General features: G+C 71.1%; 101 protein-coding genes (1 of these 101 cut by a window edge). 46 read left to right on the top strand and 55 right to left on the bottom strand.

Annotated features, from left to right (window positions below):
• Positions 1-170: 170 nt before the first annotated feature.
• Positions 171-398, top strand: a complete 228-nt coding sequence (locus ACIA8L_RS52685) for a hypothetical protein (RefSeq protein ID WP_395917286.1) — start codon at positions 171-173, stop codon at positions 396-398.
• A gap of 365 nt (positions 399-763) precedes the next feature.
• Here ACIA8L_RS52685 and ACIA8L_RS52690 read toward each other — a convergent pair whose 3' ends face one another.
• The 5 genes from ACIA8L_RS52690 to ACIA8L_RS52710 form a co-directional block, all read right to left on the bottom strand.
• Entirely contained in the window at positions 764-1,111 is a 348-nt protein-coding gene (locus ACIA8L_RS52690) for a hypothetical protein (protein WP_395917288.1), read from the bottom strand.
• Positions 1,112-1,311: 200 nt separating this feature from the next.
• Complete coding sequence (locus ACIA8L_RS52695; protein WP_395917290.1) at positions 1,312-1,467, bottom strand: hypothetical protein; 156 nt, start codon at positions 1,465-1,467, stop codon at positions 1,312-1,314.
• A gap of 252 nt (positions 1,468-1,719) precedes the next feature.
• Positions 1,720-2,073 (bottom strand): helix-turn-helix transcriptional regulator, encoded by a 354-nt coding sequence (locus tag ACIA8L_RS52700; RefSeq protein ID WP_395917291.1) that lies wholly within the window; start codon positions 2,071-2,073, stop codon positions 1,720-1,722.
• Entirely contained in the window at positions 2,070-3,842 is a 1,773-nt protein-coding gene (locus ACIA8L_RS52705; RefSeq protein ID WP_395917293.1) for a glycoside hydrolase family 76 protein, read from the bottom strand. The genes ACIA8L_RS52700 and ACIA8L_RS52705 overlap by 4 nt, the downstream gene beginning before the upstream one ends.
• Positions 3,843-3,925: 83 nt before the next feature.
• Complete coding sequence (locus ACIA8L_RS52710) at positions 3,926-7,075, bottom strand: glutaminase domain-containing protein (protein ID WP_395917295.1); 3,150 nt, start codon at positions 7,073-7,075, stop codon at positions 3,926-3,928.
• A 196-nt stretch (positions 7,076-7,271) separates the two neighbouring features.
• Between ACIA8L_RS52710 and ACIA8L_RS52715 the strand changes: the two genes are divergently transcribed.
• From ACIA8L_RS52715 to ACIA8L_RS52740, 6 genes are all read left to right on the top strand, one after another.
• A complete protein-coding gene (locus tag ACIA8L_RS52715; RefSeq protein ID WP_395917297.1) occupies positions 7,272-7,793 on the top strand; it encodes a SigE family RNA polymerase sigma factor in 522 nt (173 codons plus the stop codon).
• Positions 7,790-8,935 (top strand): hypothetical protein, encoded by a 1,146-nt coding sequence (locus tag ACIA8L_RS52720; protein WP_395917299.1) that lies wholly within the window; start codon positions 7,790-7,792, stop codon positions 8,933-8,935. Before ACIA8L_RS52715 ends, ACIA8L_RS52720 begins: the two co-directional genes overlap by 4 nt.
• Before the next feature lie 113 nt (positions 8,936-9,048).
• Positions 9,049-12,174, top strand: a complete 3,126-nt coding sequence (locus ACIA8L_RS52725) for a GH92 family glycosyl hydrolase (protein WP_395917300.1) — start codon at positions 9,049-9,051, stop codon at positions 12,172-12,174.
• 106 nt (positions 12,175-12,280) lie between these two features.
• A complete protein-coding gene (locus ACIA8L_RS52730) occupies positions 12,281-12,499 on the top strand; it encodes a helix-turn-helix domain-containing protein (protein ID WP_395917301.1) in 219 nt (72 codons plus the stop codon).
• Positions 12,500-13,204: a Clp protease N-terminal domain-containing protein gene (locus ACIA8L_RS52735; RefSeq protein ID WP_395917303.1), complete on the top strand. Its 705-nt coding sequence runs from the start codon at positions 12,500-12,502 to the stop codon at positions 13,202-13,204.
• A gap of 229 nt (positions 13,205-13,433) precedes the next feature.
• Positions 13,434-15,065 carry a cellulase family glycosylhydrolase gene (locus ACIA8L_RS52740; protein ID WP_395917305.1) on the top strand — a complete coding sequence of 544 codons (1,632 nt, stop codon included), beginning with the start codon at positions 13,434-13,436 and terminating at the stop codon, positions 15,063-15,065.
• A gap of 58 nt (positions 15,066-15,123) precedes the next feature.
• Here the strand turns inward: ACIA8L_RS52740 and ACIA8L_RS52745 are convergent, their stop codons facing one another.
• A complete protein-coding gene (locus tag ACIA8L_RS52745) occupies positions 15,124-15,747 on the bottom strand; it encodes a helix-turn-helix domain-containing protein (protein ID WP_395917306.1) in 624 nt (207 codons plus the stop codon).
• 78 nt (positions 15,748-15,825) lie between these two features.
• Here ACIA8L_RS52745 and ACIA8L_RS52750 point away from each other — a divergent pair, with 78 nt between their 5' ends.
• On the top strand, positions 15,826-16,899 hold the full coding sequence (locus ACIA8L_RS52750) for a hypothetical protein (protein ID WP_395917308.1): 1,074 nt from the start codon (positions 15,826-15,828) through the stop codon (positions 16,897-16,899).
• A 29-nt stretch (positions 16,900-16,928) separates the two neighbouring features.
• On the opposite strand, the gene ACIA8L_RS52755 is transcribed toward ACIA8L_RS52750, so the two are convergent.
• From ACIA8L_RS52755 to ACIA8L_RS52765, 3 genes are read right to left on the bottom strand one after another with little or no spacing between them, the layout of a single operon-like run.
• Positions 16,929-17,981 (bottom strand): HEAT repeat domain-containing protein, encoded by a 1,053-nt coding sequence (locus ACIA8L_RS52755; RefSeq protein WP_395917446.1) that lies wholly within the window; start codon positions 17,979-17,981, stop codon positions 16,929-16,931.
• Between the two features lie 21 nt (positions 17,982-18,002).
• On the bottom strand, positions 18,003-18,635 hold the full coding sequence (locus ACIA8L_RS52760) for a HEAT repeat domain-containing protein (RefSeq protein WP_395917310.1): 633 nt from the start codon (positions 18,633-18,635) through the stop codon (positions 18,003-18,005).
• Between the two features lie 34 nt (positions 18,636-18,669).
• Positions 18,670-19,512: an alpha/beta fold hydrolase gene (locus tag ACIA8L_RS52765; protein ID WP_395917311.1), complete on the bottom strand. Its 843-nt coding sequence runs from the start codon at positions 19,510-19,512 to the stop codon at positions 18,670-18,672.
• Between the two features lie 37 nt (positions 19,513-19,549).
• On the opposite strand from ACIA8L_RS52765, the gene ACIA8L_RS52770 reads away from it, so the two are divergent.
• Positions 19,550-21,178, top strand: coding sequence for a leucine-rich repeat domain-containing protein (locus ACIA8L_RS52770; protein ID WP_395917313.1), 1,629 nt, complete (start codon positions 19,550-19,552; stop codon positions 21,176-21,178).
• On the opposite strand, the gene ACIA8L_RS52775 is transcribed toward ACIA8L_RS52770, so the two are convergent.
• Positions 21,077-22,225 (bottom strand): NAD(P)/FAD-dependent oxidoreductase, encoded by a 1,149-nt coding sequence (locus ACIA8L_RS52775; RefSeq protein ID WP_395917315.1) that lies wholly within the window; start codon positions 22,223-22,225, stop codon positions 21,077-21,079. The genes ACIA8L_RS52770 and ACIA8L_RS52775 overlap by 102 nt on opposite strands.
• Before the next feature lie 49 nt (positions 22,226-22,274).
• Between ACIA8L_RS52775 and ACIA8L_RS52780 the strand changes: the two genes are divergently transcribed.
• Entirely contained in the window at positions 22,275-22,706 is a 432-nt protein-coding gene (locus tag ACIA8L_RS52780; protein WP_395917317.1) for a MarR family winged helix-turn-helix transcriptional regulator, read from the top strand.
• Positions 22,707-22,760: 54 nt separating this feature from the next.
• Here ACIA8L_RS52780 and ACIA8L_RS52785 read toward each other — a convergent pair whose 3' ends face one another.
• The gene (locus tag ACIA8L_RS52785; protein WP_395917318.1) at positions 22,761-24,440 is read right to left on the bottom strand and encodes a M4 family metallopeptidase; all 1,680 of its coding nucleotides are present in this window, start codon (positions 24,438-24,440) and stop codon (positions 22,761-22,763) included.
• Positions 24,441-24,570: 130 nt separating this feature from the next.
• Here ACIA8L_RS52785 and ACIA8L_RS52790 point away from each other — a divergent pair, with 130 nt between their 5' ends.
• The 4 genes from ACIA8L_RS52790 to ACIA8L_RS52805 are packed head-to-tail and all read left to right on the top strand — an operon-like array spanning position 24,571 to position 28,442.
• Positions 24,571-25,233, top strand: coding sequence for a transcriptional regulator (locus ACIA8L_RS52790; RefSeq protein WP_395917319.1), 663 nt, complete (start codon positions 24,571-24,573; stop codon positions 25,231-25,233).
• A complete protein-coding gene (locus ACIA8L_RS52795) occupies positions 25,217-26,155 on the top strand; it encodes an ornithine cyclodeaminase family protein (protein ID WP_395917321.1) in 939 nt (312 codons plus the stop codon). The genes ACIA8L_RS52790 and ACIA8L_RS52795 overlap by 17 nt, the downstream gene beginning before the upstream one ends.
• A complete protein-coding gene (locus ACIA8L_RS52800) occupies positions 26,152-27,303 on the top strand; it encodes an alanine racemase (protein WP_395917322.1) in 1,152 nt (383 codons plus the stop codon). Before ACIA8L_RS52795 ends, ACIA8L_RS52800 begins: the two co-directional genes overlap by 4 nt.
• 14 nt (positions 27,304-27,317) lie before the next feature.
• On the top strand, positions 27,318-28,442 hold the full coding sequence (locus ACIA8L_RS52805) for a pyridoxal-phosphate dependent enzyme (RefSeq protein WP_395917448.1): 1,125 nt from the start codon (positions 27,318-27,320) through the stop codon (positions 28,440-28,442).
• Positions 28,443-28,447: 5 nt separating this feature from the next.
• Here ACIA8L_RS52805 and ACIA8L_RS52810 read toward each other — a convergent pair whose 3' ends face one another.
• Together ACIA8L_RS52810 and ACIA8L_RS52815 are read right to left on the bottom strand one after the other, a co-directional pair.
• Complete coding sequence (locus tag ACIA8L_RS52810) at positions 28,448-29,440, bottom strand: hypothetical protein (RefSeq protein WP_395917324.1); 993 nt, start codon at positions 29,438-29,440, stop codon at positions 28,448-28,450.
• Positions 29,437-29,943 carry a SigE family RNA polymerase sigma factor gene (locus tag ACIA8L_RS52815; RefSeq protein WP_395917326.1) on the bottom strand — a complete coding sequence of 169 codons (507 nt, stop codon included), beginning with the start codon at positions 29,941-29,943 and terminating at the stop codon, positions 29,437-29,439. Before ACIA8L_RS52815 ends, ACIA8L_RS52810 begins: the two co-directional genes overlap by 4 nt.
• Positions 29,944-30,003: 60 nt before the next feature.
• Between ACIA8L_RS52815 and ACIA8L_RS52820 the strand changes: the two genes are divergently transcribed.
• Positions 30,004-30,912: an RNA ligase family protein gene (locus tag ACIA8L_RS52820; RefSeq protein WP_395917328.1), complete on the top strand. Its 909-nt coding sequence runs from the start codon at positions 30,004-30,006 to the stop codon at positions 30,910-30,912.
• Positions 30,913-30,961: 49 nt separating this feature from the next.
• The gene (locus ACIA8L_RS52825; RefSeq protein WP_395917330.1) at positions 30,962-31,399 is read left to right on the top strand and encodes a hypothetical protein; all 438 of its coding nucleotides are present in this window, start codon (positions 30,962-30,964) and stop codon (positions 31,397-31,399) included.
• 60 nt (positions 31,400-31,459) lie between these two features.
• Here ACIA8L_RS52825 and ACIA8L_RS52830 read toward each other — a convergent pair whose 3' ends face one another.
• Positions 31,460-32,665, bottom strand: a complete 1,206-nt coding sequence (locus tag ACIA8L_RS52830) for a hypothetical protein (RefSeq protein ID WP_395917331.1) — start codon at positions 32,663-32,665, stop codon at positions 31,460-31,462.
• On the bottom strand, positions 32,662-33,120 hold the full coding sequence (locus tag ACIA8L_RS52835; RefSeq protein ID WP_395917449.1) for a sigma-70 family RNA polymerase sigma factor: 459 nt from the start codon (positions 33,118-33,120) through the stop codon (positions 32,662-32,664). Before ACIA8L_RS52835 ends, ACIA8L_RS52830 begins: the two co-directional genes overlap by 4 nt.
• Here ACIA8L_RS52835 and ACIA8L_RS52840 point away from each other — a divergent pair.
• Together ACIA8L_RS52840 and ACIA8L_RS52845 are read left to right on the top strand one after the other, a co-directional pair.
• Positions 33,058-33,222, top strand: a complete 165-nt coding sequence (locus ACIA8L_RS52840; protein ID WP_395917453.1) for a hypothetical protein — start codon at positions 33,058-33,060, stop codon at positions 33,220-33,222. The genes ACIA8L_RS52835 and ACIA8L_RS52840 overlap by 63 nt on opposite strands.
• 134 nt (positions 33,223-33,356) lie before the next feature.
• Positions 33,357-34,058 (top strand): alpha/beta fold hydrolase, encoded by a 702-nt coding sequence (locus ACIA8L_RS52845; RefSeq protein ID WP_395917332.1) that lies wholly within the window; start codon positions 33,357-33,359, stop codon positions 34,056-34,058.
• Positions 34,059-34,095: 37 nt separating this feature from the next.
• Here ACIA8L_RS52845 and ACIA8L_RS52850 read toward each other — a convergent pair whose 3' ends face one another.
• Together ACIA8L_RS52850 and ACIA8L_RS52855 are read right to left on the bottom strand one after the other, a co-directional pair.
• Entirely contained in the window at positions 34,096-34,665 is a 570-nt protein-coding gene (locus tag ACIA8L_RS52850; protein ID WP_395917333.1) for a GNAT family N-acetyltransferase, read from the bottom strand.
• 33 nt (positions 34,666-34,698) lie between these two features.
• On the bottom strand, positions 34,699-36,171 hold the full coding sequence (locus tag ACIA8L_RS52855) for a helix-turn-helix domain-containing protein (RefSeq protein WP_395917335.1): 1,473 nt from the start codon (positions 36,169-36,171) through the stop codon (positions 34,699-34,701).
• Between the two features lie 493 nt (positions 36,172-36,664).
• Between ACIA8L_RS52855 and ACIA8L_RS52860 the strand changes: the two genes are divergently transcribed.
• Positions 36,665-37,099, top strand: coding sequence for a GntR family transcriptional regulator (locus ACIA8L_RS52860; RefSeq protein WP_395917337.1), 435 nt, complete (start codon positions 36,665-36,667; stop codon positions 37,097-37,099).
• A 166-nt stretch (positions 37,100-37,265) separates the two neighbouring features.
• Here the strand turns inward: ACIA8L_RS52860 and ACIA8L_RS52865 are convergent, their stop codons facing one another.
• On the bottom strand, positions 37,266-37,922 hold the full coding sequence (locus tag ACIA8L_RS52865) for a ThuA domain-containing protein (RefSeq protein ID WP_395917338.1): 657 nt from the start codon (positions 37,920-37,922) through the stop codon (positions 37,266-37,268).
• Positions 37,923-38,068: 146 nt separating this feature from the next.
• Between ACIA8L_RS52865 and ACIA8L_RS52870 the strand changes: the two genes are divergently transcribed.
• Entirely contained in the window at positions 38,069-40,798 is a 2,730-nt protein-coding gene (locus ACIA8L_RS52870; protein ID WP_395917340.1) for a hypothetical protein, read from the top strand.
• A 5-nt stretch (positions 40,799-40,803) separates the two neighbouring features.
• Here the strand turns inward: ACIA8L_RS52870 and ACIA8L_RS52875 are convergent, their stop codons facing one another.
• Positions 40,804-41,868 (bottom strand): LacI family DNA-binding transcriptional regulator, encoded by a 1,065-nt coding sequence (locus ACIA8L_RS52875; protein ID WP_395917341.1) that lies wholly within the window; start codon positions 41,866-41,868, stop codon positions 40,804-40,806.
• 90 nt (positions 41,869-41,958) lie between these two features.
• Complete coding sequence (locus ACIA8L_RS52880) at positions 41,959-42,957, bottom strand: hydroxyacid dehydrogenase (RefSeq protein WP_395917343.1); 999 nt, start codon at positions 42,955-42,957, stop codon at positions 41,959-41,961.
• Between the two features lie 160 nt (positions 42,958-43,117).
• Here ACIA8L_RS52880 and ACIA8L_RS52885 point away from each other — a divergent pair, with 160 nt between their 5' ends.
• Genes ACIA8L_RS52885 through ACIA8L_RS52895 form a run of 3 tightly spaced genes read left to right on the top strand, consistent with a single transcriptional unit; the run spans position 43,118 to position 46,631 of the window.
• Positions 43,118-44,074 carry an ABC transporter permease gene (locus tag ACIA8L_RS52885; RefSeq protein WP_395917345.1) on the top strand — a complete coding sequence of 319 codons (957 nt, stop codon included), beginning with the start codon at positions 43,118-43,120 and terminating at the stop codon, positions 44,072-44,074.
• The gene (locus ACIA8L_RS52890; RefSeq protein ID WP_395917347.1) at positions 44,071-44,958 is read left to right on the top strand and encodes a carbohydrate ABC transporter permease; all 888 of its coding nucleotides are present in this window, start codon (positions 44,071-44,073) and stop codon (positions 44,956-44,958) included. The genes ACIA8L_RS52885 and ACIA8L_RS52890 overlap by 4 nt, the downstream gene beginning before the upstream one ends.
• Positions 44,959-44,999: 41 nt before the next feature.
• Positions 45,000-46,631 carry an extracellular solute-binding protein gene (locus ACIA8L_RS52895; protein ID WP_395917450.1) on the top strand — a complete coding sequence of 544 codons (1,632 nt, stop codon included), beginning with the start codon at positions 45,000-45,002 and terminating at the stop codon, positions 46,629-46,631.
• Here ACIA8L_RS52895 and ACIA8L_RS52900 read toward each other — a convergent pair.
• Both ACIA8L_RS52900 and ACIA8L_RS52905 read right to left on the bottom strand, forming a co-directional pair.
• The gene (locus tag ACIA8L_RS52900; protein ID WP_395917349.1) at positions 46,628-47,689 is read right to left on the bottom strand and encodes a LacI family DNA-binding transcriptional regulator; all 1,062 of its coding nucleotides are present in this window, start codon (positions 47,687-47,689) and stop codon (positions 46,628-46,630) included. The two genes, ACIA8L_RS52895 and ACIA8L_RS52900, sit on opposite strands and share 4 nt — an antisense overlap.
• The gene (locus tag ACIA8L_RS52905; RefSeq protein ID WP_395917351.1) at positions 47,637-49,562 is read right to left on the bottom strand and encodes a DUF2264 domain-containing protein; all 1,926 of its coding nucleotides are present in this window, start codon (positions 49,560-49,562) and stop codon (positions 47,637-47,639) included. Before ACIA8L_RS52905 ends, ACIA8L_RS52900 begins: the two co-directional genes overlap by 53 nt.
• A gap of 183 nt (positions 49,563-49,745) precedes the next feature.
• Here ACIA8L_RS52905 and ACIA8L_RS52910 point away from each other — a divergent pair, with 183 nt between their 5' ends.
• Genes ACIA8L_RS52910 through ACIA8L_RS52920 form a run of 3 tightly spaced genes read left to right on the top strand, consistent with a single transcriptional unit; the run spans position 49,746 to position 54,798 of the window.
• Positions 49,746-50,795 (top strand): glycosyl hydrolase 53 family protein, encoded by a 1,050-nt coding sequence (locus ACIA8L_RS52910; protein WP_395917353.1) that lies wholly within the window; start codon positions 49,746-49,748, stop codon positions 50,793-50,795.
• Positions 50,796-50,809: 14 nt separating this feature from the next.
• On the top strand, positions 50,810-53,014 hold the full coding sequence (locus tag ACIA8L_RS52915) for a glycoside hydrolase family 2 TIM barrel-domain containing protein (protein ID WP_395917355.1): 2,205 nt from the start codon (positions 50,810-50,812) through the stop codon (positions 53,012-53,014).
• Between the two features lie 47 nt (positions 53,015-53,061).
• Entirely contained in the window at positions 53,062-54,798 is a 1,737-nt protein-coding gene (locus tag ACIA8L_RS52920; protein WP_395917357.1) for a carbohydrate-binding protein, read from the top strand.
• A gap of 65 nt (positions 54,799-54,863) precedes the next feature.
• Here the strand turns inward: ACIA8L_RS52920 and ACIA8L_RS52925 are convergent, their stop codons facing one another.
• Positions 54,864-57,242, bottom strand: a complete 2,379-nt coding sequence (locus ACIA8L_RS52925) for a ricin-type beta-trefoil lectin domain protein (RefSeq protein ID WP_395917359.1) — start codon at positions 57,240-57,242, stop codon at positions 54,864-54,866.
• Between the two features lie 322 nt (positions 57,243-57,564).
• Between ACIA8L_RS52925 and ACIA8L_RS52930 the strand changes: the two genes are divergently transcribed.
• Both ACIA8L_RS52930 and ACIA8L_RS52935 read left to right on the top strand, forming a co-directional pair.
• Positions 57,565-60,816, top strand: coding sequence for a family 78 glycoside hydrolase catalytic domain (locus tag ACIA8L_RS52930; protein ID WP_395917361.1), 3,252 nt, complete (start codon positions 57,565-57,567; stop codon positions 60,814-60,816).
• Positions 60,817-60,840: 24 nt separating this feature from the next.
• On the top strand, positions 60,841-61,581 hold the full coding sequence (locus ACIA8L_RS52935; RefSeq protein ID WP_395917362.1) for a phosphatase PAP2 family protein: 741 nt from the start codon (positions 60,841-60,843) through the stop codon (positions 61,579-61,581).
• Here the strand turns inward: ACIA8L_RS52935 and ACIA8L_RS52940 are convergent.
• Complete coding sequence (locus ACIA8L_RS52940; RefSeq protein WP_395917364.1) at positions 61,527-62,063, bottom strand: YdeI family protein; 537 nt, start codon at positions 62,061-62,063, stop codon at positions 61,527-61,529. The two genes, ACIA8L_RS52935 and ACIA8L_RS52940, sit on opposite strands and share 55 nt — an antisense overlap.
• Entirely contained in the window at positions 62,060-62,722 is a 663-nt protein-coding gene (locus tag ACIA8L_RS52945; RefSeq protein ID WP_395917366.1) for a VOC family protein, read from the bottom strand. The genes ACIA8L_RS52940 and ACIA8L_RS52945 overlap by 4 nt, the downstream gene beginning before the upstream one ends.
• 57 nt (positions 62,723-62,779) lie before the next feature.
• On the opposite strand from ACIA8L_RS52945, the gene ACIA8L_RS52950 reads away from it, so the two are divergent.
• Complete coding sequence (locus ACIA8L_RS52950; RefSeq protein WP_395917368.1) at positions 62,780-63,745, top strand: helix-turn-helix transcriptional regulator; 966 nt, start codon at positions 62,780-62,782, stop codon at positions 63,743-63,745.
• Here ACIA8L_RS52950 and ACIA8L_RS52955 read toward each other — a convergent pair.
• Positions 63,663-64,280: a Clp protease N-terminal domain-containing protein gene (locus ACIA8L_RS52955; protein WP_395917370.1), complete on the bottom strand. Its 618-nt coding sequence runs from the start codon at positions 64,278-64,280 to the stop codon at positions 63,663-63,665. The two genes, ACIA8L_RS52950 and ACIA8L_RS52955, sit on opposite strands and share 83 nt — an antisense overlap.
• 68 nt (positions 64,281-64,348) lie before the next feature.
• Between ACIA8L_RS52955 and ACIA8L_RS52960 the strand changes: the two genes are divergently transcribed.
• Together ACIA8L_RS52960 and ACIA8L_RS52965 are read left to right on the top strand one after the other, a co-directional pair.
• The gene (locus ACIA8L_RS52960; protein WP_395917372.1) at positions 64,349-65,197 is read left to right on the top strand and encodes an oxygenase MpaB family protein; all 849 of its coding nucleotides are present in this window, start codon (positions 64,349-64,351) and stop codon (positions 65,195-65,197) included.
• Positions 65,198-65,199: 2 nt separating this feature from the next.
• The gene (locus tag ACIA8L_RS52965) at positions 65,200-65,751 is read left to right on the top strand and encodes a GNAT family N-acetyltransferase (protein WP_395917373.1); all 552 of its coding nucleotides are present in this window, start codon (positions 65,200-65,202) and stop codon (positions 65,749-65,751) included.
• A gap of 62 nt (positions 65,752-65,813) precedes the next feature.
• Here ACIA8L_RS52965 and ACIA8L_RS52970 read toward each other — a convergent pair whose 3' ends face one another.
• Together ACIA8L_RS52970 and ACIA8L_RS52975 are read right to left on the bottom strand one after the other, a co-directional pair.
• Entirely contained in the window at positions 65,814-67,157 is a 1,344-nt protein-coding gene (locus ACIA8L_RS52970) for a condensation domain-containing protein (RefSeq protein WP_395917375.1), read from the bottom strand.
• Positions 67,158-67,295: 138 nt separating this feature from the next.
• Positions 67,296-68,093: an alpha/beta fold hydrolase gene (locus tag ACIA8L_RS52975; RefSeq protein ID WP_395917377.1), complete on the bottom strand. Its 798-nt coding sequence runs from the start codon at positions 68,091-68,093 to the stop codon at positions 67,296-67,298.
• Between the two features lie 26 nt (positions 68,094-68,119).
• Here ACIA8L_RS52975 and ACIA8L_RS52980 point away from each other — a divergent pair, with 26 nt between their 5' ends.
• Positions 68,120-68,515, top strand: coding sequence for a winged helix-turn-helix transcriptional regulator (locus ACIA8L_RS52980; protein WP_395917379.1), 396 nt, complete (start codon positions 68,120-68,122; stop codon positions 68,513-68,515).
• A gap of 271 nt (positions 68,516-68,786) precedes the next feature.
• Here the strand turns inward: ACIA8L_RS52980 and ACIA8L_RS52985 are convergent, their stop codons facing one another.
• The 5 genes from ACIA8L_RS52985 to ACIA8L_RS53005 all read right to left on the bottom strand — a co-directional run bounded on the left by ACIA8L_RS52985 (position 68,787) and on the right by ACIA8L_RS53005 (position 73,709).
• Positions 68,787-70,022, bottom strand: a complete 1,236-nt coding sequence (locus ACIA8L_RS52985; RefSeq protein WP_395917381.1) for a collagen binding domain-containing protein — start codon at positions 70,020-70,022, stop codon at positions 68,787-68,789.
• A gap of 82 nt (positions 70,023-70,104) precedes the next feature.
• Positions 70,105-71,154 carry an endo-1,4-beta-xylanase gene (locus tag ACIA8L_RS52990; RefSeq protein ID WP_395917383.1) on the bottom strand — a complete coding sequence of 350 codons (1,050 nt, stop codon included), beginning with the start codon at positions 71,152-71,154 and terminating at the stop codon, positions 70,105-70,107.
• A 175-nt stretch (positions 71,155-71,329) separates the two neighbouring features.
• Entirely contained in the window at positions 71,330-72,148 is an 819-nt protein-coding gene (locus ACIA8L_RS52995) for a class I SAM-dependent methyltransferase (protein WP_395917384.1), read from the bottom strand.
• Between the two features lie 110 nt (positions 72,149-72,258).
• Entirely contained in the window at positions 72,259-73,026 is a 768-nt protein-coding gene (locus ACIA8L_RS53000; protein ID WP_395917386.1) for a class I SAM-dependent methyltransferase, read from the bottom strand.
• Positions 73,023-73,709 carry a hypothetical protein gene (locus ACIA8L_RS53005; protein WP_395917387.1) on the bottom strand — a complete coding sequence of 229 codons (687 nt, stop codon included), beginning with the start codon at positions 73,707-73,709 and terminating at the stop codon, positions 73,023-73,025. Before ACIA8L_RS53005 ends, ACIA8L_RS53000 begins: the two co-directional genes overlap by 4 nt.
• Positions 73,710-73,840: 131 nt before the next feature.
• Between ACIA8L_RS53005 and ACIA8L_RS53010 the strand changes: the two genes are divergently transcribed.
• A complete protein-coding gene (locus tag ACIA8L_RS53010; RefSeq protein ID WP_395917389.1) occupies positions 73,841-76,354 on the top strand; it encodes a LamG-like jellyroll fold domain-containing protein in 2,514 nt (837 codons plus the stop codon).
• A gap of 310 nt (positions 76,355-76,664) precedes the next feature.
• Here the strand turns inward: ACIA8L_RS53010 and ACIA8L_RS53015 are convergent, their stop codons facing one another.
• Positions 76,665-77,384, bottom strand: a complete 720-nt coding sequence (locus tag ACIA8L_RS53015) for an ASCH domain-containing protein (protein WP_395917391.1) — start codon at positions 77,382-77,384, stop codon at positions 76,665-76,667.
• The gene (locus ACIA8L_RS53020; RefSeq protein WP_395917393.1) at positions 77,381-78,142 is read right to left on the bottom strand and encodes a class I SAM-dependent methyltransferase; all 762 of its coding nucleotides are present in this window, start codon (positions 78,140-78,142) and stop codon (positions 77,381-77,383) included. The genes ACIA8L_RS53015 and ACIA8L_RS53020 overlap by 4 nt, the downstream gene beginning before the upstream one ends.
• A gap of 73 nt (positions 78,143-78,215) precedes the next feature.
• Between ACIA8L_RS53020 and ACIA8L_RS53025 the strand changes: the two genes are divergently transcribed.
• Entirely contained in the window at positions 78,216-78,905 is a 690-nt protein-coding gene (locus ACIA8L_RS53025; protein WP_395917395.1) for a hypothetical protein, read from the top strand.
• Between the two features lie 2 nt (positions 78,906-78,907).
• On the opposite strand, the gene ACIA8L_RS53030 is transcribed toward ACIA8L_RS53025, so the two are convergent.
• Positions 78,908-80,266 (bottom strand): MFS transporter, encoded by a 1,359-nt coding sequence (locus tag ACIA8L_RS53030; protein WP_395917397.1) that lies wholly within the window; start codon positions 80,264-80,266, stop codon positions 78,908-78,910.
• A gap of 104 nt (positions 80,267-80,370) precedes the next feature.
• Here ACIA8L_RS53030 and ACIA8L_RS53035 point away from each other — a divergent pair, with 104 nt between their 5' ends.
• Genes ACIA8L_RS53035 through ACIA8L_RS53050 form a run of 4 tightly spaced genes read left to right on the top strand, consistent with a single transcriptional unit; the run spans position 80,371 to position 84,133 of the window.
• Positions 80,371-81,216 (top strand): helix-turn-helix domain-containing protein, encoded by an 846-nt coding sequence (locus ACIA8L_RS53035; protein WP_395917399.1) that lies wholly within the window; start codon positions 80,371-80,373, stop codon positions 81,214-81,216.
• Between the two features lie 38 nt (positions 81,217-81,254).
• The gene (locus ACIA8L_RS53040) at positions 81,255-81,698 is read left to right on the top strand and encodes a hypothetical protein (protein ID WP_395917400.1); all 444 of its coding nucleotides are present in this window, start codon (positions 81,255-81,257) and stop codon (positions 81,696-81,698) included.
• Positions 81,695-82,990: a cytochrome P450 gene (locus tag ACIA8L_RS53045; RefSeq protein ID WP_395917402.1), complete on the top strand. Its 1,296-nt coding sequence runs from the start codon at positions 81,695-81,697 to the stop codon at positions 82,988-82,990. Before ACIA8L_RS53040 ends, ACIA8L_RS53045 begins: the two co-directional genes overlap by 4 nt.
• 48 nt (positions 82,991-83,038) lie before the next feature.
• Positions 83,039-84,133 (top strand): hypothetical protein, encoded by a 1,095-nt coding sequence (locus ACIA8L_RS53050; RefSeq protein ID WP_395917403.1) that lies wholly within the window; start codon positions 83,039-83,041, stop codon positions 84,131-84,133.
• 49 nt (positions 84,134-84,182) lie between these two features.
• Here ACIA8L_RS53050 and ACIA8L_RS53055 read toward each other — a convergent pair whose 3' ends face one another.
• From ACIA8L_RS53055 to ACIA8L_RS53070, 4 genes are all read right to left on the bottom strand, one after another.
• A complete protein-coding gene (locus ACIA8L_RS53055; protein WP_395917404.1) occupies positions 84,183-84,503 on the bottom strand; it encodes a DUF3349 domain-containing protein in 321 nt (106 codons plus the stop codon).
• A gap of 8 nt (positions 84,504-84,511) precedes the next feature.
• Entirely contained in the window at positions 84,512-84,826 is a 315-nt protein-coding gene (locus tag ACIA8L_RS53060; RefSeq protein ID WP_395917405.1) for a hypothetical protein, read from the bottom strand.
• Positions 84,826-86,049, bottom strand: coding sequence for an anion permease (locus tag ACIA8L_RS53065; protein WP_395917407.1), 1,224 nt, complete (start codon positions 86,047-86,049; stop codon positions 84,826-84,828). The genes ACIA8L_RS53060 and ACIA8L_RS53065 overlap by 1 nt, the downstream gene beginning before the upstream one ends.
• A gap of 98 nt (positions 86,050-86,147) precedes the next feature.
• The gene (locus ACIA8L_RS53070) at positions 86,148-87,881 is read right to left on the bottom strand and encodes an Hsp70 family protein (protein WP_395917409.1); all 1,734 of its coding nucleotides are present in this window, start codon (positions 87,879-87,881) and stop codon (positions 86,148-86,150) included.
• 41 nt (positions 87,882-87,922) lie between these two features.
• Between ACIA8L_RS53070 and ACIA8L_RS53075 the strand changes: the two genes are divergently transcribed.
• Entirely contained in the window at positions 87,923-88,312 is a 390-nt protein-coding gene (locus tag ACIA8L_RS53075; RefSeq protein ID WP_395917411.1) for a MerR family transcriptional regulator, read from the top strand.
• Positions 88,313-88,372: 60 nt separating this feature from the next.
• On the top strand, positions 88,373-92,299 hold the full coding sequence (locus tag ACIA8L_RS53080; RefSeq protein ID WP_395917452.1) for a molybdopterin-dependent oxidoreductase: 3,927 nt from the start codon (positions 88,373-88,375) through the stop codon (positions 92,297-92,299).
• Between the two features lie 56 nt (positions 92,300-92,355).
• Here the strand turns inward: ACIA8L_RS53080 and xylB are convergent, their stop codons facing one another.
• The gene (xylB, locus tag ACIA8L_RS53085) at positions 92,356-93,741 is read right to left on the bottom strand and encodes a xylulokinase (RefSeq protein ID WP_395917412.1); all 1,386 of its coding nucleotides are present in this window, start codon (positions 93,739-93,741) and stop codon (positions 92,356-92,358) included.
• Positions 93,742-93,839: 98 nt separating this feature from the next.
• Here xylB and ACIA8L_RS53090 point away from each other — a divergent pair, with 98 nt between their 5' ends.
• Entirely contained in the window at positions 93,840-94,583 is a 744-nt protein-coding gene (locus ACIA8L_RS53090; protein ID WP_395917414.1) for a class I SAM-dependent DNA methyltransferase, read from the top strand.
• Here ACIA8L_RS53090 and ACIA8L_RS53095 read toward each other — a convergent pair whose 3' ends face one another.
• The 5 genes from ACIA8L_RS53095 to ACIA8L_RS53115 are packed head-to-tail and all read right to left on the bottom strand — an operon-like array spanning position 94,584 to position 101,466.
• Positions 94,584-96,185 carry a hypothetical protein gene (locus tag ACIA8L_RS53095; RefSeq protein WP_395917415.1) on the bottom strand — a complete coding sequence of 534 codons (1,602 nt, stop codon included), beginning with the start codon at positions 96,183-96,185 and terminating at the stop codon, positions 94,584-94,586.
• A 25-nt stretch (positions 96,186-96,210) separates the two neighbouring features.
• Positions 96,211-97,830: a dipeptide ABC transporter ATP-binding protein gene (locus ACIA8L_RS53100; protein ID WP_395917417.1), complete on the bottom strand. Its 1,620-nt coding sequence runs from the start codon at positions 97,828-97,830 to the stop codon at positions 96,211-96,213.
• Positions 97,827-99,494, bottom strand: a complete 1,668-nt coding sequence (locus ACIA8L_RS53105; RefSeq protein WP_395917418.1) for an ABC transporter substrate-binding protein — start codon at positions 99,492-99,494, stop codon at positions 97,827-97,829. The genes ACIA8L_RS53100 and ACIA8L_RS53105 overlap by 4 nt, the downstream gene beginning before the upstream one ends.
• A 17-nt stretch (positions 99,495-99,511) precedes the next feature.
• A complete protein-coding gene (locus ACIA8L_RS53110) occupies positions 99,512-100,504 on the bottom strand; it encodes an ABC transporter permease (protein ID WP_395917419.1) in 993 nt (330 codons plus the stop codon).
• Positions 100,504-101,466: an ABC transporter permease gene (locus tag ACIA8L_RS53115; protein ID WP_395917421.1), complete on the bottom strand. Its 963-nt coding sequence runs from the start codon at positions 101,464-101,466 to the stop codon at positions 100,504-100,506. Before ACIA8L_RS53115 ends, ACIA8L_RS53110 begins: the two co-directional genes overlap by 1 nt.
• A 146-nt stretch (positions 101,467-101,612) precedes the next feature.
• Here ACIA8L_RS53115 and ACIA8L_RS53120 point away from each other — a divergent pair, with 146 nt between their 5' ends.
• Positions 101,613-102,866, top strand: a complete 1,254-nt coding sequence (locus ACIA8L_RS53120; RefSeq protein WP_395917422.1) for a hypothetical protein — start codon at positions 101,613-101,615, stop codon at positions 102,864-102,866.
• A gap of 6 nt (positions 102,867-102,872) precedes the next feature.
• Here the strand turns inward: ACIA8L_RS53120 and ACIA8L_RS53125 are convergent, their stop codons facing one another.
• Complete coding sequence (locus ACIA8L_RS53125) at positions 102,873-103,427, bottom strand: gamma carbonic anhydrase family protein (protein WP_395917424.1); 555 nt, start codon at positions 103,425-103,427, stop codon at positions 102,873-102,875.
• Between the two features lie 107 nt (positions 103,428-103,534).
• Here ACIA8L_RS53125 and ACIA8L_RS53130 point away from each other — a divergent pair, with 107 nt between their 5' ends.
• Complete coding sequence (locus ACIA8L_RS53130) at positions 103,535-104,488, top strand: transcriptional regulator (RefSeq protein WP_395917426.1); 954 nt, start codon at positions 103,535-103,537, stop codon at positions 104,486-104,488.
• Positions 104,489-104,761: 273 nt separating this feature from the next.
• On the top strand, positions 104,762-105,067 hold the full coding sequence (locus ACIA8L_RS53135; protein WP_395917427.1) for a hypothetical protein: 306 nt from the start codon (positions 104,762-104,764) through the stop codon (positions 105,065-105,067).
• Between the two features lie 106 nt (positions 105,068-105,173).
• Here the strand turns inward: ACIA8L_RS53135 and ACIA8L_RS53140 are convergent, their stop codons facing one another.
• The 8 genes from ACIA8L_RS53140 to ACIA8L_RS53175 form a co-directional block, all read right to left on the bottom strand.
• Positions 105,174-106,688 carry a hypothetical protein gene (locus tag ACIA8L_RS53140; protein ID WP_395917429.1) on the bottom strand — a complete coding sequence of 505 codons (1,515 nt, stop codon included), beginning with the start codon at positions 106,686-106,688 and terminating at the stop codon, positions 105,174-105,176.
• 56 nt (positions 106,689-106,744) lie between these two features.
• The gene (locus ACIA8L_RS53145) at positions 106,745-107,149 is read right to left on the bottom strand and encodes an RrF2 family transcriptional regulator (RefSeq protein WP_395917431.1); all 405 of its coding nucleotides are present in this window, start codon (positions 107,147-107,149) and stop codon (positions 106,745-106,747) included.
• 11 nt (positions 107,150-107,160) lie between these two features.
• On the bottom strand, positions 107,161-108,114 hold the full coding sequence (locus ACIA8L_RS53150) for a sulfate/molybdate ABC transporter ATP-binding protein (protein WP_395917432.1): 954 nt from the start codon (positions 108,112-108,114) through the stop codon (positions 107,161-107,163).
• Positions 108,114-108,902: a sulfate ABC transporter permease gene (locus tag ACIA8L_RS53155; protein WP_395917434.1), complete on the bottom strand. Its 789-nt coding sequence runs from the start codon at positions 108,900-108,902 to the stop codon at positions 108,114-108,116. The genes ACIA8L_RS53150 and ACIA8L_RS53155 overlap by 1 nt, the downstream gene beginning before the upstream one ends.
• Positions 108,895-109,785 carry a sulfate ABC transporter permease subunit CysT gene (cysT, locus tag ACIA8L_RS53160; protein ID WP_395917436.1) on the bottom strand — a complete coding sequence of 297 codons (891 nt, stop codon included), beginning with the start codon at positions 109,783-109,785 and terminating at the stop codon, positions 108,895-108,897. The genes ACIA8L_RS53155 and cysT overlap by 8 nt, the downstream gene beginning before the upstream one ends.
• A 2-nt stretch (positions 109,786-109,787) precedes the next feature.
• The gene (locus ACIA8L_RS53165; RefSeq protein ID WP_395917438.1) at positions 109,788-110,831 is read right to left on the bottom strand and encodes a sulfate ABC transporter substrate-binding protein; all 1,044 of its coding nucleotides are present in this window, start codon (positions 110,829-110,831) and stop codon (positions 109,788-109,790) included.
• Between the two features lie 134 nt (positions 110,832-110,965).
• Positions 110,966-112,567 (bottom strand): Na+/H+ antiporter, encoded by a 1,602-nt coding sequence (locus ACIA8L_RS53170; RefSeq protein WP_395917440.1) that lies wholly within the window; start codon positions 112,565-112,567, stop codon positions 110,966-110,968.
• 9 nt (positions 112,568-112,576) lie between these two features.
• Positions 112,577-113,362, bottom strand: a complete 786-nt coding sequence (locus ACIA8L_RS53175) for a helix-turn-helix transcriptional regulator (RefSeq protein WP_395917442.1) — start codon at positions 113,360-113,362, stop codon at positions 112,577-112,579.
• Positions 113,363-113,438: 76 nt separating this feature from the next.
• Here ACIA8L_RS53175 and ACIA8L_RS53180 point away from each other — a divergent pair, with 76 nt between their 5' ends.
• Together ACIA8L_RS53180 and ACIA8L_RS53185 are read left to right on the top strand one after the other, a co-directional pair.
• On the top strand, positions 113,439-114,167 hold the full coding sequence (locus ACIA8L_RS53180; protein ID WP_395917444.1) for an SDR family NAD(P)-dependent oxidoreductase: 729 nt from the start codon (positions 113,439-113,441) through the stop codon (positions 114,165-114,167).
• 17 nt (positions 114,168-114,184) lie between these two features.
• On the top strand, positions 114,185-114,199 hold the 5' end (the start) of the coding sequence (locus ACIA8L_RS53185) for a hypothetical protein (protein ID WP_395917445.1). It continues 768 nt past the right edge of the window; only the first 15 of its 783 coding nucleotides appear in the window; its start codon is at positions 114,185-114,187; its stop codon lies beyond the right edge, outside the window.

A 114,199-nucleotide genomic window follows, 5' to 3' on the forward strand; every position in this document is an offset into this window, starting at 1 on the left:
GACCGAGGTACAGCAGTCATACCCCTGATTGTCTTACCCGCCAACCCGATCGACCGGCAGCGACTCACCGAGAACCCGAAAGATCTTTAATGGCTGCCGCAGCATTGGATCGAGACGATGTGCTCCTCGCCGCTGGCGACCTCGCCCGTCAAGCCACGTACGCACAGTCTGTGGGCACCGCGTACTGCAGCATCGAGTTCAACGCCGATCAGGCGTGCGGAATCAGCAAACTGCTGTGGAACACGGCCCGCCGCTACAACGGTCTTCTCCGCGGAGGCAGCCAGAGCCTCAACAACGCTTACGAGCCAGTGACCGGCTACCTGACCGGGATTGCGATCGAGCTAGCCACGTACTGCCAGAACAAGACCGGGCAGGACCCACTGCCCGGACGCAGGTAGCGCTGACGCCTCACAGCCCGCGATGTCGGTGATCCTCGCCCGCACGACCGGCGATTCACACCGGGAGTCAGCGGCACTGACGAGGCTTCGAACGTCCGCTTCGATCACCCGCACGCAGTCCGACTGGGCGTTCGCCGAGTGGGCCGGGCTTCGCAACCGAGCACCAGCAGTGGCGCCAGGTCGACATCGCCGCGTTACCAGCCTACAACGCACGCGTCGCCGCAGGCCAACGCCGAAAGCCCGGTGAAATCAAATGATCTTGGTTTCCGGACATGCCGCTGCGCGGGCGCGGCAATGGACAGGCGCTCGTCACCGATGGTGAGTGGCTCGACGGAGCCAAAGCTTCGCGCGCTGGGTGCTGGCGATCAGTCGCCGGTGCCCGGCGTGAAGTCGGGTCTGCGGCGGTACGTGACCGTCGCGCGCGGGCAGCGCTCCCGCCAGGCCTCGATCATGGCCTTGCGCTGTTCGGGGGTCTGGACGGCCGGGCCGCTGACGTAGCGGGCGCCCGAGACGGTCCGCAGGCCGAGCCAGGTGTAGGTCGTCGACTGCTTGGTGTCCGGGTCGTAGGGCTGCAGCTGCGAGCTGACCCGGACCTCGGCTACCTCGTCCAGCGGCACCTCGGCGACGGCGCGGAAACGGCGCCGGCCGATGAGCCTCCAGCGCAGGTCACGGAACCGGTTCTCCTGGAACGGCCGCCAGTCCGTCAGGCTCATACCGCCGATGATGGCAGATCGGCGCAGCGGCGGATCACAGCTGCCGCGCCGCCAGTAGTTCGCCGACGATGCCGGGGCTCATGACCGTGTGCCGCCGATGCCGAGGGCGGCCGCGTCCAGATGGGCTCGCGTGTTGCCGAGGTGGACGCCGCCGGCCGGCACGAAGCGCGGCCGGCAACGCCCGAGCAGCTTGGAGCGGGTCAATCCCGATCCGGGAGATCCTCGTCGCCGTCGAGCTCCCGCTCGACCTGTGCGGTGCGGTCGGCGCGCTCCTCCGACTCCTTCTTGAGCTGATCGAACTCCTCGTCCGCCCGCTGGATTGGGTCGTCCACATTGGCGGCCTCTGGCTCAGTCATGCTCGGTTCGTACCCGCAGCCTTGCCCCTACAAACGATCCGATCCGACCGGTTCACCTGCGTGAAATGCGGCCGGGGCGCCGCAGCCCGCGCCGCGATCCCTATGCGCCGTGCACACGTGAGGTCGCAGCCACCCGTGCGCCCGCGACCTCCCGGCGGCCGATCTCAGCATTCTCGAGACCGGCCACTTCGCCCTGGAGGAGCACGCGGAGGTGATCGCCGGGCACATCCGCCCGTTTGCGGCCGACGTGGTCTAGCCGGCCAGGCGGTGCAGCAGGAGGCGTTGCTGGCGGGCGTAGGCGCGCTGGCCGAGCTGGCGGAGCTGCTCGCGGCTGCGGGCGCCGCGCAGGTAGTGGTCGAGGGGCTCGCCGGCGTCGCCGAGCTTCTCGTCGTCGGTGGGCAGGGCGGCGTTGGCGGCCAGGCGGTAGGCGCCGGCCCGGCCCGGGACCGCCTCGATCGGCAGGCCGGCCGCGGTCAGCAGGTCGATGTCCAGGTAGATGGTGCGCACGTCGACGCCGAAGCGGCAGGACAGGGCCGCGGCCGAGACCCACGGGCGGGAGCGCAGCTGCAGGAGGATCCCGACGTGCCGCGCGTGCCGGGCGCTCATGAGGCGACCAGCAGGGCCTGCAGGGCGGCGGCCTGCGTGCGCCAGTCCGGGGGAGAGGTCGGGCTCGCCCAGCGCGAACCGATGCGGTTCATCGGGTCGCGGGTCGACCACAGCGACGTGGCCTGGGTGTTGGCGAAGGTCTGGAACTGGCCGGCTTCGGCGAGGTACCGCATGAACACGCCCTTGAATTGTTTCTGGTTGTCATCACAGGACTGGCTGGGGTCGCAGGACTCGGTCAGAACGCCGTTCTGCACGAGGGTGGAGCTCAGTGCGCTGCTGCCGAGGCGGCGGGCGGTGTCCACATAGGACGCCGTGCCGGTGGCTCGGTACAGTTCCATCGCGGCGCCGATCGCGAGGCCCTGGTTGTAGGTCCACACGGTCTGGCCGTTGTTGCGGCAGTCGCCGGTCAGGCCGTCGTTGACCAGGCCGGCGCCGTTGATGAGGCCGCTGTTCTGCAGCCAGTTCCAGCCGGTGACGGCCTTGCCGAGCCAGGCCGTGTCGCCGGCGATGCGGTTGTGCAGCGCGGCGGTGAGGCGCAGGTAGAGGCCGATCGTGACGGCGTTCTTGTAGGTGCGCTCGCGGTCCCACCACACGCCGCCGCCGCACGTGGAGGTGTCCCAGAAGCCGGCGACGTAGTTCGCGATCGTGACGGCTTCCTGCAGATACACGGCGTCGTGCGTCAGGTCGTAGGCGTCCAGCCAGGTGAGGCCCCACCACGCGGTGTCGTCGATCGAGCGGCTGATGAAGTGGCCCTCGATCGGGTCGCTGGAGCGGCCGCCGGCCGGGAAGGCGAGGCGGTTGACGTCGAAGGTGCGGCGAACGGCCCAGGCGTAGGTCTGGTCGCCGGTCCTGCGGATGTACTGGATGACGGTGCTGAGCGCGACCGCCGAGTTCCACCAGCTCGACGGATACCACGCCGGGAAGGGGTCATAGGAGTACATCAGCGCGTCGGCCGCGGCCCGAGCTCGGGAAGAACCTGGCCGGGCCCACGCGGTGCAGGCGCCGTTCTGGCCCTCGACCGCTCGGCCGCAGGCGCGCACCGACCCGCCGTACAGCAGCGAAGTCGGTTCTGTGCTGTTGAAACGGTTGGTGCGGCCGCTCGTCGTGCGGCCGAGGGAGGAGCCGCCGGGCCAGCTCGCGCCGGCGTCGAAGGAGCGGTCCAGCCAGACCTCGTCGCCGGTGCGGTTGTTGGTGATGGTGCCCCAGGCCAGGCCGGCCGCGTCGAAGTGCAGAGCGATCGTGCGGCCGCTGAGCGTGACCGATCGGACCGGGTCGGCGTCCGCCCCGCCGGTCGCGTTGTCGCAGGTCGCGGTGCACAGCGGCGAGTGGACCCAGGCGGTGCAGGCCACGCCGTGGGCGTCGGCGCACACGCGGATCATCCCGCGGCGGTGGTGGGAGGGGTCGGCCAGGTTGTACATGAGGGTGCGGGTGCCGGTCCAGCCGGCCGGGATCGCGGCCTTGCCGAGCAGGCCGTCCCAGGTGGCGCCGCCGTCGAAGGTGCGGTCCAGCCACACCGACTCGTCCTGGGTGCCGGCGTCGATGGAGCCCCAGGCCAGGCCGTCCAGGTCGGACAGGTGCAGGACGATCCGGCGGTTGTTGATGAGCAGGGTGGGGAGCGGGAACGTCTCCTGGCGGGCCTGGGACGGGTCGCGGGTGTCGCAGTACTGAGCGCAGACGGCGGTCGCCGCCTGCGCGGTCGCGGTGGGCGCGACGGCGAGGTCGGCGGCGGCGAGGAGCAGGACGGCGAAAGTTCTGTGGATGGCGGCCACGTTAAACTTCCTTTACAGAAAGCGCTCTCACAACGTTGTACGTGGATCGCGGACCGGCCGTCAACAGGCAGTCAGCCTGCCAGTTAGAGGGCGCGGACGTCGGCGTCCGTCAATGCCCGGGTCCACACCCGGACCTGGTCGATGCGGCCGGGGAAGTGGTCGGCGTTAGCACCGTTCCACTTGCCCCGGCCGATCGTGAACGCCCCGCCCGCCGCCCAGGACGCGCCCATGGCGGCATCCGCCACGAGCACGCCGTCGGCGTAGAGCCGCAGCCGGCCGGCGGACGCATCGCGCACCCCCACGAGATGCGTCCAGCCGTCGACGCGCGGCGGGAACGGCGACACCGCCCGGGTCGCCGCGGCGTTCGCACTGTCGGCGGCGACCATCGCGAACGCCCACGCGTTGTCCGCCGCCGAGTACTGCAGGTAGAAGCCGCTCTGCGTCGCGCCGTCCTGCGCCGCCACCGTGGCGAAGTTCGACACCGCCGCGAGCTGCACCCAGGCCGAGACGGAGAAGCTCGCCGCGGTGTCGACGAGCCGCGCCGCCGTCGCGAACCCGGTGCTGCCGTTGAGCTGCAGCCCCGAGCCGCTGTAGCCGCCGCCGAGCGCCGCGCCCCCACTGAGGGTCAGGGCCGCGTCGGCCGCATCGAACTCGAACGCCGCGACCCGGCTCGTGGCCAGGCCCGCGGCGGCGGCGATCGTGGTGGCCGGCAGCGCGTGGTCGTAGGCGCGCACGTCCGCGACGGTCCCGGCGAAGGTGTCGGCGGCGGCCCCGTTCCACTTGCCTCGGCCGGTGACGAGCGGGCCGGTGGCCGGCCAGCCGCTGGCGAAGGAGGCCTGCCCCTGCAATGCGCCGTTGACGTACAGGCGCAGCTGCCCGGCCTCCGCGTCGTACACCCCGGCCAGGTGCACGGCCGTGTTCAGGACCGGCGCCGCCGTCGACAGCGCCCGGGTGGAGGCGGCATTGTCGGCGTCGGCCGCGGTCATCGCGAACGCCCACCGCTGGTCGCTGCCGGAGTACTGCAGGTAGAACCCGCTGACCCGGCTCCCGTCCTGGCTGAGCGCGGTCCGGAACCCGGTGAGGTCGCTCGGGTTCACGCGGGCCATGACCGTGAACGAGTTGTCGCCGCGCACGACGTCGGTCAGGCCGCCGGGCCGGTGGCGCAGGGTGAGCAGCGCCAGGGTCGCACCCATGACCGGCCGGGCGGTGAAGCCGTTCGCGTTGCCGCTGTCGGTGTCGTGCCAGTCGCTGAACGGCACGCGCGACGGTGTGGAGTTCGCGAACGTGTACGCCTTCGCGATGAACATGTCCCGCGCGGCCGTCTGCCCCGTGAGCCAGGCCGCCGTGAACAACTCCCAGTCGACCTTCGTGTAGGTGTGCCGGGGATCGAGCGGGACCCCGTAGGCGTGCTGGTGCTGCAGGTACCAGTTCGCCTCCTCGGCCGCGATCGCCGGCGGCACCAGGTTGGTCCCGACGACCCGATCGGCGTAGCCGTTGTACTTCAGGCTCCACGTCGAGTCGGCGCCGTCATAGGTGAGCTTGAGGTGCCCGTTGACGCGGCCCATCGAGACCCATTGCGAGATGTACTGCCTGGCGACGCCCGAATACGTCGACGTCTGCCCGGCCCAGCGCGCGATCGAGTGCATGGCCCCGATCCCGACGATGCCCTTCAGCGCCAGGTTCACGCTGTGCGCGATGAACCCGGTGAAGTCGTCGGTCTGGTTCTGGTTGCCGGGGTCGGGCAGGTTCGCGACGAGGTAGTCGGCCCAGCTCTTGAGCTTCGCGTAGTGCGCCGACGCGTACGCGGACGCCTTGGCCGCCGGCATCCGGGTCAGCAGCGTGGCGACCATGATGAGCATGTTCGCCGACTCCTCGACCGGCATGTCCTCCTCGTCCTGGCCGATGCGGCCGAACGCGTTGGGATACACGCCGAGGTCGTGCGGGGCGAACGGCTTGTCGAAGCCCTGCACCTCGGTGTAGTCGAAGATCGGCGCGAGGAGCAGCTCCAGCCAGCGCGGGCTGACCTGCAGGTAGGCCGGGAACGCCGGGTAGATGAGGTCGACGGTGCTGAAGTCGCCGTTGGAGGATATCTCCTTGAGCATCACCCAGGGCGCGCCGTTGCGGCTGACCAGTTCGGTGCCGCCGAAGGCCTGGCGGAGCACCAGGGCGCACAGCGCCGCGTACTGGTCGTTCGCCGCCTCCTTGGCCGCCGCGGTGAGCTGGGCATCGAGGGCGGCGCCGAGCGCTTTCGCGGTCGCGAGATCGGCCCGGAACCAGGCGAGCATGTCCGGCCACGTCGCCCACTGCGTGCGCCAGTACGGGTCGAGCGGCGTGCCGAGATAGGACACGGCCGGGGTGCGCACATGGCCGATGACGAAGACGACCGGGCCGCTGCCGGCCGCGGTGACGGCGCCCAGCGCGCGGTTGAACGCGAACACCGGCCAGCTCGCGTTGATGGCCCGGGGCTGGTTGGCGTCGGCCGTGTTGGGCAGGGCGCCGGTGTTCGCGGCCGCCGCCCGCACGGTGGCGTCGGCACCGGTCTGCCAGGTCAGCCCGGCCACGTCGTCGGTGCTGAACACGACGGTGCCCCACGACGCCTGGTCGTTGAACTCGGCCAGCACGGACGGGGCGGAGGGCTGGAACGAGTGCGCGCGCTGGGTGCCGGCGGTCTGGGTGGACCAGGAGATCTGCTTCGCCCGGTCGCCGTGGGCCCACTCGCCGGAGACGTCGACGTAGAGGCTGACCTGGTGTGAGCCGCTGTCCGTGGCCGTCGCGGTGATGCTGAGGTACGACATCGGCACCGACTGGCGGCGCAGGCTGGCCGGGTCGACGGGGGAGAAGAACTCGACGTCGAGGCGGACCGGCCCGGCCGTGATGGTGAACGTCGACCTGGTCGCGGTCACGGTGAGGGAGGTCTGGTTCGCGAGGGGCCAGCCGCCGGACGGGGCGCCCATGAAGACATACGGCTGGCCGTCGACCCGCACGATGCCGGTCATCGCGGTGACCGCGCCGGCCCAGAACGTCGGCCAGTTGCCGGGCAGGTTGTCGGCCCGCAGCCACGTCGACAGATACGGCGAGCGCACGGCCAGGGGCGTGGCCGGCGGGCGGATCGGGCTGAACGTGGTCGCGGCGTGGGCCGCCTCGGCCTCGGTGAAGATCAGCGTCCCCGCCACCCCGCCGAGGGCGGCCAGGCGGAACAGGTCGCGGCGAGTGGGGTGCATCGGGGGGTTCACGTGACGTAGCAAACATTTTCCAATGCAACGTGTCAACGATCCCCGTGAATTTTCATTGGTACCTGTTTGAAGTTGTTGAGTCTGCGAAACTCCGACGGCACTTCTGCCAATGATTGACAGATTGACGGATTGATACAACCCGAACGCTCGCGGGCCGCCTCTACCCTGTGACCGCCAGCCGAAGGGACCCTGTGCGTTGCGACCGGAGCTCGAACAGGACTACACGCAGTACGTGACGGCCAAGCTGCCGCGCCTGCACCGCATCGCGTACCAGCTCGTCGGCGACCGCCACCGGGCCGACGACGCCGTGCAGGACGCGCTGACCACGCTGTACCAGAAGTGGGTCCGGGTCCGTGAGGTGCAGAACCTTGACGCGTACGTGCACACCATGGTCGTGCGGGCGGCGCTGAACGACCGGCGCCGGCTCTGGTCCAAGGTCCTGCTCTGGGACCGCCCGCCGGACGTGGCCCGGGAGGAGTCCGCCTCGGCCGACGTCGAGCGGCAGGTGCTCCTGCGCGACGCGCTGCGGGCGCTGCCGGACGGCCAGCGCACGGTCGTGGTGCTGCGGTTCCTGTGCGACCTGCCGGTCGAGGAGGTGGCGGCCGTGCTCGGCCGCTCGGAGGGGACGGTCAAGAGCCAGACCTCCCACGGCATCCGGGCGCTGCGCCGGCTGCTCAACGTCGAGGACTTCTTCGTGCTGAACGGCGGTGCCGCGTGAACCCGTTGCAGGAGCTGCACGACCTGGACGCGCCGGGCACCGAACTGACCGCCGAGGGACTGGTCCGGGCCGGGCGGGACCGCGTACGTCGGCGTCGCCGCGCGGCGATGATCAGTACCACCGCCGCCGTGGCTCTGATCTTGACGGCCGGTGTAGCGGCACTCGCCGCGGTCCGGCCCCCGGTCGAGCCCGACCCCGCGCCGATGTATCCGCAGCCGACATCGAGCGCGCCGGGCTGCCGGGCGCAGTGGCTGCCGGTGCCGAAGGGCACCGAGACGAGCCAGCCGCTCGTGGACTCGACCGGGCTCTGGGCGGCGGCCGAGGCCGACGGCGGCTACAGCCTGGTGATCTGGCGCGACGGCGCCGTGGCGGCCGAGGTGCCGGCGCTGGAGCACTCCATGTTCAGCATCGTCGGGATCAGCGCGACCGGGTCCGTCCTGGTGGCCCGGGCCCACCGCTGGAGGATCATCACCCCCGGCCGCTCCGAGACCGTGGAGCTCAGCCTGCCGCCGGACGCCAATCCGAGCGGGAAGGCCGACGTCACCGGCATGAACGCGGCCGGCGACGTCGTCGGCTACGCGACGTTCGCGGACGGGCAGCGGGCGATGCTCTGGCGCCACGGCGACGGGGGCCGGCCGACGGTGCTGGCGACGCCGGAGGGGCTGGCGTCGGCCGCGTTCACGATCGCCGACAACGGCTCGATCGGTGGCTACGTGGACGACCACAAGGCCAGCCGCCGGCCCTACGTCTGGCGGGCCGACGGCACCGGCCTGGTGCTGCCCATGCCGGACGACGTGCCCAACGGCTCCGTCAGCGAACTGGTCGGCGACCGGGCGGTGGACTTCGCCCGGGGCCTCTGGTGGCAGTTGTCGGAGGAGCCGGGCGGGCCGGAGCCGCAGTGGCTGGCGACCGGCTCCGGCGGCGGCCGGGTCATGGCCGCCGACGGCACCATCGCGGTCGGCACCGGCGGCGACGCCGTGCTGTGGGGCAGCGGCGGGACGGTGCGGCTGCCCGCGCAGCCGGGCTTCGAGCGCTACTACGTGAGCGGCATGAGCGCGGACGGGCGGGTGATCGCCGGGTCGGCCGTGGACGAGGCGGCGGCGAGCGCGGGGCGGCCGCTGCGCTGGGTGTGCGGAGCGTGACGAGCCCCTGACCTGCTCGTGTATTGACAAATGTTGACCAAACGCGGATCAGGGACTATGAATGTCCATCGAGAGCGCTCTCCCGTCCTCACCGCCACCGAACGGGAGACACCATGCCCCGACCCTTGGTCGACCGGCTACTCGCCGGCGCGGGAGCGGCCCTCCTGGGCAGCACCCTCGCCGTCGTGCAGTTCGCGGCCCCCGCCCAGGCCGCCGACCTCAACCTGACCCAATACGTGAACCCGCTGATCGGCACGGACGACAGCAACTCGCCCAACCCGGTCGGCGGCGGCGCGGGCGGTAGCACCTACCCCGGTGCCACCGTCCCCTTCGGCATGCTGCAGTTCAGTCCGGACACCCCGACCGCCTCGCCGTCCGGGTACCGCGACAAGGACCGCACCATCGAGGAGTTCAGCCTCACCCACTTCGACGGGGCCGGCTGCGCCAACAACGAGGACATCGGCCTGCTGCCGGTCACCGGCGCGCTCGGCTCCTCGCCCGGCACCGCGTGGACCAGCTACGCGTCGGCGTACACGAAGAGCAACGAGGTCGCCCAGGCCGGCTACTACAAGAACCGGCTGGACAAGTACTCGACGAACGTCGAGACGACCACGACCACCCGCACCGGCGTCGTGCGCCTGACGTTCCCGTCCAACACCCAGTCCCGGCTGCTCATCAACACCAGCCGCAGCGCCACGGGCAACCGGACCGGCAACATCAGCATCTCCGGCAGCACCGCCACCGGCATGGTGACGGCCGGCGGGTTCTGCGGCTCGTCGAAGACCTACCCGATCTACTTCTCGATCAAGTTCGACCGGGCCCCCGCCTCCGTCGGCACCTGGAGCGGCGGCACGATCAGCAACGGCTCGACGAGCACGTCCGGCGTCAACACCGGCGGCTTCTTCACCTGGGACACGACGTCCAACGCGACGGTCAACGCCCAGATCGGCGTCTCGTTCGTCAGCGCCGCCAACGCGACCGCGAACCTCACCGCCGAGACGGCCTCGTTCGACACCGCGCGGACCAATGCCGGCAACGCCTGGAACAGCGCCCTGAACAAGATCCAGGTGAGCGGCGGCAGCGCCACCGACCTGCAGAAGTTCTACACGTCGCTGTATCACGTGCTGCAGAGCCCGAACGTCTCCAGCGACACCAACGGGCAGTACCGCGGCTTCGACAACGCGATCCACTCCGCGACCCACAACGTGTATCAGAACTACTCGGGCTGGGACATCTACCGCTCGTGGGCCGCGCTCGTCGCGTTCATCGCCCCCGACATCACCAGCGACATCATGAAGTCGATGGTCCTCGACGGCCAGCAGGGCGGCCTGCTGCCCAAGTGGTCGCAGCAGACCAACGAGGACTTCGTCATGACCGGTGACCCGGGCCCGATCATCGTCGGCAGTGCCTACGCGTTCGGCGCCCGCAACTTCGACACCGCGGCCGCGCTGCAGCTGATGAAGAACGCGATCGCCGGCCAGGGCGCGCAGGGCTCGCCGATCCGCGGGCGCGAGGCGGAGTACGAGTCGAAGAAGTACATCCCCGGTGCGCCCTCGGACTCCATGGAATACTCGGCCGCGGACTTCGCGGTGGCCAAGTTCGCCCAGTCGCTCGGCGACACCGCGACCTACAACTCGGCGATGACGCGGGCACAGTACTGGCGCAACACCTTCAACACCGAGTCGCAGTTCATCCACCCGCGCAACAGCGACGGCACCTGGCCCTGGCCGCTCAACCCGGCCCAGGAGAGCCCGTTCACCGAGGGCAACGCCGCGCAGTACACGTGGATGACGACGTACAACTTCGCCGGCCTGATCAACCTCATGGGCGGCCCGCAGACCGCCAAGCAGCGCCTCGACCACCACTTCACCGAGCTCAACGCCGGCCTGTCGCGGCCGTACTTCTACCTCGGCAACGAGCCCGAGCACGGCGTGCCGTGGGCGTACAACTTCGCGCAGTACCCGGCCGGTGCCTCCTCGGCGGTGCGGCGGGTCATGAGCGAGCAGTTCACCACCGGCGCCGGCGGCCTGCCCGGCAACGACGACCTGGGCGCCACCTCGGCCTGGTACGTCTGGTCGGCGCTCGGCATGTACCCGGCCACCCCGGGTGCGGACACCCTGGCCATCAACGGCCCGTCGTTCTCGTCGATCCTCATCCAGCGGCCCGGCGGCAACGTCACGATCAACGGCGGCAGCGCGACCTCGCAGTACGTGCAGAGCGTGTCGCTCAACGGCGGTGCGGTGTCGAAGAACTTCATCCGGTACCCCGACCTCGCCGCCGGTGGCACCCTGACCTACACGATGGGCACGTCGCCGTCGTCGTGGGGCACGGGCGCCGGTGACGTCCCGCCGTCGTTCACCGACGGTGCCACGCAGCCGGCCACCCCGCCGAACCTGGGCACCAACCTGGCCCTGGGCAAGACGGCCACCGGCTCGGCGACCTGCGCCGCCGCTGAAAGTGCCGACAAGGCCGTCGACGGTACTCTGCAGAACAACTCGAAGTTCTGCTCGTCCGCGGCCACGAAGTTCCTGCAGGTCGACCTCGGTTCAAACCAGAGCGTCGGCGCTGTGGTACTGAAACACGCGGGCCTGGGCGCGGAGAACACCGGCTGGAACACCGGCGCCTTCACGATCTCCACCAGCACGGACGGCACGAACTGGTCGGCCGCGGCCACGGTCTCGGGCAACCGCACGAGCCGGACCCTCAACCAGTTCACGGCCCGCACCGCCCGCTACGTGAAGGTCGACATCACCACGCCCGCCAACGACGGCAACACCGCGGCGCGCATCTACGAGTTCGAGGTCTACGGCGCCGCGACCGGCGGCAACCTCCTGCTCAACAAGGCGGCCACGGCCGACTCCTCCTGCGCCGCCAGCGAGGGACCGGAGAAGGCGGTCAACGGCTCCGTCTCCGGCGGCAACTCCGACAAGTGGTGCTCGACCGGCGCGTCGAAATTCCTGCAGGTCGACATGGGCGCGGCCAACCACCTGAGCTCGATCGTGGTCCGCCACGCGGGCGCCGGCGGCGAGTCGGCGACCTGGGACACCAAGGACTTCGACCTGCAGGTGTCCTCGGACGGCAGCACCTGGACGACGGTGGCCTCGCCGCGCGGCAACACCGCGGACGTGACCACGCACGCGGTGAACGTCACCGGCCGCTACGTCCGGCTCAACGTCATCACCCCGACCCAGACCACCGACGGGGCGGCCCGCATCTACGAGCTGGAGGCGTACGCCTAGTTTTCGGGAGGGTTTCTGAAGAGGGGGACGGCCGTCGCGGCCGTCCCCCTCCTCGCGTTCATGGACGGCGCTTCCGATTCGGGCACCGTCAGCATATGCTGACGACATGACCGCCGCTGCCGACCTTGACCGCGTGGTGAACGGCGACGACCCGGACACCGCCCTGGAGGCGGTGGCCCGCCTGCGCCGGCTGCTGGAGCAGCTGGAGGCCGAACACGTGGCCAGGGCCAGGCAAGCCGGCCGGTCGTGGCAGGAGATCGCCGCCCGGCTCGGCGTGACCAAACAGACGGTGCACCGCAAGTACCGCGGCCGAGAGGAGCTTTAGATGTTCCGAGGAGACCACGCCGATCTGCACCGGGCCGTGAATGGCGCCCTGGTGCAGGCCCGGGCGCTGGGCCACCCGCGCACCGGCAGCGAACACCTGCTGCTGTCGCTGAGCGCGTCGACCCACCCGGTGGCCACGATCCTGCACCGGTACGGCGCGGCCGAGGCGGCCCTGCACCCGGCGGTGTGCGCGGCCGCCCCACTCGGGGCCGGCGCGGCGGCCGACCGTGAAACCCTGGCCCCGCTGGCGATCGACGTGGACCGTTTCCTGGCCGGCCTGACCCCGTCCGTGCTGGACCGCCCACCGGCGCGCGAACCGCGGCTGCCGTTCGGCGCGGCGAAGGCCCGCCGCCACTGCGCACGCCTGAACCCGCCACTGGGTCTGGACTCCCAGGCCGCGATCGAGGCCTCGCTGCGCCTGGCGCTGGCCCGCCGGGAACGCGACCACCGCCCCGAGCACCTGGCGCTGACGCTCGTGGCCCTGGACCCGGGCGCGGCCTGGACCCTTCGCACCGCGGGTGTGGACGCGCGGGCCCTCCTCGCCGCGCTGCGGGCCGCCTTCCCGCCACCGAACCGCAACGCCCTGCTGCGCGCCGACCGGCACCTGGGCCGCCGCTCGAGAGCCCGTGACGTGATCCGCCGCTACCAGCACACGACGGGCCGCGCGGTCACCACCCCGGCCGCGCTGCCCGCCCTGATCGTCTGATCGCGACCGGCCCGGCCGTCCCGATCATGGCCATTGTCCGAAAGATGCAGAGCCGACTTTCGGGCGTTTTCGGCAAATCCGCTGGTCAGCGGCGGGCAGTGGCCGAACGAACATGTTCGTCGAAGCGCGTCGATTGACACCCGTCATGCCCATGGCAACACTCCTCGCCAGGTTCGGACCGGAGACGCCGCCACGTCCGGCGCTCGACACCGTAGGAGAGGAAGCCCCCATGAGTTCGAAAGTCAGGAGGGCCGGGCTCGCAGTCTTTGCCGCCGCCCTGGCCCTCACCGGAGCCGTGTACGGCGTGGCGAGGTCGCCCGCGGCCAACGCCGCGACGCAGCTGACCGCTCCCCAGCTGGTCGCCGACATGGGCGCCGGGTGGAACCTCGGCAATCAGCTGGAGGCCAACGCCAACGGCATCCCCAGCGAGACGGCCTGGGGCAACCCGGTCATCACCCAGGCGCTCATCGACCGGGTGAAGGCGTCGGGCTTCAAGACGATCCGCATCCCCGTCTCCTACCTGGGCAAGATCGGGGCGGCGCCGAACTACACCGTCGACGCGGCCTGGCTGACCCGGATCCAGGAGGTCGTGAACTACGCCTACAACTCCGGCCTCTACGTGCTGATCAACATGCACGGCGACGGCTACAAGAGCGTCGGCGGCTCCTGGCTGATCTGCGACGCGTCGGACCAGACCACGATCAAGGCCAAGTATCAGAAGGTCTGGCAGCAGATCGCGACGAAGTTCGCGAGCTTCAACGACCATCTGATCTTCGAGTCGATGAACGAGGAGTTCGACGGGCAGTACGGCAACCCCACCCAGCCGTGCTACCAGAACATCGTCGCCTACAACCAGATCTTCGTCGACACCGTCCGGCAGACCGGCGGCACCAACGCCTCGCGATGGCTGCTCATTCCGGGCTGGAACACCAACATCGAGTACACCACCGGCAGCTATGGCTTCTCACTGCCCACCGACACCCACCGGTCGTCGTCCATCCCCAGCGGCGAGCAGCGAATCATGATCTCCGTGCACTACTACGACCCCTGGGACTTCAACGGCCAGGAGGACGGCAACATCACGCAGTGGGGCGCGGCCGCGACCAACCCGGCCAAGAAGTCGACCTGGGGCCAGGAAGACTACATGGACGCCACCCTGAAGAAGATGTACGACACCTTCGTCACCAAGGGCTATCCGTTCTTCGTCGGTGAGTACGGCTCGGTCGACAAGACGTCGGCCGACTCGGCGAACAACACCTACCGCGCCAACTTCGCCAAGGCCCTGGTCGCCACCGCGAAGAAGTACGGCGGGGCGACCGCCTACTGGGACAACGGCTACAACGGCCAGTACGGCTTCGGCCTGTTCAACCGCAGCAACAACACCGTGACCCAGCAGAGCATCATCAGCGCCATCATCACCGCCGCCGGCAGCACGCCACCGTCCACGCCGCCGGTCTCGTCCTCGCCGTCGCGTTCGGTCTCGCCGTCGCCCTCGCGCTCGGTCTCGACGTCGCCTTCACGCTCGACGAGCAGCAGCCCGGGCGGCGCCGGCGCCTGCCGGGTCGTCAACGCGGTCAACGCCTGGAACACCGGCCTGACCAACAACATCACGATCACCAACACGGGCAGCACCGCGATCAGCGGCTGGAGCCTCGCCTTCACCCTGCCCGCCGGCCAGACCATCACCGGCGGCTGGAGCGCCACCTACGCTCCGACCAGCGGCGCGGTGACCGCGACGAACGTCAGCTACAACGGCGTTCTCGCCCCGGGCGCCTCCACCACCATCGGCTACCAGGCCACCCACACCGGCAACGCCGGCGTGCCCACCGGCTTCAAGCTCAACGGCTCCACCTGCAGCTGAACCACCGACAGCCAGCACCGATCGGGCCGGACAGTCTCCACCGTCCGGCCCGATCCGGCTACGGATGCAGATAGTCCTCGTCGGAGACGCCGGCGATCGCGGCCAGGTCGGCCTCCGGCAGGCCCAGCGCTTCGGCGAGGTACCGGACGAGCTTGGGGTGCGGCCGGAGGCCGCCGCTGCCCAGCCACCGGACCGTCGACATCGAGAGCCCCGCCTCGCGCGCCAGATCCCGCGCCGTGCTCCGGCGGTTGGCCATCAGCACCTGCAGCAGCGGGCCGAACGGGTGCGGGTCCTGGACGCCGGCCGGGCGGAGCGCAGGTGCGATGACAGTGTCGCCGACCTTCGCCTCGAAGCGGCGCATGATGCTGCCCTCGAACCGGATGCGGCCGAAGAACGACAGCTCGTGCCCCGCCCCGTCGGTGAGCGTCGCCGGCACGGACACCTCGGTGTATCGCTTCAGCGGCCCGCCCGGATAGCCGGGCATCTCGTGGGCCTCGACCAGCTCGACCTTTGTGACTCGGCAGTCCCGGTTCCACCACGGCAGGTCGTCCAGCAGTTCGTTGAGGAACGGGATCAAGGGCGCCAGGTCGACCGGCTCCAGTTGCTGGTTGTGGTCGAATCGGGGCCAGTAGGTGAGGGCCGCGAGCACCGCGGGGCTCAGCACCCGGTCGTCGGTCGGCATCGGCGGTACCCCTTCGTATGGCGGTGTGCTGTACGGTAGCCGACGGCGATCGAGGGCCGCCGGTGCTTCCATGGCGGCATGACCCGACACCTGGCCCGGCTGGTGGTGCTCCTGCTCGCGCTCGCCACCGGTGGCGTGGCCGCCGCCGCGCCGGCCGTCGCCGCCATCAATGACCGGATCGGGTTCGTGCTGTGGGGCCGCGGCGGCGTGCAATTCGGCAGTTCGTACCCGCCGGCCTGGGGTCCGACGACGGTCACGCCCGGGCCGCCCGGCGAGTTCGAGATCGTGTTCCCCACCGAGGGGCTGCCGGGCGGGGTCGTGCACGTGACCGCGATCAACGACACGCCACACTGGTGCCAGGCCACCGGCTGGGCCTCGGTCGGCGTCGACGAGCACGTGGGCATCGCCTGCTTCAAGGTCACCGCGGCCGGGCCGGTGCCGGACCACACCGCGTTCACCGCGTTCTTCGAGCGCAGCTCCGGGCCGGTCCTCGCACTCGATCCGTTCGGATACGTGGATGCGCTGCCGACCGGCGCGGTGATCGATCAGATCAACACGGGCGGCCTGACCAACACGGTGACGCCGGTGGGGGTCGGGCACTGGGTGGTGCGCATGCCCGGCATGGGTACGGCCGGTCCGCTCGACGGCAGCGTCCAGGTCACCGCGGTGTCGCCGGCCGCACATCCGGTGCGCTGCAAGCCGTCCCGGTGGGCCTCGGCGGGCAGCGGCCAGGTCGTGGACGTGGTGTGCTTCGACGGCTTAAGCGGTGCGCTCGTGGACAGCCGGTTCGCGGTGACGTACCAGTTCCGGCACGCCCTGTTCGGCGGTGTCCCCTCGTTCAAGTTCGGCTACCTGTTGCAGGGCCCGCCGCTCGGCCCGGCGGCCACGAACTTCAACTCCGTGACCGGCGGCAGCGGCAACATCTCCGGATCGGTCGTCACCGGCATCACGACCGTGCGGTTCCCCGCGCTCGGCATCGACCCGGACAACGTGCAGGTGACGGCCGTGGGCGCGAACCCGAATTTCTGTGCCCTGCCCGCCCCGTGGACGCACCCGGCCCTGACCACCGACACCATCGCGACCGTGAACTGCTACGACCCGGCCGGCAACAAGGTCAGCAGCGGCTTCACCATCACCGCCTTCTCATACTGAGCCCCCGGACCTTCCGCACGGACTACCGGTCACCGGTCGGGAAGGCTGAGGATGTAGGCGGCCGTCACCGCCACCCCCCGGTCCTCGTCGCGGGCCAGCGCGGCCAGCGCGTTGTGCGCGGTGGTCCCGGGGATCCCGGCGAGCGCCTGCGTCAACCGCCGCCGGACGGCCGGGTCGTCCGCAATCGCGTCGCCCGCGGGAGCGTCGGCGGTGGGCGTTTCGCCGCGGCTGTGGGTGATTCGTTCGTTGATCGCGGCGGCGATCTGCTCGGCTCGGGTGGGGTCGGCGGCGAGGGTGGACAGGGCGTCGGAGGCCTCCACGTCGTTGGCCTCGTCGACGATCATGTCGATGAGGGTCGGGATGGTTTCCGGGACGCCGCGTGGGCCGAGTGTGAGGGCGGCGTAGCGGCGGACGGCGGTGTCGTCGTTCGTCAGGGCCGTGCGCAGCAGGTCGTCGGCCAGGTCGGCGGGGAACTCGACGATGCACTGGACGGCGCGGCGGCGGATGTCGGGCGTAGGGGAGTCGAGGGCTGCGGCCAGGCGTGGCAGGCCGCCCTCGCCGGACTGGGCGAGGGCCCAGCGCAGCGAGCCGGCCACGTTGGGGTCGGTCTCGTGCAGGGCGGCCTCGACCAAAGCCTCGATCGGCATCTCGTCGGCGGAGGCCGAGGCCGAGGCGAGCGCGGCCCGCTGGCGCCGCGCGGCGCTCTCCGAGCCGAGCGCCTGCATGAGCGCCACGATCTGCAGGACGTCGCCCCAGTCGCCGGGCTCCGCGGCGCCGATCTGCCAGAGCCGGGTGAGCAGCTCGTTTTCGCGGGCGATGCGGTCCTGGGTCTGCCGGATGAGGTCGTCGACGAGCGCGGCGGGCCGGAAGCCGGGGTCGTCGAGGGCGCGCTTCACGTCCCGCAACGACAGCCCCAGCGAGCGCAGGCTCTCGATGTGGAAGATGCGCCGGATGTCCTCGTCGGCGTACTCCCGATAGCCCGACCCGCTGCGACCCGTCGGGCGGACCAGGCCGAGCGACTCGTAGTGCCGCAGCATTCGAGCGCTCACCCCGGACCGCCGGGCCACGTCACCGATCAGCACCGCCGCCGTCACCTCTCCCCGTTACTTCCCGGGCCCCAGTGCGTCGACCCGTTTCGCCTCGTTGACCGCGAGCTCGAAGCCGGCGTCCGGGTCGCGCAGCAGCCGTTGCGTGGCGATCGCGTGCTGCCGTATCCGCAGGTCGGGGTCGGTCAGCCGGGCGTGCAGGGCCGGAATGATTGTCTCACCCAGCGCGACCAGGGCCCGGCTGAGGCTCAGCTGCAGCTCCCGGTCGCCCCGCCCGAACTGGGTGGCGAGGATCCGCAGCAGCTCGGGCTCCTCACCCTCCGGCACGAGCACGACCGCGGCCCGCCAGGCGGTGCGGGCGACCTCGTCGTCGGGGCTGGTCAGCAGTTCGGGCGTGATCGCCGGCCAGGCCCGCCGGTCCCCGATCTTCGACAGGGTGTGCAGGGCCTGGCTGCGGGCCTGGGACCGGTCCGACCGCACCTGCTCGACCAGCATCGGGACCGTCAGGTCGGCCGGGTGCCGGATCAACGCCCAGGTCAGCGTCTCCCGCACGTAGAAGTCGGGCTCGACCGCGCACCGTTCGATGAGCCGGCCGACATACCCCGGGTCCGGGTGCGTTCCGATCGCCAGCGCGGCCCGCACCCGTACCGATGCATCCTTGCTCTCCAGAGCCTCTATCGCGTTTCCCACGAGACCCAGTGAAGACCTTGCCACAGTGACAAGGTCAAGCCCGAGCGTGCAGCCATTCCAGCGCGGCAACCCCTTGCCGCATGGCCGAAATGTGTCCGGCGTCCGGAATGATCCGCAGCTCCGCCCCCGCAATGCGCTCCGACAGCCAGGTGGCGTGCGCGGCCGGCACCATCCGGTCGATCGCACCGTGGATCAGCAGCACCGGGCCTGAGATGGCGGCCGGCTCGAACCCCCAGGCGCTCGTCGCGGCCAGGTCGTCGTCGATCAGCCCACCCGGCCCCATCAGCAGCGCCGGCGGCACGATCTGGTCGAACCACGCCCAGTCCGACTCGAGCGCCGCCCAGTCCACGGCCTGGAAGCCGATGTCCTCCTGCCCGGTCGCCGCGGCCAGCGAGCGCTCCTTGGCCGCGCGGCCTTCCCGGGCCGCCCGCAGCGAATCCGCGGACCCGTCGGCCATGCCGCCGTACCACTGGAAGCCGCTCTCGATCGAAGGCTCGAACGGGGCCAGGCCGGAGACGCTCACGGCCGCGACGACCCGGTCGGGCAGCAACGCCGCGCAGGCGAGGGCGTGTGCACCGCCCCCGGAGTGGCCCATGACCGTGAACCGGGTGACCCCGGCCGCGTCGGCGACGGCCGCCACGTCCGCGGCCACGTCCCCGATCCGCCGCCCCGGCATCGGGCTCGACGCGCCGTAGCCGGGCCGCGAGTGCGACAGCCAGCGCAGCCCGAGCCGGTCGGCCGCCGCGAACAGCGGCTCCGGCGGCTCGCCGATGTTGGGTGTCCCGTGGTGCCAGTAGACGACCGGCCCGTCGCCGCCGCTGTCGTACGCGTGCAGCAGCCGCCCGTCGCCGAGCTCGACCCCAAACTCCGTGATCACGACGCCGAGCTTAGGGCCTCTGCTACGTTGGGCGCCCGTGAGCAAAGTGATCGACCGGGCGATCGAGGCGGTCCGCGCGGGCGGCGGCACGGTCCTGGACCTGTCCGGCCGCCGGCTCCGCGAGCTGCCGCCGGCCGTCCGGACCCTCACCGGGCTGACGGCGCTGCGCCTGCGGGAGTGCCGCCTGACCGCACTGCCGGACTGGCTGGCCGACCTCACGGATCTCGCCGAGCTCGATGTCTCGGGCAACCGGATCACCGACTTCCCCGATGCGGTCACGCACCTCGTCAACCTGACGGACCTGCGCTTCTGGGGCAACGGCCTCACCTACGTGCCGGCGACATTGCTGAGCCTCACGAAGCTCGAACGGCTCGATCTGTCCGGCAACCAGCTGACGGTGCTGCGACCGATGCCGGCGAGCCTGGCCGAGCTCAACCTCTCCGGCAACCGCCTGGCCGAGCTGCCGCCCTGGATCGGCGGCCTCGAGCACCTGACCCGGCTCGAGGCGGCGAACAATCGCCTTACCCGGCTGCCACCGCTCGGCCACGCCCTCACCGAACTCGTCCTGTCCGGCAACGAGCTGACCGAGCTGCCCGCGCAGCTCGGCGACCTCACCGCCCTGACCCGCCTCGAGCTGGACCACAATCACCTCACCCGCCTGCCGGAGACGATCGGCAATCTGACCGCGCTCACCCGGTTCAATGCCGGCGCAAACGATTTGGGGGTACTGCCGGAGACGACGAACGGCCTGCAGAACCTCACCGAACTCCGCCTCACCATGAACCAGCTGACCGAGGTTCCGGAGGCGCTCGGCGAACTGCGCGCCCTCACCACCCTAGACCTCGCCCACAACCGGCTCACGGCGCTGCCGCCGACCATCGGGGACCTCACCAACCTCACCGAGCTCCGCGTGCACGGCAACCGCCTCAGTGCGGTACCCCCGGAAATCGGCTCTTGCACTCGCCTCACCCACCTCGCGCTGTGGGGCAACCGGCTGACGGAGCTGCCGGCGACGATCGGTAGCCTCACCGGCCTCAGCGAGCTGATCCTGGCCGCCAACCAGCTCACGACGCTGCCGTCGACGGTGCGCGACCTCACCGGGCTGACCCAGCTGGACCTCGCCGACAACCGGCTGCGCGAACTCCCGGCCGCGATCCGGCCCCTCACCGCCCTGAACTGGCTGTTCCTGGACCACAACCAGCTCGCCGCGCTGCCGGACTGGATCGGCGAGCTCACCGCCGTGACCGCGCTGCGCCTGACCGGCAATCAGCTCACCAGCCTCCCGGCGGCGATCGGCAACCTCACCCGGCTGACCCAGCTCGGCCTGGGCGGCAATCGGCTCGGCGACCTGCCCGACGAGGCCCGCAACCTCACCGAACTCAGTGGGCTCTCCCTCAACGGCAACCGGCTCACCGCGCTGCCGGACTGGCTGGCCGACCTCACCGCCCTGACCCAGCTCGACCTGGCCGAGAACCAGCTCACTGCCCTGCCGCCCCGGATCGGCAATCTCACCGCCCTGTCGACCCTGGACCTGCGCGACAACCGGATCGCCGAGCTGCCCGGCTCATTCGCCGACCTGGCCAACCTCACCTGGCTCGACGTCTCCGGCAACCCCCTGCCCGGCCTCCCGCCCAACGCCCCCGAGTGGGGCCCCGCGACGCGCTGAGGCGAACCGGGCCGCGAACCTGGCGGTGAACAGGTCGGCCCCCTTGCGCTCGTAGACGGTCTCCGCAGTGGCCGCGGCCACGCCGCCGCCCGGGGCCGGCAGCTGACCGACGCCGCCGCTCGTTCCCAACGGCAGCAGGATTCGCCGCTCGGGCGTCGGCGTGTACACGGTCGACGGCGGCTCCCCGGCGAGCTGGGTCCGGATGTTCTGGACGACGGCCTCGGCGTGGACCATCGCGTAGGAGGCCATCTTCGGGTCGGGGAGCGCGGTGATGTCGCCGATCGCGTACACGTGGTCATATCCGTGCACGTTGAGCCGCTCACCGACCGGCACCGTCCCGGCCGCGGTCAACGCCACGAGCCGCCCGTCGGCCAGGTAGCCGGTGTTGACCTCGACGCCGAACGCCCGGAACACCAGGTCGGCGTCCGGCCGCGCGGCCGGGTCCGCACCCAGCCGGAGCACGATGCCGAGCGCGTCCAGCCGCCGGTGCAGCTCGGCCCGCACCGCGGGCAGGAAGCCGGGCAGCAGCTCCGGGCCCCGGTCGACGATGACCACGGACTTGTCCGGCCACACCTCCTTGATCTCCCCGGCCAGCTCCAGCCCGACCGGCCCGGCGCCGACGATCAGCACGCGATCGGCCGCGGCCAGCTCCTTGTGCGTCGCCCGGAGATCGTCCAGCTGCTGGTCGATGCTCGTCGACGAGGGGTGCGGCTTGGCCGGGTACGGATACCCGGACCCGGTCGCCAGGACCAGATAGTCGCCGTCGACCCGCCGCCCCGACGCGAGCGTGACGCCGGCCGGGTCCACGGAGACGGCCCGGTCGCGAATGACCCGGCCCCGCTCCAGCAGATTCGCGAATGGAAAGAATGCATTCGGCGCGAAGTCCGGCTGGGTCAGGGCCCGCAGCGACGCCGCCGCGTTGACGAACCCCTCCCGCGGATCGACGAGCGTGACGTCGGCCGTGCCGTCGAGGGCGGCCGCGACCAGCGCGCCGCCGTACCCGCCGCCGACCACGACCACGCGAGTTGACGCGTCAACTTGAGACATGCGGCAACTGTAGGCGCGTCCGAGTTGATGCGTCAACTAGGCTGTCGGCATGGAACCGGGGGAGTGGGCGCTCTGGAACGACTGGATGCGGGCTCAGCGCCTGCTCGCCCGGGAGCTGGACCGCGCCCTGCAACGCGACTACGGCATCTCCAAGGCGGAGTTCAGCGTCCTGGTGACCCTGCACCAGACGCCGAAAGACCGCCTGCGCGTCGGCGAGCTGGCCGAGTCGCTGGGCTGGGAGAAGAGCCGCGTCGCCCACCAGCTGACCCGCATGGAGCAGCGCGAGCTGGTCGAGCGGACCGACTCCGGCGGCCGCCGCATCGACGTCGGCCTCACCGCCAAGGGCCGCGACGTCGTGCAGCAGGCCATCGGCGGGCACGCCGAAAACATTCGCGAATACTTCTTCGAGCCGCTCACGCCGGAGCAGACCGATGCGATCCAGGCCTGGAGCCGGCAGATCCTGGACCGCATCGAGCCGTGACCGCGTGAATCCCTGACCGCGTCGATGCGGCGGACCGCATCGAGCCCGGACCGATCAGCAGGCGGCGTCCGCGCCGGCCACGTTCACCGCTGTCCACGCCCGCTGCACGGCCTTGTACTCGGCGCCGCACGAGCCGTACAGGTCGGCCGCCGCGGACAGCGTGTAGGCGCGGGCGGTGTTGCCCGGGTTGGCGGCGTTGACGTACGACGTGCTCGACGTGAAGTAGACGTCCAGCGCCCGGTACCAGATCGCCGCCGCCTTGTCCCGGCCGATCCCGGTCACCGCGCCCGCGCCACCGCAGACCGGGCTGGTGCCGAACGCCGTCTTCCCGGTGCCCTCGGCCAGGTCGAAGAAGAAGTGGTTGGCGACACCGGAAGAGTAGTGCACGTCGACGTCCTTTGTGGACGCCGACCAGCAGCTGTGCGAGACGCCGTCCAGGGCCGGGTTGTACATGTACCGCAGCGGCGTCCCGTTCCCGTTGATGTCGATCTTCTCGGCGATCAAGTAGTCGCCGGAGTCATTGGTGTTCGCGGCGTAGAACTCGACCATCGTGCCGAAGATGTCGCTGGTCGCCTCGTTCAGCCCGCCCGACTCGCCGGCGTATGTGAGGTCGTCCGGCACGCTGTTCTGCGTCACACCGTGCGTCATCTCGTGCGCGGCCACGTCCAGCTCGACGACCGGGTGGGCGTTGCCCCGGCCGTCGCCGTAGTTCATCTGCTTGCCGTCCCAGAACGCGCCCTCGAGCTGGTCGCCGACGTGCACGCGGGACACGACACCGCGCCCGTTGTTCGCGATGCCCTTACGGCCGAACGATTTCAGGTAGTAGTCGTACGTCAGCTGCGCGCCGTACGCGGCGTCGACCGCGGCCGTCTGCGGGTCGTCGGCCTTCCCGGTGCCCCACGTGTTGTCCGCGTCGCTCAGCTGCGCGCATGATCCGCTGTCGGTGTGCTGCAGGTCGCACACGGACGCACGTCCGCGCGTCTGGTCGACCAGCCGGAACTGGCTGCCGAACCGCTGCGTCTCGACCGTCACCGGCCCGCTGTACAGGCTGTGCCCGGTCCCGGCGACCGGCTCGATCTCGTCCCACCGCCCGATCACGTCGCCGGAGACGGCATCGGTCAGCACGTGCAGCCGCGACGGCGTCTTTCCGTCCCGGGCCGTGCCGACGACCACGTTCTCCCAGGCCAGCCGCCCGGTCCCGGTGGAGGCCTCGACGAGCAGCCGCTGCCCCCGCAGCTGACTGACCGCCCCGGTGAACTGCGTCCGCGCCTTCGCGGCGGCGTCCGCGGCCGACACCTTGGGCACGGTGCCGAGTTTCAAGGGCGACACAAGACCGTTCGAGCTTCCCCGGTACTGCCCGTTCGCGCCGACATGCACGATGACGTCCCCGCCGTACACCGGAAGCCCGTGGTATGTCCGCGTGTAGCGCACATGTTTGTCGCCGTTCGCGTCCGGCCGCAACGCGAAGTATCCGAACGAGTCCTCGGGCGCGGCCTGCACGTCGGCGAGGTGCGAGTCGAGCAGCTTGCGCACGGGTGCGGCGGCGGCCGGCTCCGCCTCGGGGCTGGGCGAGGTGTCGGCGTCGAGCGGGTCGGTCTCGGCCCCGGCGCCGGTCTGGCTCGGCCCGGGGGAGGTGTTCGCCGCGTTGTTCACGGCCTTGGGCGCGTTCTCGCAACCGGCCAGGGCGACTGCCGAGACCGCAACAGCTATGAGTGCACGGCGAACGGTTGACATGACCGTATGCCTACGCGCCGGCGCCCGTATCGGTCGGTCGCGCCGCCGACTCTGGCACAAAGCCGCGAGTCTTCGTGTTCGTTGACACTTTGTCTAGCTAATTGTACGAAGTGTCAAGTAACGTGGGCCCGTGGACAGTGCAGCAGCGATCTTCGCCGCGCTGCGCCCGGTCGTGGAGGGCCTGGCGCAGACGTTCGGCCGCACCTGTGAGGTGGTCCTGCACGACTACTCCGACACCGAGCACTCGGTGGTGGCCGTCGGCGGCGACGTGACCGGTCGCCGCCCCGGTGACGCGATGAGCCAGATCGGCCTGCGGGTCCTCGCGGCCGGCGACGCGGCCGTCAACGAGGTGAACTACCTGACCCGCACGGCCGACGGGCGCACCCTCAAGTGCTCCACCTTTCCGCTGCGGGGCCCCGACGGCGCGCTGCTCGGCGCGTTGTGCGTGAACGTCGACGTCAGCGCCCTGTCCCGGGCCGCCGAGCTGCTCACCGAGCTGTCCGGCCGGGCCCCGGACGGCGAGCGGCTGCCGGTCACCGTCTTCTCCGGCGACCTCGACCAGGTGCTGGCGTCGGTCGTCGCCGACAGCGAGCGCGAGACGGGCCGGCCGGTCCACCGGCTGACCCGCGCGGAGCGGCTGCACGTCATCCGGCGCCTGCGGGCCGCCGGTGTCTTCGCGATCCGGGGAGCACCGGGCCGGATCGCGAAGCAGTTCGGCATCTCCCGGGCCGCCCTCTACAACGACCTGGGCGCGATCGCGGAGGAAGGAAAGCTCGATGCGGCTGCTGAGTGAGCGGCGATCGGCGGCGCTGGTGAACGACGAACTGGCCCTGGCCGCGGCCCGGGAGGCGTTCCTGGCCGCCCGCGACGGTGCGACGTTCCCCGTCGTCGTGGCACACGGCAGCGACCCGGCGAACCGATTCACCGTCAAGTCCGGGGCGATGCCCGCCGGCGCCGGCGTCAAGATCGGCAGCTACTGGCCCGGCAACGACGCGCTCGGCCTGGCCCGGCACGGCTCGGTGGTGATCGTGCTGGACCAGCGCACCGGCCGGGTGGCCGCCGTCGTCGAAGCGGCCGCCGCCAACGCCTACCGGACCGCGGCCGCCGACGCCCTCGCCGTGCAGGCCCTGGCCCGCGCCGACGCGCGGGTGCTGACCGTGATCGGAGCCGGCCACCAGGCCCTGCACGAGGCGCGGGCGGTCGCGAAGGTGCGCCCGATCGACACCATCCTCATCGCCGGGCGGCGCCCGGCCGCCGCCGAGGACCTGGCCCGCCGGCTGCGGGCGGTGACCACGGCGAGCGTCGCGGTCGCCGGCGTCGAGGACGGCTGCCGCGCGGCCGACGTGCTGGTGACCGCCACCACCGCCCGGCAGCCGCTGTTCGCGGCCGAGTGGGTCCGGCCCGGCACCCACGTCTCGGCGATGGGCGCCGACGCCGCCGGCAAGCAGGAGCTGCCGACCGGCCTCTACGCCCGGGCCCGGCTGTTCTGCGACCTCACCGAGCAGTCCCGCACGATCGGCGAGCTCCAGCACGCACCCGCCACCGCCGCGATCACCGCGCTCGGCGACGTCCTGCACGGCACCGCGGCCGGCCGGACCGGCGCCGACGACATCACCGTCTTCGACAGCTCGGGCTTCGCGCTGCAGGACCTGGCCCTGGCCGCCGCCCTGCTCGCCGAGGACGCCCGGACGACCGCCGCGAGTGAGGACCGATGACCACGCTGACCAACCCGTCGACCCCGTTCGCCGTCGTCGACCGGGACCGCCTCGACCGCAACATCGCCCGGCTGCGGGCCCACCTCGCCGCGCTCGGCGTGCCGCTGCGGCTGCACGTCAAGACGTCCAAGTCGATCGATGTCAGCGCCCGGGTCTTCGCCGACGGGCCCGGCCCGATCACCGTCTCCACCCTCGCCGAGGCCGAGCACTTCGCCGACGCCGGATACACCGACATCCTCTACGCCGTCGGCCTCGCCCCGGACAAGCTGGACCGGGTGGTGGCGCTGCGCCGGCGCGGCGTCGACCTGATCGTCCTCATCGACGCGCTCGTCCAGGCCGAGGCGGTCGCGGCCGCTTCCCGCGCCGCCGGCCTGCGGATCCCGGCCCTGATCGAGATCGACTGCGACGGGCACCGCGGCGGGCTCGCCGCGACCGACCCCCGGCTCATCGACATCGGCCGCGCGCTGCACGACGGCGGCGGGGAACTGCGCGGCGTGCTCGACCACGCCGGGGAGTCCTACTTCTCCGCCACCGCCGGCGAGCAGAGCCGGGACGCCGATCAGGAGCGGCTCGCCGTCGTGCGGGCCGCCGAAGCGCTGCGGGCCGCCGGTCTGCCGAGCCCCGTGGTCAGCGTCGGATCGACCCCGACCGCCCACACCGGCACCGCCCTCGCCGGCGTGACCGAGGTCCGGGCCGGCAACTTCGTCTTCTTCGACCTCGTCATGGCCGGCATCGGCGTCTGCGCCGTGGAGGACATCGCCCTGTCGGTCGCCGTCACCGTCATCGGCCACCGGCCCGACAAGGGCTGGATCCTCACCGACGGCGGGTGGATGGCCACCTCCCGCGACCGCGGCACCGCCGCCCAGCCCGTCGACCAGGGCTACGGCCTCGTCACCGACCTCGCCGGCCGGCTCATCCCGGACCTGCTCATGACCGCCGCCAGCCAGGAGCACGGCACCCTGGCGCTGCGCCCGGGCACCGCCGGGCCGCTGCCGGACCTGCCGATCGGCACGCGGCTGCGCATCCTGCCCAACCACGCCTGCGCCACCGCCGCCCAGCACGACCGATACGCGGTCGTCGCCGGCCCGGCGGGCGACGACGGCGCGCCCCGGCTCGTCGGCGCCTGGCCGCGCCACAACGGCTGGTGACACCGGTGCGCAACATGATCGCGCTGCGGTGTGCCGCGTGCGGGCACACCCACCGCCTGGACGAGCTGGCCTGGCGCTGCGGGCACTGCCACGGCGTGCTCGACCTGACCGGGTTCACGCCGGCCGTGCCGGACCTCGGCTCGCTCGCCGGGCGCCGGCCGAGCCTGTGGCGCTACGCCGAAGCGCTCCCGATCGGCGAACCGCTCGATTTCACCATGGGCGAGGGCATGACACCGCTGGTCACCGCGCCCGGGCCGGCCGGGGTCGCCCTGAAGGTCGACTACCTGATGCCGACCGGGTCCTTCAAGGACCGGGGCGCGGTCCTGCTGGCGGCGCTGGCCGCCCGGCTCGGCGTCGCCCGGCTCATGGCCGACAGCAGCGGCAACGCCGGGACCGCCGTCGCCGCGTACGCGGCCCGGGCCGGCATCGCCTGCGACGTGTATGTCCCGGCGAGCACGTCGGCCGGCAAGGTCGCACAGTTGCGCGCCTACGGCGCCGCCGTCCACCAGATCCCCGGCACCCGCGAGGACACCGCCGAGGCCGCCACCAGGGCCGCCGGCGAGCCCGGCGTCTTCTACGCCAGCCACGTCTACCACCCGTTCTTCCTGCACGGCACCAAGACCTACGTCTTCGAGCTGTGGGAGCAGCTCGGCGGGCGGCTGCCCGGCACGCTGGTGCTGCCGGTCGGCAACGGCACGCTGGTCCTGGGCGCCTACCTCGGCGTCGTCGAACTGCGCGACCAGGGGCTCATCGACCGGCTCCCGCGGATCGTCGCCGTCCAGGCGGCCGGCTGCGCGCCGCTGGCCACCGCGTTCGCCGCCGGCCGGCCGGCGCCGGTCGACATCATCGCGGAGGGCACGGTCGCGGAGGGCATCGCCATCGCCCGGCCCGCCCGCGGCCGGCAGATCCTCGACGCCGTCCGGGCCACCGGGGGCGCGATCGTCACCGTCACCGACGAGCAGGTCCACGCCGCCCACGACGACCTCGCCCGCGCGGGCCTCTACGTCGAACCGACGTCGGCGGTGTGCTGGGCCGCGATCCAGGCCGGCCTGATCGACGCGCCGCCGCCCGGCGACGGCCGGCCCGCCGTCGTCGCCCCGCTGTGCGGCACCGGCCTCAAGTCCAAGCCGCCGGCCTGACGCCCTCAGCCGATCGCGCGGGTGGGCCAGGTCGACGGGGCGTTCAGGTCGCGGCTCGGCGTCAGGCGGGTGGCGTACCAGCTCGCCTCCTCGACGGTGAACCAGTCGGCCGGGTCGGTCTCGTAGTTCGAGATGTAGAGGTCGATGCCGGCGAAGTCGGCGATCCACAGGCCGTTGGCGAAGGAGCCGGAGCCGGTGCGCCACTGCGCGGGATAGCCGGCCACCTGGCGGTCGGCGGCGAACGAGCTCGGGCTGCTCCCGGTCGGGGTCTCGTCGCTGTCGGCCCAGATGAACACCGTGCGGTCGTCGGCGCGATGGAGCGTCAGGCCCGAGTACACCCACACCGTCCCCGGGGTTCCGGCGCGGCGGATCGCCGTCTGACACTCGGTCCAGCGGGCGCCCTCGGGCAGCGCGGACAGGCGCAGCGGCATCACGCAGCGTTGCGTCACGCCGAACCGGACCGCGTCGGTGACCTGCGGCAGGAGGTCGCGATCGAGGGCATTGAGGACGGTCAGGCCCTCGATGCCGTCGCGTTGCCAGCGCAGGTTGCCGGTGCCGGAGCCGTTGCTCATCGCGTCGTACCGGTCGGCGCGCTCGGCGGTGTCGGCGAGCCAGATCGTGACGATCGCCTTGCGGTCGTTGTCCTGGCCGACGAAGCGTTCGTAGCCGTTGCCCGAAACCCATTCGGTGACGGTGATCCGATCGGCCAGCACCGGCGGCAGCCGGGTCAGGTCGACGTCGAAGTGCAGCAGGGCGCGGTCGGTGCCGATCGGGGCGGGCGGGGCCGCGGTCTCCAGCGGCAGCGTCGTGTTCCCGCTACCCACCGTGATGGGCAAGAACACCAACAAAGCGACGATCGCGGCGGTACCGACGACAAATCTGCGGCGCCGAATCGTCTTCCCGCGCCGGGCCGCCCGCTCGGCCAGACCGGTGATCGTCCGGGTCTTCGCGGCCCGCTCGGCCAGGGTGGCCGTGAGCCGGCTCTCGAGGTCGGTCATGGCGTCGTGGCCTCCTGGTAGGCGGCGCGCAGGCGGTGCAGCGCGCGCATGGCATGGGTACGCACGGTGACCGCGCTGCAGTCGAGGATGCGGGCGATCGTCGGGTCGTCGAGGTCCTCGTAGTAGCGCAGGACGACCACGGCCCGCTGCTGGTCGGGCAGGTCCCGGATAAGCCGCCACAGCGCGTCGCGCTCAGCGGCCTCCGCATCGACCGCGCCACTTTCGTCAATGTCGACGAATATCAACCTGGGTGCGTCGATGTCGACGATGCCGACGACCTCGCGGTTGCGCCGCCGCCGCCACCACGAACGGGACGCGTTGAGCACGAGACGGCGCAGGTACACGTCCGGGTCGTCGCCGCGCCGGATGTGGGCCCAGCGCAGGTACGCCTTGGTCAGCGCGTCCTGCACCAGGTCCTCGGCCCGGTGCTCGTCGCCGGTGAGCAGCGCCGCGAACCGCACCAGCGCCTGCCCCCGCGCGGCGACATACTCCTCGAACGTCACACCACACAGAGTCCTCGCCGCGGCGGCCGTGTTGACCGCCGATCGGGGAAACTTTTGCGGGTGGAGCACGTGACATACCCGAAGATCCCGGCCGTGCTGGCCGGCGCCTCGTCAGCGGGCCCGTGGATCGCGACCGAGAAGATTCACGGTGCGCAGCTGGTGGTCGCCTACGACGGCACTGTCCTGCGGGTCGGCAAGCGCAAGGCGTGGCTGCGCGACGACGAGCCGTTCTTCGGCTGGCAGCTGCTCCGGTCGACGTTGGAGCGCACGGCCCGCGTCTGTTTGCAAAGCAGCAAAACGGTTCGCTTGTACGGTGAGCTCTACGGCGGTCACTATCCGGGAACGCCGCCCGAGCCCGCCGCGAGTCCCGTGCAGACCGGCGTGTGGTACAGCCCGCGGATCCGGTTCGCCCTGTTCGACGTGGTCAGCGACGACGGCCCGGCCTGGCTGTACTCGGAGCTCGCGACGGCCGCCGCGGAGGGCGGGGCCGACGTGGTACCCCTCCTCGCCCGCGGCACCAGGTCCACGGTCGACGCCGTGCCGGTCCGCTACCCGACCCGGGTGCCGGCCATGCTCGGCCTGCCGCCGCTCGAGGGCAACCTCGCCGAGGGTGTGGTCCTGCGTCCCGACGCCCGCCTGCCCCTGACGGCCCGGCCCGTGCTCAAACGCAAGATCCCCGAGTTCGACGAGGCCCGCTTCGGCGACGCCCGGCCCTGGGACCCGCACATCGCCCCGGCCGACGTCGGCCCGCTCGCCGCGGCACTGGTCAACCCGGCCCGGATCGCCGGTGCCCGCTCCAAGGTCGGCCCGGACGACCCCGTGGCGCTGGAGGAGGAGCTGGTCCTCGACGTGATGATCGACCTGGTGGACGCGTTGCCGATGCTCGGCGCCCGCGACGATCTGGAGCCCCGGGTGCGGGCCGCGGTGGTGGCACGTTTCCGGGATTCAACCCCTACGGGTTCCCCGTAACGTTCTTCTCAACAGCGACACCAACCAAACTTCCCAGGGGGAACCGAAGATGAGCGACTACGACACCGGCGACACGGGCTACGACGGCGGCCACGAGGTCGACTACGGCCAGTACTCGGCCGGTCAGGAGCACGACGCGTTGGACCAGCTGCACCAGGCCAACGGCTCGGAGGCTGACTACAACAACCAGTTCAACGTGTACGAGAACGACCACCACGCGGCTGAGTCGACGGACTTCGCGCAGGGCAACCACGTCGAGGTCGACCAGCCCTACGGTGCGCACTACGAGCAGGACAACTACACGAACTTCAGCCACGACGCGTCCGAGGACGACCACGTCTTCGCCGCCGAGGGCAGCGAGTCCTCGCACCAGGCCGAGTTCTCCGAGCTCGACGCCCTGCAGCAGCGCTTCGACGGCGCCTTCGCCCACGGCACCGAGTACCACGCCGAGGGTGGCGAGGGCCAGTACGGCGTCGCTGCCAAGTAACCCGCCGCAACCCCTGGCTCAAGGCCGGCCACCCTCGTTGGTGGCCGGCCTTCGCCGCGTCTACCGGCAGTTCCAGCGATACGCCCCGGCCGGCTCGCCCTCGGTGACGAACCCGACGACCGTGCCGTCGTTCGCGGCTCCGGTGATCTGGATGTGCGTGCTGCCCTTCGGCATCGGCAGCCGGGTGACCCCGCGGTCCGTCCACAGCACGGCGTAGTTCTGCACGTGGACCACCACAGTGCCGTCCGGCAGCAGCCCCGCCGCGCCGATGCTCGGATGCCCGGCCTCGATCGGCTGGACCTGACCGGTGCGCAGGTTCCAGCGGACCGACTCCGGCTCGGCGTTGCCGACCCGCCGCCCGTCCGGCCGCACGTGCGTGTCGGCGAGCACATCGACCGTGCCCTGGGCCCATTCGCCGGCGATCCGGACCGCGATCCCGCCCGGCTTCCCGGCCGGGACGTCGAGGACGTGGCCGCCGCCGTCGGCGTTCCACAGGAACGGTGCCGCGCCGTTGCCGATGCTGCCGACGATCCGCCCGTCCGCGGCGATCCCGTACGCCGACGAACCGCCGGCGGCCAGGGGACCGATCGCGATGCCGGCCGGGATGGCCAGCGGCTGCGGCTCGTTCCACTTCCCGTATCGCCAGACGACCGCCTGGAACGTGTTGCCGGGCATCCGGGCGTCGCCGACGACGTCGCCGGTGTCGTTGATCGCGGCGGCCCGGACGTCGAGAGCGCCCGGCGGCGGGCTGAGCCGGACGGTCATGCGGTTCTCGATGACGAACGCGCCGGACTCGGTGTCGGTGTCGTTCGTCGCGTTGCCGATGATCGTCCCGTTGCCGTTGACCCCGGTCACGATCAGCTTCTGCGCCGACGATCGGACCGTGCTCAGACCCTCCGGGCCGAGGACGTTCACGGTGCCGATCGCCGTCGTCGGAGTACCCGCGAAATAATGTCCGGCCGCGTCGACCGCGACCCAGGCCGGCGCGCCCAGCTCGGGCAGCGGCACCGCCTGGCACGACCGCACCGACGGTGACGGGGACGAGGACGGCGGAGGCTGGACCGGGTCCGGCCGCACCGGCTCGGGCCGCACCGCCGCGAGCGCGGCCCCGCCGACGACGACCACCACGGCGGCGGCCGCGGCCACCACCGTCGCCGCTTGGCGCCGCCGCACCCGGGCCCGGCCGCCGGCGATGACCGCGCCGACCTGGACGCGGCTGTCCGGCACGTCCTCACGCATGAGATTCGCGAATGGGTTGTCGTTCATGCCACGCTCCTCGAGGTCGGCTCCGCGGACGTCCCCAGCTCCCGCCGGAGCGCGTCGAGCCCCCGGGCGGTGTGCGCCTTGACCGTGCCCTCGGCCAGCCCGAGCAGCTGCGCGACCTCGAGAACCGGGCGGTCGCACAGGAACCGCAGGACGAGCACGGTCCGCTGGCGTTCCGGCAGGCTTCGCAGCGCCGCCCGCAGCAGCATCCGCTGCTCGATCTCCGGGCCGGCGGACGCGACGGCCACGTCCGGCGTCACCGGCGACAGCCGCACCCGGGCCAGCCACCGCCGCCGATCACGAAAACATTCGCGAACGACCATCGTGTGGACGTACCCGTCGAGGTTCTCGATCTCATGCACCCGCCCCCACCGCGCGTAGAGCACGGTCAACGAGTGCTGCACGGCGTCATCGGCCCGATCCCGATCGCCGAGCAGGTGATACGCGACGCGGTGCAGCGTCTGTTTTCGGCTCGCGACGAACTGCGCGAAATCTTCTTCCCGGTCCGGGCGCACGTGATGGGTTCCTCCTCCGGCCAGTGGGCGGTTCACCCGGTATGAGCCGACGCGGCCCGGAAGGGTTTACCGCCGACCCCGGCAATTCCCCGGCCGCTGACGAAAGCGGCGATCACCGCGCCGAGCGTACCGAGACCCGAACGCCCGGCCCGGCCGGCGTTCGGTGGGAGACTGCGGGGATGGGTGAGCCGCTGCTGCTGTTGCTGCATGGGTTGGGCGCGACCGGGGCCGTGTGGGCGGGGTGGGAGCCGGCCCTGCGCGATCGGTGGCCGGGCCGCTGGCGGGCGCCGGATCTGCCTGGCCACGGCAAGGCGGCGGGGCTTTCCGAATATTCGTTCGAGGGGCTGGCCGACGCGCTGGTGCCGCTGGTGGAGCCGGGCACCGTGGTGATGGGCCACTCGCTCGGGGGTGTGGTCGGGCTCGCGCTGGCCGCCCGGGCTCCGGTGGCCGCGGTGGTCGGGCTGGGGATCAAGGTCGCCTGGAGCGCCGAGGAGCTGGACCGCGCCCGGGCACTCGCGCAGCGGCCGGTCACCTGGTTCGCCACGCGCGAGGAGGCCGTCGCCCGGCATCTGCGGGTGTCGGGTTTGGCCGGGCTGGTCGCCGAGGATGATCCGGCGGCCCTGGACGGGGTGCGGGAAGCAGACGGGCGGTGGCGGCTCGCCCTGGACCCGGCGGCGTTCGGGGTCGGGGCGCCGGACATGGACGCGTTGGTTGCTGGGGCATCGCACGTTGTGCTGGCGCGGGGGGAGCTCGACCCGATGAACACCGATGCGCAGCTCGCGTCGTACGGGACTTCGGTCGTGACGCTGGCCGGGCTGGGGCACAACGCGCACGTGGAAAGCCCCCGGCAGTGCATGACACTGCTAGAGGCATTGCGCTGAACGTGTCGGTCCGCGATGGAAGAGGACGGGCAGGCAGCTACGCGCACTCGCCGGTTCGCAGGTCCTTGATGAGGGACTCGAAGGTGGGGGAGTCGGGGAACGGCTTCTTCTCGGCGATCTTCAGCCAGCCCCAGGAGCGGTAGTGATCGCGAGCGGGATTGTCTGGTCTGACGAAGAGGTTGGCGACAAGTTCCGACCGGTGCCCAAGCAGCCTGTCCATAATACGCCGGCCGTATCCCCGGTTCTGATAGGTGGGATCGACTGCGAACTCGTTGAAAATGAAGACCGGCTGCGTCTCAGGCGGGACGGGAAAACCGGGCAGCGCCGTCCGAATCTCCTTCCAGATGTCCACTGAGCGATCCGCGGTGCGGGTGCAGCCGAATGCGTATCCGATCAGTTGGTCGTCGACATAGCCGCCCACAAAGTCGAATCCCGGCGCCCGGGAGTACATATCGGCGAGGCGCTGCCAGAAGCGATCGGGATGAGAGAACGGGTCGGCGGCGATGCGGCCGGTATTCGCGGCAACGTATATCGGCTCGACTTCCCCTCGCATCGTCAAGACAGCGGCGGCGTCGCGGCGTCGGAGTGCGAATCCATCGATATCCACGGGAGTGTCCAAGCCTCCTGCGAGATTGTGGGGCTAGGCTTCGGTCGCCGCCTGCGCGGTCAGGTAGTTCGCAAACTCGGCACAAGCGGCTTGGGCGCGCTGATGCTCGGACGCTGAAGCCAGCACCGTGTGGGCGCCATCGATGACGGGGCGAACGTGATGAGAACTCGGAAGCTTTGACATCGTCTGCTGGGCGTACTGCAACCCGCCCACCGGGTCGCCGGCGGTAACCATGCACAGCGCTCGGTGCAGGTTGATCTGCGCGACCGCGCGAACATGGCTGGGCAGATACTCCCGCAAAGCCTCTTCCTGAGCGTTGTACGCGTCCGCCAGTGAGCCGCAGCGGGCGTGCACGTAGCTCGCCGTGAACAAGTACTTCGTGTGTGGCCATTGCAGATCCGACTCCCGATCGCGTACCGCCGTCATTTCGGTCGGTAGCTTGGAGTAGATGCCGTCTAGCTGCTCGAGCACCGTCCGCGCCTCCTTTGCCATGCTTGCTGCGGCGAAGGCCTGGGCTTTGCCGCTCATGAAGGAGGGCAGCGCTGACATCTCGGACTTGGCGGCGATCGGCTCCGTCCGGTCGACGAGCCTCAGGATGTCATTGATATCGCGGCGGTCGTAGAGCGCGCGGATTATCTCCTGCCCGCGGACCCACAACACGGTGGCCGGATCGCCGGATCTATCCGCGACTTGGCTGGCCGCACGCCACCATCTGCGGGCGCCGGCGAGGTCGCCCAGATTGGAGGTGGTCTTCGCCATGAAGGTCGCCAGCACGGCGCCAATACGCCGAAGCCTCTCCCGCTGTGCGGCGGTGCCGGCCTGGGCGGTGCCAAGCTGGACGACGAGTATATCGGCGGTGAGACGTTGCCGCAGTTCTGCCGGTGATGTCACGAGGTAGTCGACCCCGTAGTCAAGAACAATCTGGTCCAGCTCGTCGATGTCGAGGCCGGCGTCGGTGTCCATCGAGGCGGAGAGCAGGGCGTGGCGGGCGGTCTCACTGCTCAGGAGCGAAGCAATCGGGCCGGCCGCAGTGGACGCGACTCCGAACGCAGCAGCGGTAGTGGCCAGCGATATGAGGCTTCGTCGCTTCATGACTTCTGACGGTACGTCGCTTTCGACGCTGTCGACAGGGAGGCCGGCCGACTGTGAACTGCCACCGGCTCGACCGCTGGTGTTCGTCGTGGCAACTGCGGAGGGCACCTCGTCCTTCGTTGCGGATGTAGGCGCGAGACCGAGGGCGTGGCGTGCGTGGTCGGGCATTGTGAGGCCCTCGGCGACGCGCGTGATGACGTCCTGTGCGGTGACTCGACGTTGGCCGCGCACGATGTTGCTGATATGGCTTTGCGTCATGCCGACCGCGGCGCCGATACGGGTCTGGCTGTATCCGCGTTTCGCGATGAGGTGGAACAGGGCGCCGAAGTCGCGATGGTCGAGGGCGGTGCGGACTTCGGCGCGTTGCCAGAACTCGGCGGGCAAACGAACGGATCCGAATGCATCGGTTGGCATGACGATTTCCCCGGGGCGGTCGACTCTTCGCTGCAGCGTACCTGTCGGCAGGAGGTGATGAGCACCCGTCTGTGCCAGTGGTTGACCTATGTCAATGAACCCGGCGCGCTATCCCGCCTTGGCATACCACCTTGGGCTGGGTGCGGGCGACATGCCCTGTCAGGGTTCACACGTGACCGGACGGCGTGGCCGCGAGGATCCTGCGGTGACGTGCTGGCGGAATGAAAGGAGGGTTGCTGGTGAACGCACGAGAGCTTTCGCGTGACATGGCTGCGCAGCTACCTGGGCCGCGGCCGATGACTGTTGTCGCCTTACCCGAGAACGGCTGGCTTGGTGCACGGGTCCTTGAGCCACAGGAGGCGAAGCGGCTTGGGCTACCACCCGGTGCCGTCGTTCTCGACCTTCATGGCGCCGATGGCAGTGTGCGGGTGTTGCCGGCTGATCGGTTCGCCGTCAGATCGCCGTGGACCGACGCTGCGTCATGGGTTCCATCATGATTGACCACGAGTCGGGAATCCCGTTGTATCTGCAGGTCGCCGACGCGCTGCGGAAGCGCATCACGACCGGCGAGATTGCCGCCGGCGCCGAATTGCTCAGTGAATCAGAAATCGCAGCGGTCTGCGGCGTGAGCCGTGAGGTGGTCCGCAAGGGCCTCACCGTGCTCCGATCCGAGGGGCTGATTGTGTCGGTTCGCGGCCGTCGATCCGCGGTGCGACGGGAACTGCCGGTCGAGCAGGTGTCGGTGGTCGGACCGGCACGGGTCACGGCCCGGATGCCGACGCCGGTGGAGCGCGATCGGTTCGGGATGGTGGAGGGTGTGCCGCTGCTGCTTGTCAGGGCCGGAGGAGGCGAAATGTTGTACCCGGCCGATCGGGTCGAGGTGTGCATGTTGTCGCACGGGGCGGAGACCAGGGGTGGGCCCCGGTGACGCTGGCCCGGCTTGAGCACAATGCGTACGTCGAAACCCCCTGCGGCGCGTGACGTTGCGGACGCCTACCGCTGCACGTGCCGGCCCGCGATGAAGCGCGGACGGGCCGGCAGCTTTTCCGATTCGGAACGCTGCCTACGGCGGCATCGTGGCCGCCGGCTACGAGTTAAGGGCCCATTCGGGCGGCCCAGCGTAGGCCGCCCAGCAGATGTTGGAGGACGGCTGGCTCTTCGTAGGACTCGGTCGTGTGGCCGAGCGCGGTGTAGAACGAGCGCCCGCCGAGGTGTTCGTGGCACCAGGCCAGCGGGTGGTCCGGGCCCATGGTGCCGCCCTCGTACGACGACTCGTCGGCGCGCAGCAGCACGCGGACCGACGGCCGCGGGTTCGTGCGGAAGTCGTACCACTCGTCGGTGCGCGTCCACACCTCCGGCAGGTGGGCGGTCGAGGCGTGGGCCCGGTCCTCGACGATGATGCGCGCCGGTTGGACGTGTGGATGGCGGTCGAACCAGGCGCCGATCAGCGTGCCGAAGAACGGCCACTCGTACTCCGTCGTCGCCGCGCCGTGGATGCCGGCGAACCCGCCACCGGCGCGGACGAAGGACTCCAGCGCGGCGCGGGCGGCCGGGCCGCCGATGCTGCCGCTGGTGCTGAGCAACGCCACCGCCGTGAACCGGTCGAGCTCGTCGAACACCGCCGGGTCCTCGGTCGCCTCGACGTCGAACCGGTGGGTGCGGCCGAGGGTCCGCAGCGCGGCGACTCCGGCCGGGATGGAGTCGTGGCGGTAGTCGGTCGTGCGGCTGTACACCAGAATCCGCAGTCTCATGTAACCGTATCCTACAGCTCCTTGACTGTTAAAGACGCATGTGGTCCCATCGATCACTGTAAACGCTTTAATAGCGTCCGGCCGGCGCCGACACCCCTTCCTCGCTGGCCCGTCCACCTGCGTGCTCTCCGAGGAGTTGACTCGCATTGGCTCAGATCAGCCGACGTTCGGTGCTCACCGTCGCGGCCGCCGCCGGAACCGCGGCGGCCGTCCCCCTGGCCCGCGGCGCCCAGGCATCCGCGGCCCCGCCGCAACCCGACCCGGACATCGTCTACACCGGCCATGACCCGGTCCCGTTGCACTGGCTCGAGAATGTGGCCCCGGCCGAGCTCGCGGCCGGAGCGACCTGGGGTGTCCCGTGGCCGCGCGGCGCGTTCGCCCCGGGCCAGCAGTTCTCGCTCACCGCCGAGGGCGGCGCGACGGTACCCCTGCAGTCGTGGACGACGGGGTTCTGGCCGGACGGCTCGGTCAAGTGGACCGCCCACGCCATCAGCGGTGCCGCCCCGCGCGCCGCCACCTACAGCCTCGCCGCCGGCGCGCCCGCCGCCGCGGCCGCGGCGGTCACCGTCCAGCCGGGCAAGCAGATCGTGGTCAGCACCGGCGCCATCACCGTCGCCTTCAACCGCGCGGGCGGCACCGTCGTGGACACCATCAAGCGCGGCGACACCGTGATCGCCCGCGACGGCCGGCTCGTCGCATCCGTGCAGGACAAGCCGAGCAGCGACCAGCCCGCAACCATCAAAACCGAGGCCTTCACGGGTACTGTCGAAGCCGTCACCGTCGAACAGAGCGGCCCGGTGCGGGCCGTTGTCCGGGTCGAGGGCCGGCACCAGCAGGGCAAGCGGCGCTGGCTGCCGTTCGTGCTGCGCTTCTACATCTATGCGGGCTCGGACGCGATCCGGGTTGTGCACTCGCTCACGTTCGACGGTGATGAGCGCAAGGACTTCATCAATGGCCTCGGCGTGCAGTTCACGGTGCCGATGCGCGCAGAACAGTACAACCGCCACGTTCGCTTTGCGGGGACCGGCGCCGGCGTGCTGGCCGAGGCGGTGCAGGGCATCACCGGCCTGCGCCGCGATCCGGGCGCGGCCGTGCGCCAGGCCCAGTACGAGGGCCGTGCGACCCCCGATGCGTCCACTTGGGACACTCGCGTCACCACGCGCCTGCAGTACATCCCGGCGTTCGGCGACTACAGCCTGCGCCAGCTCACCGCCAACGGTTTCGAGATCGCCAAGCGCACCAGGCCCGGGCACAGCTGGGTCCGGGTCGACGGCGGCGAACGCGCGTCCGGCCTGGCCTACGTCGGCACCCCGGGCGGCGGCCTCGCCTTCGGCATGCGCAACTTCTGGCAGCTGCACCCGACCGAGCTCGAGATCGGCGGGGCCGCGACCGACAACGCCACGGCCACCGTCTGGCTCTGGTCACCGCGCGCGGCCGCGATGGACCTGCGGTTCTACCACGACGGCCTGGGCCAGGACACCTACCCGGAGCAGCTGGAGGGCCTCGAGATCACCTACGAGGACTACGAGCCCGGCTTCGGCTCCCCGTACGGCATCGCCCGCACCACCGAGCTGATGTTCTGGGCCCTGGGCGCGACGCCGACGACCGCGCGATTCGCCGAGCTGGCGGCGGCCAACCGGACCCCGCCGCTGCTGGTCAGCAGCCCCCAGCACAACCACGCGGCCGGCGTCTTCGGCTCGTGGGCACCGGTCGACCGCACGGTGCCGGCGAAGGCCGCCCTCGAGGACCGGCTCGACCAGCTGCACCGCTTCCACCTCAGCCAGGTCGATCAGCACAACTGGTACGGCTTCTGGGACTACGGCGACATCATGCACACCTACGACCCGACCCGGCACACCTGGTGCTACGACGTCGGCGGCTACGCCTGGGACAACTCCGAGCTCTCCAGCGACCTGTGGCTGTGGTACCACTACCTGCGCTCCGGCGACGCCACCGCGTTCCGCTTCGCCGAGGCGATGACCCGCCACACCGGCGAGGTCGACATGTACCACCTCGGCAAGTACAAAGGGCTCGGCACCCGCCACGGCGTCATGCACTGGGCCGACAGCGCCAAACAGGTCCGCATCTCCAACGCCGGATACAAGCGCTTCTTGTACTTCCTGACCGCCGACGAGCGCGTCGGCGACGTGCTGCACTCGCTCATCGACGCCGACAAGACGTTCCTCGTCCTCGACCCGCTGCGCAAGATCCGCACCGCGCCGTACACGCCGGACCCGGCCGCTCTCGCGATCGGCACCACCACCGACTGGGGCTCCCTCGCGATGGCCTGGCTGACCGAGTGGGAGCGCGGCGGCGACCCGATCGCCCGGACCAAGCTGCTCAACGGGGCGAGCACCATCGCGGCGTTGCCCAACGGCTGGGCCCAGGGCGGCGACCCGAAGTGCGACCTGGCCGACGGGAAGTACGCGCCGATGACCGAGCGCAGCGTCTCCGTCGGTGCGCTGAGCTCCGTCTTCGGCCTCATCGAGGTGATGACCGAGCTGATCGCGCTCACCGGCGACGCCGCCGTCAAGCAGCAGTGGGTCACGTTCTGCCGGCTGTACAACGCACCGGCCGCCGACCAGCTCGCCGCCACCGGCGCGTCCTGGGGCAACCTGAACCTGCGCCAGGCGTATGCCCGCGCCACCGCCTACGCCGCCGCGCAGCTCGGCGACCCCGCCCTGGCCAAGCGGGCCTGGCAGGAGCTGCGCACCGGCGCCAACGGCTACCCGGACTCGATGTCGTTCGCGTCCCGGCGCGTCGAGGGCTCCGCCGTGCTCAACCCCGTCGACGAGGCCGGCTTCTTCACCAACGCCAGCGCCCAGTACGGCCTGGCCGCCTTCCAGGTCCTGGCCCTGGTCGGTGACCAGATCTGATCCGGCTATGCGGTCACCGGGCGGACCGAGTCCCGGACGACCACGTGCGTGCCCAGCACCACGTGGTCGTCCACGGCGTCGCGGTCGCGCCGCAGGGCCAGGCGCACCGCCGTCCGCCCGAGCTCGTCGTGCGGCAGGTGCACCGTCGTGAGCCCGATGTCCACCGCCGGCGGCAGGTCGTCGTAGCCCATCAGGGAGATGTCCTCGGGGATGCGCAGCCCGCGTTCGAGCAGCGCCTGCCGGGCTCCCGCGGCGATCTGGTCGTTGGCGGCGAACACCGCGGTGAAGTCCGGCTCGCCGGCCCGCAGCCGCTCGCGCATGAGCCGGTGCCCCTCGGCTCGCTCCAGCGTCGCCCCGTCGACCCGCAGCCCGGCGTCGAAGGGCACGCCGTAGCCGTCGAGGGCGTCGCGGTACCCGGAAAGGCGCCCCTCCGAGGTGGTGTAGCCGGGCTTGTGGCCGAGGTAGAGGATGCGCCGGTGCCCGGCCGAGAGCAGGTGGCCGGTCGCCGCTCGGGCGCCTCCCGCGTTGTCGTACTCGACCACGATCGCGGGCACGTCCGGCCCGAGCGACGGCCGGCCGCAGAGGACGAGCTGCGAGCCGGCGGAGGCGAGCGCGTGCGCGTATTCGGCCATGCGTTTGCGGTATTCGTCGCTGTCGACCACGTTGCCGACGAGGATCACCGCGTCGGCGTGCTCCTCCTGCATGAGCTTGACCGCGCCGAGCTCCCGCCGCAGGTCGCCGCCGGTGGTGCTGATCAGGACGAGCCGGCCCTCCTGCGCGGCCTGGGTCTCCACGGCCTGGGCCACGTAGGCGTAGAACGGCGACACGACGGAGTTGAGGATGATCGCGACGTTCTTGGTGCTGATCCCGGCCAGGGCCCGGGCGTGGCTGTTGGCGACGTAGCCGAGATCGCGCACGGCCCGCATCACCTTGCTGCGGGTCACGGGCGCGCTCGGGTAGGTCCCGCCCAGGACCCGCGACACGGTGGCGATCGACACGCCGGCGGCCGAGGCCACGTCCCGGATGGTCGCCCGGCGGCTGGCGTCCGGCGGCGCGGGCCGACGTGCCATCGAACCTCCCGTGTAACAGGAATGAAAGCGATTACACGAAGTTTTCACGGTGGTACCGCGGCCTGTCAAACCACGCGCCGTCGGCGCTCCTCAGGCGATCAGGGTGAGCTGGGCCTCGCTCACCGCGCCGTGCAAGGGCTCGCCGCGCAGCAGGCGGTCGATCTCGGCGGTGGCGAACTCGCCGAGGCGGCGCAGCTCCCGGCCCTGCGCGCCGGCGATGTGCGGGGTGACGAACACGTTGTCCAGCCGCAGCAGGGGATGGCCGGCCGGCAGCGGCTCGGGCTCGGTGACGTCGAGGATGGCGGAGATCCGGCCGGTCGCGCACTGCCGGGTGAGGGCCTCGGTGTCGACGAGGGCGCCGCGGGCCGTGTTCACGAGGACGGCTCCGTCGCGGAGCAGGGCGAGGCGGCGGGCGTCGATGAGGTGGCGGGTCTCCGGCAGCGACGGTGCGTGGATGCTGAGCAGGTCGCTGCGCCGGCACAGGGTGTCGAGGTCGACCAGCTCGGCCCCGAGCCGGGCCGCCTCGGCCGCGGTGATGTGCGGGTCGTACAGCAGCGGTCGTACGTCGTAGGTGGCCAGCCGCTCCAGCACCAGCCGGCCGATCCGCGACGCGCCGATGATGCCGACGGTGCAGCCCAGCAGGCCGGTGGCGGTCGAGCCGTCGCCGCGCTGTTCGGCGGCGTAGCGGCGGCCGCGGGTGAACGCCTGCTTCGAGCCGAGCACCAGCATCGCGACGGTGTATTCGGCGACGGGGACCGCGTTGGCGGCGGCGGCCGTCGACACGGTCAGCCCCCGGCTGAACACGACCGGGTCCAGCAGTTTCTTGATGGTACCGGCGGCATGAACGCAGGCCCGCAGTCGCGGCGCGAGGTCGAGGACCGCCGCGTCGATGTGCGGGCAGCCCCACCCGGAGATCAGGATCTCGGCCCGGCCCAGCGCCGCCACCGCGGCCGGGTCGCCGAACGAGGTCACGGTGAGGGCCGGGTCGATGTCGACGAGCCGGCACAGGCGGTCCAGGACGTCGGGTGGGAAGGCGCCGTCCCGCGCCCACGGCGCGAGGGCGAACACTGCGTGGGGTCGACGGGGCACTGGCACGCTCCTAAAGTCGGCCTATGTAAACGTTTCCGCGCCAAGCCACGCTACCACCAGCTGCTGTACTTGACGGAGTTTGTGTAACCGTTTTATCTTCGTGGCCACCGTGTTTCCCTTGTGATGCGCGACCGGCCTGGAAGGTGTTGGGCGGATGGCGATGACACAGCTCAGAACCGATGCCGAGGCCCCCGCCGAGCCTCCGGCCGCTCCGTCACCCCGGCGCCGTCTGCGCACCGATCGGGTGCTGCTCCTGCTGGCGGTCCCCGGGCTGCTGTACTTCCTGGTCTTCCACTACGGCTCGCTGTTCGGCAACGTGCTGGCGTTCCAGCGTTACGTGCCGTTCCTCGGCATCGGCGGCAGCCAGTGGGTCGGCCTGGACAACTTCCAGCGGATGTTCGCCGACCCGCGGTTCTGGAGCGCGGTCGGCAACACGCTGCTCATCGCCGTGCTGCAGCTGGTCTTCTTCTTCCCGGCGCCCCTCGCCCTCGCGCTGCTGCTGCACAGCATCGCCGGTGACGTGCTGCGGCGGTTCGTGCAGAGCGTGGTGTACCTGCCGCACTTCCTGTCGTGGGTGATCGTCATCGCGCTGTTCCAGCACATGCTCGGCGGCGCCGGCGTCCTCAACGGCGCGCTGGCCGACCTCGGCGTCGGCGGCGTCCACATCATCGGCGATCCGGACCTGTACCGGCCGCTCGTGGTGGCGCAGGTGATCTGGAAGGAGTGCGGCTGGGCGACGATCATCTTCCTGGCCGCGCTGACCCAGGTCGACCAGCAGCTCTACGAGGCCTCGGCGATGGACGGGGCGAGCTGGGGCCGGCGGCTGTGGCACGTCACCCTGCCCTCGATCCGGCCGGTCATCGTCCTGCTGCTCGTGCTGCGGCTCGGCGAGTTCCTGTCCATCGGCTTCGAGCAGTTCTTCCTGCAGCGCCAGGCCGTCGGGCCGGAGGTCGGCGAGGTGCTCGACACGTTCGTCTACTACGCCGGCTTCGCCGACGGCGACTTCGGCTACGCGGCCGCGGTCGGCCTGTTCAAGGGCGTCATCGGCGTCGCGCTCATCTACGCCGCGAACAAGATCGCGCACCGGCTCGGCGAGCAGGGGGTGTACAGGGGATGAGCAAGGCCGCATACCCCGCGTGGCAGGGGCGACCGAGCCTCGCCGTGCGGGCGCTCAAGGGCGTCGCCCTGGCCGTCATCGTGCTGCTCGTGCTGTTGCCGATGTGGACGGTCCTGGCCACGAGCCTGGCCGACCCGCAGGAGGTCATCCGCAGCGGCGGCTGGGTCATCTGGCCGCGGGACTGGTCCACCGAGGCCTACGACGCCGTGCTGCGCGGCGGCATCGTGACCCGCGCGCTGCTGGTCAGCGCCGGCGTCACCATTGTCGGTACCGCCCTGAGCCTGGCCTGCACCATCGGCCTGGCCTACACGCTGAGCCGGCCGCGGGTCTACGGCGGCAAGCCGATGCTGCTGCTCGTGCTCTTCACGTTCCTGTTCCCGCCGGGCATGGTGCCGCTGTTCCTCGTCGTGCGCGGCACCGGCCTGTTCGACCAGTACGCCGCGCTGATCCTGCCGTTCCTCGTCAACGTGTTCAACCTCGTGGTGATGCGCGGGTTCTTCCAGTCGATCCCGGCCGAGCTGCTCGACGCCGCCCGGATCGACGGCGCCGGCGAGTTCGCCATCCTGCGCCGCGTCGTGCTGCCGCTGTCCCGCGCCGTCATCGCGGTCATCGGGCTGTTCTACGCGGTCGCGTACTGGAACCGGTTCTTCGAGGCCATCATCTACTTCAACGACCAGACCCGCTGGCCCATCGGCACGGTGCTGCGCCAGTACGTCACCGGCGGCGCGGCGATGACCGAATACAGCGCCGAGGCGGCGGGCGCCTCCCCGCAGTCGATCCAGATGGCCGTGGTCGTCCTGGCCACGCTGCCGATCGTCTGCGTCTACCCGTTCGTGCAGCGGTACTTCGTCAAGGGCGTGCTCACCGGCGCCCTCAAGGCATAGCGCACCTCACCTCACACCCCAGGAAGAGGATCAGCGTGTCCATGTATTTGCAGCGCCGCAGCCTGTTCAAGCTCGCCGGCGCCGGCCTGATCGGCGCGCCCCTGCTGGCCGCGTGCGGCGACGGCGGCGGCCCGGCGGACGTCTCCAATGCGAACAAGGACCTCGTCCCCTGGCCGGCGTACGTGCCGTTCAACGGCCCGAAGCCGGACGGCCCGGGCACCGACACCGGCGTCCAGCCGCTCTACCTGAGCTATCCGCAGCAGGTCAAACCCTCCGTCTCGGAGACCGTCGGCGACGGCTCCAAGGTGACCGCGATGGTCATCACGTTCGCGGCCCCGCCCCGGCCGGTTGGGGACAACCAGTTCTGGCAGGCGGTGAACAAGGCGCTCAACGTCGAGCTGAACGTCATCGTGGTGCCCGACGCCGAGTACGGCCAGAAGATGACGACGCTGATGGCCTCCGGCAACGACCTGCCCGACATCATCATGTTCACCAACCTGGCGCTGCCCAACGCGCTGGAGTTCGTGCAGGCCAAGTGCGCCGACCTGTCCGGCCACCTCGGCGGCGACGCGGTGAAGCAGTACCCGAACATCGCCAACATCCCGCCGTACGCCTGGAAGGGCATGGGCCGCGTCGGCGGGCGGATCTACGGCGTGCCGCTGGAGCGGCCGAAGCCCGCGAACAGCCTGTTCGTCAACCGCACCATGCTGGACCAGGCGGGCGTCCCCCTGGAGTGGAACAAGGACCAGTACCTCGAGGCGATGCGCAGGCTCACCCGGGACCGCAAGTGGGGCATCGGCTGGTCCAAGACACTCTTCAGCGGGCTCGGCGCGATCACCTACCACGCCGGCTCGCTCGGCGCGCCCAACACCTGGGCCGAATCCGGCGGCACGTTCACGCACACGATCGCCACCCCGCAGTTCGAGCAGGCCCTCGACGTGATGCGGCAGATCGTCGCGGCCGGCGCGCACTACCCCGACAGCCTCACGGCCAGCATCACCGACGTGAAGACCCAGTTCGCCAACGGCAGCCTCGCCTCGATGAGCGACGGGTTCGGCGCGCTGGCGCTGCAGAGCCTGACCACCATCAACAACCGGTTCGAACTCGGCCTCGGCCGGCCCTACGGGCCGAACGCCACGCCGTGGCAGGGCGCCGGCATGTTCGGCTTCGCCACGTTCAAGAAGGCCGACGACGCGCGCATCAAGCTGCTGCTGCGAATCGTCAACTACCTCAGCGCGCCGTTCGGGTCCAGCGAGTACGAGCTGGCCAACTACGGCGTCGAGGGCAAGCACTTCACCAAGGACGGCAACGGCATCAAGACGCTGCCGCTGTACGACTCGGAGAACAGCAACCTGCTGCCGACGCGGTACATCGGCACCGCGCCGTCGGTGATCTACCTGCCCGGCTTCCCGGCCGTCGCGAAGTCCGCCTACGAGTGGGAGAAGGCGACGATGCCCAAGGCCGTGCCGGACGCGTCCGTCGGGCTCCGGTCGGCGACCCTGAGCGCGAAGGGCGCCCAGCTCAACCAGATCATCGGCGACGGCATCGCCGCGGTCACCTTCGGCCGCAAGGACCTGGCCGCGTGGAAGGACGTCGTCGCGCAGTGGCGCCAGGCCGGCGGCGACCAGGTCGCCGCCGAGCTGGCCAAGGAGCGGCAGGCCGCCGCGAACTAGCGGGTCAGCGGCCGGACCGACTGCCGGACGACCACGTGCGTGCCCAGCACCACGTGGTCCTCCGCGCGGTCCGGCGCGCGGCCCAGGGCCAGCCGGACGGCGGTGCGGCCGAGCTCGTCGTGGGGCAGGTGCACGGTGGTCAGGCCGATGTCGGCGGCCGGCGGCAGGTCGTCGTAGCCGACCAGCGAGACGTCCTCGGGCACCCGCAGCCCGTGCCCCAGCAGGGCCTGCCGCGCGCCGGCGGCGAGCTGGTCGTTGGCGGCGAACACCGCGGTGAAGTCCGGCGCCCCGGCCCGCAGCCGTTCGCGCATCAGCCGGTAACCCTCGGCGCGCTCCAGGTTGACGCCGGTGACCTCGAGGGACTCGTCGGGCTCGACACCGTGGGCGGCCAGTCCCGCGCGGTAGCCGGCCAGGCGCCCCTCCGATGTCGTGAACCCGGGCTTGTGCCCCAGGTAGAGGATGCGCCGGTGCCCGGCCGAGAGCAGGTGGGCGGTGGCCGCCCGGGCACCGCCCGCGTTGTCGTACTCGACCGCGATCGCCGGCACCCGCGGGCCGAGCGGCGGCCGGCCGCACAGCACCAGCCGGGAGGCGGCGGCGGCCAGCGCGTGCGCGTATTCGGCCATCCGCCGGCGGTACTCGTCGTTGTCCACGACGTTGCCGACGAGGATCACCGCGTCGGTGTGCTCCTGCAGCATCAGCTTGACCGCGGCGAGTTCCCGGTGCAGGTCGCCCCCGGTGGTGCTGATGAGGCAGAGCCGGCCCTCCTCGGCGGCCTGCGACTCGACCGCCTGCGCGATGTGGCCGTAGAACGGCGAGACCACCGAGTTGACGACGATGGCCACGTTGCGGGTGCTGATGCCGGCCAGGGCCCGGGCGTGGCTGTTCGCGACGTATCCGAGGTCGCGCACCGCGCGCTGGACCCGGGTCCGGGTCGCCGTCGCGCTCGGCTGCCCGCCGAGCACCCGGGAGACCGTGGCGATCGAGACGCCGGCGGACCGGGCCACGTCACGGATGGTGGGGCGGGTGCCCGCCTCCGGCTCCCGAGGCCGGCGTCCCATCGCACCTCCAAGTGTCGAACACCACGACCGGCTCAGAACCAGGAGCAATTCGCACGTGTACCGTCGTCCCGTCCGCCATCGCCAGCGTCAGCCGGTCGTCGCCCGCCCGCAGCACCTGCGGCCGTCCGGCGGCCGGGAAGTGCCCGCCGGCCAGGACGATGACGCTGCAGTAGAGGCGGGCACCACCGGCGTGGTCGGCCAGCAGGTAGGGCGTCGCCGTGTGCGGGCCGAACGCGGTGGCGTCGCGGGCCCGGGCGACTCCGGCCGCGGTGAATCCGGCCAGTGGCCGGGCCAGGCTGACGAGGCCGCCGGCCCGGACCGTGGCGGCCTCGCCGTCGCCGGCCGGCGGCTGTGGTCCGGAGAGCGGATGGCCGCCCTCGCGGACCTGGTGCCCGGCCGGTGCCTCCACGAGGTGCACGCGGACCTCGTGCGGCCCGTCGACGACGGAGACCGTGGTCACGCGGACGGCGCCGTCGGTGTAGCGGGAGGCGGCGTAGCCGGCGGCGTCCGTGGCGATGCGCTCGATCCGGCGGCGCTGCGACACGCTGCCGTCGGGCGCGATGACGGCCAGGTGGCCGTCGACGGCGTCGCCGGCGTCGAGCACCGGGCCGGTGGCGGTGGTGTAGGCCAGCCGCACGTAGTTGGGGTCGGGCCGGGCACCGTGCTGCGGCCGGTCGGCTCGATCGCTGCCGTGGTTGACCAGCCGCACGATGCCGTCGTCGCGGGTGGTGTGCAGCAGCCAGCCGGGCGCCGGCAGCGCGAGGACGGTGTCCGCGGTGTCGATCGGCGCCGGCCGTTCCGGGACCGTCCACACCGGATGGTCGGCCGGCAGCAGGAGTCCGAGGAAGGCTTTGGCCGCCCAGTACGGCGAGCCGGGGCCGGAGTAGCGCTGGGCCATCGGCGGGAACTCGTGATACCAGCCGAGGGTCAGCAGCCCCCGCTCGTCGGGCGCGCCGCGCTCGACGAAGTGCCGCAGCGCGCCGCTGGCGATCCGGCGGGTCACGCCCGGCTCGAGCGGGGTGGCCTCGGTCAGCGCACCGAGCCACAGCGGGGCGACCGTGGCGAACCGGTAGGTGAGCGACCGGCCCTGGTGCACCGGTGCGCCGTCGGCGGCGAAGAAGTGCTGATACTGGGCCAGGAACAGCCGCAGCCGGTCCGCGTAGCGCGCGGCGCGGCCCCGGTCGCCGCTCATCCGGGCCCACAGCATCGGGTACAGGTGCAGGGCCCAGCCGTTGTAGTAGTCGAAATTGTGGCCGGTGCCGTCGCTGTACCAGCCGTCGCCGGCGTACCAGGCCTCCACGCGGTCCAGCCCGCCGGTGATCTCGGCCGGGTCGTGCAGCGCGCCGACGTTGGCCAGGAACTGCTCCACCACGACCTTGAACAGCACCCAGTTGCTGTCCGGCGTGCGCCGGCCGATGCAGCCGGCGAGCCAGGCGACGACCCGCTCCCGAGCGGACGGCGGGAGCCGGTCGAAGATCCACGGGCGGGTCTCGTGCAGCGCCAAGGCGATCGAGGCGGCCTCGACCAGCTGCTGCGACATGTCGACCGGCGGTGGCCAGGCGAACGGATGCGCGGGGTCGGTGCCGGCCGTCAGGCCGCGGGTGTACCGATCGATGAGCTGCGCGGGCGGCTGCGGACCGGAGCCGGCGATGCGGAATGCGGCGAGCAGGAACGTGCGGGCGAAGCCTTCGAGGCCGTCGCTGATGACGCCGGCCCGGCTCGCGCGGCCGGGCAGGCGGATCTGTGCGTGGTCCGGGCCGGCGAACGGGGTGACGGCATCGAGCAGCCGGTCCGCGACGGCCTCCCAGTGTGCCCGGGTCCAGCCGGTGATCGGGGACCGCTGCCGGTCCGGGGGAGGCAGCGCAATCGCCATGGGAACGCATATTACGTCGCGGCGACGCGGACCTCCATACCTTCGGTGTAAACGGTTACGACCTGTGGAGCGCGTAACTTTCAGGGCCGTCTTGACATCTACTGGAAACGGTTACTAGCGTCGCGACCACCTTCGCAGCGGCGCCCGTCGATGCGTCAACGATCTCTTTCGCGAGGTGTACCGATGTCACACGAAGCGCAGCTCCCCGGCGACGGACTCCGCCGCCGATCCATCCTGCTGGGCGCCGCGGCTGGAGCCGGCGCGCTCGCCCTGGGCGGCACGGTGCTCGGCGGCCGGGCCGATGCGGCCACCACCTTTGTCAAGGGCGCGGACGTCAGCTGGCTGCCGCAGATGGAAGCCCGGGGCTACGTATGGAAGGACAAGAACGGCGTCCAGCGGGACCTGTTGTCGATCCTCAAGGACTACGGCATCACCGCGGTGAGCCTGCGCACGTGGGTCGACCCGTCCAGCGACCCGGCCAACGGGCACTGCGGCATCGAGGAGACCGCGCAGCTGGCCCAGCGGGCCAAGAACGCCGGCCTGCAGGTGCTCGTCGGCTTCCATTTCGGCGACACCTGGAACTCGGTCGGTGTGCAGAACCCGCCGAAGGCGTGGTCCGGTATGACCTACGCGCAGATGCTGCAGGCCATGTACGACTACGTGTACCACTCCTGCAACGTCATCAAGTACTACGGCGTGACCCCGGGCTGGATCAAGATCGGCAACGAGTCGAACTCGGGCATCTGCAAGCCGACCGGCAGCATCAGCAAGCCGGCCCAGATGACCGGGCTGCTCAACGCCGCGTACGACATGTCCAAGCAGGTCTTCCCGGGCACGCCGGTGCTGGTCCACCTGGCCCAGCCGCAGAACCTCGCGAGCGTGCAGAACTTCCTCGACGCCTACCGGGCCAACGGCGGCCGGTGGGACATCACCGGGCTGTCCTCCTACGGCCAGGGCGGCAACGTGCCCGGGATCCTGGCGAACATGAAGACCATCCAGGCCGGCTACGGCAAGCCGGTCATGCAGGTCGAGTACGGCGGACCGGTGGGCAAGCCGACGCAGGTGCGCGACTCGTTGAAGGCGTTCGTCACCGGGATCAAAGGCTTCGGCGGCCTGGGCACGTTCTTCTGGGAGCCCGAGGGCTACCCGTCGTTCAACGGCTACAACAGCTCCGCCTGGGACGAGTCCACCCGCCGCCCGACTGCGGCCCTCGACGGCTTCCTCGGCACGTGAGCGAGGCCTGACCCATGACCTCACCCTCACGCCGCCTCATCGGTGGCCTGGTCACCGCGCTGGTCCTGGCCACATCTGTGGTGCTCACCATCGCGGCGGCCGATGCCGCAGCGGCCGGCACGCGGTCGGTCCTGCCGTTCGACCAGGGCTGGCTGTTCCACTACGGTGACGCGTCGGGCGCGCAGGCGCCGGCCTACGCCGACACCGCCTGGCGGCACGTCGACGTCCCGCACGACTGGAGCATCGAGGGCCCGAACCCGCCGGCGGACCCGTTCGCCCAGAGCGCGCCCAGCACCGGCCGTGGCGGCTACCTGCCGTCCGGGATCGGCTGGTACCGCAAGCACTTCACCCTCGCCGCGACGCCCGCCGACCGCAAGATCTTCGCCGAGTTCGACGGCGTCATGGCCAACGCGAGCGTCTACGTGAACGGCACCCTGATCGGCACCCATCCGTACGGTTACACCAGCTTCCGCTACGACATCACGGCCGCGGCGAAGACCGGCGGCGCCGACAACGTCATCGCCGTGAAGACCGACACCAGCCAGCAGCCCGCCGAACGGTTCTACACCGGCGCCGGCATCACCCGCGACGTCCGCCTGCTCACGACCGACCCGATCCACGTCGACCAGTGGGCCACCTACGTCACCACACCCCAGGTCAGCACGGCCGCGGCCACCGTCCACGCCCAGACCACCGTGGTCAACAACGGCAACATCGCCGCCGACGTCAGCGTGCGTGGCGCCCTGCGGGACCCGTCCGGCACCGCACTGCCGACGGTCACCACCGGGACGAAAACCATCGCCGCCGGCGCCGCCGCCACGTTCGCCTACGACGTGCCGGTCAGCAACCCGCGACTGTGGGACCTGCAAAGCCCGAAGTTGTACTCCCTGACGACCAGCGTCCTCATGAGCGGGACCGCCGTCGACGACGACGTCACCTCCGTCGGCATCCGAAGCCTCACGTTCAACGCGGCGAGCGGGATGAGCCTCAACGGCAAGAGCGTGAAGTTCCAGGGCGTGGCCCTGCACCAGGACTACCACGCGCTGGGCACGGCCGTGCCGCAGCGGGCGATGCAGCGACGCCTGGCCCAGCTCAAGGCCCTCGGCGTCAACGCCATCCGGACCGCTCACGACCCGCCGAGCCCGGCGCTGCTCGAACTCACCGACCGGATGGGGTTCCTCGTCCTGGACGAGTTCTTCGACGTGTGGACGGCGCACAAGTACGCCGACGTCGGTGACTACGCAGCCTCCTTCAACCGCACCGCGGCCGCGCCCACCGGCACGCCCGCGGTGCCCGGCGCGACCGGCTCCGTGCCGTGGTACCAGGTCGACGCCACGAGCATCGTCATGCGCGACCGCAACCACCCCAGCGTCGCGATGTGGAGCACCGGCAACGAGATCCGCGACTCCCTGGCGACCCGGACCCCGCTGCTGACCCGCATGGTCGCGATATCGCACGCCTTGGACCCCGGCCGCCCGGTCACCCAGGCGCTGTTCCGGCCGAGTGACAGCGGCGACGTCACCGGCGCGACCCGCACCATCGTCGACGTGTTCGGCGGCAACTACCGGCCGGCCGAAGTCATCCAGGCGGCGGGCATGGCCCCGGCCCGGCCGGGCCTGTTCACCGAGATGGGCACCGACACCTCGAACTGGACGACCGCGAAGAACACCCCGAGCATCACCGGGCTGTTCGTCTGGACCGGCGCCGCGTACCTCGGCGAGGCCGACGGCCTCTGGCCCAGCGTCGAAAGCGGCTTCGGCCTCCTCGACGCCGTCGGCACCGTCCGCCCGATCGGCTACACCTGGCAGAAGGCCTGGGGCGCACCCATCACCACACCACCGGCCACCGGCACCACCGCCAACCGGATGCTGCTCACCCCCGACCACACCACCGTCTCGACCGACAACAACGACGTCTCCTACGTCAAGGCCACCGTCGCCGACGCCTCCGGACGGGTCGTGACCGGCTCCTCCGCCGCCGTCACGTTCACCGTCAGCGGGCCGGGCGTGATCGTGGCCGTCGACAGCGGCAGCCCCGCGCACGAGAGCTTCCGCGGCAACGTCCGTAAGGCCTACCAGGGCATCGCCTACGCCCTGGTCCGCGCCACCGGACCCGGCACCGTCACGGTGACCGCGACGGCCGCCGGCCTGACGACGGGAACGACCACCCTGACCGGGACCACCGCACCGTTCGTGGCCTGCACCGGCAGCTGCGATTGACGCGTGCGACACATCCATAGCGGCACCCGAAGGCTTGGAGCAACCCGATGCAACGACGTAAACCGGCGATCCGTGCCGTGCTCATCACGGCGGCCGTCGCCGCGGTCCCCGTCACCCTCGTCGCCATCGCGATGGGCGAGGCGTCCGCGAGCCAGACGTACTACGTCGCCCCCGGCGGCAACGACGGCGCCGCCGGGACGCAGGCCGCGCCCTGGGCGAGCATCGCCAAGGCCCAGTCGGTGGCGCAGGCCGGCGACATCGTCTACTTCCGCGGCGGCACCTACGCGTACACGAAGGCGAACAGCACCTGCCCGAGCCAGACCGGCCGGGTCGACGCCGTCACCCTGAACAAGAGCGGCACCTCCGGCAGCCCCATCCGCTACTGGGCCTACCCGGGCGAGAAGCCGGTCTTCGACTTCTCCCGGGTGACCGACGACTGCCGGATCAAGGGCTTCGACGTCACCGGCAACTACCTGCACCTGAAGGGCCTCGAGGTCACCGGGGTCCGGCAGAACAACACCCTCAACCACGAGTCCTGGGCCGTCTGGATCTCCGGCAGCAACAACACCTTCGAACAGCTCGACATCCACCACACCATGGGCACCGGGCTGTTCATCAACGCCGGGGCCGGCAACCTGGTGCTCAACAGCGACTCGCACGACAACTACGACTCGAAGTCGTCCAACGGCGCGGGGGAGAGCGGCGACGGGTTCGGCGCGCACTACATGACCGCCGGCTCGCCGAGCAACGTGTTCCGGGGCGACCGGGCCTGGAACAACTCCGACGACGGGTTCGACCTCATCGACGCCTACGCACCGGTGACCATCGAGAACTCCTGGGCCTGGAAGAACGGCTACGTCCCGGGCACGACGACGGCGGCCGGCAACGGCAACGGGTTCAAGGCCGGCGGCTACGGCGGCGACTACGACGCCGCGGCGGTCAAGCACACGGTGCGCTTCTCGGTGGCGTTCACCAACCGGGCGGCGGGCTTCTACGCCAACCACCATCCGGTGGCGAACGACTACTTCAACAACACGAGCTACGGCAACCACCCCGACTTCAACATGCTCGGCGTCGACTCCAGCGGCGCCGCGGTCGGACGGGGGAACCTGCGCAACAACATCGCCTACACCGGCACGCTGACGTCCAACATGTCCGGCACCAGCAGCGCGAACAACTCCTGGGACCTCGGCGTCACGCTCAACGACGCGCAGTTCGCGAGCGTGTCGACCGCCGGCTGGGACGCGGCCCGCCCGGCCGACGGCAGCCTGCCGGTCCGGCCCAACCTGCGCCTCGCCGCGACCAGCTCGCTGATCGACCGAGGTGCGAACGTGGGCCTGCCGTACAACGGGGCGGCCCCGGACCTCGGCGCGTTCGAGACGGGAGCATCGACACCGCCGCCGTCGGGCCGCTACGAGGCGGAGACGGCGCCGGCGGTGTGCACGGGCAAGATCGACACGAAGCACGCGGGCTACTCCGGCAGCGGCTTCTGCGACGGTACCGCCGCGATCGGTGCCTATGCCCAGTTCACGGTCGACGCATCGGCGCCGGCTCCGGCCACGGTGGCAGTGCGATTCGCCAATGGTACTGCCAGCACGCGGCCGGCGAACCTGGTCGTCAACGGCAGCACGGTCGGCACTGTGTCGTTCGAGCCGACCGGCGCCTGGACGACGTGGTCCACCAAGACGCTGAGCGTATCGCTCAAGGCCGGCGGCAACACGATCAGGCTCGACCCGACCACCGCGGACGGCCTGCCGAACGTCGACTGCCTCGACGTGTCGTAGGGGTCCGCGGAGCGTGGCCGGCGCAGGCATCGCGGACGCCTGCGCCGGCACTGCTCGACGGGCACTCAGTTGCGGGACCAGCGTTGGTTGTCGCCGCCGGTGCAGGTCCAGATCTCCAGCAGGGTGCCGTTGGCGGTGCCGTGCGCGGTCGCGTCCAGGCACTTGCCGGAGCCGGCGCCGACGACGGTGCCGTCGGGGTTGACGGTCCATTGCTGGTTCCCGCCGTTGTTGCAGTCCCAGATCTGCACCTTCGCTCCGTCCGCCGTGGACGCTCCGTCGACGTCGAGGCACTTGTTGCCGTACACCTGGAGCTGGTTGGAAGCGGTTTGCAGGAATGTCTGGTTGGCGCCGCCGTTGCAGTCCCACAGTGCCAGTTGGGTGCCGTTCGTCTGGGACAGGGCGGGGACGTCGGCGCAGCGGCCGGACTCGGCGCCGCGCAGGACGCTCAGGACCGGGCCGGCGTTGGCGGTCACGTTCAGGTTGTCGAACTGGTCGGTCTGGTAGCCGATGACCCCGACGCCGGCTTGGCCGCTGCCGTAGGAGAAGTCGTTCGCGGTGCCGACGACCGTGCCGTCGATCGTCGCCGTGATCTGCGCGCCGGAGAAGCCCAGTCGCAGGTTGTGCCATGAGTTCAGGCCGAGCGCGCTGCGCGTGCCGGACGTGAGCGTTGTGTTCGCGTTGCCGGTGTCGTGTTTGACGATCGACCAGGCGCCCGTTTCGGACACGCGCAGCTGGTACGCGGCCTGCCGGTTCTGCGGACGTTGCTGCACGTTCGCGCGGCCGAGCAGCGTGATCGTGCCCGCCTGTTGCAGGTTCACGTCCAGGCTGACCGTGTAGTTCGTCCAGGCCGGGTCGCCGATGAGCGTGTAGGCGTCGCTGTCGTCCTGCCAGTTGATCGGGCGCTGCGGGGCCACCTGCTGCAGGCACGTTCCGGTGCGGCCGCCGGCGCAGGTGCGCGTTTCGAACGAACCTTGCATGTCTTCGGTGTAGCGCGGCTGTTTGCGCACCGCGTAGCCGTCGAAGGTGTCGGAGTACGGCAGTGCGAGCGCGTGTCCGGCCGGGCTCGCGGCGGTGCCCTTGGCCTGGCCGCTGGTCGTGCTGAGCGTGTAGATGCGGTTCGGCTGCATGGTCAGGCTGTACGTGCCGCTGCCGGACGGGACGATGTCCGGTTGGTGCACGAACCAGTCGTTCGGGTTCGTCGAGCCCATGTCCGTTGTCCATACGTGCACGGCGCCGGGGCTCAGATCGCCGGAAACGGTCACGTTGACGGTCTGCGTGGACGTCGTGCCGCTCGTCTCGTACACCGTCGTGTAGTCGGTGTTGTTCGTCGACTTGAGCGACACGTAGCTGCCGTTCGCGCGGTTGCCGCCCAGATAGCCGCTGGCCGAGCTGTTCAGGTACTTCCAGCCGGGCGCGGTGAACTGCGCGTAGTGCGCGTTCGCCCACAGGTTGCGGCCGATCCGGTACGCGCCCGACCACGGCGAGCCGGCGTCCATCAGCCCGACGGTGGCGTAGGGCAGGTTCGGGGTGATGGCGGCGATGAGCGGCCAGTTCATGTAGCCGGAGATCTCCGCGTCGAGGTAGCCGCGGTTGACCGTGCGGATGTAGGGCACGACCCCGGCCATGTCGTCCTGCGACCCGAACTCACTGGCCCACAACGGTTTGCCGCTGCTTCGTGCGTTCGCGGTGGTACTGCATGAGTCCGCCGCCGACAGATAGCCGCACACGTAGTGATTGCCGAGCACACCGACCGCGCTCTTCAGCGCCGGGTCCCCGGCGAACTCGTCGGCCATGCCCCAGCCGCTGTCGTCGCCGACGATCTGCACCGCACCGAAACCCGCGTTGTTCAGGCTCGTCCGCAGGCTCTTGTACCAGCCGGAGTCGTGGCCGCGCTCGTTCCAGCCGCCGAGGTAGTGCACGGTGATGCCGTGGCCCTTGGCGCAGTTCAGCCACGCGATGTCGTAGTCGATCATGTCCTGGGACCAGAAGTTGCCGTTGCCGATCCAGCCGGGCGCGGCCCACGGCAGCGCGACGATCCGGAGGTTCGGGTTGCGGGCCAGGGCCTGCTCGCCGAGCCAGAACTCGTAGCCGACGTTGCAGTTGACGTCGCCGCGCACGTGCTCGTGGCTGGGTTCGGCGCCATCGGTGGAGTTCGCGTCGCCGCCGATCTCCAGCTTCAGCAGCTGCACGGCCGCGCCGTAATTCGGTTTGAACAGGTAGTCGAGGATCTGGCCGCGCTGCGGCTCCGGGTAGTCGACGAGCAGGCGGGAGTTGCCGCCTCCGCCGCTGATCGCGCCGACGCCGTCGAACGTCCGGCCGGTGATGCCGCCGTTGAGCGCGATCGTCGTGGTCGCCGCGGAGGCGGGCGTGGCGGAGCTCAGCACGGCCGTCAGCACGGTGGCGGCGGCGACGGTCAGGGCGGTGGTCAGTGAAACGGCACGCATGGGTGCCCTCCTCGGGTTGGCGGACCCAGGCGTCTGGCATCGTGCGCTTGTACAGCGACTTCTGTCAATACTTTGCCGAACTTGCCATCGAGGTCTGGCGATGTTCACGTGAGCGGTGCTAGCGTGTGTCCATTCGTGCTGTTGAAAGGTTTCAATGGCCGTGCTCACTCATGCTTTCGTTTGCTCGTTTGCTCGTTTGCTCGTTCGTCCGTCCGTTCGCTCGCTTGCTCGTCCGTCCGCTTGCTCGTCCGTCCGCTTGCTCGTCCGTCCGCTCGCTCGTCCGTTTGCTCGCTCGCTCGTTCGTTCGTGAAGGGACACCGCCATGTTCGTTCACCTCCGGGCCGTACTGTGCCTGGCCGCTGTTCTTGCCCTTCCACCGGCCGCGATCGCCACCCCTGTCGCGGCCGCATCGGCGGCACCGCTCGCTGCGGAGGTGTCCGTCGCCGACCTGCGGGTGAACAATGCGACCGACCCGCTCGGGATCGACGGCGGACGGCCCAGTCTGAGCTGGCGGCTGACGTCGGCGGTCAACGGCGAGCGGCAGACGGCGTACCGGGTGCTCGTCGCCGGCAGCGCCAGTGGTCTGGTCCCCGGCGGCGCGGATGTGTGGGACAGCGGCAAGGTGACGAGCGGCGAGTCGATCGGCGTGCCGTTCGGCGGGCCGGCGCTGCAACCGGCGCGCATCTACTTCTGGGCCGTGCAGGTGTGGGACGCCAACGACCAGCCGTCGGCGTGGAGTGCGGCCGCCCGCTGGGAGACCGTGCTGTTCACGTCCGCGGACTGGAAGGGCGCCCAGTGGATCAGCCCGGACACCGCGACGACCGCCGCGCCGATGCTGCGGACCGGGTTCACGCTGCCGGCGAAGACGATCGCGTCGGCCCGCGCGTACGTCGACGGGCTCGGCTTCTACGAGCTGCGGCTCAACGGGGCCAAGGTCGGCGACCAGGTGCTCGCCCCGGCGAACACGCCGTACGCCCAGCGGAGTCTGTACAGCACCTACGATGTCACGGCCGCCCTGCGCGCCGGGGACAACGCGGTCGGGCTGTGGCTCGGCGACGGCTACGGGCCGCGGTTCAGCCCGTACGGCTTCCGGTGGACCGGGCCTCGGCAGGCGATAATGCTGCTCGATGTGGCGTTCGCCGACGGCACGTACCAGACGGTCACGACGAGTCCGGCCTGGCGGTGGCAGACCGGGCCGATCACCGCGAACGACATCTACGCGGGGGAGTCCTACGACGCCCGGCTCGAGCGGCCCGGCTGGGACCGGTCCAGCTTCAACGATGCCGGCTGGGCCTCTACACGTACCGTCGCCGCTCCGTCCGCTGCTTTGACCGCGGCCACGTTGCCGCCCATGCGGGTGGTGGCGACGCGGGCGGCCGTGCGGCTCACCCAGCCGCAGCCGGGCGTGTGGGTGTACGACTTCGGGCAGAACATCGCCGGCTGGGCGCGGCTGCGCGTGCAGGGGCCGGGCGGGACGACCGTGCGAATGCGCACAGCCGAGGAGCTGCTGGCCAACGGGATGCTCGACCCGGCCACGAACCGCAACGCCGCTTCCACCGACGCGTACACCCTGGCCGGGACCGGCGCGACCGAGACGTACGAGCCGCGGTTCACCTACCACGGGTTTCGGTATGTGGAGGTGACCGGCTACCCGGGAACGCCGGCGATGAGCGCGCTCGATGCACGGGTCGTGCACGCCGACGTGCGCGCCACGGGCACGTTCAGCTCGTCCGACGCGCTGCTCAACCAAGTCTGGCAGAACAACCGCTGGGCGATCCTGAACAACTCGATGAGCATCCCGACCGACAACCCGGTCCGCGACGAGCGCACCCCGCCGGGCATGGACGTGCAGGCCTATCACGACGCGTCCATTCGCGAATTCGGGATGAACGGCTTCTACGCCAACTACCTGGCCGACATGCCACCCGGCACGGCGCTGCCCAGCGACGCGTCGAACGCACAGCAGCCCGACATGGGCGGTGACCAGGTCATGCTCGCCTGGGCGCTGTACGAGCAGTACGGCGACCGCGACACTCTGGCCCTGCACTACCCGGCCATGAAACGGTTCGTCGACACGAATGCCGCGAATGTTCCCGGCTACATCTGGACGACCGGTTTCGGCGACTGGTGCCCGCCGGACCTCGGCCCGAACGCGAACGGCGGCCAGGGCAATCCGAGCGCGGGCGCCTGCCAGAGTGAGGTCTCCATCGTCAACACCGCGCTGTCGTACCGCCAGGCGCAGACCGTCGCCAACGCGGCCACGGCCCTGGGCAGCCCGGCCGACGCGACCCGATACAGCCAGCTCGCCGAGAACATCAAGGCCGCGTTCAACACCCGGTTCCTCAACGCCGACGGTGCCAGCTACGGCAGCGGCCGGCAGACGACGAGCGTCCTGCCGCTCGCGTTCGGCCTGGTGCCTGACGCGAACGTGACCGCGGTCGGGGCGCGGCTCGTCGACACCATCCTCAACCGCAACGGCGGCCACCTCGACACCGGCATCTTCGGCACCCGCTTCCTCGTCGACGCCCTGGCCCGCATCGGCCGGATCGACGTGGCGCTGACCGTGCTCGACTCCACGTCGTACCCGGGTTTCGGCTACGAGATCGGGCGGGGCGCGACGACGCCGTGGGAGCAGTGGACGTACGCCTCGAACATGGAGACGCACGACCACGCCATGTTCGCCGGGATCAACGCCTCGTTCTACACACAGTTCGCGGGCATCCGGCCGACCGGTCCGGGGTACTTCACGTTCGTCGTCGACCCCGAGATCCCGCCCGGGCTGCAGCGCGCCGCGGCGTCGATCGACAGCGTTCGCGGTACCGTCGCCAGTTCCTGGTCCGTGTCCGGATCCACCGTGGCGCTCACCGTGAGCGTCCCGGTCGGGGCTGTCGCGACGGTGCACGTTCCCGCCTTCGGCGCCGCGGACACGGTGTCGACCGTGGGCTCCGGCACGTGGCAGTTCACCGGGACCGTCGCCCCGGTGGCCGTCACCGTGCTCCCGGGCGCGTGGCCGCGGTGCGCGACGGAGACGGGAACGTGCACATTCGCGAATACCGCCACGGTGGCGTTCGGGGCCGGTGGACGTTACGCCTACGGGACATTCACGAATGGGACGGCCTGCGGCAACGGCGTGTTCGGTGACCCCGTGCCGAATGTCGCCAAGGCCTGTTACGTCGCGGCGCCGCCGTCCGCCGCAGACACGTGGACACAGTGTGCGACCGAAACGAACACCTGCGCGTTCGCGGGGACGATGACGGTCGCGTACGGCGCCGCCGGCCAGTTCCGCTACGCCACGCTGAGCGGCGGGGCGTCGTGCACGAATGCGGTGTTCGGCGACCCGATCTCCGGCACGGCCAAGGCGTGCTATGTTTCGGGGCCGCCGCCGGGTGCGACGACCTGGACACCGTGCGCGGACGAGACCCGGACGACGTGCGCGTTCACCGGCGTGCGAGGGGTGGCGTTCGGTGCGTCCGGCCACTACGTGTACCGCCGTGTCACGGGCGGCACTCCGTGTACGAACGCCGTGTTCGGCGACCCGATCCCGGGCACCGCGAAGGTCTGCTATCTCCAATGAGTCCGGTTCGGTTAGCGTGTCGCGGTGACACGGGGGCGATTGAACGCGCTGATTGAGGCTTGCATTCTGGTGGTCGGCGGCCTGGTGTTCGTGTTCGGGCAGCAGCTGGGCGGGCGTCCGGCTTCGACGGCATTCGCGAATGCTCGTTCGCTGCAGTCGGCGGAGCGGTGGCTGCACATCGACGTCGAACCGGCGATGAACGAGTGGCTGACCGGGCATCCGTGGCTGATCGTGGCCGCGGTGTGCGTGTATCGGCTCTACTACGTCGTCCTGCTCGGCGTGGTGGTGTTCGTGTTCGTGCGGCACAGCGAGGTGTTCGTGCACGTCCGGCGGGTGATGGTGGCCATGGCGCTGCTCGTGCTGCCCGTGTACTGGGCCGTGCCGATGGCGCCGCCGCGGTTCGCCGTGCCCGGGGTCGTGGACATCGTGGCTGAGCATGACCTGTGGGGGCGGCCCGCGTCCGGTGCTGTCGACTATGGACAACTGCACTTCACGGCCATGCCGAGCATGCACACCGGGTGGTCGCTGTGGTGCGCGTATGCGGTGTGGACGGCGCTGCGGGGCCGCCATCCGCGGGCGGCGCTGCTCGCGTGGGTGTTTCCGCTGATCATGATCGCGGTGGTGTTCACGACCGGGAACCATTTCATGCTCGATGTTGTCGGCAGTTGCCTGTTGCTGCTCGCGGCGGTCGGTGCGGCGGTTGGGTGGGACTACCTGGTGCGCAGAGTACGCAGCGCGCGGGTGAGCGCGGATGTGCGCGACTGAGCGGTTCGGGCCTTGAGCATGGGTAGGAACAGGGCGTACCGGGCGCTGCGGGTCAGCGCCGTGAAGGCGGCCGCGGCCTGCGGATCCGTGGCCAGGGCGGCGGTCAGGTCGGCCGGGATCCCGGCGGTGGCCTGGGACGGGTAGGCCGACTGCCAGCGGCCGTCCGCTTTGGCGGCTTCGATTTCGGCCCGGCCGCCTGCGCGCATCCGGCCGGCGGATTCGAGGGCTTCGGCCCTGGCCACGTTGACCTGGGACCAGGGGCTGCCGGCGCGCCTGTGGGAGTACCGCTGCCGGAAGTGGCTTGTGCTGTGGCTTTTGCGGTGGCTGTCGATCCACCCGTGGCAGATGGCGACGTCGCCGGCCTCGTCCGCGGTCAGGCCCTCATGGCCCTTGCGGGCCACGAGCAGCCAGATCTCCGGTGTGGTGGCGCCTGGACCGGCCAGCCAGGCGTCGAACTCGTCGATGGTGGTGATCGGGTTCATGCCTTGGCCAGCATTTCGAGGTAGTGCGGGTTGTGCATGATGCCGAGCAGGTTGCCGAACGGGTCCTGCACGATGGCGGTGATGAAGTTCCGGCCACGATGCTGCAACGGCTCGTGCACGGTCGCGCCCAGGGCGAGCAGGCGGGTGAGCGTGGCTTGCACGTTGTCGGTGTGCCAGTACAGGATCGCGCCTGTTGCTGTGGCCGTTTGTGTCGCTGTCGTCGTGTGTATTGCGGTTGCTGCTGTCGTTGCCGCGGGCTCGCCGGTGGTGGGGCGTGCCTTCGCCTGACCGGCGCGCTGGTCTGCCTCCTCCGCTTCCTCTTGGCTGGTGCGCGGGCCTGTCTCCTTCTCGTCCTCTTGGCTGGTGCGCGGGCCTGTCTCCTTCTCGTCCTCTTGGCTGGTGCGCGGGCCTGTCTCCTTCTGGTCCTCCTGGCCGGCGCGCGGGCCTGTCTCCTCATCGCCCTCTTGGCCGGCGCGGGCGGATGCTTCGCCTGCAGTGTCGGAGATCGAAGTCGCGATCAGGCCCAGCTCGGCCTGGTGGTCACCGATGCGCCACTCGGCGTAGCCGTCGCGGCGGAAGTACGGTTCCACGCCGGTGACCTCGGTGTACCAGGCGCACGCGGCGGGCAGGTCGGCGGTGAAGTAGCTGACGGTGGCCATGCCTCGCAATGTCATACCGGCACGCTAACCAGCATTGCGGCACGTTAGGTTCCTAATATGCTGGAGACTTCCGTTCGGGTGCTGAAACTGCTGGCGCTGCTGCAGCGGCGGCGGGAATGGGGCGGCGCCGAGCTGGCCGAGCGGCTCGGGGTGACCGGGCGGACCGTGCGCAACGACGTGGACCGGCTGCGGCAGCTCGGATACCAGATCGACGCCACCACCGGGCGGGGCGGCGGTTACCGGCTCGGCGCCGGGGCCGCGCTGCCACCGCTGGTGCTCGACGACGACGAGGCGGTCGCCGTGGCCGTGGGACTGCGGGCGGCCGCGGCGGGCAGCGTCGCCGGGATCGAGGACGCGTCACTCGGCGCGCTGACGAAACTCGAGCAGACGCTGCCGCGGCGGCTGCGGGCCCGGGTGGACGCGCTCAAGCAGGCCACCGTGTCCGCGGCCGGCGGCGGGCCGGTGGTCGACCTGGACACGCTGACCCGTATCGCGGCGGCCGCGCACGAACATTCGCGAATGCGTTTCGAGTATGCCGCGCACGGCGGCGACACGAGTGCGCGCGACGTCGAACCGCACACGCTCGTGTACACGGGCCGGCGGTGGTACCTGCTCGCCTGGGACAGCGACCGGCGCGACTGGCGCACATTCCGGGCCGACCGCATCACACTGTTGCCCGACGACGGCCCGCCGCAGCGGTTCATCCCGCGCGAGCCGCCCGGCGGCGACGCGGCCGCGTACGTGCTGCGCCGTGTGGTCGATGCGCCGCACCGCTACAAGGTACGAATACGATTCGCGGCACCGGCCGCGGTCATCGCCGAACGCAGCACCCCGACGTCGGGCCGCATCACACCCCTCAGCGCCGACGAGTGCGAACTGGTCACCGGCAACGACTCGCTGTTCGACCTGGTGACATACCTCGGCAAGTTCGACGTACCGTTCACCGTCCTCGAACCACCCGAACTGCGCGCTTTCCTGCGCACTTTGGCCGGCCGGTATCAGGCGGCGGCCGGCGACGTGTGAGGCCGGCCGCGCGATTGCCGCACCTCGTGATCCCCTCGGCCGGGGCGCTCTTGGGCCGCCGCCAGCTATGAGGCCTGCCGGACCATGCGCTGCAACACGGTCGGCGCAGCGGTTCCGGGTTGATGCGCAGTTCGCCGAGTACGTGCACGGCGACGCACTCGCTCTGATCCAGCAGGCCGAGCAGCAGGTGTCCGGTGTCGATGTCGTGGTGTTCGAGTGCGTCCGCCTCGCGCCGGGCCAGCTCCAGAGCATTGCGGGCCCGCGGACTGAAGTAGGGCCGCGGGACCTGGAACCGCCCGGAGCCGAACGTGTCGTCGGGGCGGCGTTGGATCTCGGCGACATCGATGCCGACGGCGGCGAGGGCGTCCTTCGCCGGGCGGCTGCCGGTCGCGGCGACCGCGGACTCCTCCAGGACCTGGGCGGCGCGTCTGTCGCGACAGTGAGACCAACGGGGGCCTACCAGTGCAGCCTGCCGACAATTGCGGGACCGTCGCGGTAGTCCGAGAAGCGCGGGACCGTCGCGGGAGCCCGTCAACCGCGGGGTGTCGCGGGTCCGACTACCGCGGGGCTGTCAAGGTGGCCTGGCGCCATAGACTGCCGGGCATGCGGGGACGGTTTGACAATCTTCGACGGATCGAGGCGCTCGACCCGGTCGCGGACCACCTTGAGATTCATCGGCTGACGTTGACCGAGGAGTTTCCGTGGGACATGCGCATGGCGTTCAACCTGGCGTTCAATCGCTCATTCGCACTGCCGCGGGTTGCGAAACTGTTGTGCGAAACGGGCACGATCCTGCGTGCGCCGCGCAAACGGGCTGACGATACGGGCATCATCATGTACGAAATCCTGTTGCACGGGCCCGATTCCGCGCGCGGGAGGCTGGCGGTGCAGCGGCTCAACGCGGCCCATCGGCGGTTCACGCTCGACAACGGGGACAGCGTCTACGTCATCGCGGCGCTGGTGGTCGTGCCGATGCGATGGCTGCAACGGTACGGCTGGCGACGGCCGCACGAGCACGAACGGGAGGCGGCGGCCGTGTTCTACCGTCGCGTCGGCCAACTGATGGGCGTGCGCGACCTGCCCGCAGGCTACTCCGCGTTCGCGAATGCATTCGACGAGTACGAACGCGCGAATCTCCACCACACACCCGAGGCCGCGCGGATCGAGCGCACGACCCGCGACCTGCTGCGCGGGCGCATCCCGGGGCCGCTGCGCGGGATGGCCGACGCGCTCATCGGGACGCTGTACGACGAACAGTTGCGCACGGCGTACGACCTGGCCCGGCCCCCGCTGCTCGCCCGAGCGTTCGTGCACCTGTCGCTGCGCATTAGGGCACTGCTACTCCGCTTCGCCCGACCGCGCCCGACCCCACTGTTCGCGAACGGCATCGTCACGAAGACCTATCCGAACGGCTATGAGCTGGCGAAAGTCGGTTCGGCGGTAGGATCGTAGGTGTGCGAGAGCTGACGTCCGAGCGGCTGTGGCTGCGCGAATGGCGCGATGACGATGCTCCGTTCGTGTTGGACATGTGCTCGCGGTGGGAAGTGCAGCGCTGGATCGGGGCCAATCCGCGCATGCTCACCGACCTCGATGACGCCCGCGCGACGATCGCCCGCTGGCGCGGCTACGACGACGGGCTGCGCGGTGTGTGGTCGATCCGGCGTCGTGAGGACGGGGCGCCGCTCGGGACGCTGCTGCTCATCGGCATCCTCGCGTCGAGGGCGGACCTGCCGCTCAAGCCGTCCGGGGAGACGGAGATCGGCTGGTACCTCCACCCGGACGCGTGGGGACACGGCTACGCCACCGAGGCCGCGCGGCTCGTCCTCGACCACGGGTTCGCGGGCGGGCTGGAAACGATTTTCGCGGTGACGTACCCGGAGAATCGCGCGTCGCAATCCGTTTGCACCCGGCTCGGCATGCGCCATGAAGGGCAGACCGACCGGTACTACAACATGACCTGTGAGCTGTTCAGCGCAACGTGGCCTGCGAGTTCCACCGCGGCATGACCGGCGAATTGTTCAGCGCAACGTGGCCCGCGAGTTCCACCGCGGCATGACCGGCGAATCGTTCAGCGCGGCACGACCTGTGAGTTATTGACCGCAATGCTTTCAGGGTTGCGGGCGGCCTCGACCGCGACTGTTTCCAGGCCTCGCAGCAGGGCCTCGGCGTCGTCGGGGGCGATGACATGCGTGTCGCAGAAGATGATCGCCTGTGTCGCGCCTGGCAGTTCGTCGATGTGCACGATGAGCGGTTCGAACGGTACGTCCTGCCGGGTTGTCCAAGTGAACGTGCCCGGCTCGACCTCGTCCAGGTCCTTCAGCGGCGCCCCGGCGATCGCGGCGTCGTCGCGGCGGTCGTTGAAGTAGCACGGCAGTTGCAGGCCGGGGCGGTCGGCGGACACCCGGTCGATGAGCGCGTCCAGGCCGGCCGGGTCGTAGTAGGCATGTTTGTATGTGCTCATCGCCGACTTGCGGGCCCGTTCGAACGCTTCCGCGAATGTCGTGCCGGCGACGTCCAGTCGGCACAGGCCGTACTGCGCGAGCATGCACACCACGCGGTCCAGGCCCGGCCGGAACCGGTTGTTCACCATCGGCCGCACCACGACCGGGTCCAGCCCGGTGACCCGGGCCAGCGCGATCGCGAACACGGCCAGGAGCACCGGCGCGGCCGCGATCCCGGTCCGGGCCGCGATCGTGCGCAGTGCGGTGCTGAGCAGGGGCGACTGGAATTCGCCGCGCCAGTGCCGCGGTGACTGCGGTGCGCGTGACCGGGGGTACCGTCGCAGCGGCATTTCCCGGAGGATCGCCTCCCAGTGCCGCAGCGTCATCGCGTGCTGCCGCTGCCCGGATGCGCCCGCCTGCCATTCGGCCTGTTGCCGTGGTTGCAGGTCCGGCACCGGCGTTTCGGGGCGTTTGTCGAGCTCCTCGAGCAGTACCCCGGTGCCGAACCCGTCGGTGACGAGGTGGCACATGACCACCACGAGATGGGTGAACGTGTCGTCCTTGCGCACGACGGCCATGCGGATCGGCCAGTCCCGCTCAAAATCGAACGCATCGTTCTGCAGCTTCAGGCGGATGCGCTCAGCGAGCTCCGCCGGGTCGTCGTCGGGCCCGGCGTCGAAGACGTCGAGGCCGACCTCGCCCTCGGCCGCCACGACCTGCACGGGTGAGCCGTCATTCGCGAAACGCAATCGGGTGCGGGCGGTGGGGAAGCGGCTCATGAGGTACCACAGCCGCTCCTGCACGTCCTTGAGCGTTGTGCCGTCGGGCAGGGCGCCCCAGGCGCCGTTGGGAATCCATGACTGCTGGCGGACCATCGCCCGCCAGATGTCCTGCTGCCCCCACGAAAGCGGGCCCTCGCCGGCCCCTTCCCCGGCGAACGCCACCAGCACCCGCTCGGCCACGTCGGTCATCCGGCCCCACCCCTCATCGGCGACACTGGATGCTATGCACGCGACCGAACTTGATCACATCGGTTCGCCGACCGATGTTCTTCCTGTGCATGTGGAGGTGCCGAATCCGGTCAGCGAATACCATGCGCGAATATAGTTTCAGGCCAGTAGGCGGTTCAGGGCGTCCGGGCGGTCCAAGGGGACGATGTGCCCGCACCGTTCGAGGAGCTCGCCGCTGAGGGTTTCGGTGATCGGTTCGAGCTGGTGGTACAGCCGCTGACCGACCACGTCGCCACCCAGAGCGACCGTCGGAACACGCAGCCGGGTGTCGGCCAGTGCGGCCTGGAGCAGCTCGGCAGTGCGCCCCATCGCCCGGTAGAAGCCGAATCCCGCGGCCAGCCGGGCGCGGCCGCGGTAGGCGTCGATGAGCGATGTGCGCAGCCGCGGGTCGTCGATGCTGCGCAGGAACCAGCCCAGGTATTCGTTCTCGCGGCCGGCGATGAGCGTTTCCGGCAGATCGGGGACGGCGTGGAAACCGAACCACCACGGCGGGGCCGGGAAGCCGCCGGGGAGGCCGGGCAGGGTGCCCTCCATGACGACCAGGCGGGAGATCCGTTCCGGCTGCCGGAGTGCCATGAGCACCGCGGTCGGCACGGACGCGTCGATCGCGGCCAGCTCCACCGGGCCGGCACCCAGGTGGTCCAGGACGCCGAACAGGTCGTCCGCGGCGGTCGCGGCGTCGAATCCGTCGTCCGCTTCGGCACTGTCGCCCAGTCCACGCAGGTCAGGCACGATGATCCGGCGGCCCGGCGGCCGGACGCGAGCCCAGATCCTGCCCGTGTGCGGCCAGCCGTGCAGCAGCATCAGCGGCGGCCCGGAGCCGTCGACCCGCACCGCCAGCTCGGTCCCGTTCGTGGCGAGCAGCATCGTTCCGGCCTGGTCAGTAGGCTTGTTCATATCTGATCACCTTGGGGGCGGCACCCGTGCAAGATCAAGAAGGCACTTCACCGGCACCAGGTGAGCGCGGGGTAACCGGTGACCTGTTCGACCCCGCCTGCCCGACCCGGGAACTGCTCGACCGGATCGGCGACCGCTGGACGTCGATGCTCGTGAAAGTGCTGGCCGAGGTGTACCCGCACGAACGTGGCTTCGCCGAACTGCGCCGAGTCGTGCCGGGCATATCGAACAAGATGTTGTCGCAGACCTTGCAGCATCTGACCGCCGACGGTCTGGTCGTCCGCCGTGTCGAAGCTTCCGTGCCGCCGCGGACCTGGTACGCCCTGACGCCCCTCGGGCAGAGCCTCGACGAACCTCTGGCCGCGGTCCGCGCCTGGGCCGAGACGAACATGCCCGCCGTCCGCACCGCCCGGCAGCGGTAGTCCTCAGCAATGCCGGGCTGCGCACCGCACAGCGCCGCTCGTGGCGACGAACCTTCCTGCCACGGGCGGACGGCTGCACCCGGCGTGGGTCGCCACCCAGGGCCCAGCGCGGCGACCCGCCGCTCGAGGACGAGCCCCAGCGCCAGGACCCTCGGTTGCCCTACCGGTGCGGTGGATGAACAGCAGCACGCCATGTCTCAGCGCTGACCACGTGACACCCGGCCGGCAACTTCGAGCAGCCGGGTGTCAACAACGTCGTGACCGGACACAGCTAGGGCAGCAGGGCGTCGTCCACCACCGTTGTACCGTTGGCGGCCACCACGACCGGGTCCGCGTTCGCCGACGAGCGCTTCCCCGTCGCCCACTGCACCTGCGTCTCCGTCTCGAACCGCACCGCGTACGTGCCGGGCCAGGTGGTCACGAACCAGGTGCCGTCGTCGGCCGTGGTCGCCTCGAACTGCCGCCCGCGTGCGGTGTCGTAGACGACCACGGCGCTGCCCGCCGACGGCTGGCCCGCGGCGTCGGTCAGCCGGCCCCGGACCAGCCCGGTTAGCCGTTGCCGCTCGTCCACGAACACCGTCTGGCCGGCGTTCACCCGCACGGGCCGGGTCGCGCTCTGCGATTCGGCCCCGCCGAGCCACTGGTCAAGACCGGTGCCGGACGGTACGACGAACTTGACGGTGTAGCTGCCCGGGTACGGGCTCAGCCGGAACGTGCCGTCCGCAGCGGTCCAGTTGCTCACCGACTCCGCGGTGTTGGTCTGCGAATAGGCGTAGACGACCACATTGGGCACCGGTATCCCGTTGCGGGTGAACCGTCCGACGATGGCGCCCGAGGGGAACAGCCGCTCATTGACGGTGGTGTGCTGGCCGGCTGTGACGGTGACCGGGTTCGCCTGGGTGTAGCTGCGCTGCCGGTACGCCCACTGGATGGTGGCGCCGCGTTCGGCGGCCGCGACCGCCACCCGCACCTGCCCCGACGGTGGGTAACCGAACTGGTATGCACCGTTGGCGCCGGTCAGCACGGTGGCGAGCGGGCTGCCGCCGGTTATCGGGTACACCTGGACCCGGGCGCCGGAAGCGGGCCGGCCCGAGTCGGTGGTGATCCGGCCGCCGAGTGTGCCGTGCGGCATCACCGACTCGTGGACCGTCGTCTCCGCGCCGGCCGCTACGGTGATCGGCGCCGCCGAGCCAGGTTCGGCCACGGACGGGTGGAACTGCACGAGGCCGCCGGGCAGCCGGAATCGCAGTGCATAGGTCTGGGGCGACACGTCGGCGAACCGGAACGCTCCGGTGGTGTCGGTGCTGGTCTGCTTGATCGCCACGCCGTAGGGCAGTAGCAGCAGGTCGACCCCCGCGTCGGCCACCGTGACGGTCCCATCGGTCAGCGTGCCCGCGACGCTGCCGATCGTGACCGAATCGGCGTGCGCGGCGGCCGGGGTGAGGGACAGTGCGACGGCGAGGCCGAGGACGAGGGTGCGGGCGAGGCGGCGGGGCCGGATGAACATCTGGGCCTCCTGGCAGGCGGGGCGACCGGGGCGCCGGTCGTTGCGTTGCGCGGCGACGGTCGCGGGAAGATGCGGAGCTGGGTCAACAGGCGCGCGCGCAGATTCTCATGCCGGACTGCGCCCCGTAGTACGCCGGTTTACGGGCGCCGGCCGCGTCGAACAGCAGGGGTGTCAGGCCGGCGCGCCAGGAGTCCGGGTCGCGTACACCCCAGACTGTGATACCGGTGCAGCGTGACACCGCGATACAGGCGCTGACGACCCGGCGGTACCCATCGGACTGCGTTGATCCCGAACCGCCGACGTCGAGCTCGGTGACCTCCACGTCCACGCCGAGCGACGCGAAGGCCGCGACGGTGCGCACGTAGGTGCCGGGAATCGCCGCGGCGCTGAGGAAGTGGCTCTCCATTCCGACGCAATCGATCGGCACACCACGGGCCTTGAAGTCACGGACCTGGTTGTAGACGGCCTGCGTCTTGGCCAGGCCGAGGTCCTCGATGCCGAAGTCGTTGTAGCAGAGCCGGGCGCCGGGATCGGCCATCCGGGCGGCCCGGAACGCCACCTCGAGGTATGAGGGCCCGACGCGGTTCGCGAACACCGACGGCCGGACGGCGCCGTTGTCGGCGAACGCCTCGCTGACCACGTCCCAGGTCGCGATTCGGCCGCGGAAGTGGCTCATGGTCGCCGCGATGTGGTTGCGCAGCGCCACGACGGCATCGTCGGCGGTGCCGATCTGGGCCACCCAGGCGACATGGTCGGCGCTCGGCGACACCAGACCGCGACCGCGGACGGCGGCGCCCTGGGACCGGGCGTGGTCGGCCACCCGGTCGGCGGCGGCGAAGGCGAACTGGTTGCGGGCGGGCTCCACCGCATCCCACTCCAGCGCGTTCTCCGGGGTCATGGAGTTGAACTCCCGATCGAGGATCCGGGTGTAATCCCCGTCGGTGAGCTTGGCCGGCTGAACAGCCGCGCCGAAGTAGCGACCGCGGGCGGCGGCGTCCGCACCGAGGCCCGTCGCGGCGGCGGCCACGCCGGGGACCGCGATCGCGCCGGTCAGGGTCAGCACCCCGACGGCACCGATGACGAGAACGCGATGCCAGCGCCCGCTCCGGCGGCCGGGTGAGCCGTTCACCATGGTTTCCCCTCCGCCGGCCGACACACTTCGACGTCGGCCGATGTTAAGGGCATCGACGCACGTGAGCGAACACCCGGGCCGCTCCGGCATCGAAATCCGCACCGTCCGGCCCCCGTGGCGCATGTAACGTTCAGAGCCGGCCAGGCATGGTGATGCCTACACCGGTGCCTGCCCTTCACGCTGGGCGGCGGGCGGCGACGATGAGGAAGTTCGGCAGGTGGACGTAGGCGTCGATGGCCTCAGGGCCGGTGGCGGCGGCTTCCACGGGCAGGGAGGGCTCGGCGATTTCGGTCAGGTGGCAGCCGAGGGCGATGAGCTGGTTGAGGTACGCGGACAGTGGGCGGTGGAAATCGGTTCCGCTCGGGCCGGGGATTTCGTACTCGTCCAGGTAGCGGTTTGTGCGGTACTCGCCGTGCATGCGCCAGGTTGACCAGAGTTCCTCGAAGCACGGGTGATTGACGGTGAACACGAACAGCCCGCCCGGCTTGAGCGCTTGGACGCAAGCGTGCATGGCGCCTTGCCAATCCGGGATGGCTGGGAGCACCATGCTGCAGACGACGGCGTCGAAATGTGTTCCGAGGTCGGGTAATGCGCACAGGTCGGCCTGGATGTACCGGATGCCGAGCGGTGCTCGGGACTCGTGTTCCGTGGCGAATTCGAACAAGGACCGGCCGGGCTCGACGCCGACGACCTCCGCCCCTCGAGAGGCCAGCATGCGGCTGAGGTAGCCGTTGCCGCAGCCGGCGTCAAGAATCCTGCGGGCCGTCGGCGCCGTCAAAGTCGTGGTGTTCGCACTGGTCATCGCGGTTGTGCTGGCCTCCGCGGCGGTTGTGCTCGTTGCCGTGCCGGGCAGGAATTCGCCGAGCAGCCGTAGCAGGACCGGGTTGATTAGATGGCGTTTCGCGAAGTCGCCGTCCTCGGCCATCGCCTCGAGCGCCTCTCGGGGCATCGTGCCCCAGCGCTGAATGGCCTTCTCGTTGGTCCACTCCGTCATGCTGGTGCCCTCCACGCCGCGGCGGATCAGTTCCGTCCAGCTCGCCCGGGCCGGCTCGGGGATATTGGCGCACTACAAGCCCATTGGACGAGCTCGGCGACGGCGGGCGGTCAGGCCGGCACTCTCGCGGTTGCGGCCCAGGCCAGGGCGGTGATCGTGATCGGGCCCTGAGTTGGCAACTGGCTTGCGCATTGGGCACGCAGGGCGTCGCGGTGGACGGTATCCAGACCGCGCACGTAGTCGCCGGCCGGGCCGACGCCCAAGGTGTACGGCTCCCACCAGGCGGCGAAGTCGGCGTACGTCACCTCGACCGACAGGCCGGTGGACTCCACAAAGGACAGTCCGGCCGCCGTGAACAGCTCGGCCAGGTGGCCCTCCCGCGCGCCGGCCAGGCCGGACTCGTCGCGGGCGGCGGGATCCAGGTGCCGGACGGCCCGCCAGAACAGCGACACCGGGCCGCCGCCACCGGCGTGGTCCCACACGCACGCCGCCACGACGCCGCCGGGGCGCGTGACGCGGGCCATCTCGTGCAAACCGGCGACCGGATCGGCCATGAAGTGCACGACCAGTTGCGCAAGTGCACAATCAAATTCGCCGCTCTGGTACGGCAAATGCTCGGCCGAACCCAAACGCACATCGATCTCAGGGAAGCGAGCACGCGCGGCGGCGACGAACGCCTCCGACGGGTCGACGGCCGCCACCGCGGTCGCACCCAGCCGCGTCACGAGCTCGTTCGTGAGCGCGCCCGTCCCGGCCCCGACATCGAGCACCCGCTGCCCGGGCACCACACCGGCCAGATCCGCGAACCGGGTGGCGAGCGGCGCCGAGAACCGCCCCATGAACCGCTCGTAAGCATCGGCGGCGACCTCGAAACTCACGACCGCACCGCAGACAGGTCGTACCACCAGGTCTCGAGTTCGTCGTCGAGGACCTCGAGCTGCTCGGCCGTCGGCCGGTAGCCCTCCGGCAGTTCGACGGCCGCGGCGCCCGTGCTGACCATGAGCGCGCGCAACTCGCGCACCGACGGGTTCGCCTCCAGGTCCTCCGGTGTGAGCGGCGTTCCGCCTACGAGGTTGGCGTGGCCCAGGCCGTACCAGAGGGCGATGAGCTCCGGGTCGTCGCCGGACCGGGCCAGCTCCAGCACCACGTCGACCAGCCGGATCGCGTGCGGCGGAACGGCGTCGGGGCCTTCGAGGCGGCCGGCTTCGACCATGCGCTGCCACATCGGCGTGCCGGCCTCGCAGTAGAGCCACGGCGGGTCGACGTAGCCGTCCGGCAGGCCCGGGTCGTACGCGTCGTCCTCGTCGAAGCCCGGGCCGAGCTCGGTGAACTCGGTGATGCCGACGTGCTCCGGGAAGTCGGCCTGCGGGAACCGGTATGTGTGCCGGCGGCGCACCAGGATCTCCTCGACGCGGCCCATCGTGTTCGAGCAGTCGAAGTCGCGCTGGAAGGCGTACAGCGCGGTGAACCAGTCGCGCGGCCGGTCGTCGTCGGCCGGGGCGAGCTTGTCGAGAGCCTGGATCGAGTCGGACACCAGGTCCTCGATCACGTGCATGGACATGCGAGCAGCGTAACGTGTTCGATCGTGTTGGTTTTGAACGTAGTCATCGACATCTCTTGACGGTTGCTGAGGATATTTGTTCAGATGAGTGCACTCTTGACGCTCCGCCATCGCCGAAGGGGCACTCCTCCATGCGAAGACTGGGACGAATTCTCACTGCCGGGGCGCTGGCCGCCGGCCTGACCATCCCGGCCGGGGCGGCCGCCGCGGCGCCGCCGGCCGATGCCGGGACCGGGTGGCACGCCGGCATCCCGCCGCTGGCCACGAAGTGGACCTCGAAGGTCGGGCCGGACAACGCGCTGCCCGAGTATCCGCGGCCCCAGCTGACCCGCGACAAGTGGCAGAACCTCAACGGCGTCTGGGAGTTTGCCCGCGCCGACGCCGGGCAGGCCGTCCCCACCAGCCAGACCCTCGCCGAGCGCGTGCTCGTGCCCTACCCGATCGAGTCCGCGCTGTCCGGCATCCAACGGCACGAGGACCGGATGTGGTACCGCCGCACGTTCACGGTCCCCAAAAACTGGAAGGTCGGCGAAGGTCAGCGGCTGCAGGTGCACTTCGGCGCCGTCGACTACGACGCGAAAGTATTCGTGAACGGCACGCAGGTCGCCACGCACCGCGGCGGGTACGACGGGTTCGACGTCGACGTCACCGACGCGCTCAACGGCACCGGCACCCAGGAGCTCATCGTCTGGGCCGAGGACCTGACCGACGCCACCGGCCAGCCCATCGGCAAGCAGCGGCGCACCTCCGACCACGGCATCTTCTACCAGGGCAGCTCCGGCATCTGGCGGACCGTGTGGATGGAGCCGGTCCCGGCGGCCTCGATCAGCGGCCTGTCCACCACTCCCGACGTGGCCGGCAGCGCGCTCAAGCTCACCGCGACCGTGGCCGGCGGCGGCACGAACCTGAAGGTGAAGGCCGTTGCCAAGGACGGCAACAAGGTCGTGGGAACGGTGACGGGAACTCCTGGAACCGAGCTGCGACTGGCAGTACCGAAGCCGAAGCTTTGGTCTCCTGACAATCCGTTCCTGTATGACCTGCAGGTGACGCTCGTCGACGGCGGCAACAAGACGGTCGACACCGTCGGCTCCTACTTCGGCATGCGGCAGATCGGCACGGCCAAGGGTGCCGACGGCAAGCTGCGGATCGCCCTCAACGGCAAGATCCTGTTCAATCTGGCCAACCTCGACCAGGGCTTCTGGCCGGACGGGCTCTACACCGCGCCGACCGACGCCGCGCTGAAGTGGGACCTCGAGCAGGACAAGGCGATGGGGTTCAACGCGGTGCGCAAGCACATCAAGGTGGAGCCGGACCGCTGGTACTACTGGGCGGACAAGCTCGGCCTCATGATCTGGCAGGACATGCCGGCCGCGAACACCGGACCGATTCCGGCCGACTGGCGCGCTCAGTTCGAGAACGAATTGCACGAAATGGTTCGCGAACACAGTTCGTTCACGTCGATCGTCGCCTGGGTGCCGTTCAACGAGGGCTGGGGCGAGTGGGACCGCACCGCCACCGGCCGGATCGCCGACGACGTCAAGGCCCAGGACCCGACCCGGCTGGTCGACGCCCACAGCGGCGTGAACTGCTGCAATTCCCACGGCGACTCGGGCCGCGGCGATGTCATCGACTTCCACCAGTACCTCGGCCCGGCCTCACCGGCGCCGTCGGGGGACCGGGTGTCGATCGACGGCGAGCACGGCGGGTACGGCCTCAAGACGTCCAACCACATGTGGTTCGGCGACGGCCAGGCCTACGAAATGGAGCCCGACTCGGCCACGCTGACGCGAAAGTATGTGGAAAACCAGGAGGCCGTCATCACCTCGGCCAAGCGGTGCGGGATCAGCGCCTCCATCTACACCCAGATCACCGACGTCGAGGCCGAGCTCAACGGCTTCTTCACCTACGACCGCCAGGTCACCAAGATGGACCTCAAGCAGGTCAAGAAGGTCAACCAGAAGATCATCGCGCAGGCCGACGGCTCGATCACGAACATCCCGCAGCCGCCGCCGGGCACGCCCGGCCTGACCGGCATCACGTTCTACCCCCTGGACGAATCCGCCGGTACGGTCGCCGCGGACACGGTCGCCGGCAACAACGCGAACCTCGTCAACGGCGCGGCTTTCGTGGCCGCCCACACGGCTAACGGGGTCTCCCTAGACGGCGGCTCGCAGTACCTCGACACCGGCAAGCCGTTGCTGAACACCGCCTCCGACTACTCGGCCGCGGCGTGGGTGAAGCTCGACAAGGCCGACGGCGGCTTCCAGACCGTCGTCAGCCAGGACGGCCCGTCCAACAGCGACTTCTACCTGCAGTACTCCGGCGCCGACCAGCGCTTCGCGATGAGCTTCGCCGGTGTCCGCGCGCTCGCACCGGTGAAGCCGAACGTCGGCCAGTGGTACCACCTCGTCGGCGTGCGCGACACGGTCAAGGGTGAGCTGCGGCTGTATGTCGACGGCGAGCTGGCCGGCACCGCGAGCGCCTGCCTGCCGCAGTCCGGCCCGACCGGCAACACGGTCATCGGGCGCGGCAAGTATGGCGGCAACCCGGTGGACTACCTCGACGGTACCGTCGACCAGGTCCACCTGTACGACCGCGCACTCAGCGCGGACGAGATCCGCCAGCTGTTCACCTCGAACAACTGAAACGAGCAACAACCGCGCATGCCGACGGCGGGCCCCAGCACCGGGGCCCGCCGTTCGGTTTCCCGCCGACAAACAGGTCGGCTTTGACCAGCCTCGCGGCTCGCCGGCTGGCGACGTGATCGGCCCGTGGCTCGCCGGGCGGCGGTGTGATGGGTCCGGTGCCCTTCAGCGCGCCGGCGCCGGCATCACGCTGGCCACCGCCGGCATCAGTTGCGCCACCGTGGGCATCACGCTGCGCCACCGCCGCGCTCGGCGTCGTGCTGCTGACGTCCAGATAGGCCCGCGCACCATCGGCGGCACGGAAAGACGGTCACCCGTCCACGTCGAAGCGAACGATCACGATCTCGTCGCTCGCCTGCAGGTCCGGGTAGTAGTCGCGCAGGCCGGGCAGGACGGCGGCGGCGCTCGGGAAGCCGTCCTCCCGCGCCTCGTCGTCGGTGATGCCCGCGATGGGCTTGGCGACGGTGGAGATGATGCGTCCGGGCAGGGACACCTCGTCGTCGGCCTCGAACACCAGCAGCGCCGGCCCGACCTGCACGGGATCGTTGAAGCGCATCGTCACCCGCTTGCGGCCGGCGCGGACGGCGGGCAGGTGTGCGGTCCGGAACCGCAGCCGCTGCATCTGCTGGCGCTCCCACTGGTAGGTGTGCGGCAGGAGCCCGGCGATCGGCTCGATCCGGGTGCCCTCAACGGTCGGGACGATGACGTGGATGCCCGGGTGGTAGTCGGCGAGGACCTGGCGGTCGCGGCCGCACGGGGCGAGCACGCCTCGACCGGCGTCGCCGACGGCGACGATCAGCCGGGGGGCCCGGGCGCCGGCGGTGCGGGCCACCGCGAGGGCCACGAGTTCGGCGCAGGGGCCGCCGGTGAAGTGGTACAGGTTGAGGCTTACGTGGATGCGGCCGTGCTCGTCCAGGACGGCGGCCGCGACGGTGTGGATGTTGCCGTCGCCGCCGGCGCGCAGGGCCGCACGAGCGGCCGTGACCAGGTCGGTCTCGGCGGCGGCGAGGTCGGTTGCGGGCATGGTCATGCGCCGAGGACGAGCAGGTCGCTGTCCATCGTGATCGGCCCCGGGGTGTCGCCGGCCGCGACCGCGCGGTCCAGGGCCGCGAACCCCTGCTCGATCTCGTCGGCGGTCAGGTGCTCGAAGGTGGAGATGGCCCGCAGCCGCAGTCGCTGGGCGTAGGTGGCGAGGTCGGGGGCGGCCGTCTCGCGTATCCGGTCGAGGCCGAGCACCGTCAGGCCGGCCGCCTCGAACAGCTCGGTCACCTCCGTGAGCGTCGGAAACATCTGTTGCTCGACGCGCCGCGCACCGGGGATGAACCGATGCCACAGCAGGTCGGGCATGCGGTCGGAGAACGTGCTGCGGATGAAGACCCGCCCACCGGGCCGCAGCACGCGACGGATCTCCGCCACGGCGCGCCGGCGGTCGGTGCAGTGGTGGAACACGAGGAACATCAGCACGAGGTCGCAGGTCCGGTCGGGCAGCGGGATGACCTCCGCGCGGCCCGCCAGGTATTGGACGCCGGGATGCCGGGCGTCCTGCTCGGCGCGCTGCCGCATGCGCTCGGACGGCTCGACACCGTAGACCCGGCCGCCGAACGTCTCGGCCAGGATCGGCGTGAACCGGCCCGTGCCCGAACCCAGGTCCAGTGCGGTCGAAGGCTTCGACGCACCCGCCCACCTGGCGAATACTTCGGACCAGAGCCGCGCCGTCTCCGCGGGCAACGCCCGCCCGGCCGAATACACCGCATGTTGCCGGTCGTCGTAGTCGACGCGCTCCAACATTGCGACCATCCTCCGCGCGGGTGGCGAACCGGGCATTGCCGCACATAGTACCGGCGCCGATACCATCGGGGCCGTGCTGCTGGTGCTGTGCTTCGTGCCGTTCATCGCATTGACGCTCTGGGGCGTCTTGTCGCCGCGCTCGCAGTGGGAGCGGCTGCAGGCCTGGGCCCACCGCCGCCCCGAGGCCAACGAGCCCAGCGCCGCCGCCTTCACCGTCGCCCGGGTCGCCAACGGCGTCGTCCTGATCGCGCTGGTCGCGGGGGCCGTCGGCCTGGCCACACATGGCGGGACGTCCACCGCCGCGCCCGCACCTGTCACCACGCCCTCCGGCAACGCCGCGTCGAGCTCGTCCGGGACCCGGTCCGAGACCCGCGCGGCCTTCGACGCCGACGTGGCCGTGCTGCAAAGCTCCGTGAGTCAGGTGGCCGCGCCGCCGGCGAACGCCCACCCGGTGCCGATCCAGCGGTATCAGCCGGTCCCGGACGGCTGGCGGCCGCCGGCGTGGCTGCCGCCGTTCCAGACGCTGCCCGCCGGCACCGGCCTCGTCGTGTCGGTCGCTGCCGGCTCGGCGCCGTCGGCGGTGGTGGTCCAGGAGACGGCGGAGCGGGTCACCGTCAGCGTCTACAGCGGCTGCGGCACCTGCGCCACCGCCGCGCCCCGCCCTGGTCAACCGGTCGAGGTGTCGCTCGTCGCCGTCCGCCTGGACGGGCCGTTGGGCACCCGGCCGGTCATCGACGGCAGCACCGGCGCCGCCGTCTCCTGAACTCAGATCCGCGCCTTGCGCAGACCGTGATTGATGGCGAACGCCGCCACCAGCGTGATGGCGACGTCGACGATGACGGCGGTGTGGATGCCGCCCAGCACGTCCGACCGGGTCGCCGCCACCGCGCTCACCAGCGGAATGCCGACCGTGATCGCGACCTGCTGCGTCAACGTGCTCAGCCCGGTCGCGAGGCCCTGCTCCTCATCCGGCAGGCCGGACGTCGCCGTCACCGTGTAGGCGACGATCGCCGCGATGTGCCCGAAGAACCCGATGCTCAGCAGCACCACGAGCGGCACGTACATCGCCCGGTCGGCCCCGAGCGCGACCAGGCCCAGGAACGCCAGGCCCTGCACGGCCAGCCCGCCGACCAGCGTGAGGCGGCGCCCGAGCCGCCCGAGCAGCCGCCCGCCGAGCACGCCCGCGAGGACGGCCACGAGCCCGGGAACGGCGAACGCCAGCCCGGTCGCGAGGGCCGAGAACCCGAGCACCTCCTGCAGGTAGATGGTGCCGAGGAACACCACGGCGCTGCCCATCGCGAACACCACCAGGCCGCCGAGGTTGCCCCACCGCACGGTCGGCCGCCGCAGGATCCGCACCGGGGCCAGGGGCGAGACCGCCCGCCGTTCGATGAACCAGAACGCGGCCAGCAGCACGGCCGCGCCCGCGACGGCGAGTACGGACCCCTGGGTGATGCCGAACACGAGCAGCAACAACCCGAGCGTGACGGTGACGGCGCCGGGCAGGTCGAGTCGCGGCCGCTGCGGCGTGCGGGAAGCGTCCACCACAAATGGTGTGACACAAACAATGATCAGCGCCACGGGTACATTCAGCAGGAACGCCCACCGCCAGCCGAACACGTCGGCCAGGACCCCGCCGAGCAGTGCCCCGGTCGTGAAGCCGCTGGACAGCAGCGCGCCGTTGAGGCCGAGCGCCCGGTCGCGCCGCGGCCCCTCCGAGAACGAGGTGGTGAGCAACGACAACGCGGCCGGGGTGGCCATCGCGGCCGCGAAGCCCTGCAGCACGCGGGCGGTGAGCAGCGTCGGCTGGTTCTGCGCGAAGCCGCCGAGCAGTGAGGCGGCGACCAGCAGGGCCAGGCCGGTCAGGAACAGCCGCCGCCGGCCGAACAGGTCACCGATCCGGCCGAACAGCAGCGTGAACCCGGCCGCCGGCAGCGCGAACGCGGTCGCCACCCACTGCAGGTGCTCGAGGCTGAAGTGCAGCCCGGCGCCGATGGCGGGCAGTGCGACGTTGAGGATCGAGAAGTCGACGGCGAGCATGAACTGGGCGCCGAGCAGGACCAGCAGCGTCACCCGCTGGCGGGAGGACAGGCGCACCGGTGCGGCGTCGAGTGTTGCGGTCATGCGGCCCAGCCTCAAACGGACCGGGCCGTTGCAGAAAGCCCCGCGGCATTGGTACCACCAGCAGTGGCAGGCTATCGCCAGAGCGTCCGGTGATACTGGTAGGCGTGGACGGTCTCGGGGGATTCCTGCAGTCGCGGCGGGCCGTGCTCCGCCCCGAAGACGTCGGCCTGCTCTCCTACGGTGAGCGGCGGCGGGTGTCCGGCCTGCGCCGCGAGGAGCTTGCCCAGCTGGCCGGGGTCAGCGTCTCCTACTACATCCGCCTCGAGCAGGGCCAGAGCCAGAACGCCTCCGACGAGGTCCTGGCCGCCCTGGCCCGGGCCCTGCGGCTGTCCGAGACCGAGCGTGAGCACCTGTTCACCCTCGCCCGGCCCGGCTCGCCGGTCCCGCACCGGGAACGGCCCGACGTCGAGCACGTGCGGCCCGGCGTGCGGCAGCTCATCGGGGCCATGGACGACGTGCCGGCCGTGGTCCTGGGCCGCTTCGGCGACGTCCTGGCCTGGAACCGGATGGGGCACGCGTTCCTCGCCGGCCACGTCGACCCGGCCCGCGCCGACCAGCCTGGCAACCGGCCCAACAAGGTCCGGATGCTGTTCCTCGACGCCCACATGCGGGAGCTGTACGTCGACTGGCTCGACAAGGCCCGCGAGTCCGTCGCCTACCTGCGGATGCTCGTCGCCCGGCACGTCGAGGACCCGAAGCTGGCCGAGCTGATCGGGGACCTTTGCGTGCGCAGCACCGAGTTCGCGCGGCTGTGGGCCACCCACGAGGTCAGCGAGTGCGACCCGCACGTGCGCCGGTTCCGCCACCCGCTCGTCGGCCGGCTGACGCTCACGCAGGAGGTCATGCGCCCGGACGCGTCCGATCAGCTGTTCCTGACGTGGACGGCCGAGTCCGGCTCCCCGTCCGAGGCGGCGCTCAACCTGCTGTCGCGGGCCGCCCGCGGCATCTGAGGGCGTGGACGCGGCCGTCGCATTGATAGGCTTCGTTGATGCGGGACCAGCAGACGCTCCGGGACGTGCTGCCCGGGCAGTGGAGGGTGCTGGCGACGACGTTCCCGATGTGGCTCTCGGGCCGCCGCCGGCAACCGATGTTCCGCTACGGGCTCCTGGCCGCCGATCCGCTCACGGTGAGCGACCAAGTCACATACCGTACCCCCGGAAATGCCGTGAAAAAGATTGAAGGCGTTGACCGGTTCGATCCGCGGACCGGCGTGTTCACCTGGCGCGGGCGCGGTCTGCTCAAGGCGCTCAGCAGCCGGTGGCGGGTCGAACACCTCAGTGACGACCGGGACCTGATCGTGCTGTCGTTCGCGCGGTCGCTGGTCACGCCGGCCGGGCAGGACGTCATCGGGCGCGGTGACGGTGCGCGGCCGGACGCGCGGGAGCGGATTCCGGCCGGGATCGCCGACCCGGGGCTGCGGTGGCTGCCATGACCACGATGCTGCGACCGCCGCCCGCGGTGCCCGGCGTGCCGGTGCTCGGCAACGCGCTGCGGATGATGGGCGACGTCCAGCAGTTCTTCGTCGACAGCTACCGGGAGATGGGGCCGGTGTTCCGGGTCCGGGCCCTCAACCAGTCGTTCGTCATCATGGCCGGTGCGGCCGCCAACCGGTTCCTGCTCGAACGCGGCGAGGCGGTGTTCACCAGCGAGGAGAGCTTCGGCGGGCTCGACCGCGAGTTCGGGATGCGGGTCCACGTGCTGCGCGGCCGGCCGCACCGGGAGCTGCGGAAGATCCTGGCCGCCGGGCTCTCCCGGGACCTGCTCGCCGCCCGCTGGGACGCGATCACGGCCGAGAGCGAACGCATCCTCGACGGCTGGGCCGGGAAGCCGGCGATCGGGGCGGTCGACGCGTGTCAGCGGCTCGCGGCGGCGCAGCTGTCGATCGCCTACACCGGGGCCAGCTCGGCTGCCCGGTTCGAGACCCTCCGGTCGGCTTTCGAGCTGGTCCTCGACGTCACCATCGCCGGGAAATGGCCGGCGGCGACGCTGCGGTGGCCGGGCTACCGCCGGGCCCGGGCCGAGATCCACCGGTTCGCCCGCGCCGCGCTGGCCGAGCGGGCGGCGGCCGGTCCCGGTACGGCCCCGCCGGACCTGCTCGACCTGGCCCTGGCCGCCCCGTACCCGCCGGACGTGCAGGCGGGCATGGCGTTGCAGGGGTACTTCGCGGGCGTCAACACGGTCGCGTACCTCTACAGCTTCATGATCGACGTGCTGCTGCGCAACCCCGAGGTGCTGGCCCGGGTGACCGCCGAGGTGGACGCCGCCGGCCCGCTCACCTTCGAGCGGCTCCGCGACCTGCCGGCCCTGCACGGCCTGGTGATGGAGACGCTGCGGGTCTACCCGCCGGCCCCCGGGTCCGCGCGGACCGCCGTCGAGCCCTTCGACTTCGAAGGCTTCCACATCGAGGCCGGCCGGCGCGTCCTGGTCGCCACCTGCGTCACCCACCAACTGCCCGAGCACTTCCCGGACCCGCGGCGTTTCGACCTCGACCGCGACTTCACGGCCGGGCGCAGGGCCGCCGTCTACGCCCCGTTCTCCGTCGGCGGGCACACCTGCCTCGGCGCCGGCATGACCCAGGTCCTGGCCGTGGCGACGGTCGCGATGCTGCTCCGCCGGCTGCGGCTGGCCCCGGCCCGGCCGGGCCGCCCGCTGCGGATCACGGCCACACCCGGCCCGAACCCCGGCCGCCGGTTCCAAATCTCGGCCACCCCGCGACCCGCCTGAGCTCAACGGATGATGCCGTCCGGCCACCTGGCTGGATAGGTTGCCGCGGTGCAACGATTAGGCGCGGTGCTCCTGGCGATGCTCATCCTGGCCGCGGGGTGCGAGCGGTCGCCCGAGGCCGCGGCCCCGCCACCGGCCGAGCAGCGGCAGCCGCCGCCGCAGCTGGCCGCGTCGCGCATCCCCATGACGCACGGGCTGTCGATGATCGGCGTCGACGCCGGCGGCGGGCCCGTGCAGGCCGACGAGAGCACCGCCATGGGCCAGCCGGCATCATGGTCGCGCAACCTCGTCGTCACCGCGTCGCCGTCCTACCGGCACGCCCTCGCCCGCAAGAGCGGCAAAGCCGTCGTCGTCGGCCTCGACAGCGAGGTCAGCACCCTGGGCGAGGACATCGCCCCGACGGCCGCGAACACGAACCTCGCGTTCTCCCCGGACGAGCGCTGGCTCGCCTGGCCCGGGCGCGACGGGGTCGAGGTCGCCGAGCTCGTCGCCGGGCAGGCCCGCGGCCACGACGCGCCGTTCCCGGCCGCGGCCGGCCGGGCCGCCAAGTTCGCCGGCTGGACCGTCGACAACCGGCTCATCGTCGCCGGCGACAAGGCGCTCTACACGATGACCGTCGACGGCAAGGACACCAAGCAGGTCGCCGACGCGGTCCTGACCGGCGGCGACACCGGCGGCGGCCTGCAGTCCATCGCCCACTCCTACGTCCAGGTCAACCCGGTCACCGGCGAGCTCGCCTACACCGACAAGGACCCGGCCACCCGCCAGCCGCGGCTCGTCATCACCGACGCCTCGTTCCAGCCGAAACGGACGGTGCCGCGGCGGTCCCTGAGCAACTTCACCGCCGACGGCAAGTTCTACGCCGGGCAGGGCCTCGGCACCGCCGACGACGTCCGGCTGGTGTGCGCGTGGGAGTCGGGGGAGTGCCGCGAACTGCCGCAGTACACCCTGCTGAGCCCCTGGCCGAACGGCCTCCTGCCGATGCAGCCCGCCTCCGGCACCCAGCGGATCACCGCGCTGTTCGACCCGGCCACCGGCCGGCAGCAGCCCCCACCGGCCGCGTTCAAGGTCGTCGACACACCCCGCGAGGTCCTGCCGACCGGCCTCGTGCAGCTGCTGTCGAAAGTCGCGCCGACCGGCTGAAACACGAGTGGCCCGCACCGTGCGGTGCGGGCCACGAACGAAACCGGAGTCAGTCCTCGTCGCGGGGCGGGTCGGCCAGGGGCCAGCCGCCGGCCGCGAGGTGGGCCGAGACCCGCACGACGTCCTCGGGCGTGGCGTTCTGCAGCACCTCGTCCTTGATCATCGCCTCGATGTCCTCGGTGGTGATGACCTCGCCGGTGGTTGAGTGCTCGGCGAGCTCGCGGGCGATCTTGCGGACCTCGTCCTCGGTGAGCTTGCGGCGCAGGATGCCGAGCAGGGCCACGTAGTCCTGCTTGGGCACGCCGGTCGGGTAGCCGGCCCGGAGCCAGGCCACGGCGCGGACCATGAAGTTGGAGCGGGACTCGCCCATCGATTCCCCTAGTGCTTGTCGACGATCGTCGGGTAGATGTGCTCGAAGCTCAGCATCTTGCCGAAGCCGCTGGCGACGATGAAGGTGATGCCCAGCGCGACGCCGAGCAGCACCACGATGAAGCACACCCAGCCGAGGACGGTGCCGATCGGCTGCGCCTTGGCGGCCGTGCCGTCCTGGGAGACCTCGGCCGCGCCGCCCGCACCCCAGGCGAGGGAGCGCACGCCGAGCGCGAACAGGGTCGGCAGGCCGGCGCCCAGGAGCAGCCCGACGAGCAGGACCTTCCAGGCGGCCTGGAGCGCGAACTGCAGATTCTGCGACATCAGGCTGCCACCTCGGTCTTCGCCAGCTCGTCGCGCTGGTTGGGGTTCTCCCACTCGTCGTTGACGTTGTTGTGGTCGACCGGCTTCTTGCGCGAGTGCCAGTACATGTACCCGGCCAGCGCGACGAGAATCAGGAAGACCACGATGGCGCCGGCCAGGCCGCCGACGAGGTGGCCGACCCACCACATCACGGCGCCGACGACGGCGGCCGCGGGCAGGGTGATGAGCCAGGCCAGGACCATGCGGCCGGCCACGGACCAGCGGACCTGGGCGCCGGGCTTGCCGACGCCGGTGCCGAGGATCGAGCCGGTCGCCACGTGCGTCGTGGACAGGGCGAAGCCGAGGTGGCTGGAGACCAGGATGACCGCGGCCGAGGACGCCTCGGCGGCCATGCCCTGCGGCGGTGCGATCTCGACGAGGCCCTTGCCGAGCGTGCGGATGATCCGCCAGCCGCCGAGGTAGGTGCCCAGGGCGATGGCCAGGGCACACGCGGCCTTGACCCAGAACGGGATGTTCTTGGTGTCGGTCCAGTCGCCGGTCGCGATCAGCGCGAGGGTGATGACGCCCATCGTTTTTTGGGCGTCATTGGTACCGTGCGCGAGCGACACCAGCGACGCGGAGCCGATCTGGCCCCAGCGGAAGCCGTTGTCGGTGAACCGGGCGGCGACGCCGACGACGACCTTGTAGATCAGCCAGGTGCCGACGGCGGCGATGACGCCCGCGATGACCGGCGACATGATGGCCGGCAGCAGGACCTTCCCGACGAGGCCGTCGAGCTTGGTGCCGTTGCCGTTCCAGTTGACCCCGGCCCAGCCCAGGCCCGCGATCGACGCGCCGACGAGGCCGCCGAACAGCGCGTGCGAGGAGCTGGACGGCAGGCCCAGCAGCCAGGTCAACAGGTTCCAGACGATGCCGCCGACCAGGCCGGCCAGGACGATGAGGAGAAGTGCGGACCCGCCGCCCTCGAGCAGGGTCGCCTTCGGTGTGCCGTCGGAGTTCTGGATCTTGACCACCGCGTTGGTGACGGTGAGCGCGACCTCGACACTGAGGAAGGCGCCGACGAGATTCAGGATGCCCGAGAGCAGCACAGCGGTCTTCGGCCGCAGCGCTTTCGTCGCGATGGACGTGGCCATCGCGTTGGCGGTGTCGTGGAAGCCGTTGGTGAAGTCGAACCCGAGGGCGGTGACGATCACCAGAACGAGCACCACGGTTGTTTCTGTCACGCATTGATCGTCGCGCCGTTTCGCAGGTCACGACAGTGCTGAAGGGCCCTGTGGCAAGGGTTCGGCTGCCGTCCATCTGTCGTTAACCCGGGCGTGGGCTACAGGGCGGCCTCGATCTTCGGGAGGCTGCTGCGGGCCACCGCGGCCGCGCCGGTCTGGAACTGCTGCTGATCCTGCGCGGTGAAGGGGGAGTTGTCGGAGCGGATCGCCCGGAACGTCACCTCGAGCGACAGGTTGGCGTCCTGGACGATGACCCGCAGGTCGTAGACGCTGCTCTGGGCCTGCGGCCGGGCGATCAGCATGGCGTCGTCGCCGAGGCCGGCCAGCTTCTGCTGCAGCGTGCCGACGGCCGGGCTGGCCGTGAGGTACCGCTGATAGCCGGCGGCGTCGTGGGCGTCGTCCCACATCGTCACGAAACTGAAGACACTGTACTTCGTGCTCCGCTCGCCGGCCGCCTTGTCCTTCTCGGCGAGGTCCAGGGAGCAGCTGGCCGTGGCCGTGTCGCCGGTCGACTTCGGCTCCGTCTCCTCCTGCTGCGAGTCGGCGACCACCGCGTGGGTCGCGGTGTAGGCGCTGACGTCGATGAACCGGCACAGGTGCTCCGGGATCTTCTGCTGGTCGAACGAGGGCGGCCGCCGCGTCGGCGTGGCGGTGGCGCTCGCGGTCGCGCCGGGCGCGGCGGTGCCGCCGGGGCTGCGGTCCCGCGTCACCAGGAGCACGATCCCGGTCGCGGCGAGGACGGCGAAGAGGGCCACCCCCGCCCAGGCCCCCCACTGCCGGGCCGGGCGGGCCGCAGCGGGCGCCGGGGCCGCGGCCGCGGCCGGGATCGGCCGGGCCGGCGGCGCGGGGTCGAGGCTCAGGTGCGCGGCGCCGTCGGCCACCACCAGCTCGGGGTTCTCGAGCACGATCGGGGCCGCGCCGAGCGCGGTGTGCAACAGTGTCGCGACCAGCGGGATCCGGCTTCCGCCGCCGATCGGGAACACCGTCACCGGCTGCCCGCCGACCAGCCGCTGGGCCCGTTCCACGGTCGGCTCCAGGATCGGCCGGGCCAGCCGCTCCAGCTCCTCCCGGCCCAGCGGCACGTCCAGGCCCAGGTCCGGCAGGTGCACGATCGTCGACGAAGCCCGGGAGAGCATCTCCTTGGCCGAGCGCACCTCGTTCCAGAGAGCGCGGGTCGGCCGCAGCTCGGCGTGCAGCCCCTGCAGATGCGCGACGACAGCCGCGTCGATGTCGAGGCCGCCGACGTTGTCCAGGCCGTCGGAGGCGACGGTGGTGTAGCCGCCGTGGGTGCGGCGCAGCAGGGTCAGGTCGCAGGTGCCGGCGCCGAGGTCGTACACCAGCAGCAGGCCGCCGTCGGGGACCGGGGTCGCGAACGCGGCGGCCGCGGCGATCGGCTCCGGGACGGTGTCCACCTGCCGGAGTCCGGCCGCGGCGGCCGCGGCGGAGAGGGCCCAGCGGCGCCGGGGACCCCAGCCGACGGGGTGCGTCAGGGTCACCGGGGGCACGGCCCCGGCCACCCGGGCGGCCTCGGCCGCGACCCGCCGCAGGGTCGCCGTCAGCAGCGTCCCGACGGGGATCTCGGCCCCGCCGAGCAGGACGCCGGTGTCGTCGATGCGCCGCTTCGGGTTGGGCTCGAACCGCTCGGGCGCGGCGTGCGCGAGGTGCTCGGCGTCGCGCCCGGTGTGCAGCAAACCGTCGGTGCCGAACAGGACGGCCGAGGACAGCAGCGGTGACCCGTCGAACAGCAGCGGCAGCACCCGCCCGTCCGGCCCCCGCAGCATGGCGACCGTTGTCGATGTCCCGAGGTCCACGCCCAGCCGATATTCCCCCATGGACTCAAAACCATAGGCGATCCGGTGCGGTACAAATAGGCATGACGTACACCCCGGGGGAGACGGCCGAGCGGAGCGGGTTCTCGCTCGACACGCTGCGGTACTACGAGCGGATCGGGCTGCTCGACAGTGTCGAGCGCAACGCGGGCGGGCAGCGCGTGTTCAACGACGACGATCTGGCCTGGCTCGGCATCCTGCGGTGCCTGCGGGACACCGGCATGCCGATCGCCATGATGCTGCGCTACGCCGAGCTCGCGCGGGGTGGTGAGGCCACCTTCCGGGAGCGGGCGGAGCTGCTCGAGGAGCACGACCGGGAGATCGAGTCCAAGATCGCGGCGCTGCGCGACGAGCAGGTGCGAATCCGGGAGAAGATCGAGTGGTACCGGGCGAACGTTCACATCGCGGCGAGTGTCGATGTGGGCTGGGCGTAATTCTGGACGCGATCTCGGTGTGACACGCGTGTAACGCTTCGTTTGTACCGTCGGCGCGTGATGCAGACCCGCACGGTCTGTTCCTACTGCGGGGTCGGCTGCGGCATGGTCCTCGACGTGGCGACGGACCCCGACGGCCGCCGCCGCGTGCTCAAGGTGCTCGGCGACAAGGAGCACCCGGCCAACGCCGGCCGCCTGTGCACCAAGGGCGCGACAAGCGCGGAGATGCTCGCCGGCCCGGGCCGCCTGGAAACCGCCCAGGTGCGGACAAATCGCAGCGAAGACCGACAAGCGACAAGCGTCGACGAGGCGATCGAGTACACCGCGCACAAGCTCAAAGCCATCATCGACGAGCACGGCCCGGACGCGGTCGCCATCTACGTGTCCGGGCAGATGACGCTCGAGGCGCAGTACCTGGCGAACAAGCTGGCCAAGGGCTTCATCCGGACCAACCAGATCGAGTCCAACTCCCGGCTGTGCATGGCCAGCGCCGGCAGTGGCTACAAGCTCTCCCTCGGCGCCGACGGCCCGCCCGGCTCCTACGACGACTTCGACCGCGCCGACCTGTTCTTCGTCATCGGCTCCAACATGGCCGACTGCCACCCGATCCTGCACCTGCGCATGCTCGACCGGATCAAGGCCGGCGCGAAGCTCATCGTCGCCGACCCGCGCCGCACCGCCACCGCCGACAAGGCCGACCTGTTCCTGCCCGTCCGCCCTGGCACCGACCTGGCCCTGCTCAACGGCATCCTGCACCTGCTGGTCGCGGGCGGCCACATCGACGAGGCGTTCATCGCCGCGCACACCGAGGGCTGGGACGCGATGCCGGCGTTCCTGGCCGACTACACCCCGGAGCGGGTCGCGGCCATCACCGGGCTGTCCACCGCCGACATCGCGAAGGCCGCCGAGCTCATCGCGGCCGCCGGCGAGTGGATGAGCTGCTGGACGATGGGCCTCAACCAGAGCACCCACGGCACCTGGAACACCAATGCGCTGATCAACCTGCACCTGGCCACCGGCGCGATCGGCCGGCCCGGCAGCGGCCCGTTCTCGCTCACCGGCCAGCCCAACGCGATGGGCGGCCGCGAGATGGGCTACATGGGCCCGGGCCTGCCGGGGCAGCGCTCGGTGCTGGTCGACGCGGATCGTGCGTTCGTCGAACGAGCGTGGGGACTTCCCGGGGGTACCGTCAGCAAGGCGGTCGGCAAAGGAACGGTCGAACTGTTTCAGCGTATGGCCGCCGGCGACGTCAAGGCCTGCTGGATCATCTGCACCAACCCGGTCGCGTCCGTCGGCAACCGCCGGACCGTGATCGAGGGCCTCGAACGGGCCGAGCTCGTCATCACCCAGGACGCCTACGCCGAGACGGAGACGAACCGGTACGCCGACGTCGTCCTGCCCGCCGCGATGTGGTCCGAGATCGACGGCGTGATGATCAACTCCGAGCGCAACCTGACCCTGGTCAGTGCCGTCGCCGACCCGCCCGGCCAGGCCCTCGCGGACTGGGAGCTGATCGCCCGGGTCGCGGTCGCGATGGGCTACGGCGACGCGTTCCGCTACGACTCGGCCGAGGACGTGTTCGCCGAGATCCGCGGCTTTCACAACCCGCAGACCGGCTACGACCTGCGCGGCGTCAGCTACGAGCGGCTCCGCGGCGGTTCGGTGCAGTGGCCGGCCGCACCGGACAGTGACCGGCGCAACCCGATCCGTTACCGCAACGGCGGCGGGTCCGGGTTCACGTTCGCCACCGCGAGCGGCCGGGCCGTGTTCTTCCCCCGCCCGCACCTCGACCCGGCCGAGTTGCCCGACGACGACTATCCGTTCGTGCTCAACACCGGCCGCGTGCAGCACCAGTGGCACACGCTCACCAAGACCGGCCGGGTGGGCAAGCTCAACAAGCTCAACCCCGGCCCGTTCGTCGAGGTCAACCCGGCCGACGCCGCGCGGCTCGGGATCGCCGGCGGCGACCGCGTGGAACTCGCCTCGCGCCGGGGCCGGGCGGTGCTGCCGGCGACCGTCACGGACCGGGTGATGCCGGGGCACTGCTTCGCGCCGTTCCACTGGAACGACGTGTTCGGCGCCGACCTCGCCGTCAACGCGGTCACCTCCGACGCCGTCGACCCGATCTCGTTCCAGCCCGAGCTGAAGGTGTGCGCGGTCGCGCTGACCCGCGTCGAGTCCACTGTGGAGTCGAGTGGGTCGACTGTGGACGCGCCGGGGCTCGACCTCGCCGCGCCACGACTGTCCGATGTGGAGCGGATGTATCTGGCCGGGCTGATCGCCGCGCTGGCCGCCAACCCGCCCGGGCCCGGGTTCGTGCCGACGCTGCCCGCGGGTGCGCCGTTCGACGAGGTCAAGGGGGCCTGGGTCAACGGGTACCTGGCCGGCACCTACCACCGGCCGGGTGCTGCGGCGGTTGGTCAGAGCTCAGTGCGTACCATCGAAATCCTTTGGGCGTCGCAGACCGGCAATGCCGAAGAACTCGCCGCGCACGTGAGCCGGCGGCTGACCGGCGAGGGGTGGCGGGCCAATCTCCGGGGGATGACCGCGGCCGCGGGGGAGCTGCTGCACGGTGGCAACGATCTCCTGGTCATCACCAGCACGTTCGGGGACGGGGACGCGCCCGACAACGGGGCCGCGTTCTGGGACTCGCTGCAGGCCGACGCGCCGCGGCTCGACGGGCGCCGATACGCGGTGCTCGCGCTGGGCGACTCCAGCTACGCCGACTTCTGCGGCCACGGCCGCCGCCTCGACGCCCGCCTCACCGAGCTCGGCGGCCAGCGGCTCACCGACCGGGTCGACCTGGAGCCCGGCGACTTCGAAACCGCCGCCGACGGCTGGCTCGACACCGTCCTGCAGGCCCTGCGCACCTCGGCCGCGAAAGGTCCGGCGCTGCGCAAGGCCGGCCGCGGCGAGGTCGTCACCGCCACCCTGCACGGCAACCGGTGGCTCAGCCGGCCCGGCTCCGCGAAAGAGGTTCGCGAATTCATCTTCGACGTCGGCCCGGACTTCGGCTACGCGGCCGGCGACGCCATCGGCGTGTGGCCCGTCAACGACGCCGACCTCGTCGACGAGTGGCTCGCCGTCACCGGCCTCGACCCGCTGGCCACGGTCGACGTCGGCGGCGAGATCGAGCTGCGCGAGGCGCTGCGGCACCGCCTCGACATCACCCGGATCACGCCCGACCTCATGCGCTTCATCGGCGACCGCAGCGCCGACCCGGCCATGCGAACCCTGCTGCGCCCCGACAACCAGGGTGAGCTGGCGAAGTACAGCTGGGGCCGCCAGGCCGTCGACATCGTCGCCGAACACGCGGTCAAGGCGACGCCGCAGGAGTGGATCGGCGTGCTGAAGCGGTTGCAGCCGCGGCAGTACTCGATCTCGTCCTCGCCGCTGCTGTCGCCGACCCGGGTCGCCACCACGGTTTCGGTCGTTCGTTTCGGTATTCGTAAAGGGGTCTGCTCGACATTCCTGGCCGACGCCCCGGCCGACGCCGACGTGCGCGTGTTCCTGCAGCGCTCCCCGCACTTCCGCCCGCCCGCCGACGACGCCGCCCCGATCATCATGATCGGCCCCGGCACCGGCGTGGCCCCGTTCCTGGCCTTCCTGCAGGAGCGCCGGGCCCGCGGCGCCCGCGGCCGCAACTGGCTGTTCTTCGGCGAACAGCGCCGCGCCACCGACTTCTACTACGAGCAGGACCTGGCCGCCTTGTCCGAAGACGGCATCCTGACCCGCCTGGACGTGGCGTTCTCCCGCGACCAGCGAACCAAGGTGTACGTCCAGGACCGCATGCGCGAACACGGCGCACAACTGTGGGCCTGGCTGCAGGACGGCGCATACGTATATGTCTGCGGCGACGCCACCCGCATGGCGAAAGACGTCGACGTGACCCTCCGCGAGATAGCCGCCGCCCACGGCAACCTCGACGGCGCCGCGTACGTCAAACAACTGACCGCCGAGAAGCGCTACCTACGCGACGTGTACTGACCGCTACCGCCGTGCCTATGCTCGCCCTCGGCCCTGCCGGCCTGACCCCCTCGCCACTACCTCAGCAGCCGCAGCGACCGCTCGCGGACTTCCGTGTAGCGTTCGTGCACCTGCGCAGTGGCGGCGGCGGGCAGGTCCTCGGCCGTGAGCGGCCACTGTGGCGGCTCGGCGCCGCCGGACAGGGCCCAGGCCGCCTGGCGGGCCGCGCCGCGCGCGACGTACTCGGCGGGGCTCGGCACGCTCACCGGCGCGGCGAACAGCGCCGGTGCGATCGCCCGGACCGCGCGGGACTTGGCCGCGCCGCCGATCAGCAGCACCCGGTCGACCGGGGTGCCCTGGGCGCGCAGCGCGTCGAGCGCGTCGGCGAGGCCGCCGAGCATGCCCTCCACCGCCGCCCGCGCCAGGTTCGCCGGCGACGCGTTTGCCCGGGTCAGCCCGGCGAGCAGGCCGCGGGCGCCGGGGAGGTTGGGGGTGCGCTCCCCGTCCAGGTACGGCAGGAGCGTCAACCCGCCCGCGCCCGGCCGCGCCGAGAGCGCCAGCTCGTCGAACTCGGTCGGCGACCGGCCCAGCAGGTGGGCGACGGTGCCCAGCACCCGGGCCGCGTTGAGCGTGCACACCAGCGGCAGGAACCGGCCGGTCGCGTCGGCGTAGCCGGCCACCAGCCCGCTCGCGTCGGCGGGCGGAGTCTCGCTCAGCCCGAACGCGCAGCCTGAGGTGCCCAGCGACACCACCACGTCGCCGGGGCGCAGACCGACGCCGAGCGCCGCGGCCATGGTGTCACCGGTGCCGGCGGCGAGCACCGCGCCGGAGGCGGTCTCGCCGACCGTCTCGGCCGGCCCGGCGACCCGGGGCAGCGCCAGGTCCCGGCCGAACGCGAGCCGCACCAGGTCCCGGCGGTACGCTCCGGCCGCCGGCGACCAGTATCCGGTGCCGGAGGCGTCGCCGCGATCGGTCGTCACCTCGCCCGGGTCCGCGCGCAGCCGGTGGGTGAGCCAGTCGTGCGGCAGCAGCACCGTGGTGGTCCGGGCCGCCGGCTCCGGCTCGGCGCGGGCGAACCAGCGCAGCTTGGTGACCGTGAAGCTGGCCACCGGCACCAGCCCGACCGCGTCGGCCCAGGCTTGCGGGCCGCCGAACTCGGCGGTGAGGTCGGCCGCGGCGCGGGCCGAGCGGATGTCGTTCCAGAGCACGGCGGGGCGCACCACGGCGCCGGCCTCGTCGAGACAGATCATGCCCTGCTGCTGCCCGCCGACGCCGATGGCCGCGACACCGTCCAGCAGGCCGGCGCTGGCCCGCTCGTATGCGGCCCACCACCGGCGCGGATCGACCTCGGTGCCGTCGGGGTGCGGCGCGCGGCCCTCGCGGAGCACGTGGCCGGTGTCCGCGTCGCACACCACGACCTTCGTCGACTGCGTCGAGGAGTCGACCCCCGCCACCAGCGTCATCGCCCGACTGTACGCATCCTCGACCGGTTAGTTCAAGTTCCTTCCAAACCCGTTGGAGCAAATGGCTGGACATCGATGGCGTTGTTCGGAATGGTCGAATGATGCTCTGGGACGAGGAGACCGCGGCCAATTACGACACGCCCGGGGAAGGAATGTTCGCGGCGGATGTTGTCGAGCCCGCCGTTGCCCGGCTGGCTGAGCTGGCCGGGGGTGGGGCGGCGCTGGAATTCGCCATCGGGACCGGGCGGATCGGGGTGCCGTTGCGGGCCGCCGGGGTGCCGGTGACCGGGATCGAGCTTTCCGGGCCGATGTTGCGGCGGCTCCGGGAGAAGGCCGACGAGGCGACGATTCCGGTTGTCGTCGGGGATATGGCGACCGCGTCGGCGTCCGGGCAGTACACCCTCGTGTATTTGGTGTTCAACACCATCAGCAATCTGCTGACGCAGGCGGAGCAGGTCGAGTGTTTCCGCAACGCGGCGCGGCATCTGGTGGCCGGTGGGCGGTTCGTGATCGAGCTTTGGGTGCCGGAGCTGCGCAAGCTGCCGCCCGGGCAGTCGGCCGTGGTGTTCGGGGCGGAGCCGGGCTATCTCGGGCTCGACACCTACGACGTGCTCAACCAGCGCGTCGTGTCGCACCACTTCGACTTCGACTTCGACGGGTCGCGGGCGGCGCGGCTGTCGCGCAGCCCGCACCGCTACATCTGGCCGGCCGAGCTGGACCTCATGGGGCAGCTCGCCGGGTTCACGCTGGAGTCGCGGCACGCCGACTGGGCCGGGGCCGAGTTCACCGCCGACTCCCGGTCGCACGTGTCGGTGTATCGGCGGCCGCTCAAGGAGCAGTAGTCAGGCCAGGCCGTAGACCGTCCGGTGACCGGCCGACCAGGCGACCACCGCACCGGGCGCGACCGTCAGCATCCGCTCGGGGCTCGGCGGCAGGTCGCCGCCCAGCGCCAGCTCGGCCGAGCCGGCCGGCTGCCCGGCGGGCAGCGTGAACGACTCCAGGCGCAGCGTGTCACCGGCGGTCCGGCACAGCCGCAGGAGACCGGCGGGCGTCAGCAGCGGCGACCGGCAGCGGGTGGCGGGGTCGCGGGCCGGTTCGGGCCGGTCCGTGCCGGTGGCGACGTCGTGCACGAGAACGTCCGGGCCGGCCGTCGGCGGCCGGCCCTCGGGGTAGTAGTCCAGCAGCGGGAAGTTGCGGTCGGGCACCCGGATCGCGTGGCGCGGGGCCGCCGTGTACAACACCGCGCCGGTTTCGATGTCGAGCAGGATACTGGCGTCGATGCTGGCCGCACCGGAGCCGAGCACCATCCAGGACCGGCGCTCCCGGTCCGTCGCCCGGGTCAGCACGGTCCGCCACCGCTCCCGGCCCGTCGCCTCGTCCAAGCCGACGGCGAGGTCGGGACGGGCCGGATCGGCGCAGGTCATCAGCAGCACCGGGCCGGCCCGGGTCAGCAGCTGCTCGAGGGGCCGGTCGAGCCGGCAGCCGTCCGGTGCCCGCCACGTCCAGGCCTCGCCGCCCGCCTCCAGCCAGGTCGCCCGGATGCGCTGCGGATCGAAGTCCAGCCACACCCGGTTCTGCGGCCGGGCCACCCGGTCATGCACCGTCTCGTCGGTTTCCAGGACCGCGCCGGTGTACGCGTCGAATGTGACGACCAACGTGTGCCGCCCGCCGTTGCGGGACGAGAAGATCGCGATCAGCCGGGAACCGTCGGGTGTCGTCACGACGTCGGTGACGGTGGTGCCGGGCCGGCGGTACGTCCAGCGGACCGCGCCGTCGCGCCCGGCCAGCGCGGTCAGCCCGTCGCGCAGCCGGACGACGGCCCCGGCTCCGGCGGCCACGACACCGACCGGGTCGGACGGGGCCGTCCACGTCCAGCGCACGCCGCCGACGACCGCGGGCACTTCGGGGGCGGCGACGGCGTCCGTGGTCGTGGCCCGGACCGGGGTCAGCCGCACCGCCGCGAAGTCGGCCAGCACCAGCACCGGCACGAGCAGGAGGCCGGCCAGCCACCCGCGCACCAGCGGCCGGCGCGGCAACGCGTCCGGCTCCGCGCCGGAGCCGGGCAGGCCGAGCGCCACACCGGCCAGCAGCAGCAGGAACCCGGCGGCCACCAGCGCCGGCCGCGGCCCCGGCAGCCCGCTGGTGAGGTCGTTGACGGCCCGGGGCACCGCCCAGAGCGCCCCGGCCAGCGCGAGCCCGCCGGTGAACAGCAGCGAGCGGCGCGGCGGCACCGTGGCCCCGGCCGGCCGGCCCGGCCGGGGCCAGCAGCGCCCGAGCAGCCACACCACCGAGAGTTCGAGCAGCACCGTCCCCGCGATCAGGTAGCGCCACGCCGGACCGTCCGCGTACACCGGCCCGGCCGGCACGAACAACGCCGTGCCGGCGGCCACCGCCCCGCCCACCACGAACGCGCCGGACAGCGCGCGGCCAAGCGATCTCCTCATGCGCCCATTGAACAAAACGCATGCACTACCGCAGGGCCAGCCAGGCTTCGCGGCGGTGGCGTTGTTCGGCGGGGTCGGCGACCGGGGCGGCGGCCAGAAGGCGGGCGGTGTAGGGGTGCTCCGGGGCGGTCAGTACCTGAGTGGCCGGGCCCAGTTCGACGACCTCGCCGCGCAGCATGACGGCGACGCGGTCGGCGACCCGGGCTATGACGGACAGGTCGTGGCTGATGAAGACGGCGGCGAAGCCGTGTTCGTCCTGCAGGCGGTGGAAGAGGTCCAGGATCTTCGCCTGGACGGAGACGTCCAGGGCGCTGGTCGGTTCGTCGGCGATGAGCAGCGCGGGGTGCAGGGCCAGGGCGCGGGCCAGGGCCACCCGCTGGCGCTGGCCGCCGGAGAGCTCGTGCGGGTAGCGGGTGCGGAAGGCGGCGGGGAGTTCGACCGACCGCAGGAGTTCGTCGACCCGGGCGGTCAAGGCGGCGCCGCGCAGGACCCGGTGCAGTTCGAACGGTTCGGCGATGCTCGCACCCACGGTGTTGCGCGGGTTGAGGGTGGACGCCGGGTCCTGGAAGACCACTCCGACCCGGCGTCTGGCCGCCCGCAACGCCGCCCGGTCGAGCTTCGCCAGGTCGGTGCCCAGCAGCTCGACCGTGCCCGTCGCCGGGGTCAGCAGGCCGGTCATGAGGTTGGCCAGGGTGCTCTTGCCGGACCCGGACTCGCCGACCAGGCCGAGGACCTCACCCGGGCGCACGTCCAGCGTCACGTTGTCGACGGCGTGGACGGCGGGAGCCCGGAACCGTCCACTGTAGATCGCGCTCGCACCGGCAAGCTGTACAATCGGAGCCGCTTCTGTCCTGGGTTTGGTCGTTGCCTTGGCTTTTCCCGCCACCGCCCCCAGCAGCTCCCGGGTGTAGTCGGCCGTGGGCGCGGTGAACAAGGTCCGCACGTCGTTCTGTTCGACGATCCGGCCGTCGCGCATGACGACGACCCGGTCGGCCAGGTCCGCGACCACGCCCATGTCGTGGGTGATGAGCAGGAGCGACATGCCGAGCCGGGCGCGCAGGCCGCGCAGCAGTTCGAGAACCTCGGCCTGCACGGTCACGTCCAGGGCGGTGGTGGGCTCGTCGGCGATGAGCACGGCCGGGTCGTTGGCGATGGCCATCGCGATGACGACCCGTTGCAGCTGGCCGCCCGACAGTTCGTGCGGATACGAACGAGCGGCGCGGGCCGGGTCGGTGAGGCCGGCCAGGGTGAGCAGTTCGACGGTGCGCGCGCGGGCCTGCCGGGCCGTGGTCCGGCGGTGGGCGCGGACGGCCTCGGCGACCTGGAAGCCGCAGGTGAGGACCGGGTTCAGGGCACTCATCGGCTCCTGGAAGATCATCGCTACGTCGTTGCCGCGGATGGCCCGGCGGCGCGCCGGCGCGACCGTGAGCAGGTCCACGCCGTCGAGGCCGGCCGCGCCGGTCACGTGGGCGCTGCCGGGCAGCAGGCCCAGCAGCGACAGGGCGGTGACGGTCTTGCCGGAGCCGGACTCGCCGACGAGCGCGAGCACCTCGCCGCGGCCGACGGTGAAGCTCACGTCGTGGACCACCGGGCGGCCCGCGAAGCTCACCTGGAGCCCGCGGACCGCCAGCAGCGGATCGTTCATCGAGTGAGCCCGACCTGCAGGTAGTTGGGGTACGCCGGGAAGTCCGGGATCGCGAACCCGGTGACGCCCGAGCCGTGCAGGAACGAGTTGCGGGTGAAGATGAGCGGCACGACCGGGGAGTCCTGCATGATGCGCCGGTCCAGCTGCGCCCACTTCTTCGCCGCCTCGGCCGGGTCGACGGTGCTCTGCGCCTCCTCGATCAGGCGGTCCACCTCCGGGCTGCTGTACCGCGAACTGTTGTAGGCCCCGTTGCCGATCTCCGAGGTCGCGAACAGCGGCTGCAGGTTCGCGTTCGGGCTGGGGAAGTCCGGCTGCCAGGAGGTCAGCACCAGGTCGTAGTCGGCGGTGTTGCCGGTCGTGGCCTCCTCGAACGCGTCGGAGTCCAGGGTCTTGATGGTCACCTTGATCCCGGCCCGGGCCAGCCCGGCCTGGATCGCCTGCGCCTTGGCCGCGTAGTCGTTGGCGTTGGAGGCGACCAGCACCAGGTTGTCCAGGCCGCCCGGCAGGCCCGCCTCGGTCAGCAGCGCCTTGGCCTTGGCCGGGTCGCCGGCCGGCGGTGCCGGGTACAGGTCGAACTTCTCCCGGCCGGCGATGCCGTCGGTGATGAGGGTGGTCGCGACGTCACCGGCGAGCGCGGCGCTGCCGGCCGAGGCGACCTGGTAGGCGCCCTTGTCCACCGCGTACTGGAACGCCTGACGGACCTTCGGGTCGGTCAGCTTGCCGCGGGTCGTGTTGATCGCGAGGTAGGCCAGCGCTCCGGACTTGGAGGTGACGACCCGCTGCTTGGCCGCCGCGTTGCCCTGCACCTGGGCCAGCTGGGCCGGGGCGACGAACGGCAGCCCGAACGCGAACTTGTCGTTGCCGGAGTCGTCGATGAGCCGCTTGGAGATGACGCTTGACTGCTGGCCGAGCTGGAACACGACCTCGTCGGGCAGCCCGCCGCGGATCGGGTCGGTCTCCTTCGACCAGTTCGGGTTGCGCTGCAGCCGGATCTCGACGCCGGATTGGTACTTCGTCACCTGATACGGCCCCGAGGCGATCGGGTGCTCGCCGTAGGTGGCCTCGTTGCCCTTGCCCTTCGGCACCGGCGCGAACGCGGGCGTGCTCGCGACCCACGGCCAGTCACCGTACGCGCGGGCCAGGTGGAACACGATCGTCTTCGCGTCCGGCGTCTCGATCGACGTCAGGTCCTTGCCCTCGAACGGCCCGCGATAGGTGGCCCCGCTGTCCAGCAGCGCTTTGTGATACGCCAGGCCGCCGGAGAACGCCGGGGTGAACGACCGCTCCACACCCCAGCGGACATCGGCCGACGTGATCGGGGAGCCGTCGCTGAACTTCAGCCCGTCCTTGAGCGTGTACGTCCATGTCTTGCCGCCGTCGCTGACCTTGCCGGTGTTGGTGGCCAGATCGGGCACGACCGTGGTCGTCTTGCCCGGGGCGCCGTCCCAGGCGGTCAGTCTCCGGTGCACGAGTCCGAGCGAGGTGATCGGCAGGCTCGAGCTCTTGCCCGGGTCGAAGAGGTTGGTGGCCCGGTCCGACAGCACGTAGAGCGTGCCGCCGGCCTTGGCCGGGCCGGACGCCGCGGGCTCGGCCGCCTCGTTGGCGCCGCAGCCGGCGAGCAGGCCGGTGAGTGCGAACGCGGCCAGCAGTGCACGAATACGCATGTGCCCTCCCTGGAGAACTAGTTGCGGGTGCGCGGATCGAGCAGGCCGTAGACGATGTCGACGGCGAAGTTGCACACGACGACCAGCAGCGCGGCGAACAACGTGCAACCGAGCAGCAGGGGTACGTCCAGTTCGTGCACGGCCCCGATGATGAGCGCGCCGATGCCGGGCATGCCGAACACGCGCTCGGTGATGACCGCCCCGCCGAGCAGCGAGCCGAGGTCGATGCCGAAGAGCGTCACGACCGGCAGCAGGACGTTGCGCAGCGCGTGGTAGCCGACGACCCGGCGCTCGGTGAGGCCCTTGGCCCGGGCCGTGCGGATGTAGTCCTCGCCGAACGCCTCGATCATCTGACCGCGGGTCAGGCGGGCGTAGAGCGCGGCGTGCACGTAGGCGAGGACCAGCCACGGCAGGATCAGGTGCCAGGCCCAGTCGACCGGGCTCTCGGTGAACGGCACGTAGCCGTGCACGGGCACCATGTCGAGGGTGAACCCGAACACCAGGATGCCGAGCAGGCCCAGCAGGTAGGTCGGCGCGGACACGCCCGCGACGGAGCCGGCCATCACGATCCGGTCGACGAAGGTGCCCCGGCGGGTGGCCGCGAGGACGCCGGTGCCGACGCCGAGCAGCAGCCACAGTACCGCCGCGCCCAAAGCCAGTGACGCGGTGACCGGTGCGTGACTGGAGATGAGGTCGATGACCTGGGCGTTCTGCTGGAAGGAGTAGCCGAAGCACGGGGCCGGGCAGTGGATCGCGGCCGGCCCTTCGCCGAACGTCCGCCCGGTGAAGACGCCGCCGAGGAAGTCCAGCAGCTGCCGCCACCAGGGTTCGCCGAAGCCCATGAAGTCGCGCGCCACCGCGAGGTTCTCGGGTGTGCAGGGCCGGCCGCAGGCCAGCCGGGCCGGGTCGGCCGGCAGCAGGTAGAACACCAGGTAGCTGATGAACGCGATGACCAGCAGGACGATGAGCAGACCGGCGAGCCGGCCGGCGAGGAACCGGGCCGCCCGCATCAGCGCCGCCCGCCGGTCAGGATCGGCATCTGCGGGTCGAACGCGTCGCGCAGGCCGTCGCCGAGCAGGTTCAGGGCCAGGGTGGCCAGGAACAGCGCGCCGCCCGGGAACAGCAGGAACATCGGGTCGGTCGACACCCAGTCGACGGCGTCGCCGATGGAGCGGCCCCAGCTCGGCTGCGGCGGCGGGATCCCGGCCCCGAGGAACGACAGCGCGGCCTCGGCCCCGATGCGCTCCGGCACCAGCAGCGTCGCCACCACGATGATCGGCACCCACAGGTTCGGCAGGATCTGGCGGCGCAGTACCTGCCCGGTGCCGGCCCCCATGACCCGCGAGGCCGACACGAAGTTGCGTCGCCGCAGGGTCAGCGTCTGCGCCCGCACCACCCGGGCCACCCGTGGCCAGCCGAAGAACCCGAGCAGCACGATGAGCAGCAGCGGCCGGGGGAAACTCAGCGGCGCCACGGCCCCCAGAGCGATCATGAAGATGAGATAGGGAAAACCGAACATGACGTCGGCGGTACGGCTCACAAGCCGGTCCGTCCAGCCACCGAGATAGCCGGCGGCCATGCCCAGCAGCACGCCGAGCGCCACCGACACGGCGGTGGCGGCCAGCCCGATCAGCAGCGAGGTCCGGGCACCGTAGGCGACGATCGCGAACAGGTCCCGCCCGGTCAGCGGCTCGACCCCGAACCAGTGCGCGCCGCTCATGCCCCCGAAGTCGCCGGGCGGCCCGCCGGTGGCCGGGTCGAGGGCGTCGTTGTGGTAGGTGTACGGGTCCTGGCCCTCGACCGCGGTGAGCAGGTCGGCGGCCGCGGCGAGCAGGCCCAGCAGCGCGATGGTGACCGCACCGGCCAGGGCCCAGCGGTCGTGCCGCAGCGCCCGCCGGATGGTTCCCGCCACGGACGGCGACAACCGCTCCGACGCCGGTTCCTGGTCCGACGTCTGTGTCGGGTTTCCCATTTCTCCTACTTGCATGATAGGAACGTGGGCGGGATGGGGTCGATGTCCCGTATTGAGTCTGTCGGTCCGGATCATCAAAATCAAGTATGGAAATGTAACGATGATCTGGGTCATATTCCGGCTCGGGCGTGCGCTACCTTGCGTTCGTGATCGGCCCCGACATGCGCCGGCGACGGCTCCTGCGGCCCGTCGTCGACGGGCTGGTGGCGCTGGCCGCGGTCCTGTATCTCACCGCCGCGATGGCGGACGGGGACGACGCACCGGCGGTCGCCGCCTCACCCACGGCCGCCGCACCGTCGGCCGCGGCCACCCCGGTGAGTTCCGCGGCCGCGCCGGTGAGTCCGGAACGGGCGGTCGAGGAGCGCGTCCAACGCACGCTCGACGCGCAGAGCCGGGCGCTGCTCGCCGGTGACCTCGAGACCTACCTGAAGCCGGTGCACTCCTCGCTGCGGGAGCAGTTCACGCTGCGGTTCGGCTCACTGCGGGCGCTCGGCGTGGCGGCCTGGACCGCGCGGGTGGCGGAACGACCCCGAGCCGAAGGCAACGACCGCTGGTCGATGATCGTCGAGATCCGCTACTGCCTCGCCGCCGCCGACTGCGCGCCGACCTCGCTCGTGCTGAACAGCACCTGGTCGGTCGGGGCCCTCCCGCCCGTCATCGTCGAGTTCGAACGCACCGTGCTGCCCTGGGACCTGACCCCGCTGCAGGCCGTCTCCGGCCGCCGGGTCATCGTCGCCGGTCCGGCCGAGACCGCCGGTCGGCTGCCGTTCTTCCGCACGGCGGCCGACCGCGCGGCCGACATCGCAGACCGCTACGCCCGCTGGGACCCGGCGCCGAAACGGTACGTCGTGTTCGTCGCGGCGCCGGAGCAGTGGGCCACCTGGTGGAACGGCACCACGGAAACCATCGACGCGTATGCCGAAGGGTCCAAAGGGATCGTGGTGAAGGCGGCCGAGAGCCAGGACGACGGCCTGGTCAACCTGCTGACCCACGAGTTCGCCCACGTGCTGAGCCTCGGCGACAACGGCGCCGACGGCCGGGACTGGTGGCTGTCCGAAGGCTTCGCCGAGTATGTCGCCGACCGCGACGGCAGCTGGACGAAGAACCGGCTTCCGCGCGTGCGCCGGTTCGTCGGCGACGGCCGGTGGGATGGCACCGTGACCCTGGCCGCACCCCCGAAGGGCACCACGGCCGCCGACCGCATCGCCCGCTACGGCATCGCCCTGCTGACCGTCACCTGCCTGGCCGGCCACTTCGGCGAGGACAAGCTGGTCGCCTTCTTCACCGCGGTCATCCGCAACCGCTCCGATCCACCGGCGGCGTCACCGGGCACGCTCGGCGCGGACTGGCCCGGCGTCGCCACCGCCTGCGCGGCCGAGGTCCGCAGCCGGGCCGCCTGACCGGACTCAGCGCCCGGGCGGCCCGTAGATCTCGCACATGCGGCGCATGATCTCGCGCATCGAGGTGCCGCGGGGGACGCCGTACATCGTGCCGGGGGCGTCGAGCTTCTCCTGCACCGCCCAGAGCTCGTCGTGCCGGTCGGGCGGGAACAGCTGCGCGGGACGCCCGGCCGCGATCCAGCCGATCGGCACGACGGTGTCCGGCGGCAGCTCCGAGTTCACGTGCAGGACGCTGTTGATCCGCAGTTCGCTGCGGGTGCCGGCCCGCGACCCGGGAAACATGGACACGCCGGTGGCGATGAACACCTCATCCTCGACCACGGCCCCGTTGAGGTGCGCGTGCGGCCCGACGAGCACGGCGTCCCCGACGCGCACCGGAAACCCCTCCCGCCCGCGCAGGACGGCGTTCTCCATCACGATCACATCAGCGCCGAGGACGACCGGCCCGTGATCACCGTTGAGGACCGCACCGTGCAAGACCCGCGACCGCAGCCCGATCGTGACGTCGCCGGTCACGACCGCGCTGGGCGCGACCCAGGCCTCGTCGCGCGACTCGCTCACGCCGCCAATGTAGCAAGATCCGCGCCTGACCCAAGGCCTCGAACAACCGCTCGGCGCCCAGCCCGGGGCCGCGGCCCGCCGCGCTGCCGTCCTCGAGCGATGCGGAGTTGGAGGCGATCGAGCTGGCCCGCCGGATCGAGGCGAGCGACGTCAGTGACGGCACCTTGCGGCGGCTGGAGGATGCGGCCGACCGGATGGCGATGTGCTACGCCGGCACGCCGCCCGATGAGCTGTTGCCGCAGGTCCGGCGCTACCTCTCGTACGTGACCGGGCTGACCGACGTCCGGATGACCATCGACGCACAACGCCGCCTGCTTGTCGTCGGCGGCTGGCTGTCGCTGCTCGCGGCGACCCTGCACATCGACCTGCGTCAGCGGGCGGCGGCCGAAGCCTGGTTGACCACGGGGGAGCAGATGGCGGCCCATGCGGGGCACGACGAGATCCGGGCCTGGTGCCTGGAGACCCAGGCCTGGGCCGTATTGACCGACGGCCGGTTCGCGGAGGCGCTCGCGCTGGCGCAACAGGCGCGGGCGATCGCTCCGGCCGGCAGTTCGGCCCTGATCCAGGCGACGGCGCAGCAAGGCCGGGCCTGGGCCCGGATGGGCAATGCGGCCGAGACCCGCGACGCGCTGGAGCGAGTCGCCCGTCTGGTCAGCAACCTGCCGACGCCCGAACATCCCGAGCATCACTACCGCTACGACCCGACGAAGGCCGTCGCCTACACCGCTACAACCCTGGCGTGGGTCGGCGATCCGGCGGCCGAGGGATTCGCCCGTGCCGCCATCGACGAACTGCTGTCCGAGCCCGGCGGCCGGCCCCGGCCGCGTCGAGTCGCGTCGGCCCGGCTCGATCTGGCGCTCGCGCTGCTGGCGGCCGACCGCCCGGACGAGGCCAGCGCGGAAGCGCTGGCCGCCGTCACCTCCGGGCGCATCGTGCCGTCGAACTGGTGGCGCGCGACCGAAGTCCTGACCGGCGTCGAGCGGAGTGGTGTCAGCGACGCGAAGGAACTGCGCGAGGCCTGCCGCGCGTTCCGGCCGGCTCGGCGTGAGCTGACGAGCTGACCTGTCCGCCCCGCCCGGACAGTCGCGGACATCGACGGACACGGCAGTGGTTCTCAGCGTCCTGTCCGAACGCAAGACTGTGGATGGGCAGTTGCTCACCACCGTCTCGGCGGTCCGCAGGAGGACACACATGAACTCGTCGGAGCTTGTGCGCCTCGGAACGCTCGATGCGCGGGGAGTCCGTGCTCGAATTGCGTGCGCCGATGGCGACGCCGTGATGCTCGTCGACGACGGCGACGTGGAGGTCGAGTTCACCTCGGGCGCCGGGGGTTCGTGCGCTACGACGTCGCCGCCACCACGGTGCTGCGGGCGCTGGCGGTGCTGCGAGAGGAGGGGTTGATCCAAACCCGAGGCGGCGTCGGCTTCTGGATTCGGCCTCGGCCCAACCAAACGCTCGTGACGCTGGTGAGGTCCGACCGGCTTTCCGCCCGGATGCCGACTCCCAACGAATCGACGCAGCTCGACATGCCGCGCGGAGTGCCAGTACTGGAAGTGCGGCATGCCGACGGCACGGTCGAGGTCTTCCCCGCCGATCGGTTCGCGGCACAACTTGAGCCCCAGGCCGCCCACGGCTCGTGAGCCCCGACGGGTCAGGCGCCATCTGCTGCGGGCTGCTGCCTGTGCTCGTCGGAACGCGATGCCCCCTCAGCTCGAAGCAGAGGGGGCATCGTGCGGGTATCGGCGCTCAGGAGTAGGGGCCGGGGGTCAGGATTTCGTTGGTCAGGGTCCAGGCGGTGAACAGCACCACCGCGGCCGTGATCGCGTGGCCGGCGCGGGGCCTCGTGGTGGTGATGCGGGCGATGATCCAGCCGGCCACGACCAGCAGGGCCGGGAGGGCGTGGAACATCAGGCGGTCCGCGATCAGGCCGATGCCCCACGCGAACGCCACCGCCGCGGCGGCGGTCAGGGCGGCGGCGAGCACCGTGGCCCGTTGCGGGTCGGTGAGGGCGGCGAGGCGGACGCGCAGCAGCACGGCGGTGACGGCCAGGGCGGTGACGAGGAGCAGGGCGGTCATGCAGATGGTGAACAGCTCGCGGCCCGTGTTGAGGGTCATGTCGTGGACGCCGCGCCAGAGCGGTCCGGGGCCCTGCTTGGCCGCTATCGGGAGCCAGATGAACTCGTCGTAGAGCTTCGACTCCTGGTTGTAGTAGTCGCCGGTGACGAGTTTGCACACGGCGATCCACGCCAGTTGGGGCGCGGCGAAGGCGGCGATGCACGCGGTCAGGGCCAGCCAGCGGCGTTGGTACAGCAGGATCAGCCCGGCGACGGCGGCCGTGATGAGGAAGCTGCCGTACACCAGCGACGCCACGCCGGCCGCCAGCCCGGCCAGGGCCGGCCACCGCCACGACGCCGACCGGGACAGCAGCAGCCGGCGGCCGACGAGGACGGTCGCGGCCGGGACGAGCAGCGCGAACGTCTGCTGGTGCGGTGTCCACGTGAACGCGGTCGTGATGCCGTTGACGGCCAGGAACGCGCACAGGGCGACACTGGCCGGGCCGGGGGTGCCGAGCCGAGCCAGCTGCCAGGCCAGCAGCGCGATCGCGGCGGCGGTCGCGGCCAGGTTGATGGCCACCAGGGGGAACTGGGCGCGGTCCGGCATCTTGTACAGGCGGTCCAGGCGCAGTGCGTGCGCGACGGGGCCGATCGTGCGCTCGGCGAGCGCGGACAGGGCCACGTATCCGGGGCGGGACTGGCGCGGGTTGTGGTAGTCGAGGACGTCGCGGGGGTGGTGGGCCAGGCGCATGAACTCGTGGGAGTCGCAGTTCAGCGGGTAGGCCATGGCCCGGTTGACATGGACCGGCTCGGCGCAGAACGGATTGTCGGCCATCGGTCCCAGCAGCACCAGGTTGGCCCCGATCACGGCACCGGCCACGCCGCCGAGGATCAGCCAGCGGCGCCTGGTCCGGCGCTCGGGGGAGACCGGCGAGTCCAGCGCCGGGCGGCGAGCCTCCACAATGCACAGCCCGGCCAGCAGGACGGCTCCGGCGGCGCCCCACAGCCACCAGTACACCGCAATGGGCCCCTGATAGCAGCCCTTCTGACCGGGCGGGCAGCCGTAGCGGGTGGCCTGCGCCGACCACAGGTACCACATCCAGCCGGCGCACCAGCCGGCCAGCAGCCACGTCGAAACGCGCCGGTGCCAGGGCGTGTGGCTGGATACGCTTGCGGCCGGGGCATCGGCATCGACGGCGCTGAGCATGCGGCGCACATTATCAATTGACGCCCGTGCCCGGCTGCCCCGTTATCCCGGAGCCGTCAGCGGGGCTGGCCGGCGTGGTTGATCAGGTCAGCCAGGGTGACCGCGTCGAGGTAGTCGAGGCGGACGCGGTTGGCGCGGTCCCACAGGCTGTGCAGGCGTTCGATGGCGCGGTCGGGCGGCAGGTCGTGGCCCGGCGGCGGGTCCTGGCCGGGGCCGTCGAGGCGGCGGACGATCTCGCCCAAGGTCAGGGCGGTCGCCGGGTGGGCCAGGGCGTAGCCGCCGCCGGTGCCGCGCTGGACCTGGACCAGGTCCGCGCGGCGCAGGTCGGCGAGCAGGTCGTACAGGTAGCCGGGCGGGATGTCCTGGGCGTCGGCGACGTCCTGGGCCTTGACCGTCTGCGGGGCGGCACCGGCCAGGACGACGAGGGCCCGGATCGAGTACTCGATGCGCTTCGGAAGCATCTGGCGCCAGACTAGGCGGCGGCGAGGGTTCGGGCCTCGGCAGACGGGCTGAAGTACACCGTGTCGCCGGGCTTGACGTCGATGGCCTTGGCGCCGGCCCGGGTCAGCTGGGCCCACACCTCCCGTTCGCCCGCGCGGGCTTCGACGCGGACCTCGAAGCCGAGCGATACAACCCGAGTGACGGTGGCGGGGGTACCGCCTGGTTCGCGCGACAGCGCCACATCGTGCGGGCGCACGAGTTGGCCGTCGAGGTGGGTGACGGGGCCGAGGAAGCTCATCACGAACGGGTTGGCCGGGTTCTCGTAGATGTCGTGCGGGGTGCCGATCTGCTGCACGATGCCGTCGGCGAGCACGACGATCGAGTCGGAGACGTCGAGCGCCTCTTCCTGGTCGTGCGTGACGAACACGGTCGTGACGTGCACTTCGTCGTGCAGGCGGCGCAGCCAGGTGCGCAGCTCCTTGCGCACTTGCGCGTCCAGCGCACCGAACGGCTCGTCGAGCAACAGGACCTCGGGCTCGGGGGCGAGGGCGCGGGCCAGGGCCATGCGCTGGCGCTGGCCGCCGGAGAGCTGGGCCGGGTAGCGGTCGGCGAACTGGTCGAGGTGGACGAGTTCGAGCAGTTCCATCACGCGCTTGCGGATGTCGGCCTTCGGGCGGCGGCGCACCTCGAGGCCGAAGGCGACATTGCGGTACACCGTCAGATGTTTGAATGCGGCGTAATGCTGGAACACGAAGCCGACGTTGCGCCGCTGCGGGGTGAGGACTGTCGCGTCCACGTCGTTGATGCGCACGGTGCCGGTGTCGGGGCGCTCCAGGCCGGCGATGACGCGCAGCAGCGTCGACTTGCCGCCGCCGGACGGGCCGAGCAGCGCGGTCAGCGAGCCGGAGGCGATGTCGACGGAGATGTCGCGCAGGACCGAGGTCTTGCCGAACGACTTGTTGACGTCGCGGACTTCGATGGCCATCAGGCGTTCTCTTTCGGCCGCAGGAGCTTGGTGATGAGCAGGATGACGATGGCGATCAGGGCCAGGGCGCTGGCGGTAGTGAACGCCGCGGTCTGGTCGTAGTTCTGGTAGCGCTCCTCGACGAACAGCGTCGCGGTCTGCGTCTGCCCGACGAGGCGGCCGGAGACGACGGCGACGGCGCCGTACTCGCCGAGCGCGCGGGCCAGGCAGAGCACCACGCCGTAGCCGAGCGCGGCCCGGATGCCGGGGATCGTGATGCGCAGGAACGTCTGCCAGCGCGACGCGCCGAGGGTGTGCGCGGCCTGCTCCTGCTCGTCGCCCATCTCCTCCAGGACGGGGACGATGGCCCGCACGACCAGCGGCAGCGACACGAAGATGGTCGCCAGGACCATGCCGGGCAGCGAGAAGATGATCTGCAGCCCGTTGTCCTCCAGCCAGCCGCCGACGGGTGCGAACTTGCCGTACACCAGGATCAGGGCGAGGCCGACGACGACGGGGGACACCGCCAGGGGCAGGTCGATCAGGGCGCCGAACAGGCGCTTGCCCGGGAAGCGGCTGCGGACCAGCAGCATCGCGGCGAGGACCCCGAACAGGGTGTTGGCCAGCACCGCCCAGATCGCCACCGAGATCGTGACGGCGAAGGCGTGGGTGGCGTTGGCCGACGTGAGCGTGTCGAGGACCCGCTGCAGGCCGTGGTCGAAGGTCCGCCAGATGATCAGGCCGACCGGCAGGACCAGCAGGAACAGCAGGTACACCAGGGCGAGGACGCGCAACGGATACTTAGCCACGGCGGGCACTCCAGCGCTGGAAGAGGTCGAGGGCGATCAGCACGATGAACGCGACGATGAGCAGCACGGTCGAGATGGCGGCCGCGGATGTCGTGTCGTCGCTCTCGATGCGTCCGAAGATGTTCACCGCGGACACCTGGGTCTCGAACGGGATGCTGCCGGTGAGCAGGTTCGTCGAGCCGTATTCGGCGATCGCGCGGGTGAAGGCCAGGCCGGCGCCCGAGATCATGGCCGGGGCCAGGTTGGGCAGGATGATCCGGCGGAATGTCGTGAACGGGGAGGCGCCGAGGGAGTACGCGGCCTGCTCCATGTCCTTGTCCAGCTCGCGCAGGACGGGCTGCACGGTGCGCACGACGAACGGCAGGGTCACGAACAGCAGCGCCACGCCGACGCTCAGCCGGGTGTAGGCGATGTTGATGCCCAGGGGGCTGTTCGTGCCGTACAGGGCGAGCAGCACCAGGCCCGCGACGATCGTGGGCAGCGCGAACGGCAGGTCGATGAGGGTGTCGACGATGCCCTTGCCGAAGAAGTGGTCGCGTTCCAGGACCCAGGCGATGACGGTACCCATGACGACGTTGATCAGGGCCACGATGAGCGATGCGCCGACCGTCAGCTTGAGCGCGGCCCAGGCGTCCGGGGTCTGCACGGCCCGCCAGAACGTGTCCCAGCCGCCCTCGGTCGAGCGCCAGACGACGGCGGCGAGGGGGATGAGCACGATCAGGCTCAGGTAGAGCACGGCGGTGCCGAGGCTGAGCGCCGTCCCTACCGGTGCTCGGCGCCGGCCGCGGGGCGCGGCAACCGGGGTCGCGCCCGCATCCAGCGGGGACGGCCCCGAAGGGCCCGGCTCGGTGCCGGGCCCCGCGGGATCGGTGGTCGTGGTCATCGCTACTTGGACGCCGCAGCGCTCGGGGCGGCCGAGGTCGAGATGCCCAGCTTCTGCTCGATGGAGGCCATCACGCTCTGGCCCGGGTCGAACAGCTCCTTGTTCACCTTCGACCAGCCGCCCAGGTCACCGATGGTGAACAGGCCGGACGGGGCCGGGAAGTTGCCGCCGGCGTCCTTGACGACCGGGCGGTAGAAGTTGTCGGCCCAGATCTTCTGCGCGTCCTTGGAGTGCAGCCACTCGACGAACGCCTTGGCCTCGGCCGGGTGGGCGCTGTTGGTGGTCACCGCGATCGGGTTCTCGATCAGGATCGTGTCGTCCGGCACGGTGTAGTCGACGGCCTGGCCGTTCTTCTGGGCGAAGAGCGCCTCGTTCTCGTAGGAGATGAACGCGTCGCCCTTGCCGCTGGTGAAGGTCTGCAGCGACGCGCGGCCGCTGTTGTCCTGCACCGGGACGTTCTTGAACAGCGCGTCGAGGTAGGTGGCCCCGGCCGCCGCCTCCTTGCCCTTGTTCGTCTTGGCACCGTAGGCGGCCAGGATGTTCCACTTGGCGCCGCCGGAGGTGAACGGGTTTGGCGTGAGCACCTGCACGCCCGGCTTGGTCAGGTCGTCCCACGTCTTGAGGTTCTTCGGGTTGCCCTTGCGGGTGCCGATGACCGCGACGGAGTCGGTGATCATGCCCTTGTACTGGTCGGAGTTCCAGCTCGCGTCGACGAGCTTGGCGGTCACCAGGCGGGTGATGTCCGGCTCCAGCGAGAACGCGACGATGTCGGCCTTGAGGCCGCTGGCCACCGCGCGGCTCTGGTCGCCGGAGGCGCCGTAGGACTGCGTGAACTTGACGTTCTTGCCGGCGTCGGTCTTGTTGTAGGCGGCGATGAGCGCCTCGTAGGCCGCCTGCGGGGTCGAGTAGGCGACCAGGGAGAGCGTGACCGCGCCGCCGCTGTCGGCGGAGGTCGAGTTGTCGGCGGTGCCGGCGCAGGCGCTCAGCGCGGTCCCGGAGAGGAGTAACGCTGTACTGACAGCGAGCACGCGGGTACGCAGCTTCACGGAGCCATCCTCGGAGTCAAAGTCTAGGTTGTCTACTTAGTGAGTAGGTAATGTAGTGAACACGGGCGGCATTCGTCAATCCCACTCAGCAGATGGGATTAGTCCGCTTGGGTCGCGCGTGCTGGATCGTCCGGTCAGGCGGGCCGGTCGGGCAGCACGCGCTCCTCGTGATCGAGCTCGCGCTCCAGCCGCCGCAGCGCCTCGTCCGGCAACGTGCCGGCGTCCCGGCGCCGCAGCAGCTCCTCCCGCTGCGCCTCGATCGCCAGCCGCCGGATCCGCAGGCCGGCCTCATAGCGCTCCGACACCGGCAGCTCGTCCGAGTCCGCGCTGTTCAGAACGTCGAGCCTGTGTTGGTACCGTCGCAGCCGCTCCTGCAACTTGCGCCGGAGGGACTCGATCTCGGCCCGCTCGCCCGGCTCGTCCTGCTCGAGGTCGTCGAGGCGATCCAGGGCCGCGTGCACCGCGGCCGCCCGGGCCTCGTTACGCATCGTGGCCTCGTCGACCGCGTTGTGCCGCAGCTTCAGCAGCCGCACCAGCGGCGCGAACGTCAGCCCCTGCCCGACCAGTGTGACCAGCACCACCACGAACGTGCAGAACAGCAGCAGGTCCCGATCCGGGAACGCCGCGCCGGAGTCGGTCGTCAGCGGGATCGTGAACACGGCCGCGAGACTGATCACACCCCGGGTCCCGGCCCAGCTCAGGGCCGCGATCTCGCGCGGGTGCAGCCCCTCGTCCTCCCGCCGCAGCAGCAGGTGCATCGCCTGGGTCAGGATCAGCCACACCGGCCGCAGCAGCAGCGTGACCCCGACCGAGACGGCCAGGGCGATGGCGATCGTGCCGCCGCTGTACTGCTTGAGCCCGCGCAGCACCTCCGGCAGCTGCTGCCCGATGAGCAGGAAGACCAGCCCCTCCAGCACGAAGTCGATCAGCCGCCACACCGCACTCGTCTGCAGCCGGCTCGCCCCGGTCCCCGACCGCGGTGTGTCGTGCCCCACGATCAGCCCCGCGACGACCACCGCCAGCACGCCGGACACGTGCAGCTTCTCGCCGGCCAGGTAGGCGATGAACGGCGTGGCCAGGGAGATCGCGTTGGCCAGCAGCGCGTCCCGGGCGATCGGCCGCAGCAGGCGCACGGCGAAGGCGACGACGACGCCGACCGCGGTACCCCCGACCGCGGCGAGGAGGAACCGACCGGCCGCCGACGGGAACGAGAAGTGCCCGTTCACAGCGGCCGCGACCGCCACGTTGAGGATCGTCAGCGCGGTCGCGTCGTTGAGCAGCCCCTCACCCTGGATGATCGTGATCAGCCGCGGCGGCAGCCCCACCTTGCGCCCGACGGCGAGCGCCGCCACCGGGTCGGGCGGCGCCGCCGCGGCCCCGACGGCCACCCCGGCGGCCAGGGTCGCCCCGGTCACGAACAGCGCGAACCCGGCCCCGATGAGCATCGCCGTGGCCAGCACCAGCAGCACCGACAGCCCGATGACGATCCGCAGGTTGTTGCGGATGGCGAGCAGGGACGAGTCCAGGGCCGCGGAGTACAGCAGCGGCGGCAGGATGAACGTGAGCACGATGTGCGGGTCGAGCTCGAGATTGGGCCCGGGCAGCACCGCGTAGAGAATCCCGATGACGGGCAGCAGCGCCGCCCCGGGCAGCCCGGTCTTCTCCCCGACCCACCGCACGGCCGCCACGACAGCGAGCGCACTCAGCCCCAGCAGCAGCAACGTCTCCGGATTCACGTATCGACCCTATGCCAGGTTGCGTATTGCCCGGGCGGATTGTGAGCCTGGGGCGGCCGTGAGAAAGACGACCTGTTGATCGTCGTTCGGCACTTCCAGGACGTCGCAGTCGACGTCGAGGCGGCCCAGGCTCGGGTGTTCGAAGGTCTTCGAGCGGTGGCCCGGGGTGCGGACCGGGTTCAGGCTCCAGATGTGCCGGAACTCCGCGCTGGCCCGCAGGTCGGTCAGGAGCTGCCGCAGGCGTTCGTCGTGCGGGTAGCGGTCGGCGGCGGCGCGGAGACGGGCGACCGCGATGTGCCCGAACTCCTCGGAGCCGGTGCTCGGCATCGACTGCTGGATGAAGCGCCGCCGGGCCAGGTTGGGCTCGGTGGACAGGCTCGTGAGCAGGGCCTCGGCCAGCGGGTTCCAGGCGATCACGTCGTACGTGGCCGAGGTCACCACCGCCGCCGTGTCCTCGAGGCGGTGCAGGAGAGCGGCGACGTGGGGGCGGACGGTGCGGCTCGGGCCGGGCGGGGCGGCCGGGGCGGTGCCGGCCAGGCGGAACAGGTGGGTGCGTTCGGCGTGGTTGAGGCGCAGGGCGGTGGTGAGCGCGTCGAGGATCTGCCGGGACGGGTGGGGGCCGCGGGCCTGTTCGAGGCGCGCGTAGTACTCCACCGACATCGAGGCCAGCCCCGCGACCTCCTCGCGCCGCAGGCCAGGGGTCTTGCGCCGGGGGCCGGTGGGCAGGCCGACGTCGCCGGGGCGCAGGGCCTCGCGCCGGTCCCGCAGGAACCGCCCGAGCTCGGTCCGGGCCATGCCGCGTCACCTCATTTCACGACCCAGGCCTCGTTTGTACCTGGAATGGTTGTTCAGTGCCCACGAGGCTGACTGTATGAACAACTTTTCCACGGCATTGGTCACCGGGGCCAACAAGGGGATCGGCCGCCACATCGCCCAGCAGCTCGCCGACGCCGGCCTGACCGTCTACGTCGGGTCCCGGGACCGTGCGCGGGGCGAGGCGGCGGCCCGGGAGATCGGTGCGAACGCCCGGGCGGTGCAGCTCGACGTGACCGACCCCGGCAGCGTCGCGGCCGCGGTCGAGGCGGTGCCGGAGCTGGACATTCTGGTCAACAACGCCGGGATCATGGTCGACGGCGCCGCCCCGCCGGACGCGACAGTCGATTCGTTCCGGCGAACGTACGAGACGAATGTATTCGCGGTGCTGGCGGTGACGAACGCGTTCCTGCCGGCCCTGCGCCGGTCCGCGCATCCGCGGATCGTGAACATCTCCAGCGGCACGGGCTCGCTCACCTGGAGCGCGCCGGGGCCCGAGCAGGCATTCGCGAATACCGGGGCCGGGGTCGCCGGGGGCGGGGCCGCGTACCGCTCGTCGAAGACCGCCCTGAACGCGCTGACGCTGTTCTACGCCCAGGCCCTGCCCGAGTTCCGGATCAACGCGCTCGCCCCGGGGCTGCGCCGCACCGACCTGAACGAGCGGGCGGCCGCGGCCGACGGCGACCCGGGCGAGGCCGCGGCGGCCGCGGTCAAGCTGGCGCTGCTCGACGACGACGGCCCGACCGGGGTGTTCCACCAGTTCGACGGCACCACCGCACCGTGGTAGCGATCTATTCTTGAACGGTGACCCTGGCGGAC

The organism is Dactylosporangium sp. NPDC051541, assembly GCF_044454505.1.
In the GTDB taxonomy this organism is placed as follows: domain Bacteria; phylum Actinomycetota; class Actinomycetes; order Mycobacteriales; family Micromonosporaceae; genus Dactylosporangium.

Excerpts from the sequence above, each read along its gene's own strand:
- ACIA8L_RS52855 (WP_395917335.1), bottom strand. The coding sequence starts at position 36,171 with ATGCCAACCGATGCATTCGGATCCGTTCGTTTGCCCGCCGAGTTCTGG.
- ACIA8L_RS52970 (WP_395917375.1), bottom strand. The coding sequence starts at position 67,157 with ATGACCGACGTGGCCGAGCGGGTGCTGGTGGCGTTCGCCGGGGAAGGG.
- ACIA8L_RS52780 (WP_395917317.1), top strand. The coding sequence starts at position 22,275 with ATGGAACCGGGGGAGTGGGCGCTCTGGAACGACTGGATGCGGGCTCAG.
- ACIA8L_RS53090 (WP_395917414.1), top strand. The coding sequence starts at position 93,840 with ATGATGCTCTGGGACGAGGAGACCGCGGCCAATTACGACACGCCCGGG.
- ACIA8L_RS53045 (WP_395917402.1), top strand. The coding sequence starts at position 81,695 with ATGACCACGATGCTGCGACCGCCGCCCGCGGTGCCCGGCGTGCCGGTG.
- ACIA8L_RS52825 (WP_395917330.1), top strand. The coding sequence starts at position 30,962 with ATGAGCGACTACGACACCGGCGACACGGGCTACGACGGCGGCCACGAG.
- ACIA8L_RS53175 (WP_395917442.1), bottom strand. The coding sequence starts at position 113,362 with ATGGCCCGGACCGAGCTCGGGCGGTTCCTGCGGGACCGGCGCGAGGCC.
- ACIA8L_RS53145 (WP_395917431.1), bottom strand. The coding sequence starts at position 107,149 with ATGCTTCCGAAGCGCATCGAGTACTCGATCCGGGCCCTCGTCGTCCTG.
- ACIA8L_RS53060 (WP_395917405.1), bottom strand. The coding sequence starts at position 84,826 with ATGTCGCAGAATCTGCAGTTCGCGCTCCAGGCCGCCTGGAAGGTCCTG.
- ACIA8L_RS52890 (WP_395917347.1), top strand. The coding sequence starts at position 44,071 with ATGAGCAAGGCCGCATACCCCGCGTGGCAGGGGCGACCGAGCCTCGCC.
- ACIA8L_RS53070 (WP_395917409.1), bottom strand. The coding sequence starts at position 87,881 with ATGGGGGAATATCGGCTGGGCGTGGACCTCGGGACATCGACAACGGTC.
- ACIA8L_RS52740 (WP_395917305.1), top strand. The coding sequence starts at position 13,434 with ATGAGTTCGAAAGTCAGGAGGGCCGGGCTCGCAGTCTTTGCCGCCGCC.
- ACIA8L_RS53180 (WP_395917444.1), top strand. The coding sequence starts at position 113,439 with ATGAACAACTTTTCCACGGCATTGGTCACCGGGGCCAACAAGGGGATC.
- ACIA8L_RS53110 (WP_395917419.1), bottom strand. The coding sequence starts at position 100,504 with ATGCGGGCGGCCCGGTTCCTCGCCGGCCGGCTCGCCGGTCTGCTCATC.
- ACIA8L_RS52735 (WP_395917303.1), top strand. The coding sequence starts at position 12,500 with ATGTTCCGAGGAGACCACGCCGATCTGCACCGGGCCGTGAATGGCGCC.
- ACIA8L_RS53030 (WP_395917397.1), bottom strand. The coding sequence starts at position 80,266 with ATGACCGCAACACTCGACGCCGCACCGGTGCGCCTGTCCTCCCGCCAG.
- ACIA8L_RS53010 (WP_395917389.1), top strand. The coding sequence starts at position 73,841 with ATGCGAAGACTGGGACGAATTCTCACTGCCGGGGCGCTGGCCGCCGGC.
- ACIA8L_RS52745 (WP_395917306.1), bottom strand. The coding sequence starts at position 15,747 with ATGCCGACCGACGACCGGGTGCTGAGCCCCGCGGTGCTCGCGGCCCTC.
- ACIA8L_RS52940 (WP_395917364.1), bottom strand. The coding sequence starts at position 62,063 with ATGAACCCGATCACCACCATCGACGAGTTCGACGCCTGGCTGGCCGGT.
- ACIA8L_RS53040 (WP_395917400.1), top strand. The coding sequence starts at position 81,255 with ATGCGGGACCAGCAGACGCTCCGGGACGTGCTGCCCGGGCAGTGGAGG.
- ACIA8L_RS52775 (WP_395917315.1), bottom strand. The coding sequence starts at position 22,225 with ATGTCTCAAGTTGACGCGTCAACTCGCGTGGTCGTGGTCGGCGGCGGG.
- xylB (WP_395917412.1), bottom strand. The coding sequence starts at position 93,741 with ATGACGCTGGTGGCGGGGGTCGACTCCTCGACGCAGTCGACGAAGGTC.
- ACIA8L_RS52830 (WP_395917331.1), bottom strand. The coding sequence starts at position 32,665 with ATGAACGACAACCCATTCGCGAATCTCATGCGTGAGGACGTGCCGGAC.
- ACIA8L_RS53100 (WP_395917417.1), bottom strand. The coding sequence starts at position 97,830 with ATGAACGATCCGCTGCTGGCGGTCCGCGGGCTCCAGGTGAGCTTCGCG.
- ACIA8L_RS52725 (WP_395917300.1), top strand. The coding sequence starts at position 9,049 with ATGCCCCGACCCTTGGTCGACCGGCTACTCGCCGGCGCGGGAGCGGCC.
- ACIA8L_RS53020 (WP_395917393.1), bottom strand. The coding sequence starts at position 78,142 with ATGTTGGAGCGCGTCGACTACGACGACCGGCAACATGCGGTGTATTCG.
- ACIA8L_RS53055 (WP_395917404.1), bottom strand. The coding sequence starts at position 84,503 with ATGGGCGAGTCCCGCTCCAACTTCATGGTCCGCGCCGTGGCCTGGCTC.
- ACIA8L_RS52895 (WP_395917450.1), top strand. The coding sequence starts at position 45,000 with ATGTATTTGCAGCGCCGCAGCCTGTTCAAGCTCGCCGGCGCCGGCCTG.
- ACIA8L_RS52985 (WP_395917381.1), bottom strand. The coding sequence starts at position 70,022 with ATGTTCATCCGGCCCCGCCGCCTCGCCCGCACCCTCGTCCTCGGCCTC.
- ACIA8L_RS52885 (WP_395917345.1), top strand. The coding sequence starts at position 43,118 with ATGACACAGCTCAGAACCGATGCCGAGGCCCCCGCCGAGCCTCCGGCC.
- ACIA8L_RS52995 (WP_395917384.1), bottom strand. The coding sequence starts at position 72,148 with ATGACGGAGTGGACCAACGAGAAGGCCATTCAGCGCTGGGGCACGATG.
- ACIA8L_RS52750 (WP_395917308.1), top strand. The coding sequence starts at position 15,826 with ATGACCCGACACCTGGCCCGGCTGGTGGTGCTCCTGCTCGCGCTCGCC.
- ACIA8L_RS52700 (WP_395917291.1), bottom strand. The coding sequence starts at position 2,073 with ATGAGCGCCCGGCACGCGCGGCACGTCGGGATCCTCCTGCAGCTGCGC.
- ACIA8L_RS53075 (WP_395917411.1), top strand. The coding sequence starts at position 87,923 with ATGACGTACACCCCGGGGGAGACGGCCGAGCGGAGCGGGTTCTCGCTC.
- ACIA8L_RS52990 (WP_395917383.1), bottom strand. The coding sequence starts at position 71,154 with ATGGTGAACGGCTCACCCGGCCGCCGGAGCGGGCGCTGGCATCGCGTT.
- ACIA8L_RS52950 (WP_395917368.1), top strand. The coding sequence starts at position 62,780 with ATGCTGGAGACTTCCGTTCGGGTGCTGAAACTGCTGGCGCTGCTGCAG.
- ACIA8L_RS52730 (WP_395917301.1), top strand. The coding sequence starts at position 12,281 with ATGACCGCCGCTGCCGACCTTGACCGCGTGGTGAACGGCGACGACCCG.
- ACIA8L_RS52805 (WP_395917448.1), top strand. The coding sequence starts at position 27,318 with ATGATCGCGCTGCGGTGTGCCGCGTGCGGGCACACCCACCGCCTGGAC.
- ACIA8L_RS53005 (WP_395917387.1), bottom strand. The coding sequence starts at position 73,709 with ATGTCCATGCACGTGATCGAGGACCTGGTGTCCGACTCGATCCAGGCT.
- ACIA8L_RS53115 (WP_395917421.1), bottom strand. The coding sequence starts at position 101,466 with ATGGGAAACCCGACACAGACGTCGGACCAGGAACCGGCGTCGGAGCGG.
- ACIA8L_RS52810 (WP_395917324.1), bottom strand. The coding sequence starts at position 29,440 with ATGACCGACCTCGAGAGCCGGCTCACGGCCACCCTGGCCGAGCGGGCC.
- ACIA8L_RS52925 (WP_395917359.1), bottom strand. The coding sequence starts at position 57,242 with ATGCGTGCCGTTTCACTGACCACCGCCCTGACCGTCGCCGCCGCCACC.
- ACIA8L_RS52905 (WP_395917351.1), bottom strand. The coding sequence starts at position 49,562 with ATGGCGATTGCGCTGCCTCCCCCGGACCGGCAGCGGTCCCCGATCACC.
- ACIA8L_RS52785 (WP_395917318.1), bottom strand. The coding sequence starts at position 24,440 with ATGTCAACCGTTCGCCGTGCACTCATAGCTGTTGCGGTCTCGGCAGTC.
- ACIA8L_RS52910 (WP_395917353.1), top strand. The coding sequence starts at position 49,746 with ATGTCACACGAAGCGCAGCTCCCCGGCGACGGACTCCGCCGCCGATCC.
- ACIA8L_RS53140 (WP_395917429.1), bottom strand. The coding sequence starts at position 106,688 with ATGCTCAGCGCCGTCGATGCCGATGCCCCGGCCGCAAGCGTATCCAGC.
- ACIA8L_RS53105 (WP_395917418.1), bottom strand. The coding sequence starts at position 99,494 with ATGCGTATTCGTGCACTGCTGGCCGCGTTCGCACTCACCGGCCTGCTC.
- ACIA8L_RS52865 (WP_395917338.1), bottom strand. The coding sequence starts at position 37,922 with ATGAGACTGCGGATTCTGGTGTACAGCCGCACGACCGACTACCGCCAC.
- ACIA8L_RS52795 (WP_395917321.1), top strand. The coding sequence starts at position 25,217 with ATGCGGCTGCTGAGTGAGCGGCGATCGGCGGCGCTGGTGAACGACGAA.
- ACIA8L_RS52860 (WP_395917337.1), top strand. The coding sequence starts at position 36,665 with ATGATTGACCACGAGTCGGGAATCCCGTTGTATCTGCAGGTCGCCGAC.
- ACIA8L_RS53080 (WP_395917452.1), top strand. The coding sequence starts at position 88,373 with ATGCAGACCCGCACGGTCTGTTCCTACTGCGGGGTCGGCTGCGGCATG.
- ACIA8L_RS53015 (WP_395917391.1), bottom strand. The coding sequence starts at position 77,384 with ATGACCATGCCCGCAACCGACCTCGCCGCCGCCGAGACCGACCTGGTC.
- ACIA8L_RS52915 (WP_395917355.1), top strand. The coding sequence starts at position 50,810 with ATGACCTCACCCTCACGCCGCCTCATCGGTGGCCTGGTCACCGCGCTG.
- ACIA8L_RS53150 (WP_395917432.1), bottom strand. The coding sequence starts at position 108,114 with ATGGCCATCGAAGTCCGCGACGTCAACAAGTCGTTCGGCAAGACCTCG.
- ACIA8L_RS52960 (WP_395917372.1), top strand. The coding sequence starts at position 64,349 with ATGCGGGGACGGTTTGACAATCTTCGACGGATCGAGGCGCTCGACCCG.
- ACIA8L_RS52945 (WP_395917366.1), bottom strand. The coding sequence starts at position 62,722 with ATGGCCACCGTCAGCTACTTCACCGCCGACCTGCCCGCCGCGTGCGCC.
- ACIA8L_RS52845 (WP_395917332.1), top strand. The coding sequence starts at position 33,357 with ATGGGTGAGCCGCTGCTGCTGTTGCTGCATGGGTTGGGCGCGACCGGG.
- ACIA8L_RS52695 (WP_395917290.1), bottom strand. The coding sequence starts at position 1,467 with ATGACTGAGCCAGAGGCCGCCAATGTGGACGACCCAATCCAGCGGGCG.
- ACIA8L_RS52920 (WP_395917357.1), top strand. The coding sequence starts at position 53,062 with ATGCAACGACGTAAACCGGCGATCCGTGCCGTGCTCATCACGGCGGCC.
- ACIA8L_RS52975 (WP_395917377.1), bottom strand. The coding sequence starts at position 68,093 with ATGAACAAGCCTACTGACCAGGCCGGAACGATGCTGCTCGCCACGAAC.
- ACIA8L_RS52800 (WP_395917322.1), top strand. The coding sequence starts at position 26,152 with ATGACCACGCTGACCAACCCGTCGACCCCGTTCGCCGTCGTCGACCGG.
- cysT (WP_395917436.1), bottom strand. The coding sequence starts at position 109,785 with ATGACCACGACCACCGATCCCGCGGGGCCCGGCACCGAGCCGGGCCCT.
- ACIA8L_RS52900 (WP_395917349.1), bottom strand. The coding sequence starts at position 47,689 with ATGGGACGCCGGCCTCGGGAGCCGGAGGCGGGCACCCGCCCCACCATC.
- ACIA8L_RS52875 (WP_395917341.1), bottom strand. The coding sequence starts at position 41,868 with ATGGCACGTCGGCCCGCGCCGCCGGACGCCAGCCGCCGGGCGACCATC.
- ACIA8L_RS53095 (WP_395917415.1), bottom strand. The coding sequence starts at position 96,185 with ATGAGGAGATCGCTTGGCCGCGCGCTGTCCGGCGCGTTCGTGGTGGGC.
- ACIA8L_RS52930 (WP_395917361.1), top strand. The coding sequence starts at position 57,565 with ATGTTCGTTCACCTCCGGGCCGTACTGTGCCTGGCCGCTGTTCTTGCC.
- ACIA8L_RS52690 (WP_395917288.1), bottom strand. The coding sequence starts at position 1,111 with ATGAGCCTGACGGACTGGCGGCCGTTCCAGGAGAACCGGTTCCGTGAC.